Source organism: Streptomyces sp. NPDC088910, from assembly GCF_044749865.1.
In the GTDB taxonomy this organism is placed as follows: Bacteria; Actinomycetota; Actinomycetes; order Streptomycetales; family Streptomycetaceae; genus Actinacidiphila.
On sequence record NZ_JBIVIV010000009.1, the window covers coordinates 1 to 115,343 of the forward strand.

Annotated in this window: 86 protein-coding genes, 1 tRNA gene, 3 pseudogenes and 1 riboswitch (1 of these 91 running past the window's edge); of the genes and pseudogenes, 24 read left to right on the forward strand and 66 right to left on the reverse strand. The window is 71.5% G+C overall.

What is annotated here, in order from left to right:
* Positions 1 to 1,068: 1,068 nt before the first annotated feature.
* Both ACIP4Z_RS20990 and ACIP4Z_RS20995 read right to left on the reverse strand, forming a co-directional pair.
* Entirely contained in the window at positions 1,069 to 2,058 is a 990-nt protein-coding gene (locus tag ACIP4Z_RS20990; protein WP_401310155.1) for a DNA-3-methyladenine glycosylase family protein, read from the reverse strand.
* Between the two features lie 66 nt (positions 2,059 to 2,124).
* Complete coding sequence (locus tag ACIP4Z_RS20995; RefSeq protein ID WP_391162242.1) at positions 2,125 to 3,264, reverse strand: sugar phosphate nucleotidyltransferase; 1,140 nt, start codon at positions 3,262 to 3,264, stop codon at positions 2,125 to 2,127.
* Between the two features lie 222 nt (positions 3,265 to 3,486).
* Here ACIP4Z_RS20995 and ACIP4Z_RS21000 point away from each other — a divergent pair, with 222 nt between their 5' ends.
* From ACIP4Z_RS21000 to ACIP4Z_RS21015, 4 genes are all read left to right on the forward strand, one after another.
* A complete protein-coding gene (locus ACIP4Z_RS21000; protein WP_401310158.1) occupies positions 3,487 to 4,278 on the forward strand; it encodes a TIGR03089 family protein in 792 nt (263 codons plus the stop codon).
* A 186-nt stretch (positions 4,279 to 4,464) separates the two neighbouring features.
* On the forward strand, positions 4,465 to 5,913 hold the full coding sequence (locus tag ACIP4Z_RS21005) for an LCP family protein (RefSeq protein ID WP_401310161.1): 1,449 nt from the start codon (positions 4,465 to 4,467) through the stop codon (positions 5,911 to 5,913).
* Between the two features lie 153 nt (positions 5,914 to 6,066).
* Positions 6,067 to 7,893 carry an LCP family protein gene (locus tag ACIP4Z_RS21010; protein WP_401310164.1) on the forward strand — a complete coding sequence of 609 codons (1,827 nt, stop codon included), beginning with the start codon at positions 6,067 to 6,069 and terminating at the stop codon, positions 7,891 to 7,893.
* A gap of 312 nt (positions 7,894 to 8,205) precedes the next feature.
* On the forward strand, positions 8,206 to 10,014 hold the full coding sequence (locus ACIP4Z_RS21015) for an LCP family protein (protein ID WP_401310167.1): 1,809 nt from the start codon (positions 8,206 to 8,208) through the stop codon (positions 10,012 to 10,014).
* 171 nt (positions 10,015 to 10,185) lie between these two features.
* Here ACIP4Z_RS21015 and ACIP4Z_RS21020 read toward each other — a convergent pair.
* Positions 10,186 to 11,232 (reverse strand): annotated as a pseudogene (locus tag ACIP4Z_RS21020) (glycosyltransferase family 2 protein); the annotation flags it as partial.
* Positions 11,233 to 11,350: 118 nt separating this feature from the next.
* Between ACIP4Z_RS21020 and ACIP4Z_RS21025 the strand changes: the two are divergent.
* Positions 11,351 to 12,904: an LCP family protein gene (locus tag ACIP4Z_RS21025; protein WP_401310169.1), complete on the forward strand. Its 1,554-nt coding sequence runs from the start codon at positions 11,351 to 11,353 to the stop codon at positions 12,902 to 12,904.
* A 164-nt stretch (positions 12,905 to 13,068) separates the two neighbouring features.
* On the opposite strand, the gene ACIP4Z_RS21030 is transcribed toward ACIP4Z_RS21025, so the two are convergent.
* The gene (locus ACIP4Z_RS21030) at positions 13,069 to 13,536 is read right to left on the reverse strand and encodes an acyl-CoA thioesterase (protein ID WP_223187544.1); all 468 of its coding nucleotides are present in this window, start codon (positions 13,534 to 13,536) and stop codon (positions 13,069 to 13,071) included.
* Between the two features lie 321 nt (positions 13,537 to 13,857).
* Between ACIP4Z_RS21030 and ACIP4Z_RS21035 the strand changes: the two genes are divergently transcribed.
* On the forward strand, positions 13,858 to 15,072 hold the full coding sequence (locus ACIP4Z_RS21035) for an LCP family protein (protein WP_355350028.1): 1,215 nt from the start codon (positions 13,858 to 13,860) through the stop codon (positions 15,070 to 15,072).
* A 188-nt stretch (positions 15,073 to 15,260) separates the two neighbouring features.
* Here ACIP4Z_RS21035 and ACIP4Z_RS21040 read toward each other — a convergent pair whose 3' ends face one another.
* The 4 genes from ACIP4Z_RS21040 to ACIP4Z_RS21055 form a co-directional block, all read right to left on the reverse strand.
* Complete coding sequence (locus ACIP4Z_RS21040) at positions 15,261 to 15,683, reverse strand: hypothetical protein (RefSeq protein WP_355350031.1); 423 nt, start codon at positions 15,681 to 15,683, stop codon at positions 15,261 to 15,263.
* A 167-nt stretch (positions 15,684 to 15,850) separates the two neighbouring features.
* The gene (locus ACIP4Z_RS21045) at positions 15,851 to 16,555 is read right to left on the reverse strand and encodes an LAETG motif-containing sortase-dependent surface protein (RefSeq protein WP_355350034.1); all 705 of its coding nucleotides are present in this window, start codon (positions 16,553 to 16,555) and stop codon (positions 15,851 to 15,853) included.
* Positions 16,556 to 16,850: 295 nt separating this feature from the next.
* A complete protein-coding gene (locus ACIP4Z_RS21050) occupies positions 16,851 to 18,023 on the reverse strand; it encodes an acyl-CoA dehydrogenase family protein (protein WP_355350037.1) in 1,173 nt (390 codons plus the stop codon).
* Between the two features lie 139 nt (positions 18,024 to 18,162).
* A complete protein-coding gene (locus tag ACIP4Z_RS21055) occupies positions 18,163 to 19,395 on the reverse strand; it encodes an LCP family protein (RefSeq protein ID WP_401310174.1) in 1,233 nt (410 codons plus the stop codon).
* Between the two features lie 173 nt (positions 19,396 to 19,568).
* Between ACIP4Z_RS21055 and ACIP4Z_RS21060 the strand changes: the two genes are divergently transcribed.
* The gene (locus ACIP4Z_RS21060) at positions 19,569 to 20,909 is read left to right on the forward strand and encodes a UDP-glucose dehydrogenase family protein (RefSeq protein WP_401310177.1); all 1,341 of its coding nucleotides are present in this window, start codon (positions 19,569 to 19,571) and stop codon (positions 20,907 to 20,909) included.
* A 153-nt stretch (positions 20,910 to 21,062) separates the two neighbouring features.
* Here ACIP4Z_RS21060 and ACIP4Z_RS21065 read toward each other — a convergent pair whose 3' ends face one another.
* On the reverse strand, positions 21,063 to 21,617 hold the full coding sequence (locus ACIP4Z_RS21065) for a CGNR zinc finger domain-containing protein (RefSeq protein WP_401310180.1): 555 nt from the start codon (positions 21,615 to 21,617) through the stop codon (positions 21,063 to 21,065).
* Positions 21,618 to 21,771: 154 nt separating this feature from the next.
* On the opposite strand from ACIP4Z_RS21065, the gene ACIP4Z_RS21070 reads away from it, so the two are divergent.
* Positions 21,772 to 22,140, forward strand: a complete 369-nt coding sequence (locus tag ACIP4Z_RS21070) for a VOC family protein (RefSeq protein ID WP_355347022.1) — start codon at positions 21,772 to 21,774, stop codon at positions 22,138 to 22,140.
* Between the two features lie 341 nt (positions 22,141 to 22,481).
* On the forward strand, positions 22,482 to 23,408 hold the full coding sequence (locus tag ACIP4Z_RS21075; RefSeq protein ID WP_355347019.1) for a lysylphosphatidylglycerol synthase domain-containing protein: 927 nt from the start codon (positions 22,482 to 22,484) through the stop codon (positions 23,406 to 23,408).
* 24 nt (positions 23,409 to 23,432) lie between these two features.
* Here ACIP4Z_RS21075 and ACIP4Z_RS21080 read toward each other — a convergent pair whose 3' ends face one another.
* The 3 genes from ACIP4Z_RS21080 to ACIP4Z_RS21090 form a co-directional block, all read right to left on the reverse strand.
* Positions 23,433 to 24,626, reverse strand: a complete 1,194-nt coding sequence (locus tag ACIP4Z_RS21080; RefSeq protein WP_391051530.1) for a membrane dipeptidase — start codon at positions 24,624 to 24,626, stop codon at positions 23,433 to 23,435.
* A 104-nt stretch (positions 24,627 to 24,730) separates the two neighbouring features.
* The gene (purE, locus tag ACIP4Z_RS21085) at positions 24,731 to 25,270 is read right to left on the reverse strand and encodes a 5-(carboxyamino)imidazole ribonucleotide mutase (RefSeq protein WP_355347013.1); all 540 of its coding nucleotides are present in this window, start codon (positions 25,268 to 25,270) and stop codon (positions 24,731 to 24,733) included.
* Entirely contained in the window at positions 25,263 to 26,396 is a 1,134-nt protein-coding gene (locus ACIP4Z_RS21090; RefSeq protein WP_391051693.1) for a 5-(carboxyamino)imidazole ribonucleotide synthase, read from the reverse strand. Before ACIP4Z_RS21090 ends, purE begins: the two co-directional genes overlap by 8 nt.
* A gap of 290 nt (positions 26,397 to 26,686) precedes the next feature.
* Here ACIP4Z_RS21090 and ACIP4Z_RS21095 point away from each other — a divergent pair, with 290 nt between their 5' ends.
* Complete coding sequence (locus ACIP4Z_RS21095) at positions 26,687 to 27,253, forward strand: GtrA family protein (protein WP_355347007.1); 567 nt, start codon at positions 26,687 to 26,689, stop codon at positions 27,251 to 27,253.
* A 21-nt stretch (positions 27,254 to 27,274) separates the two neighbouring features.
* Here ACIP4Z_RS21095 and ACIP4Z_RS21100 read toward each other — a convergent pair whose 3' ends face one another.
* From ACIP4Z_RS21100 to ACIP4Z_RS21145, 10 genes are all read right to left on the reverse strand, one after another.
* A complete protein-coding gene (locus tag ACIP4Z_RS21100) occupies positions 27,275 to 28,543 on the reverse strand; it encodes an ATP-binding protein (RefSeq protein ID WP_391051534.1) in 1,269 nt (422 codons plus the stop codon).
* Positions 28,544 to 28,555: 12 nt separating this feature from the next.
* Entirely contained in the window at positions 28,556 to 29,230 is a 675-nt protein-coding gene (locus ACIP4Z_RS21105; RefSeq protein ID WP_188285980.1) for a response regulator transcription factor, read from the reverse strand.
* Between the two features lie 295 nt (positions 29,231 to 29,525).
* Positions 29,526 to 29,900 (reverse strand): VOC family protein, encoded by a 375-nt coding sequence (locus tag ACIP4Z_RS21110; RefSeq protein ID WP_401310681.1) that lies wholly within the window; start codon positions 29,898 to 29,900, stop codon positions 29,526 to 29,528.
* Between the two features lie 242 nt (positions 29,901 to 30,142).
* Positions 30,143 to 31,453: a hypothetical protein gene (locus tag ACIP4Z_RS21115; RefSeq protein ID WP_401310188.1), complete on the reverse strand. Its 1,311-nt coding sequence runs from the start codon at positions 31,451 to 31,453 to the stop codon at positions 30,143 to 30,145.
* Positions 31,450 to 32,628, reverse strand: a complete 1,179-nt coding sequence (locus ACIP4Z_RS21120) for a hypothetical protein (protein WP_401310684.1) — start codon at positions 32,626 to 32,628, stop codon at positions 31,450 to 31,452. The genes ACIP4Z_RS21115 and ACIP4Z_RS21120 overlap by 4 nt, the downstream gene beginning before the upstream one ends.
* A 100-nt stretch (positions 32,629 to 32,728) precedes the next feature.
* A complete protein-coding gene (locus ACIP4Z_RS21125; RefSeq protein WP_401310191.1) occupies positions 32,729 to 34,030 on the reverse strand; it encodes a WxL protein peptidoglycan domain-containing protein in 1,302 nt (433 codons plus the stop codon).
* A gap of 144 nt (positions 34,031 to 34,174) precedes the next feature.
* Positions 34,175 to 35,536: a beta-xylosidase gene (locus ACIP4Z_RS21130; protein WP_401310194.1), complete on the reverse strand. Its 1,362-nt coding sequence runs from the start codon at positions 35,534 to 35,536 to the stop codon at positions 34,175 to 34,177.
* A 126-nt stretch (positions 35,537 to 35,662) separates the two neighbouring features.
* Positions 35,663 to 36,388, reverse strand: a complete 726-nt coding sequence (locus ACIP4Z_RS21135) for a peptidase (RefSeq protein WP_401310196.1) — start codon at positions 36,386 to 36,388, stop codon at positions 35,663 to 35,665.
* Positions 36,389 to 36,767: 379 nt separating this feature from the next.
* Positions 36,768 to 37,271 carry an ATP-binding protein gene (locus ACIP4Z_RS21140; RefSeq protein ID WP_401310199.1) on the reverse strand — a complete coding sequence of 168 codons (504 nt, stop codon included), beginning with the start codon at positions 37,269 to 37,271 and terminating at the stop codon, positions 36,768 to 36,770.
* Positions 37,272 to 37,412: 141 nt separating this feature from the next.
* The gene (locus ACIP4Z_RS21145) at positions 37,413 to 37,781 is read right to left on the reverse strand and encodes an STAS domain-containing protein (RefSeq protein WP_355346986.1); all 369 of its coding nucleotides are present in this window, start codon (positions 37,779 to 37,781) and stop codon (positions 37,413 to 37,415) included.
* Between the two features lie 229 nt (positions 37,782 to 38,010).
* Here ACIP4Z_RS21145 and ACIP4Z_RS21150 point away from each other — a divergent pair, with 229 nt between their 5' ends.
* Positions 38,011 to 38,862: a SigB/SigF/SigG family RNA polymerase sigma factor gene (locus tag ACIP4Z_RS21150; RefSeq protein ID WP_391162265.1), complete on the forward strand. Its 852-nt coding sequence runs from the start codon at positions 38,011 to 38,013 to the stop codon at positions 38,860 to 38,862.
* A gap of 108 nt (positions 38,863 to 38,970) precedes the next feature.
* Here the strand turns inward: ACIP4Z_RS21150 and hutI are convergent, their stop codons facing one another.
* The 4 genes from hutI to hutU all read right to left on the reverse strand — a co-directional run bounded on the left by hutI (position 38,971) and on the right by hutU (position 44,654).
* Complete coding sequence (gene hutI, locus ACIP4Z_RS21155; RefSeq protein WP_401310204.1) at positions 38,971 to 40,200, reverse strand: imidazolonepropionase; 1,230 nt, start codon at positions 40,198 to 40,200, stop codon at positions 38,971 to 38,973.
* 116 nt (positions 40,201 to 40,316) lie between these two features.
* Complete coding sequence (locus ACIP4Z_RS21160) at positions 40,317 to 41,657, reverse strand: formimidoylglutamate deiminase (RefSeq protein WP_355346977.1); 1,341 nt, start codon at positions 41,655 to 41,657, stop codon at positions 40,317 to 40,319.
* A complete protein-coding gene (locus ACIP4Z_RS21165) occupies positions 41,648 to 42,844 on the reverse strand; it encodes an allantoate amidohydrolase (RefSeq protein ID WP_401310207.1) in 1,197 nt (398 codons plus the stop codon). Before ACIP4Z_RS21165 ends, ACIP4Z_RS21160 begins: the two co-directional genes overlap by 10 nt.
* 142 nt (positions 42,845 to 42,986) lie before the next feature.
* Positions 42,987 to 44,654: a urocanate hydratase gene (hutU, locus tag ACIP4Z_RS21170; protein ID WP_401310210.1), complete on the reverse strand. Its 1,668-nt coding sequence runs from the start codon at positions 44,652 to 44,654 to the stop codon at positions 42,987 to 42,989.
* 173 nt (positions 44,655 to 44,827) lie between these two features.
* Here hutU and ACIP4Z_RS21175 point away from each other — a divergent pair, with 173 nt between their 5' ends.
* On the forward strand, positions 44,828 to 46,153 hold the full coding sequence (locus ACIP4Z_RS21175; RefSeq protein ID WP_355346968.1) for a diaminopimelate decarboxylase: 1,326 nt from the start codon (positions 44,828 to 44,830) through the stop codon (positions 46,151 to 46,153).
* Between the two features lie 121 nt (positions 46,154 to 46,274).
* On the opposite strand, the gene ACIP4Z_RS21180 is transcribed toward ACIP4Z_RS21175, so the two are convergent.
* The 5 genes from ACIP4Z_RS21180 to ACIP4Z_RS21200 all read right to left on the reverse strand — a co-directional run bounded on the left by ACIP4Z_RS21180 (position 46,275) and on the right by ACIP4Z_RS21200 (position 52,949).
* On the reverse strand, positions 46,275 to 46,871 hold the full coding sequence (locus tag ACIP4Z_RS21180) for a hypothetical protein (RefSeq protein WP_401310213.1): 597 nt from the start codon (positions 46,869 to 46,871) through the stop codon (positions 46,275 to 46,277).
* A gap of 260 nt (positions 46,872 to 47,131) precedes the next feature.
* Positions 47,132 to 47,998 (reverse strand): MurR/RpiR family transcriptional regulator, encoded by an 867-nt coding sequence (locus tag ACIP4Z_RS21185; RefSeq protein WP_401310216.1) that lies wholly within the window; start codon positions 47,996 to 47,998, stop codon positions 47,132 to 47,134.
* A gap of 114 nt (positions 47,999 to 48,112) precedes the next feature.
* Positions 48,113 to 49,006 (reverse strand): hypothetical protein, encoded by an 894-nt coding sequence (locus ACIP4Z_RS21190; protein WP_401310219.1) that lies wholly within the window; start codon positions 49,004 to 49,006, stop codon positions 48,113 to 48,115.
* Positions 49,007 to 49,260: 254 nt separating this feature from the next.
* Positions 49,261 to 51,417 (reverse strand): MMPL family transporter, encoded by a 2,157-nt coding sequence (locus tag ACIP4Z_RS21195; RefSeq protein WP_401310222.1) that lies wholly within the window; start codon positions 51,415 to 51,417, stop codon positions 49,261 to 49,263.
* 179 nt (positions 51,418 to 51,596) lie between these two features.
* Positions 51,597 to 52,949 carry an AMP-binding protein gene (locus ACIP4Z_RS21200; protein ID WP_401310225.1) on the reverse strand — a complete coding sequence of 451 codons (1,353 nt, stop codon included), beginning with the start codon at positions 52,947 to 52,949 and terminating at the stop codon, positions 51,597 to 51,599.
* A 90-nt stretch (positions 52,950 to 53,039) separates the two neighbouring features.
* Between ACIP4Z_RS21200 and ACIP4Z_RS21205 the strand changes: the two genes are divergently transcribed.
* Positions 53,040 to 53,465 (forward strand): hypothetical protein, encoded by a 426-nt coding sequence (locus ACIP4Z_RS21205; RefSeq protein ID WP_355346956.1) that lies wholly within the window; start codon positions 53,040 to 53,042, stop codon positions 53,463 to 53,465.
* Positions 53,466 to 53,863: 398 nt separating this feature from the next.
* On the opposite strand, the gene ACIP4Z_RS21210 is transcribed toward ACIP4Z_RS21205, so the two are convergent.
* Positions 53,864 to 55,252, reverse strand: coding sequence for a cystathionine beta-synthase (locus ACIP4Z_RS21210; RefSeq protein ID WP_355346953.1), 1,389 nt, complete (start codon positions 55,250 to 55,252; stop codon positions 53,864 to 53,866).
* A 257-nt stretch (positions 55,253 to 55,509) separates the two neighbouring features.
* Here ACIP4Z_RS21210 and ACIP4Z_RS21215 point away from each other — a divergent pair, with 257 nt between their 5' ends.
* The 3 genes from ACIP4Z_RS21215 (at position 55,510) to ACIP4Z_RS21225 (ending at position 59,048) form a co-directional block, all read left to right on the forward strand.
* Positions 55,510 to 56,562 carry an SGNH/GDSL hydrolase family protein gene (locus ACIP4Z_RS21215; RefSeq protein ID WP_355346950.1) on the forward strand — a complete coding sequence of 351 codons (1,053 nt, stop codon included), beginning with the start codon at positions 55,510 to 55,512 and terminating at the stop codon, positions 56,560 to 56,562.
* Between the two features lie 139 nt (positions 56,563 to 56,701).
* Positions 56,702 to 57,931 (forward strand): acetyl-CoA C-acetyltransferase, encoded by a 1,230-nt coding sequence (locus ACIP4Z_RS21220; RefSeq protein WP_355346947.1) that lies wholly within the window; start codon positions 56,702 to 56,704, stop codon positions 57,929 to 57,931.
* Positions 57,932 to 58,235: 304 nt separating this feature from the next.
* Positions 58,236 to 59,048 (forward strand): hypothetical protein, encoded by an 813-nt coding sequence (locus ACIP4Z_RS21225; protein WP_391051582.1) that lies wholly within the window; start codon positions 58,236 to 58,238, stop codon positions 59,046 to 59,048.
* 81 nt (positions 59,049 to 59,129) lie between these two features.
* On the opposite strand, the gene ACIP4Z_RS21230 is transcribed toward ACIP4Z_RS21225, so the two are convergent.
* Complete coding sequence (locus ACIP4Z_RS21230) at positions 59,130 to 59,453, reverse strand: hypothetical protein (RefSeq protein WP_355346944.1); 324 nt, start codon at positions 59,451 to 59,453, stop codon at positions 59,130 to 59,132.
* 122 nt (positions 59,454 to 59,575) lie between these two features.
* Between ACIP4Z_RS21230 and ACIP4Z_RS21235 the strand changes: the two genes are divergently transcribed.
* Positions 59,576 to 59,809 (forward strand): DUF4287 domain-containing protein, encoded by a 234-nt coding sequence (locus ACIP4Z_RS21235; RefSeq protein WP_188285479.1) that lies wholly within the window; start codon positions 59,576 to 59,578, stop codon positions 59,807 to 59,809.
* A 98-nt stretch (positions 59,810 to 59,907) separates the two neighbouring features.
* Here the strand turns inward: ACIP4Z_RS21235 and ACIP4Z_RS21240 are convergent, their stop codons facing one another.
* Both ACIP4Z_RS21240 and ACIP4Z_RS21245 read right to left on the reverse strand, forming a co-directional pair.
* The gene (locus tag ACIP4Z_RS21240) at positions 59,908 to 60,810 is read right to left on the reverse strand and encodes a Bax inhibitor-1/YccA family protein (RefSeq protein WP_355346941.1); all 903 of its coding nucleotides are present in this window, start codon (positions 60,808 to 60,810) and stop codon (positions 59,908 to 59,910) included.
* Positions 60,811 to 60,916: 106 nt separating this feature from the next.
* Positions 60,917 to 62,887: a hypothetical protein gene (locus ACIP4Z_RS21245; protein WP_401310233.1), complete on the reverse strand. Its 1,971-nt coding sequence runs from the start codon at positions 62,885 to 62,887 to the stop codon at positions 60,917 to 60,919.
* 231 nt (positions 62,888 to 63,118) lie between these two features.
* On the opposite strand from ACIP4Z_RS21245, the gene ACIP4Z_RS21250 reads away from it, so the two are divergent.
* Entirely contained in the window at positions 63,119 to 63,988 is an 870-nt protein-coding gene (locus tag ACIP4Z_RS21250) for a bifunctional DNA primase/polymerase (RefSeq protein WP_355346935.1), read from the forward strand.
* Between the two features lie 401 nt (positions 63,989 to 64,389).
* On the opposite strand, the gene ACIP4Z_RS21255 is transcribed toward ACIP4Z_RS21250, so the two are convergent.
* From ACIP4Z_RS21255 to ACIP4Z_RS21270, 4 genes are all read right to left on the reverse strand, one after another.
* Positions 64,390 to 64,475, reverse strand: a tRNA-Leu gene (locus tag ACIP4Z_RS21255).
* 305 nt (positions 64,476 to 64,780) lie between these two features.
* Complete coding sequence (locus ACIP4Z_RS21260; RefSeq protein WP_355346932.1) at positions 64,781 to 66,100, reverse strand: cyclopropane-fatty-acyl-phospholipid synthase family protein; 1,320 nt, start codon at positions 66,098 to 66,100, stop codon at positions 64,781 to 64,783.
* A gap of 311 nt (positions 66,101 to 66,411) precedes the next feature.
* Positions 66,412 to 67,800, reverse strand: a complete 1,389-nt coding sequence (locus ACIP4Z_RS21265; RefSeq protein WP_355346929.1) for an NAD(P)/FAD-dependent oxidoreductase — start codon at positions 67,798 to 67,800, stop codon at positions 66,412 to 66,414.
* A gap of 333 nt (positions 67,801 to 68,133) precedes the next feature.
* The gene (locus ACIP4Z_RS21270) at positions 68,134 to 70,875 is read right to left on the reverse strand and encodes an NACHT domain-containing protein (RefSeq protein WP_391051591.1); all 2,742 of its coding nucleotides are present in this window, start codon (positions 70,873 to 70,875) and stop codon (positions 68,134 to 68,136) included.
* A 422-nt stretch (positions 70,876 to 71,297) separates the two neighbouring features.
* On the opposite strand from ACIP4Z_RS21270, the gene ACIP4Z_RS21275 reads away from it, so the two are divergent.
* Complete coding sequence (locus ACIP4Z_RS21275; protein WP_401310238.1) at positions 71,298 to 72,059, forward strand: class I SAM-dependent methyltransferase; 762 nt, start codon at positions 71,298 to 71,300, stop codon at positions 72,057 to 72,059.
* Here ACIP4Z_RS21275 and ACIP4Z_RS21280 read toward each other — a convergent pair.
* The 14 genes from ACIP4Z_RS21280 to ACIP4Z_RS21345 all read right to left on the reverse strand — a co-directional run bounded on the left by ACIP4Z_RS21280 (position 72,056) and on the right by ACIP4Z_RS21345 (position 85,918).
* On the reverse strand, positions 72,056 to 73,066 hold the full coding sequence (locus tag ACIP4Z_RS21280; RefSeq protein WP_401310241.1) for an exopolyphosphatase: 1,011 nt from the start codon (positions 73,064 to 73,066) through the stop codon (positions 72,056 to 72,058). The genes ACIP4Z_RS21275 and ACIP4Z_RS21280 overlap by 4 nt on opposite strands.
* Positions 73,063 to 73,659: a DUF501 domain-containing protein gene (locus tag ACIP4Z_RS21285; protein ID WP_401310244.1), complete on the reverse strand. Its 597-nt coding sequence runs from the start codon at positions 73,657 to 73,659 to the stop codon at positions 73,063 to 73,065. Before ACIP4Z_RS21285 ends, ACIP4Z_RS21280 begins: the two co-directional genes overlap by 4 nt.
* 41 nt (positions 73,660 to 73,700) lie before the next feature.
* Positions 73,701 to 74,195, reverse strand: a complete 495-nt coding sequence (locus tag ACIP4Z_RS21290; protein WP_355346914.1) for a septum formation initiator family protein — start codon at positions 74,193 to 74,195, stop codon at positions 73,701 to 73,703.
* Positions 74,196 to 74,333: 138 nt separating this feature from the next.
* Positions 74,334 to 75,614: a phosphopyruvate hydratase gene (gene eno / locus ACIP4Z_RS21295; protein WP_355346911.1), complete on the reverse strand. Its 1,281-nt coding sequence runs from the start codon at positions 75,612 to 75,614 to the stop codon at positions 74,334 to 74,336.
* A 168-nt stretch (positions 75,615 to 75,782) separates the two neighbouring features.
* On the reverse strand, positions 75,783 to 76,508 hold the full coding sequence (locus tag ACIP4Z_RS21300) for a transglycosylase family protein (RefSeq protein WP_401310248.1): 726 nt from the start codon (positions 76,506 to 76,508) through the stop codon (positions 75,783 to 75,785).
* 3 nt (positions 76,509 to 76,511) lie between these two features.
* A riboswitch (cyclic di-AMP (ydaO/yuaA leader) is annotated at positions 76,512 to 76,695 on the reverse strand.
* Positions 76,696 to 77,000: 305 nt separating this feature from the next.
* Complete coding sequence (locus ACIP4Z_RS21305; RefSeq protein WP_401310251.1) at positions 77,001 to 78,056, reverse strand: transglycosylase family protein; 1,056 nt, start codon at positions 78,054 to 78,056, stop codon at positions 77,001 to 77,003.
* A gap of 297 nt (positions 78,057 to 78,353) precedes the next feature.
* Positions 78,354 to 79,667, reverse strand: a complete 1,314-nt coding sequence (locus tag ACIP4Z_RS21310) for a cytochrome P450 (protein WP_391051607.1) — start codon at positions 79,665 to 79,667, stop codon at positions 78,354 to 78,356.
* A gap of 69 nt (positions 79,668 to 79,736) precedes the next feature.
* Positions 79,737 to 80,447 (reverse strand): endonuclease V, encoded by a 711-nt coding sequence (locus ACIP4Z_RS21315; protein WP_401310254.1) that lies wholly within the window; start codon positions 80,445 to 80,447, stop codon positions 79,737 to 79,739.
* Between the two features lie 5 nt (positions 80,448 to 80,452).
* Positions 80,453 to 81,508, reverse strand: coding sequence for a nucleoside triphosphate pyrophosphohydrolase (locus tag ACIP4Z_RS21320; protein ID WP_401310257.1), 1,056 nt, complete (start codon positions 81,506 to 81,508; stop codon positions 80,453 to 80,455).
* 72 nt (positions 81,509 to 81,580) lie between these two features.
* Complete coding sequence (locus tag ACIP4Z_RS21325; protein ID WP_355346893.1) at positions 81,581 to 82,249, reverse strand: SurA N-terminal domain-containing protein; 669 nt, start codon at positions 82,247 to 82,249, stop codon at positions 81,581 to 81,583.
* A gap of 181 nt (positions 82,250 to 82,430) precedes the next feature.
* A complete protein-coding gene (locus ACIP4Z_RS21330) occupies positions 82,431 to 83,192 on the reverse strand; it encodes a glycoside hydrolase domain-containing protein (protein ID WP_401310687.1) in 762 nt (253 codons plus the stop codon).
* Between the two features lie 466 nt (positions 83,193 to 83,658).
* Positions 83,659 to 84,441 carry an HNH endonuclease family protein gene (locus tag ACIP4Z_RS21335; protein ID WP_355346890.1) on the reverse strand — a complete coding sequence of 261 codons (783 nt, stop codon included), beginning with the start codon at positions 84,439 to 84,441 and terminating at the stop codon, positions 83,659 to 83,661.
* Between the two features lie 98 nt (positions 84,442 to 84,539).
* The gene (locus ACIP4Z_RS21340) at positions 84,540 to 85,097 is read right to left on the reverse strand and encodes a hypothetical protein (RefSeq protein ID WP_401310260.1); all 558 of its coding nucleotides are present in this window, start codon (positions 85,095 to 85,097) and stop codon (positions 84,540 to 84,542) included.
* A gap of 203 nt (positions 85,098 to 85,300) precedes the next feature.
* Positions 85,301 to 85,918 (reverse strand): hypothetical protein, encoded by a 618-nt coding sequence (locus ACIP4Z_RS21345; protein ID WP_401310263.1) that lies wholly within the window; start codon positions 85,916 to 85,918, stop codon positions 85,301 to 85,303.
* 445 nt (positions 85,919 to 86,363) lie between these two features.
* Here ACIP4Z_RS21345 and ACIP4Z_RS21350 point away from each other — a divergent pair, with 445 nt between their 5' ends.
* On the forward strand, positions 86,364 to 87,110 hold the full coding sequence (locus ACIP4Z_RS21350; protein ID WP_401310266.1) for an SMI1/KNR4 family protein: 747 nt from the start codon (positions 86,364 to 86,366) through the stop codon (positions 87,108 to 87,110).
* Between the two features lie 181 nt (positions 87,111 to 87,291).
* Here ACIP4Z_RS21350 and ACIP4Z_RS21355 read toward each other — a convergent pair whose 3' ends face one another.
* The 4 genes from ACIP4Z_RS21355 to ACIP4Z_RS21370 form a co-directional block, all read right to left on the reverse strand.
* The gene (locus ACIP4Z_RS21355; protein ID WP_401310269.1) at positions 87,292 to 87,540 is read right to left on the reverse strand and encodes a hypothetical protein; all 249 of its coding nucleotides are present in this window, start codon (positions 87,538 to 87,540) and stop codon (positions 87,292 to 87,294) included.
* Between the two features lie 454 nt (positions 87,541 to 87,994).
* A complete protein-coding gene (locus ACIP4Z_RS21360) occupies positions 87,995 to 88,774 on the reverse strand; it encodes a hypothetical protein (protein WP_401310272.1) in 780 nt (259 codons plus the stop codon).
* A gap of 131 nt (positions 88,775 to 88,905) precedes the next feature.
* A complete protein-coding gene (locus ACIP4Z_RS21365; protein WP_401310275.1) occupies positions 88,906 to 89,376 on the reverse strand; it encodes an NUDIX domain-containing protein in 471 nt (156 codons plus the stop codon).
* A gap of 2 nt (positions 89,377 to 89,378) precedes the next feature.
* Positions 89,379 to 90,086, reverse strand: coding sequence for an XRE family transcriptional regulator (locus ACIP4Z_RS21370; protein WP_401310278.1), 708 nt, complete (start codon positions 90,084 to 90,086; stop codon positions 89,379 to 89,381).
* Positions 90,087 to 90,116: 30 nt separating this feature from the next.
* Between ACIP4Z_RS21370 and ACIP4Z_RS21375 the strand changes: the two genes are divergently transcribed.
* On the forward strand, positions 90,117 to 90,314 hold the full coding sequence (locus tag ACIP4Z_RS21375) for a hypothetical protein (RefSeq protein WP_401310281.1): 198 nt from the start codon (positions 90,117 to 90,119) through the stop codon (positions 90,312 to 90,314).
* Between the two features lie 122 nt (positions 90,315 to 90,436).
* Here ACIP4Z_RS21375 and ACIP4Z_RS21380 read toward each other — a convergent pair whose 3' ends face one another.
* Together ACIP4Z_RS21380 and ACIP4Z_RS21385 are read right to left on the reverse strand one after the other, a co-directional pair.
* Positions 90,437 to 91,072 carry a hypothetical protein gene (locus ACIP4Z_RS21380; RefSeq protein WP_401310284.1) on the reverse strand — a complete coding sequence of 212 codons (636 nt, stop codon included), beginning with the start codon at positions 91,070 to 91,072 and terminating at the stop codon, positions 90,437 to 90,439.
* A gap of 6 nt (positions 91,073 to 91,078) precedes the next feature.
* On the reverse strand, positions 91,079 to 91,546 hold the full coding sequence (locus tag ACIP4Z_RS21385) for a hypothetical protein (protein WP_401310287.1): 468 nt from the start codon (positions 91,544 to 91,546) through the stop codon (positions 91,079 to 91,081).
* A gap of 260 nt (positions 91,547 to 91,806) precedes the next feature.
* Between ACIP4Z_RS21385 and ACIP4Z_RS21390 the strand changes: the two are divergent.
* A pseudogene (locus tag ACIP4Z_RS21390) lies at positions 91,807 to 92,271 on the forward strand (replication initiator); the annotation flags it as partial.
* A gap of 47 nt (positions 92,272 to 92,318) precedes the next feature.
* Positions 92,319 to 92,564: pseudogene (locus ACIP4Z_RS21395) on the forward strand (tyrosine-type recombinase/integrase); the annotation flags it as partial.
* A gap of 142 nt (positions 92,565 to 92,706) precedes the next feature.
* Here the strand turns inward: ACIP4Z_RS21395 and ACIP4Z_RS21400 are convergent.
* The 3 genes from ACIP4Z_RS21400 to ACIP4Z_RS21410 all read right to left on the reverse strand — a co-directional run bounded on the left by ACIP4Z_RS21400 (position 92,707) and on the right by ACIP4Z_RS21410 (position 105,279).
* Positions 92,707 to 93,465: a hypothetical protein gene (locus ACIP4Z_RS21400; protein ID WP_401310290.1), complete on the reverse strand. Its 759-nt coding sequence runs from the start codon at positions 93,463 to 93,465 to the stop codon at positions 92,707 to 92,709.
* Positions 93,466 to 93,543: 78 nt separating this feature from the next.
* A complete protein-coding gene (locus ACIP4Z_RS21405) occupies positions 93,544 to 104,427 on the reverse strand; it encodes a LamG-like jellyroll fold domain-containing protein (RefSeq protein ID WP_401310292.1) in 10,884 nt (3,627 codons plus the stop codon).
* Between the two features lie 279 nt (positions 104,428 to 104,706).
* Positions 104,707 to 105,279, reverse strand: a complete 573-nt coding sequence (locus tag ACIP4Z_RS21410) for a hypothetical protein (protein ID WP_401310295.1) — start codon at positions 105,277 to 105,279, stop codon at positions 104,707 to 104,709.
* 260 nt (positions 105,280 to 105,539) lie between these two features.
* On the opposite strand from ACIP4Z_RS21410, the gene ACIP4Z_RS21415 reads away from it, so the two are divergent.
* Positions 105,540 to 107,222: a DUF2079 domain-containing protein gene (locus tag ACIP4Z_RS21415; protein WP_401310299.1), complete on the forward strand. Its 1,683-nt coding sequence runs from the start codon at positions 105,540 to 105,542 to the stop codon at positions 107,220 to 107,222.
* A 31-nt stretch (positions 107,223 to 107,253) separates the two neighbouring features.
* On the opposite strand, the gene ACIP4Z_RS21420 is transcribed toward ACIP4Z_RS21415, so the two are convergent.
* The 4 genes from ACIP4Z_RS21420 to ACIP4Z_RS21435 form a co-directional block, all read right to left on the reverse strand.
* Entirely contained in the window at positions 107,254 to 108,162 is a 909-nt protein-coding gene (locus tag ACIP4Z_RS21420; RefSeq protein WP_355346866.1) for a hypothetical protein, read from the reverse strand.
* Positions 108,163 to 108,335: 173 nt separating this feature from the next.
* On the reverse strand, positions 108,336 to 109,430 hold the full coding sequence (locus tag ACIP4Z_RS21425) for a glycoside hydrolase family 19 protein (protein ID WP_401310303.1): 1,095 nt from the start codon (positions 109,428 to 109,430) through the stop codon (positions 108,336 to 108,338).
* A 141-nt stretch (positions 109,431 to 109,571) separates the two neighbouring features.
* Positions 109,572 to 113,111: a transcription-repair coupling factor gene (gene mfd, locus ACIP4Z_RS21430; RefSeq protein ID WP_401310306.1), complete on the reverse strand. Its 3,540-nt coding sequence runs from the start codon at positions 113,109 to 113,111 to the stop codon at positions 109,572 to 109,574.
* Between the two features lie 263 nt (positions 113,112 to 113,374).
* On the reverse strand, positions 113,375 to 115,343 hold the 3' portion of the coding sequence (locus ACIP4Z_RS21435) for an FtsX-like permease family protein (RefSeq protein ID WP_355346857.1). Its footprint extends 599 nt past the window's final position; only the last 1,969 of its 2,568 coding nucleotides appear in the window; the start codon falls outside the window, past its right edge; it ends in the stop codon at positions 113,375 to 113,377.

A 115,343-nucleotide genomic window follows, 5' to 3' on the forward strand; every position in this document is an offset into this window, starting at 1 on the left:
TACCCGGCCGTCAACGTATTTCTGCGGGGGCACCCCGGCCCGTCCCCTCCCGGTACGTCGGCGTCCGGCGGTCCGGTGGGGGTTGCCGGGGAGGGGGGTGGGTGGGCTGAGGTGCGGGGGCGGCCGACGGTCCGCCGCGGTGCCGGGGCGGGGGTGGGTGGGCTCGGGTACGTCGGCGTCAGGCTGTCGGTCCGCTGTGGTGCCGGGGCGGGGGTGGGTGGGCTCGGGTACGTCGGCGTCAGGCTGTCGGTGGGGGTGGCGGAGGGGGGTGGGTGGGCCTAGGTGCGGGGACGGCCGACGGTCCGCTGTGGTGCCGGGGCGGGGGGTGGGTGGGCTCCGGTACGTCGGCGGCCGACGGTCCGGTGAGGGTGCTGGCCGGGGGGGTGGGCTCCGGTACGTCGGCGTCCAGCCGCCGGTGGGGGTGCTGGGAGGGGGGTGGGTGGGAGGCCGGCCCCTGCACGCCCGACGTCCAGCCGGGGGGCGAAAGGGTGCGGGTGGGGGCCCGGGCGTCTCCGCCAGCGGCCGTCCGGGCGGGTGGGTGGGAACGGGTGGGCTGGACAGGGAGGCCGGGGGGTGGGCCATGCACCGCCCGGCTCTTCGTTCGGGTGAAGGGGGCGGGGCCCGGGTCTTGCGGGGTTTGACGGTTCGGCTCGGGCCCGCAACCTGACGGCCGCCGGAGGGGGTGGGGGGCTGGGGGGTTAAGCGGTCACCTGGTCCTCAGGGCGGGTGTGGGGCTCGCCGCAGGGGTTTTGTGGGGCTCTTGGAGGAAGGGCCCGAGCATTCCGACTCACCGGGAGGGGGCACCGGCGCAGGGCGGCACGCCGAAAAGACCCCCTACCCTCCCCGGCAACCCCCACCGGACCGTCGGACGCCGACGGACCGGGAGGGGACGGGCCGGGGTGCCCCCGCAGAAATGCGGTGACAAGAAGGGTGCCGGATACAGGAGACCAGGTAGCCGCATTTCGAGGAGGTGCCCCGGACCGGCACCGACCAGGCACAAGCGGCACCCGCAGACGAAGAAAACACCCGCACGGGTGGGCGGGCGGGCAAAGACAAAGGGCAAGAGGGCTAGCGGCCAGGAGGGTTGGGGGCCAGGCGCGGGGCGCGGCGCGGCGGGGCGGGAGAGTTGAGGAGGATGAGGCGGGCGGCACGGTGCCGCTGACCTGCGTAGGGCGCGAGAAGACCGAGCATGACCTCATCGGAAGAGCGGCGCTCACCCGTGAGGGCGTATCCGACCCGATGCGGCAGGTGCAGGTCCCCGACCGTCACGGCATCGGCGGCCCCATGACTGCGCTGAAGCGTCTCGGCAGCCGTCCAGGGCCCGATCCCGGGCACCGTCTGGAGCCGCGGGGCCGCCTCGCCGGGTGGAAGGGCGGTGAGCCCTTCGAGCGAGGAGGCGGCCCGGACGGCCCGCAGGACGGTGGAGGCGCGCTTGTTGTCGACCCCCGCCCGGTGCCAGTCCCAGGACGGGACCAGGGCCCACCCCCGCGCGTCGGGCATGACGCGCATGCGCTCGGCGCCCGCCGGCCCCGGCGCGGCCTCCCCGTGGCGGTGGAGCAGAAGCCGCCAGGCCCGGTACGCCTCGGTGGTGGTGACCTTCTGTTCCAGGATGGAGGGGATCAGCGATTCGAGGACGAGCCCGGTACGGGTCAGCCGCAGACCTGGGTGGCGCCGGTGCGCGGCGTGCACGAGCCGGTGCCGGGGCGTGAACGCGGCCGGATCGTCGTCGGCGCCGAGCAGCGCGGGCAGCGCGTCGAGCAGCCACTGGCCGCCGGGCCCCCACGCGTGGGCCTCGATCACGGCGGGACTTCCGGTCAGGCGGAGGGTGCCCGCGCCGTCGGGCGTGCGGCTGGCCCGCCAGACGGTGCCGTCCGGGTCGATCCGGAAGGCGGGGTCGCCGTAACCGCGGCAGAGCGGGTTGAGGGTGAGCCGGATGTCGAGCGGCCCGGCAGGCGACCAGGACCGGGTACGCGGAGCCGCGGGAGCCGCCGATGACACCGACGCCGCGCAAGCGGCGGTGGCGGTGGTGGAGGCGGGTCGAGGTCGCGGGAGAGGCACCCGGCGAGCGTATCCGCCCCCTCCGACGCACCCGCCGCCCCGCCCCCGTAAAGCCGAGCCCCCGCCCTACTGGTCCGACGAGAACCGCACCGCGCCCGCCGGAATCCGGGCTCCGCACCAGATCCGTACGCCGTCGCGCAGTTCGTTGTCGGGGCCGATGTGCGCGCCGTCGCCCACGACGGCGCCGTCGAGGACCGTGCGGGCGCCGATGACGGCGCCGATGCCGACGAGCGAGTCGCGGATGACGGCGCCGGGCTCGACAGTGGCGCCGGACAGCACGGTGCTGCCGTCGACGCGGGCGCCGGCCCCGATGACGGCGCCCGTGGAGACACAGGTGCCGCCGGAGAGCTTGGCGTCGGCGGCGACATGGGCGCCGGTCAGGACGAGGTGGTCGCCGCCCAGGCCCGCGACGGCGGGGGACGGCGCGTGGCCGAGTACGAGGTCGGCGGAGCCGCGGACGAACGCCTGCGGGGTGCCGAGGTCGAGCCAGTAGGTGGAGTCGACCATGCCCTGGAGGTGGGCGCCGGCGGCGAGCAGGTCGGGGAAGGTCTCGCGTTCGACGGAGACCGGCCGCCCGGCCGGAATGGTGTCGATGACCGAGCGGGTGAAGACGTAACACCCCGCGTTGATCTGGTCGGTGACGATCTCCTCCGGCGTCTGCGGCTTCTCCAGGAAGGCCGTGACGCGGCCGTCCGCGTCGGTGGGGACGAGGCCGAAGGCGCGCGGGTCGGCGACCTTGGTCAGGTGCAGCGAGATGTCGGCGCCGGTGGCGCGGTGGGTGCCGACGAGGGCGGGGATGTCGAGGCCGGTGAGGATGTCGCCGTTGAGGACCAGGACGGGGTCGCCGGGCGCGGAGCGCAGCCGGTGGGCGACGTTGCGGATGGCTCCGCCGGTGCCCAGCGGCTCGGTCTCGGTGACGTATTCGAGGTGCAGGCCGAGCGCCGAGCCGTCGCCGAAGTGCGGTTCGAAGACCTCGGCGAGGTAGGAGGTGGCGAGCACCACGTGCTCGACCCCGGCGGCCCTGGCGCGCGCGAGCTGGTGGGTGAGGAACGGGACTCCGGCCGCCGGGACCATCGGCTTCGGGGTGTGCACGGTCAGCGGCCTGAGCCGGGTGCCCTTGCCCCCGACCAGGAGGATCGCTTCGGTTGCCGCAGGGCTCTCCACGGGGCGCTCCGCGCTGACGGCGGAGGCGGGGTGTGCTCGCATGGCAAGCATAGTGACATAAGCCGTAAAGATGAGTATTCACGAACTGACGGACAGTCGGCCGCGCCGCCGCACTGACACCCGTACGGACGAGCCGAGTCGGACGGGCCGACTCGAACGAGCCGAGTCGGGCGGGGACGCCACGCGCGACGGCCGCACGGGGAACCAGCCCCCGTACCCGTACGGGCACAGGCCGTCGTGATCGCTGGGGGTAGCCTGACACGCGTGACGCCGACCGCCAACACGCCCGACACGCCCCGCACGCCCCAGGGCCCCGCGACTCCCGCCGGGCTGCTCGACGCCGCGCTGCGCGGTGATCCGGGCCGCCCGCTGGTCACCTTCTACGACGACGCGACGGGTGAACGCGTCGAGTTGTCGGTGGCGACCTTCGGGAACTGGGTGGCGAAGACCGCGAATCTGCTCCAGGACGAGTTGGGCGCGCAGCCCGGCGACCGGCTGGCGCTGCTGCTGCCCGCGCACTGGCAGACGGCCGTGTGGGTGCTGGCCGGTTTCTCGGCGGGCGTCGTCGTGGTGCCCGGCGGCGATCCGGCCGGTGCCGACCTGGTGGTCAGCGGCCCGGACACCCTGGACGCGGCGCGGGCCTGCGGCGGCGAGCGGGTCGCGCTCGCGCTCCGGCCGCTGGGCGGACGCTTCCCGCAGCCGCCCGCGGGCTTCGTCGACTACGCGGTGGAGGTGCCGAGCCAGGGCGACCGTTTCGCGCCCTACGCGCCGGTCGGCCCGGACGCGCCCGCGCTCGTACTGCCGGACGGCGGGGGTGTGCTGACCGCGTCCGAGGTCGTCGCCAAGGCGCGCGCGTCAGCCGCCGCGCTTGGGCTCGGCCGCGGCGGACGGCTGCTGTCGCCGCTGTCCTTCGACACGTGGGACGGGCTCGCGGCCGGGCTGCTCGCGCCGCTCGCCGCCGACGCCTCCGTGGTGCTCTGCCGCCACCTCGACCGGCTGCCCGAGGAGCAGTTGGCCAAGCGGAAGGACGCCGAGCGCGTCACCGTATCTCTGTAGCGGTCACGCGCCCCGGCCTCGCCGGACGCCTCTGTCGTCACTTCCGTCACAGCTCGTCAACAGCTGTCTGTGGATTTCGGGTACCCAGGCAACCAACCACCGTATTCGGCTGTCTGAACGAATGCCGGGCGGGTAATCGCAAGCCTGTCCCCGGTAACCGGCGACTTCCGAGAGACGGGCCCCGACGTGACCACGCCAGCAGAGCCTCCGCAGGGTGACTCCGTTCCCCCCGCCTCCGACGGCTCCGACGACGCGTCCGGCACACAGAAGGCGCGGTCGGACGAGCCCGCCGAGCCGACGACCGAAGCGGAAGCAGAACCAGAGGCAGAGGCAGAGGCGGAGACCGAAGCCGAGGCCGAGGCAGAACCAGAGGCCGAAGCGGACGCGGACGCGGAGCCGGCCGCCGATACGGAGACGGATACGCCGCCGGTCGAAGGCCCCGCCGCCGCCCCGGCGGAGGAGCCCGCCAACCCCAAGAACTGGCGCTGGCTGAAGGTCGTCGCCCTGTGCACCGCCGTACTCGTACTGGCCTGCGCGGGCACCGGCTGGTACCTCTACCAGCGGCTCAACGGCAACATCACGACCGACACCGCGACCGAGAACGACCTGAAGGTGCACGCCTCCGAGCGCCCCACGCAGGGCCCGACGGAGGCCCAGAACATCCTGCTGATCGGCTCGGACAACCGCGGGAACGGCAACAGCAAGTACGGCCAGGACAGCGGCACTCAGCGCTCGGACACCACGATCCTGCTGCACATATCCGCCGACCGGAAGAGCGCCACCGCCGTCAGCCTCCCGCGTGACCTGATGACGCACGTGCCGCGTTGCACCCTGCCGAGCGGCAAGGAGGACCACGAGCGGTTCGAGCAGTTCAACTGGGCGTTCGAGTCGGGCGGCGCGGCCTGCACCATCCGTACGGTCGAGAAGATGACCGGCATCCGCGTCGACCATCACCTGATCGTGGACTTCAACGGCTTCAAGAAGATGGTCGGGGCGGTGAACGGTGTCGATGTGTGCCTGGCCGAGCCGGTGCACGACACGTACGCGCACCTCGACCTGCCCGCGGGACGGCAGACGCTCAACGGCGAGCAGGCGCTGGGATACGTACGCGCCCGGCACGGCATCGGCGACGGCAGCGACACCATGCGGATGGACCGCCAACAGGCGTTCCTCGCCTCGCTGTTGAAGAAGGTGAGCAGCAACGGCGTGCTGCTCAACCCGACCAAGCTCTACCCGCTGCTGTCGGCCGCCACCTCGTCGCTGACCGCCGACCCCGGCCTGGACTCGCTGAGCGAGCTGTACACCCTCGCGCACAGCCTCCAGCAGATACCGACCGGGAACGTGCACTTCCTGACCGTGCCGCGCGAGCAGTACGTCAACGACATCAACCGCGACCAGCTCGTCCAGCCCGCCGCCGACACCCTCTTCAAGACGCTGCGCGACGACCGGCCGGTGAATGTGTCGGACAAGGCGCCGGACAGCGGAGACGGCGGCGGTGACAGCGCGGGCGGTACGCGTACGCCCGGCACCCCGTCCGCGGGCTCGACCTCTACGGCCACGCCCACGACCACCCCCACGGGCCCCACGTACCGCGGAACGACCGCGGACCGCGACATCTGTGGCAAGAGCGGGTGAAATCCCGCTAAAGAGTCCACCTGGTCGGCAGGCGGGATCGGCAGCTTTGTCCGGTTGTAGGGGCGCTCGATTTGTCACGGGCGCGCATCGGCGCTGAACTGTGGGGCTAGTGTGAGCGATCCGGCCGATCCCGGATGGAGGACCCGAGCGACCGTGGACACGCAAGGCCGTAGGAACATCGACCCGGCGGACCAGTGGGTCCTGGACCCGGCGACCGGTACGTACCAGTTGCGGCTGGAGCCGGACGCGGCGCCGAGGCCCACCGTGCCGGGGCAGAGCGGTCATCGCGACGCCTCCCCCGCACCGCGGGACGCCGGGCGCGGCCAAGGGCGCGACTCCGCTCCCACCGCAGGAGACGACGACGCGGCCGGGGCCGGGACCGGGACCGGCCCGACGGACAGCCCCGCCCCGTCCCCCGGCGGCCGGCGCGCGGCCCGCCTCGCGGCCAGGACCGGTGCCACGACCTCCACCACCGGCTCGGCGCGGCTGGCGGGCGGCTCGGCCGACGTGTCCACGCCGACCAGCCGTCGCAAGGCGAGGACCAAGAAGTCCCGTAAGAAGAAGGTCCTGTTGTGGACCGCGGGCACGGTGAGCTTCGTGCTGGTGGCGGTCGGCGTCGGCGGCTACCTCGTCTACCAGCACTTCAACAACAACATCACGACGGTGGACGTCGGCAACGCGGGCAGCAAGGACGTCACGCACACCGGTCCGATGAACGTGCTGGTGATCGGCACGGACAGCCGGGTCGGCCTCGGCAAGAAGTACGGCGACGCGGGCAGCGTCGGCCACGCGGACACCACGATCCTCTTCCATGTGTCGGCCGACCGCAGCAACGCGACCGCGATGAGCATCCCCCGCGACATCGTCACCTCCATCCCCGACTGCCCGACGAAGCAGAAGGACGGCAGCACCAAAACGGTTCCGGGCACGCCCGCGCAGCTCACCACGCCCAAGTTCAACGAGAGCCTGGGCGTGGACGGCCGCGACCCCGGCTGCACCATGCGCGCGGTGACGGCGATGACGGGGCTGCCGATCGACCACTTCATGATGGTCAACTTCGAGGCGGTGAAGGCCCTGTCGACGGCCGTCGGCGGTGTCGACGTCTGCCTCGCCCGGCCGCTGGTCGACCCGAAGTCCCATCTGAACCTGAGCGCGGGACCGCACAACATCCAGGGCGAGACGGCGCTGGAGTTCGTAAGGACCCGGCACGCGCTCAAGAACCAGAGCGACCTGGACCGGATCAAGCTCCAGCAGAACTTCCTGAGCGCGATGATCCGGAAGATCAAGTCGAGCGGCACGCTGACCAACCCGAAGAAGCTGTTCACGCTGGCGGACGCGGCCACCAAGGCGCTCACCGTGGACAGCGCGATCGGCAGCGTGAGCAAGCTCACCAGCCTGGCCAAGGACCTCAGCGAGGTGGACGAGAAGCACATCAGCTTCACCACCCTGCCGGTGCTCGACAACCCGAACGAGAAGGTGCACGCCACCGTCGTCATCGACCCGGTCAAGGCCCCGCAGCTCTTCGCGCTGATCAAGAACGACGTGTCGCTGACCGCGGTGAAGAAGCCGTCCGCCACGCCCGACCCCCGGCTGACCGGGCCGAAGGCGACCCCGCACGACACCCGCGTCAACGTGCTCAACGGCAGCGGGACCTTCGGCGCGGCGCAGAGCACCGTCAACTGGCTCCAGAACACCCAGGGCGTCAACCGCTCGGCGAACGGCGGCAACGCGCCCGCCACCGCCAGGACCGTCCTGGAGTACGCGCCGAACCAGGCCGACCAGGCGCGTTCGCTGGCCGCGATGATGGGGCTGCCCGCCTCCGCGCTGAAGCAGGGCACGACGGACGCGGCGCCGCTCGCGTACATGAAGCTGACCCTCGGCAAGGACTTCACGGCGCCCGGCACCCCGATCGGCCCGCCCACCGCGGCTCCCTCGGACCTCCCGAAGACCGAGGCCGCCGACACGGCGTGCGTGAAGTGAGGTCACGGATGTCGCGCACGCGACGAACGCGGTGAATACCGTAAACGCGGTGAATGCGGTCAATACGGTGAATGCGGTGACCGCCGTGACCTCCGTCACCCTCTGACGTGATCCGGGCGGGCGCCGGAGTCCCGGCGTCCGCTAATTGACGATCTCCGGGTGCAACTCCTCGCCGCTCACAGCCGTCTGACAGTGGGGCGACCCAGTATGACCCGGGTAGGGCGGCGCGTCGGCGTGCACCGTCCGTACACCCCGCGCGAAGGCGCGCGGCCGGTCACCGTGATGACGATGCGCGCCACAGGGAGGTTCGGGATGCGCGACGGGACAGTGGGAGGGAACGGCTTCGGTACGGCACCCAACCCGGACCACCGGGGATGGGACGAGAGCCTGTACCGGGACGACGCCCGCGCCTACGCGCCCGGCGCGCCATCAGGTACGGACTCCGGCGGCGACGACGGCGCGGGCTCCGGCGCGGGACCGGACGCCGACCCCGCCTCTTCCGACGGCGGGCAGGAGCCACCCGAGCGAATACCGGGCCAGCGCGGCGCGGCGGGCGGTGGCGGTCACCGGCGCGGCGGCTCACGGCGGCGCACGAAGAGCCGTAAGCGCAGGGTCCTGAAGTGGGTGTCCATCGGCGCCGCGGTCGCGGTGCTCGGCTCGGCGGGCGCGGCCTACGGCTACTACGAGTACCTGGCGGGCAAGATCCGCAAGGGCGAGCGCGTCAGCGGCAGCTCGACCGTGGCGAAGACGAAGGCCAACGCCGCCGGCAAGACGGCGATGAACATCCTCATCCTGGGCTCCGACAGCCGCAACGACCCCGAGGATCTGAAGCTCGGCGGTGCCAAGAACACCGTGGGCGACGCCGCCCGCGCCGACGTGATCATGATCGCGCACCTGTCCGCGGACCGCAGCAACATGTCCGTGGTCAGCATCCCGCGCGACACCCGCGTCAACATCCCGGCGTGCACCGACCCCAAGACGCACGAGAAGTTCGCGCCGGTCAACGACATCATCAACGCGTCGCTCGGCCGCGGCGGCGCGGGCTGCACCCTGGCCACCGTGCAGAATCTGACCGGCGTCTACATCGACCACTGGCTGACCATCGACTTCTCCGGTGTGGTGAAGATGGCCGACGTCGTCGGCGGCGTCGAGGTCTGCGTGAAGCAGAATGTGGACGACCACTCGACCCCGGCCCAGCCCGGCGGCTCGCACCTGCACCTCAAGGCGGGCAAGCAGAAGATCTACGGCGAGACCGCGCTGAAGTGGCTGCGGACCCGGCACGCCTGGGGCAGTGACGCCGCGCGGGCCAAGGCGCAGCACATGTACATGAGCGCGCTGATCCGGCAGTTGCGCAGCCAGAACCTCTTCACCGACCCGGGCAAGCTCAACAAGATCGCGACCACCGCGATGGAGGCGTTCGAGGTCTCCAAGGAGATCGGCACCCCGAAGAAGCTGTACGACCTGGGCATGCAGCTCAAGACCGTGCCGTCGGACCGCATCACGATGCTGACGATGCCGCACGACGCGGACCCGAAGGCCCCGCTGGCGCACTACATCCCGTCGGCGGACGCGCCCCAGGTCTGGTCGCTGCTGCGCAACGACGTGGCGATGGACGGCAACGGCAAGGCGAAGACCCCTGCGAGCGGGGCGCCCGCCACGACACCGGCCACGACCGCGCCGCAGGGCCCGCCAGCCGCGGCCTCCGACACCATCGCGGTCTCCGTGGTCAACGGCACCGCGGGCACCTCGGACGGCGTGGCCACGCCGAACCGCGCGGGCGGTATCGCCACCACGCTCAAGACCGCGGGCTTCACCAAGGCGGAGGCGAGCCAGCAGACCAAGCCGAGCCCGGGCACCACCCTCACGTATCCGACGAGCAGCGGTGACCAGGGCAAGGCCGACGCCACGGCGGTGGGCAAGGCGCTGAAGATCCCGGCGGGCAATGTGAAGGCGTCCGCGGACGTCGACACCATCACCTTGACCATCGGCGCGGACTGGAAGACCGGTACGGACTTCAGCAAGACGCTGCCGAAGAGCGGTTCCGTGCCGACGACGGCGGAGGCGGTGAACGGCGCGGACACGACCGGCTGCATGGAGGTGCTGCCGATCTACCGCTGGTAGCACGCGGGTGGGAGAGGGCGGGACCGGCAGGCGGTACGACCGGCCCGCGCGGGGAGCGGCTCACGCCTCCGCGCGGGCCGTCTCCGTCTGCTGGCCGTCCTGCTGGCCCTGCCCGTCCTGCTGTCCCTGCTGGACGTCGTGCTGGCCCTGCCGTCGCGGCTCCCCGTCGCGCACCGCGGGGCGGCGGCTGGCGATCACCCGGCGGGCCAGCGAGCGCGGGCTGGTGAGGAAGCCGTAACCCCAGCACATGTGCATGGTGGCCAGGGCGAGCGGGATACGCAGCCGGGCGCCGAAGGACAGGCCGCGGCCCGCCGGGAGCGAGCCGACGGTGATGGCGGCCACGTACGCGGCGGGCACCAGCAGCGCCCACGGGGTGACGGCCGCGCCGACGACGATGCCCGCCGCGTTGGCGAACAGGGCGACGGGGGCGGCCAGGTAGCGCAGGTTGACCGAGCCGCGGTGGTAGCGGGTGACGACGCGGCGCCAGCGGCCGTAGTCCTTGTACTGCTTGGCGAGCGCGCGCACAGTGGGGCGCGGCCGGTAGGAGACGCGCAGTTCGGGCGAGAACCAGATGAGGTGGCCGGCCTCGCGGATGCGGTAGTTCAGCTCCCAGTCCTGGGCGCGGATGAACTCCACGTTGTAGCCGTCCTGCCGCTCCAGCACCTCGCGGCGGAAGACGCCGAGGTAGACGGTGTCGGCGGGGGCGGCGGCGCCTCCGGTGTGGAAGGCCGCGTTGCCGACGCCGATCTTCGACGTCATGGCGGCGGCGACCGCGCGCTCCCAGTCGTTCTCGCCCTCGGCGTGCATGATGCCGCCGACGTTCGCCGCGCCCGTCTCGTCGAGGAGGCGGACGGCGGTGGCGATGTAGTCGGGCGAGAGCATGCCGTGCCCGTCGACGCGTACGACGACCGGGTGCCGGGACGCCTTGATCGCCGCGTTGAGCGCGGCGGGGGTGCGGCCGGTGGGGTTGGGCACCGTGTGGACCCGCGGGTCGGCGGCGGTCAGCTCGGCGGCGATCGCGTCCGTACCGTCCGTGGACGGGCCCAGCGCGATGACGACCTCCAGCTCGCCCGGATAGTCCTGCTCCAGGATGTGCCGCACCGAGTCGCGCAGATGGCGCTCCTCGTTGAGCACCGGCATGATCACGGAGACTGCCGGGGGCGCGGGGTTCTGCGGCGCGGCGGCACGGGTGGCGGGGTCAGGAGCGGCGGCGTTCATCGCGGCAAACGTTACCGCTAATGGGGGACACCAGCGCGTGGGGTCAAGACCTACTGTCCTATTTGTCCCTAGCCTGAACGGGTCCGCACGCCCCTGTCACCGCACGGAGGGATTCCCTATGCCGCCCACCCGTGTGCCGCCCACCCGAGTGCCCCCCGCGCGCCGACGTCCGCCGATCCGCTGGAGCACCCGGATCATCGGCGGCCTGGCCCTGCTGATCATCACCGCGAGCGGGGTGGGCCACGCCGTGCTGAACGGGGTCAGCGGCGCGATCGACCGGGTGGACGCCTTCGGCGGGATGGAGGGGCGTCCCGACGGGTCCAAGGGCACCAACTTCCTGCTGGTCGGCACGGACGGCCGCGACGGCCTGGACCCGGCGACGAGGAAGGCGTACCACCTGGGCGGCGCGCCCTGTCACTGCACCGACACGATCATGCTGGTGCACCTGTCGGAGGACCGTTCGCACGCGAGCATCGTGAGCATCCCGCGCGATACGTACGTACGCCTGCCGGACCAGCCGTCGGCGGACGCGTCGTCCTCCGGGTCCCCTCCGGCGAGCGCGTCACCGCCCGGCACGCCGTCCGCCACGCCCTCGGCCACACCGTCCGGCACGGCCTCCGGTACGGCGGGTGCCGCGCCCGCCGCCGAGGTCCAGGCGGACACCCACCCGGCGAAGATCAACCAGGCGTACGCGGACGGCGGCCCGAAGCTGACCGTCCGTACCGTCGAGCAGATCACCGGTGTGCACATCGACCACTACCTGGAGGTCGACTTCACGAGCTTCATGAAGACGGTCGACGTCATCGGCGGCGTCCCGGTCTGCACGACGCGCCCGCTGAAGGACTCCTACACCGGCCTCGACCTGCCGGTCGGCACCACGAAGCTGGACGGCGGACAGGCGCTCCAGTACGTGCGCGCCCGGCATCTGGACGCGGCGGCGGATCTGGGGCGGATGCAGCGGCAGCAGCGGTTCGTGGCCCAGGTCATCCACAAGATCACCAGCGGCGGGACGCTGGCCAACCCGCTGGAGCTGAGCCGGGTCGCCTCGACCGTGCTCGGGTCGGTGCGCGCCGACCAGAACCTCAAGGCGGGTGACCTGATCGCGCTCGCGGAGGGCATGAAGGGCCTCACGGCCAGCTCGTCGGAGTTCGGCTCCGTGCCGCTGAGCGACACGGACTACTCCGTCCCGGGCGTCGGCTCCACCGTGAAGTGGGACACCGCCAAGGCCGGGAAGATGTGGGCGGCGATCCGCGCGGACCGGCCGCTGGCGGTGCACCACAAGACGGCCAGGAAGCACAAGGGCGTCAAGGTGGACGTGGACCCCGCGACCATCAGGGTCTCGGTCCAGAACGGCACCGACACCAGCGGGCTGGCCGCCGCCGCGCAGAAGGCGCTGGCCGCCACCGGTTTCGCGACCGTCGGCACCCCCGGGACGTCCGAGCACCCCAGCGCGCGGACCGTGATCCGCTACGACCCCCGTTGGGACCGCTCCGCGCAGTCCCTCGCCACCGCGCTGCCCGGCTCCGAGCTGGTGGCCGTGCCCGGCCAGGGCAAGACGATGAAGGTGGTGCTCGGCTCCGACTACAAGGCGGTCACGCCGGTGACGGCGGACGACGGCGGGGCGTCGGGAACGATGGACTCCGCGCTGACGGGTGACGAGGTCGGGTGCTGACCGGATGAGGCGCTGATCGGACCGGCTGCTCAACTGACCGGCTGCTCAACTGATCCGCTGCTGACCCGATCGGCTGCTCAACGGCCTGAGGACCGGACGGCCGGGGGTCTCGGGGTGCGTCCCCGGGGCCCCCGGCCGTCTTTCCGAACCGCTCAGGACAGGCGCTAGTCGTCCAGGCCCTCGGCCGCGCGGCGGCGGCGCAGCTCCACGATCGCGCGGCGGCGGGCCAGGCGGTGGGTGCGGCGGATCTGGGCCTCCTGCCAGCGGCGGCGGTCGCGGTCGGTCTCGGGCAGGACGGGCGGTACGTGCCGGGGCTTGCCCTCGACGTCGACCGCGACGAAGACGAGGTAGGCGCTGGCGACCTGCTTGGCGACGCCCGACTCGTTCCAGCGCTCGGCCATGACGCGGACGCCGACCTCCATGGAGGTGCGGCCGGTCCAGTTGACCTGGGCCTTCACGGCGAGGAGGTCACCGACCCTGACCGGTTCGAGGAAGATCATCTCGTCCATCGCGCCGGTGACGGCGGGGCCGCCCGAGTGCCGTCCCGCGACGGCGCCCGCCGCGTCGTCCACCAGCTTCATGACGACGCCGCCATGGACGGTGCCCAGCAGATTGGTGTCGTGCGCGCTCATGATGTGCGAGAGCGTGATGCGGGACGCCGAGGTCGGCTTGCCCGGGAGCGCCGCGCCGTCGGGAGCGGGGACGTCGGACGCGGCCAGGGCCTCAGGTGCCCCCAGGGTCTCAGGCGCCGCCAGGGCCTCAGGCGTGGCCGGGGCTTCGGGGGCGGCTGGGCTCTCGGGGACTGCCGGGCTCTCGGGGGTGGGGCGATCGATCATGACAGCAACCTTATGTCCGTTGCGAAACGGTCGCGGCCGGTGGCCGAATGCATCGGGTCTGCTACAGAACCGCCGTGGATTCCCGGTCGTCGCCCGAGGCCGGGCACACTTTCCACCATGAACGGTTGGAGCGATGACACCGAGCAGCGCCGCGGCGCCGAGCCGCCGCTGCCCCCTGAACTGTCGCCGCGCCGGGCCGCCGCCGCGGCGGGCGGGGTACCGCCGCAGCCCGTCCGACGTCCCGGCCCCGCGGGGCCCGCGGGCCCCGGCCGAGGCGGCCAGGGCGGAGGCGGCTTCGGCCCGCCCCCGCCCGGCGGGACCGCCACCGGCCCCCGCAGGCCCCGCTGGAGCACCCGCAAGAAGATCGGCATCACGGCGCTCGGTCTGGTCGTGGCGCTGCTGGTGGTGTCCGTCTCCACGTACTTCTGGGCCGACTCCAAGGTGCGCCGCGAGGTCGACCTGAGCAAGGTCGAGGACCGGCCGCCGACGGGCAAGGGCACCAACTATCTGATCGTCGGTTCGGACAGCCGTGAGGGGCTGACCAAGCAGGACGAGAAGGACCTGCACACCGGCGCCGCGGACGGCCAGCGCACCGACTCCATGATGATCCTGCACACCGGCGGCAACGGGACCACCATGATGAGCCTGCCGCGCGACTCGTACGTCACGATCCCGGCCTTCACCGGCCAGAAGTCGGGCAAGCGGTACGCGGCCTCCACGCACAAGCTGAACCGCGCGTACTCCGACGGCGGCCCCGAGCTGCTGACCCGCACCATCGAGTACAACACCGGCCTGCACATCGACCACTACGCGGAGATCGGCTTCTCCGGGTTCGTGAACCTGGTGAACGCGCTCGGCGGCGTCAACATGTGCCTGGACAAGCCGCTGAAGGACAAGGCATCGGGCGCCGACTTCGCGGCGGGCTGCCAGAAGCTCAACGGCAAGCAGTCGCTGGCCTTCGTCCGGCAGCGGCACCAGGAGGCCGACCAGGACCTCGGCCGGATGCGCAACCAGCAGAAGTTCCTGTCGACGCTGGCCCACCAGGCGGCCTCGCCGACGACGATCCTCAACCCGTTCAAGCTCTACCCGGTGATCGGCTCCGGGCTCGACACGCTCATCGTCGACAAGAAGATGAGCCTGATGAACCTGGCCTCGATGTTCTGGGCCATGAAGGGCGTCACGGGCGGCGACGGCAACTCCGTCACGGTCCCGATCGGCAACGCCAACTACATGACGCCCAATGACGGCGACGCCGTGAAGTGGGACATGACGAAGGCGAAGACGCTCTTCGACGAGCTGAAGAACGACCAGAAGGTGACCGCCACCAAGTAGGTACCGGGCGGGCACCGACGGGACGGCACACACCGAAGGCCCCGGCCCCCGCGGCGAATCGTCGCTGCGGGGGCCGGGGCCTTTGGTGACGGTACGGAGTCTGCTGCCTCGAGGTCTGATCCTCGAAGGTCTGACACCTCGGGGTCTGACGCCTCGCGCTCAGATGCCTCGGGCTGGACGCCTCGGGCTCAGACGGCGGCCGGGGCTCCGGTCACGGCGGGCACCCACTGGTCGAGCTCGGTGCGCCAGTAACGGGCCACGTTCAGCCGGGTCGGCTTGGGCTCACCGGGGAGCTGGAACTTCAGCGAGCTCCACAGGGCGTTCCGCTTGACCTCGGACACCAGGCCCGCGGCCTCGGCGCGCGGTATCGCGGCGACGAGCTCCTTCGGGCGGGAGCTCATGCGGCCCGCCTTGTGGAAGACCACGGCCTGCTCGGTGACCGTGACGAAGTAGTACTTCACGAATGCCTGGGCGATCAGGCCGAGCGAGTTGATCAGCCACGGGCTCGGTCCGGTGACCGTGTGGATCGTGGCGATCGGACGGTCGCTCGGGTTGATCTCCGCGATGGCCTGAGCCACCTGCTCCTGCATCGTGGACTTGCGAATGGCCATAAAGGGTCCCCCTGCTTCAGGTGTGTGGACGATTGCCGCGACGCCGTCGGATGACGACGGCGTCGCAGCGTATCGCCTGCTGCCTGTCAGGTACGCGCAGGGTTTGCATTGATACACGCCGGTGACGAACGAGACCTCAGCGACGCGTAGTTGGCCGGATCGTGACCTTAGTGACGCGCACCGGCCGTACGACGACGCAGGCCGTAGACGGCGCCGCCGCCGACCACCACGAGCGCGCCGGCGACACCGGCGATCATGCCCGTGTTGCTGCCGCCGCCGGTCTCGGCCAGGTCGGTGGTGCCACCGGCCGCGGGCGAGGGAGCGTTGGTGTCGTCAACCGCCGCCGCGCCGCTGGTGCTCGGCGTCGCGGTGGGGGTGTCGGACGGGGCCGTCGACGGCGTTTCGGTCGCCGGCGTGGTCGGCGTGTCCGACGGAGTGTCGGTGGCCGGCGTGGTCGGCGTGTCGGTCGCGGGCGTGGTCGGGGTGTCGACCTTGCACGCGGTCTCCGGCGTCTTCACGTCCGTGGTGCCGACCTTCTGGCCGGAAGCCTTCACGACGGTGACCGTGTACGTCGTGGACGGCGACCAGTCGACCGGGAAGTTGACGGTGACGCCCTGACGCGTCCCGGTCAGGTTCTCCTGGTGACCGACCTCGGTCTGCCCCTGCGACACGGTGATGTTCACCAGCGTGTGGGAGTAGTCCTTGTTGGTGACGTCGATCGAGCCCTTGCCGTTGTCGCACGAGGCTTGGGCGGAGAACTCGGAGATGCTGCAAGCGAACGCGTTGCCTGCAACGCCCAGCGCGAGCGCGGCTGCGGCGGAGGCAACGCCGATGGTACGCACCGCGATTGCGGTACGGCGGGATATGGACACGTCTTCCCTTCACGGGATCGGATCACAAGCGCGGAAAGGGCACACAAGGGGCGGGATCGAACTCCCGCGCCATCTGTGGCCCTCAAACCTCTACAAGCCGCCGCGTCCGCTTGTCAATTGATCGCAAACCGCCCGCTAAACGGCGCCGGGTGACGATCCCCCCCGCCCGAACCACCGGACTACACCGGATAGTCGGACATAGCGATCTTCCCCCGATCGTTGTACTGAACCCCCCGAACCGCCCTCCCCCGTCACCCACTTCACCCCCGTCACCCGCCTATCACCACCCCCCGCCCTAGGGGAGGTTTCGCGCCATCACGATGCGCTGGACCTGGTTGGTGCCCTCGTAGATTTGGGTAATTTTGGCGTCGCGCATCATGCGCTCGACGGGGTAGTCGCGGGTGTAGCCGTAGCCGCCGAGGAGTTGGACGGCGTCGGTGGTGATGTCCATGGCGACGTCGGAGGCGTAGCACTTGGCGGCGGCGCCGAAGAAGGTGAGATCTTCCTCTTTACCGCCGGCCGAGACGCGTTCTGACCTGGCGGCGGCCGCGTAGGTGAGCTGGCGGGCGGCTTCGAGCTTCATGGCCATGTCGGCGAGCATGAACTGGATGCCCTGGAATTCGGCGATGGCCTTGCCGAACTGCTGGCGCTCCTTGACGTAGCCCTTGGCGTAGTCGAGGGCGCCCTGGGCGATGCCGATGGCCTGGGCGGCGATGGTGACGCGGGTGTGGTCGAGGGTCCTCATCGCGGTGGCGAAGCCGGTGCCCTCGGCGCCGATCATGCGGTCGGCGGGGATGCGGACGTTGTCGAAGTAGACCTCGCGGGTCGGGGAGCCCTTGATGCCGAGCTTCTTCTCGGGGGCGCCGAAGGAGACGCCCTCGTCGCCCTTCTCGACCACGAACGCGGAGATGCCCTTGGAGCGCTTGTCGGGGTCGGTGACGGCCATGACCGTGTAGAACTCGGAGACGCCCGCGTTGGTGATCCAGCGCTTGACGCCGTTGAGCACGAAGGTGTCGCCGTCGCGTACCGCGCGGGTCTTCATGCCCGCCGCGTCCGAGCCGGCCTCGGGCTCGGAAAGCGCGTACGAGAACATGCCCTCCTTGCGCGCCAGGGCGCCGAGGTACCTCGTCTTCAGCTCCTCGGAGCCGGAGAGCTGTACGGGCAGCGAGCCGAGCTTGTTGACCGCGGGGATGAGGGAGGAGGAGGCGCAGACCCGCGCCACCTCCTCGATCACGATGACCGTGGACAGCGCGTCCGCGCCCGGGCCGTCGTACGCCTCGGGGACGTGGATCGCGTGCAGGTCGTTGGCCTCCAGCGCGTCACGGGCCTCCTGCGGGAAGCGGCCCTGCTCGTCCACCTCGGCCGCGAACGGCGCGATCTTCGCCTCCGCGAGGGAGCGGACCGCGTCCCGGAGCATGTCGTGCTCCTCGGACGTACGGAAAAGGTCGAAGTCGGAGGATCCGGCCAAGGTGTCTCACTCCCCGAGTGCAGCGCTAACTACCGTTAAGTAACCCAATGATCCTAGGCCCGCGCCCGCGGCGCCACCTACGTGACGTTCATGACACCCGCGGAACACCTCACGACACCCCACAACGCCCGGCAACGCCTCACGACACCTTGTCGCCGAGCCGGTCGACGGTGTTGTTCGCGAGGTAGTCGCTCATCGTGTCGTTGCGGAGCGCCTGCCACAGCTCGGAGGAGCCGTTGGCGTCCAGCAGCACCACGGACTGCTTCTTGATGGTGTCGAAGCCGGAGATCGGCGCGTTCATGAACACCATGTCCGAGGAGCGCACATCGCGCATGTTCCACACCAGGTCGCGCAGATCGCCGTTGGACAGCTTGTCGTCCACGCTCACCACGGACGTCACCTGGTCCAGGGTCCGCTTCAGCTTGAGCGGATTGGAGAAGGTGCCGCCGGAGAGCATCTTGGACAGCACGGCCCGCAGGAAATTCTGCTGCCGGTGCGTACGGTCCAGGTCGCCGCGCGGCAGGCCGTAGCGCTCGCGCACGTAGTCGAGGGCGTCGTCGCCGTTCATGTGGTGGGGGCCGGCCGTCCAGACCCCGCCGGGGCCGTTGCGGCGGTCGACCGTCTTGTCGACGGTGATGTCCACGCCGCCGACCGCGTTCGTCAGATTCTTGAAACCGCTCCAGTCGATCACCGCGAGGTGGTCGACCTTCACCTTGGTGAGCCGCTGCACGGTGTCGATCAGCAGCGGCGGGCCGCCCCAGGAGAAGGCCGCGTTCAGCTTCGCCTGGCCGTGGCCGGGGATGCTCACCCAGGAGTCGCGCGGCAGCGAGACGACGTACGCGTGTTTGTGGTCGGCGGGCAGGTGCACCAGCATCATCGTGTCGCTGCGCTGGGCGCCCGGCTTCCACTCCGGCGCCTTGGCGTTCTTGCCGGTGGTCGGCAGGTCGGACCTGGCGTCCAGGCCGACCAGCAGGAAGGTCTGGCTGCCGCTCTTGGACGCCTGCGGCTGCGCGGCGGCCGGTACGTCGGTCGGGAAGGCGTTCGGGATGCGCTCGACGCGGCCGGTGTAGTGCTGGAAGGCCCAGTAGGCGGTGCCGACGACCAGCAGCACACCGGTGCAGAGCAGGATCACGGCCGCGTACAGCACGCGGCGGGTACGGCGGCGCCGCCGGGTCTTGCGCGCCGGGCTGTCGGGGCCGTCAGGACCGTCGGGCGCGAGACCGTCGTCCGCATCCGGCTCAAGTGCCGACTCCGGCTCCGGCTCGGACCCCGGCTCGCGCTTGACGGCCGATATCCGCCCCGGTATCCCCTCCGGTTCCGGCGACCGCCCCTCGTCCGGCCCCCGGTCCGGCCGCTGATCCGGCGTCGTCACGTCCGTTCCGGTCGGGACCGTCCCCTCGTCCGTCCCGCCGCCTCTGCCGCTCGCGTCACCCACGATTGCACCCCACCCCTCGACCCACCCCTTGGATATCTGCACGCATTGTGGACCCCCGGCCCCCCGACCACCCACTATTTGGTCCGCGCGGTCCCTACTATGCTCTGCGCATGCCTCTGAAGCTCACCGTCATCGGCACCGGTTATCTCGGCGCCACCCATGCCGCCGCGATGGCCGAGCTCGGTTTCGAAGTGCTCGGCCTCGACATCGTGCCGAGCAAGATCGAGATGCTGTCGCATGGGCGCGTCCCCATGTACGAGCCGGGCCTGGAGGAACTGCTCGCGAGACATGTGGCCGGGATCGAGGGCTCCAGCGGGCGGCTGCGCTTCACCACCTCCTGGGAGGAGGTCGCCGAGTTCGGCGACGTCCACTTCGTCTGCGTGAACACCCCGCAGAAGCACGGCGAGTACGCCTGCGACATGAGCTACGTGGAGAACGCCTTCTCCTCGCTGGCCCCGCATCTGCGGCGCCCCGCGCTGGTGGTCGGCAAGTCCACCGTGCCGGTGGGCAGCGCGGCCGGGCTGGCGGAGCGGCTGCGCGAGACGGCCCCGGCGGGCGCGGACGCGGAGCTGGCGTGGAACCCGGAGTTCCTGCGCGAGGGCTTCGCGGTGCAGGACACGCTGCACCCGGACCGGATCGTGATCGGCGTGACCAGCGAGCGCGCCGAGTCACTCCTGCGGGAGGTTTACGCCGGACCGCTCGCAGAAGACACGCCGTTCATCGTCACGGACTACCCGACGGCCGAACTCGTCAAGACCGCGGCCAACGCCTTCCTCGCCACCAAGATCTCCTTCATCAACGCCATGGCCGAGGTCAGCGAGGCGGCGGGCGGCGATGTCGCCAAGCTCGCCGAGGCGATCGGGCACGACGACCGGATCGGCCACAAATTCCTCAGGGCCGGGATCGGCTTCGGCGGCGGCTGTCTGCCCAAGGACATCCGCGCGTTCATGGCGCGCGCCGGTGAGCTGGGCGCCGACCAGGCGCTGACGTTCCTGCGCGAGGTCGACTCCATCAATATGCGGCGCCGCACCAGCATGGTGGAGATGGCCCGCGAGGCGGTCGGCGGGAGCCTGCTCGGCCGCCGGATCGCCGTGCTGGGCGCCACCTTCAAGCCGGACTCCGACGACGTCCGCGACTCCCCCGCCCTCAATGTGGCGGGCCAGATACACCTCCAGGGCGGCCAGGTCACGGTCTACGACCCGAAGGGCATGGAGAACGCCAAGCGGCTCTTCCCGACCCTGCGTTACGCCCCCACGCCGCTGGACGCCGTCCGCGGCGCCGACCTCGTACTGCACCTGACCGAGTGGCGGGAATTCCGCGAGCTGGACACCGCCGCCCTCGCCGACGTGGCCCGCGAGCGGCACATCCTCGACGGCCGCAACGCGCTCGACCCCGCGGTCTGGCGCAAGGCCGGCTGGACCTACCGCGCGATGGGCCGCCCCTCCGCGTAACCGACGACACCCGCGGGGCCCGTACGCGACACCACCGCGTACGGGCCTTCGTACGTGCGCACGTGTCTCGTACGTGCGCACGTCAATGACCCGGCCGCACGGGTCGCCGTACGGGCCGCCGTACCGGAAGGGAACGGCCGGGCGTCACGCGCCTCAGCGCGTACGGCTGCGGTACGCCCGCATCTTGGCGCGGCTGCCGCAGATCGCCATCGTGCACCAGCGGCTGCGGCCCGAGGGGCTGCGGTCGTAGTAGACCCAGCGGCAGGTGTCGGCCGCGCACGCCTTGAGGCGGGGCCAGGTGCCGTCCGCGACGGCCGAGACGACGGCGGCGGCGACGCGGGCGGTGAGGGCCGGGGGTCCGGTCAGGCCGGGGGCGGGGCGTACGGCGGCGGCGCCCTCGGTATCGACGGTCAGACGCAGCGGCGCGCGGGACAGCAGGCGTTCCAGCGCCTCCAGGGTGGCGGGCGGTACGTCGACGCCCGCGTGGGCCTGGCAGACGTCGCGCAGCGCCTCGCGCAGGACCAGGACGTCGGCGAGCCCTCCGGGGCCGAAGCCGGGCCCCTCGATGCCGCGCTCCCCCGCCCAGGCGGCCAGCTGCGCCGGGGTGCGCAGCGCGTCGTCGCCGCTCTCCAGGTCGACGGTGTTGACCAGGTCCTGGACCAGCCGCAGCGGTCCAGGCGCGGGACTGCGTTCTCCGGGCTGCTCCACCCTTGAAACGTTACCGCCACTCCGCCATGATGAAGTAACCGTTACCGGCTGAGACCGCTGTACTGGTAACCGTTGTACTGGTCACCGCTAACCGCTGTCCGGCGACCACGGCCCCGGCCGGTGGCACGGCAGCCCACCACGAGAGGAATCCGTCATGATCGGCACCTTGGGCGCGGTCGTCCTGGACTGTCCCGACCCGCGCGCGCTGGCCGCCTTCTACGCCGAACTGGTCGGCGGCACGGTCGACGCGTCGGAGGACGACTGGGTCGACCTCAACCGCGAGGACGGCCAGCGCCTGTCCTTCCAGCTCGCCCCGGCCCACCGGGCGCCCCGCTGGCCCGACCCCGAGCGCCCCCAGCAGTTCCACCTCGACATCGCCGTGGAGCGCGCCGCGATGGACAGCGCGGAGAAGCAGGTGCTCGCCCTGGGCGCGACGCTTCTGGAGGGCGACCTGGACGGCGCGCGCAACTGGCGCGTGTACGCGGACCCCGCCGGGCACCCGTTCTGCCTCTGCGCCTGCTGAACGGCCGCCGTCCCCCGGCGGCCCCGCCGCCGTCGCCCCGCGGTCACCGCTCCGCCCCCTGGTCATCGGCCGTCCGACGCCCGGCCGTATTCCGGCCGTTGCATCCTGCTCGCGGTACTACGATCCGGTAGGCGCGTGACTGGCGGGGACGACCGAGAGCGGTGGCCATGCTCCGAACTCCACTGCGGCTGCGGGCATCCCTGCGACGACCACCGGGGGAAGCCGCACCACTGGAGCAGCGAGAACGAATACATCAGGGGGACGAGGGGCGGGAAGAGGGGGACGGCGACGAGGGGGACGCCGGGGAAGCGGCCGGGCGACCGGCCCGCAGGCGTACGCGGGTGCCGTGGCGCACCCTCGCCGGGCTCATACCCGTGCTGCTCGTCGGCGGCTGGGTGTCGCAGCACTGGTCGCTGATCGAGACCGGCTGCCGTGACCTGCTGGCCGCCAACCGTGGCTGGCTGCTGGCCGCGCTCGCGGCGACCGGCCTCGGCTGGGTCGCCAACGCCGTGGCCCGGCAGGGCACCGTGCTCGAACCGCTGCCGCCCGCCCGCCTGTTGGCCACGCAGTTCGCCGCGTCGGCCGCGGGACAGCTCGCCCCCGCCGGGATCGGCGCGAGCGCGGTCAATCTGCGCTTCCTGCGCACCCAGGGGCTTCCGCTGCTCCGCTCGTCGGCCGCCCTCGCGCTGTACTCGCTGGCGGAGTCCGTCGGCCGGGTGACGCTGCTGCTGGTGCTGCTCGCGCTCTTCCCGCACGCGCTGCACCTGCGCGGCCTGCTGCCCGACGGCAACGCGCTGCTGCTCCTCGGGCTGCTGGCCGTTCTCGTGCTCGGCGCGGCGGCGCTCGCGCTGGCGCTGCTCCGGCCGCTGCGCCGTACGATCCGCGACTTCCTGGCGGCGGCGCTCACCGACGCCCGCACGCTGCACACCCGGCCGTCCCGCGCGCTCGCGCTGTGGGGCGGCTCGCTGGCCTTCCCCGCGCTCCAGGCCGCCGGTCTCGCCGCGGTCACGCTCGCGCTGGGGATACCGGTCTCCGCCGCGCACGTCGCGCTCGCGTATCTGCTCGCCACGTGTCTGGCGGCGGCCGTGCCGACGCCCGGCGGGATCGGGTCGGTCGACGCGGCGCTCGCCCTGGCCCTGGTGGCGGCGGGCGCCTCGACGACCGCCGCCGCCTCCGCCGTGCTCGGCTACCGCATCGTCACGGTCTGGCTGCCGCTGGTGCCCGCCGCGCTGACGCTGGGCGCGCTGGTGCGGCGCAAGGTGCTCTGAGCGGGCGCCTTCGCCTCCCCGGGGTCAGGCGCGCGGGCCGTCCAGGGCCGCGATCGTCGCCGTCGAGGGGCCGCGCCGGGCGCGGATCGCCGCGGCGGCCGACTCGGCCTCGCGCAGCACCCGTACCGCGTTCTGCCAGGTCAGCTTGGCGATGTCCGGGTCGGACCAGCCGCGGGTGAGCAGTTCGGCGATCAGGTGCGGGTAGCCGGAGACGTCGGCGAGGCCATCGGGGGTGAAGGCCGTGCCGTCGTAGTCGCCGCCGATGCCGATGTGGTCGACGCCCGCGACGGCCCGCATGTGGTCGAGGTGGTCGGCGACGGTGGCCGCCGTGGCGACCGGGCGCGGGTGGGCGGCCTCGTACGCGCGCTGCACGGCCATGCCGTCCGGGGTGGTGTCGAGGTGGTGCAGGCCGTGGGCGCGCATGTTCTCGTCGGCCGCCGCGGTCCACTCGATGGCGGCGGGCAGGATGAACTTGGGCACGAAGGTCGCCATCGCGACACCGCCGTTGGCGGGCAGCGCGGCCAGTACGTCGTCGGGGATGTTGCGCACGTGGTCGCAGACGGCGCGGGACGAGGAGTGCGAGAAGAGCACCGGGGCCTCGGCGACCCGCAGCGCGGCGCGCATGGTGTCGGGCGAGACGTGGGAGAGGTCCACCAGCATCCCGAGCCGGTTCATCTCGCGCACGACCTCCTCGCCGAAGGCGGTGAGACCGCCCGCGACGGGCTTGTCGGTCGCCGAGTCCGCCCACGGGGTGTTGTCGTTGTGCGTGAGCGTCATGTAGCGGACGCCGAGGTCGTACAGGCCGCGCAGCGTCCCCAGCGAGCAGTCGATGGAGTGGCCGCCCTCGGCGCCCATCAGGGAGGCGATCCTGCCCTCGGAACGGGCGGTCTCCATGTCGTCGGCGGTCAGCGCGAGCCGCAGGTCGGCCGGGTAGCGGTCGGCCAACCGCCGTACGACGTCGATCTGTTCGAGCGTCGCGGTGACGGCCTCGCCGCCGGTCAGCTCCACCGACACGTACACCGACCAGAACTGCGCGCCGACGCCGCCCGCCCGCAGCCGCGGGATGTCGGTGTGCAGCCGGTCGCTCTGGTCGGCGGCGATGTCGAGCCGGTCGAGGTCGTACGCCACCTGCTCGCGCAGCGCCCACGGCAGGTCGTTGTGCCCGTCCACCACGGGGTGGGCGGCGAGCAGTTCGCGGGCGTGCGTCAGGTGGTCCACGTCGTACCTCCGGGTGGGGAGCGGGTGTTGGCGTCGGCGGCCGGGAGCCGAGGGCGGCGGGCCTTGCGGGCCTTGCGGGGCTACGGGCTTACGCGCCTTGCGGGTCAGAAGCCGAAGCCGCCCGCGCCCTTCGCCTTCGCGCGCAGCCGCTTGCCCTTCTCCGTCGCCTGCTCGTTGAGCGACTGCTGGAACTCCCGCATCCGGGTGAGGAGTTCGGGGTCGTGGGCGGCGAGGATGCGGATGGCGAGCAGCCCGGCGTTGCGGGCGCCCGCGACCGAGACGGTGGCGACCGGGACGCCCGCGGGCATCTGGACGATGGACAGCAGCGAGTCCATGCCGTCGAGGTACTTCAGCGGCACGGGCACGCCGATGACCGGCAGCGGGGTGACGGAGGCGAGCATGCCGGGCAGGTGGGCGGCGCCGCCCGCGCCCGCGATGATGGTCTTCAGGCCGCGGCCGTCGGCCTGCTCGCCGTACGCGATCATCTCGTGCGGCATGCGGTGCGCGGAGACCACGTCGACCTCGTAGGGCACCTCGAACTCGTCGAGGATCTGCGCGGCGGCCTCCATGACCTCCCAGTCGGAGTCCGAGCCCATCACGACGCCGACCAGCGGGCTCCCGGCGGAAGCGGCGGGGTTACTCATCGATCGTTCCTCGCAGATAGTCGGCCGCGTGCCGGGCGCGCTCGCGCACGTCCGCCAGGTCGTCGCCGTAGGTGTTGACGTGGCCGACCTTACGGCCGGGCTTCACGTCCTTGCCGTACATGTGGATCTTCAGACCCGGGTCGCGGGCCATGCAGTGCAGGTAGGCCGCGTACATGTCGGGGAAGTCGCCGCCGAGCACGTTGGCCATGACCGTCCAGCGGGCGCGCGGGCGCGGGTCGCCGAGCGGCAGGTCGAGGACGGCGCGCAGGTGGTTGGCGAACTGCGAGGTGACGGCGCCGTCCATGGTCCAGTGGCCGCTGTTGTGCGGGCGCATCGCCAGCTCGTTCACCAGGATGGCGGAGCTGCCGTCGGCCGCGCGGGTCTCGAACAGCTCCACGGCGAGGTGGCCGACCACGCCCAGCTCGCGCGCGACGGTCAGCGCGAGCTGCTGGGCCCGCGCGGACAGGGCGTCGGACAGGCCGGGCGCGGGCGCGATCACGGTGTCGCACACCCCGTCGACCTGGACGGACTCCACGACCGGGTACGCGACGGCCTGGCCGTGCGGCGACCTGACGACATTGGCGGCCAGCTCCCGTACGAAGTCCACCTTCTCCTCGGCGAGCACCGGGACGCCCGCGCGGAAGGGCTCGGCGGCGTCGGCCTCGGAGCGGGCGATCCACACGCCCTTGCCGTCGTAGCCGCCGCGCACGGTCTTCAGGACCACGGGGTAGCCCCCGGCCTGCTCCTCGGCGAACCGGGTGACGTCGGCGGGGTCGGTGACGATGCGGTTGACCGGGCAGGGCACGCCGATCTCGGCGAGGCGGGCGCGCATGACGCCCTTGTCCTGGGCGTGCACCAGCGCGTCGGGCCCCGGGCGTACGACGACGCCGTCCGCCTCCAGGGCGCGCAGGTGCTCGGCCGGTACGTGCTCGTGGTCAAAGGTCAGCACGTCGCACCCCTGGGCGAAGGCCCGCAGGGTCGCGAGGTCCCGGTAGTCACCCACGGTCACGTCGGCGACCACCTGGGCCGCCGAGTCCTGAGGGGTGTCGCTGAGAATCCTGAACCTGACGCCGAGCGGGATGCCCGCCTCGTGGGTCATGCGGGCGAGCTGGCCGCCGCCGATCATGCCGACTACCGGGAATGTCACGTTTTTTCCTGCCGGAGGTGCGCGGGCTGGTACTCGTAGGGGGTGCCACCAGGGTATCCGCCACGCGGGGACACGAATGACCGGCTCCGATCGACGTAGCTCCGTACGGCACGGTTAACATGTGGTGGAGACAACACGGAGACACGGGGCGACACGCAGGGACACCGACCGTGCCCCCTCGGCACCCGGTTTCTCAGCGGATTCCACCCCGTTCCCACCCATGACGGCACCCGCCCCCCACCTTCCACAGACAGGGCCGAGCGATCACCATGAGCGGACTGCGAGAGCTGCGTTCCCGACTGCGGCTGTTGTACCGCGAGATCGCGAAGTTCGGGGTCGTCGGCGCCGCCGGTGTGCTGGTCAACATCGGGGTGTTCAACCTGGTGCGGCACAGCACCGAGCTCCAGACCGTACGGGCCAGCATCCTGGCGACCGTGGTGTCCATCGCCTTCAACTACGTGGGCTTCCGGTACTTCACCTACCGTGACCGCGACAAGGCGGGCCGCACGAAGGAGCTCAGCCTCTTTCTCTTCTTCAGCGCCATCGGCCTGGTGATCGAGAACGGCGTGCTCTACACGGCGGTGTACGGCTTCGGCTGGGACAGCTCGCTCCAGGCCAACATCTTCAAATTCGTCGGCATCGGCGTGGCCACGCTCTTCCGCTTCTGGTCCTACCGGACCTGGGTCTTCCGGGCGCTGCCCGCGCGCGAGGCCGTGGAGCAGGCCGAGGCGTTCCTGGCCGACGGCAAGGGGCCGAAGGCGTCCGGTGCGACCGCCAGCGCCGCTGTCAGGGCCCGGCAGGCCGCGGCGGCCAGGGAAGACGACCGCTTCAACTGAGCCGCTTCTTTTCCGGCCGCCTCAGCTCACGACGTCCGCGCGGGGCGGCGGTGACGGGATCTCGCGGGACAGGAAGAGCGCGAAGACCGGGGGCCGCTGCTGGAGCAGTTCCAGCCGTCCGCCGTCCGCCTCCGCCAGGTCGCGGGCGACCGCGAGGCCGAGCCCGGTGGAGTTGCGCCCGCTGACCGTCCGCTCGAAGACCCGCCCGCCGAGGTCCGGCGGCACGCCCTGCCCGTCGTCGGTGACCTCCACGACGGCCTGATTGCCGGTGACGCGGGTGTGCAGGGTGACGGTGCCCGCGCCGTGCATCAACGAGTTCTCGATCAGCGTGGCGAGCACCTGCGCGACCGCGCCGGGGGTGCCGACCGCGCGCAGCCCCCGGGTGCCGGAGCGCGCGATGGTCCGGTTCTCGTTCTGGTACGCGGGCCGCCACTCCTCGACCTGCTGCTTGATCACCTCGTCGAGGTCGAAGTCGACGGCGGAGCCGCTGCGCGGGTCGCGGGCGTTGGTCAGCAGCCGCTGCACGACGTCGGTGAGCCGCTCGACCTGGCCGAGCGCGATCGTCGCCTCCTCCTTGACCGCCTCCTGGTCGTCGGCGGTCGCCACGATCTCCTCCAGCCGCATGGACAGCGCGGTCAGCGGCGTACGGAGCTGGTGGGAGGCGTCGGCCGCGAGCCGTCGTTCGGCGGTGAGCATCCGGCCGATCCGGTCGGCGCTGGCGTCCAGGACGTCGGCGATCCGGTCCAGTTCCGGGACGCCGTAGCGGCGGTGCCGGGGGCGCGGGTCGCCGGAGCCGAGCCGCTCGGCGGTCTCGGCGAGATCGGTGAGCGGGCTGACCAGCCGGCGGGCCTGGAGGACGGCCAGTATCACGGCGGCCAGCACCGCGAGCAGCGCGACCGCCAGGATCACCAGCAGGGTGCGGCCGATCTCCTGGCTGACCTTGGAGCGCGGCTCCTCGACCAGCACCTTCTCGCCGTGGCCGCCGGACTGCCGGGACGCCAGCACCCGCCCCTTGGGCTTGTCGCCGAGCGTCACCTCGGGGTGGCCGGGCACCTGCACCACCGCGTAACGGTCGGCGGCGATCTGCCGGTCCAGGCCCTTGGCGGTGATGCTCTCCCCCGCCAGGATGCGGTTCTCCACGATGCCGACCAGGCGCACCGCCTCGGAGTCCACGCTCTCCTGGGCGCTGCTCTCGATCGTCCGGGTCTCCACGATGACCAGGGAGATCCCGAAGACGGCGATCACGACGAGCACCACGGCCAGCGTGGAGGAGATCAGACGGCGGCGCATGGAGCCAGCGTGTCAGTTCTTCTCGAACCGGAAGCCGACGCCGCGCACGGTGGAGATGTAGCGGGGGCTGGCCGCGTCGTCGCCGAGCTTCTTGCGCAGCCACGAGATGTGCATGTCCAGCGTCTTGGTCGAGGACCACCAGGTGGTGTCCCAGACCTCGCGCATGAGCTGCTCCCGCGTGACGACCCGGCCCGCGTCGCGTACGAGCACGCGCAGCAGGTCGAACTCCTTGGCGGTGAGCTGAAGCTCGTCGTCGCCCATCCACGCCCGGTGCGACTCGACGTCGATCCGGACGCCGTGGGTGGCGGGCTGGGTGGACTCGGTGGTGCCGCGGCGCAGCAGCGCCCGCACCCGGGCCAGCAGCTCCGCCAGGCGGAACGGCTTGGTGACGTAGTCGTCCGCGCCGGCGTCCAGGCCGACGACGGTGTCGACCTCGTCGGCCCGCGCGGTGAGGACCAGCACCGGGAAGGTGTGTCCCTCGGTACGGATCCTGCGGCACACATCGAGGCCGTCCATGCCGGGCAGGCCCAGGTCGAGCACCACCAGATCGACGGCGCCGAGCAGTGCCGTCTCCAGAGCGGTGGGTCCGTCCTCGCGCACCTCGACCTCGTAGCCCTCTCGGCGCAGTGCGCGCGCGAGCGGTTCCGAGATGGATGCGTCGTCCTCGGCGAGAAGTACGCGGGTCATGGGCTTGATGGTAGTCCGCACCGGGCGCCGGGGAGGCGGTGGTACGGAGAGCCGCCCCACGCCACCCGCCGCGCCCCCTGTCACGGCTCCGCTCGCGGCTCCTGGCGCGGGGCTGCCGGACAGCTACCGGAGAGCCGCCAGAGTGCCGCCGGAGAGCCGCCGGAGAGCCGCCGGAGAGCTTCCCGGCAGCGGCCGGAAGGCCGGTGGAGCGGCCACGGACGGGCTGTCGGCGTCCGGACGCGGGGGCAGCCCCGCCGCCGAAGCCTTCGGGGGCGGGGCTGCCGGGGCCGGACGGTTAGAGGTAGGGGCGGGTGATCAGTTCGATCGCGTGGCCCGCGGGGTCCTTGAAGTAGACGCCCCGGCCGCCGTGTTCGGTGTTGATCTCACCGGGGCGGCGCATCTGCGGATCGGCCCAGTGCTCGACGGCGCGGTCGCACAGCCGCCGGTAGGCCCGGTCGAAGAGTGCGTCGTCGACCAGGAACGCGTAGTGCTGCATCTGGATCTCCACCGGCGGCTCGGCGAACTGGAGCAGCACCCCTGCGTCGAGCTGGACGTTGGTGAACGGACCCCAGGACGGCGCCTCGGGAAGTTCCAGCAGCTCCCGGAAGAACCGCGCCGATTCCTCGCGGTCCTTCGCGGCGACGATGGTGTGGTTGAACGTGACGATCATACGGCTGGCCTCGCTGGTGCTCGACACGGAACAGGGACTCGCGGCGCACGAGCGCCGGGAGGTCCGCGTGCCGAGCGGGGGTGCCTTCCGCGCACCCGCTGTGCGGTCAGTCCTCCGCCGGATGGCCGATCCGTGAGTGGCGTAGCGCCGGTCCGGTGTTCACGTCGGCCGACGCTACGCGATCCCGCGGGCCGCGACAACAGCCCGTCGCCCGGCTGATGTCGCGGCCCGTCCTGCGCGGGTCAGCGGCGGAGGAAGCGGCGCCAGGGGGTGAAGGTGAGGACGGCGGCGCCGAGGAGGAGGGCGGTGGCGGCGACGTAACCGAGGGCGCGGAGGGGGCCGTTGGCGTCGGAGCCGGTGGCGGCGAGGTCGCCGCCCGTGGTGGAGCCGGTCGTGCTCGAACCGCCGGTCGTGGAGCCGGTGGTCGTGGAGCCGGTCGTGGCGCCGCCGGGGGCGGCGGTGGTGTCGAGGGTGAGGGAGACCGGGGCGGCCTTCGTGGGCGTGCAGGTGGCGACGGCGGTGCCGCCGTCGGTGAGTTTGATGACGAGAGTGCCGGGGCTCAGCCCGACCTTGCCGGTTTTGCCGGGCACGAAGCGGCCCTTGATGTCGTCGATGGTGATGGGCGCGTTCTGGGCGAAGGCGGTGCTGTTCGGGGAGCCGGTGAGGGTGAGGGAGCCGGTCTGGGCACCGCTGAGCAGCACGGTGATACTCGGTGTGATCATGCCCTTGCTGATCGGACTCGGGCTGTCCATCACGCTGTTGCCGAACTTCACGGTGAGGTCGTAGCCGGAGGACGCCTTCGCCGCGTCGATCTCGACCTTCGAGGTGGCCGACTTGTCACCGATCAGCGTCTTGCAGGCGTACGGCACGTCCACGGACGTCCCCTTGAACGAGGTGCCGCCCGTCCCGCCGCCTGTCCCACCGGACGTGCTGCCGGACGTGCCTCCGGTGGTCGTACCGCCCGAGGTTGTCGTGCCGCCCGTCGTCGTACCGCCGGAAGTCGCGTCCCCCTCCGTCACCTTGATCGTGGTGGCGACCGGCACGGCGGCCGTGGGGGTGCAGACGGTGTCGGTGGAGATCGGGTAGCTGACGTTGATGGTGTAGGCGCCCGGGGAGAGGGTGATGTCACCGGCCTTGGTGAGCTTGAGGGTGCCGGTCATGTCGGAGAGCTTCATTTCGCTGTTCTTGGGGATGGCCGGATTCCGGCGCGGGCCCTGGACGTCGAGGGTGCCGGTCTGGGCGCCGCCGAGTGTGACCTTGCCGGACGGCTGCACCTTGTCGGCGGGCAGGTCGATGATGTCGGGGTTCTTGGAGGCGGCCTGGACGGTCTTCCAGGTGACGGTGACCGTGTCGCCGACCTTGGCGGTGGCGGGCGCGGTGATGTCGGCCTTGGTGGTGCCGTCGATGGGGCCGAGTCCTGACGCGGCCGGGGGCACGCACCTGGTCGCGAAGTCGGATTCCGCGGCGTGCGCGGCCCCCGCGGTCATCAGCACCGATCCGCCGCCGAGCAGCAGGGCGGCCACGGCCGCGGACGCGCTTCGTCGTATGGTCACGGGCTTCCTTTCGAAGGGGGGCTCGGGGCGGGGCTCTCGTCGGACCCGGACCCGGGCCCGGAGCCGGACCCGGAGCCGGAGCCGGACCCGGAGTCGGAGTCGGAGGAGCGCGGCGGCACGGAGCCGCGCAGGGCGGGCAGGGCGCCGTGGGTGAACCAGGGCAGCGGGCCCGCGTCCGGCGCGTACGAGGGCGGCGGGGGCGCGGAGGCGGGTGGCGGCGGTCCGGGCGGCGCGTGGCGTCCGCGCGGGACGGCGGCCTTCAGCGGCAGATGGGCCAGTACGGTCGCCGGGTGCCACGCGGGCCGCCCGCCGGGCACGGCGGCCACCGCGCCGGGCCTGAGCCGGTCGACCGCCAGCATCCCGAGCCGGAAGACGGCGGCCGGGACGACCAGGAAGAGCAGGATCCAGAAGAGGGTGACGCCCCACGGCCGCCCGACCGACCACGCCTCGGTGACCAGCACCTTTCCGCCGTAGCGCAGCTGTACGGTGTAAGCGCCGTGCGCGCCGGAGCCCAGCTCCACCGGGAAGCCGATCCGCTGTTTCCCGCCGGGCGCGACCGTGCCGTGCCACTGCTGGCGGTCCCACTGGGGTGCGTAGACGCCGTGCGAGGCGCCGACGTCGAAGGCCGGGTCCTTGACAGCGCCCGAGCCCAGATTGCCGACGGTGAACACGAGCGTGCGGTGCGCGGGCGCGCCGAACCAGGTGAGCAGTCCGCCGCCGCCGCGCAGCCGCGCGGTCAGTACGGCGAGCCTGCCGGTGCCGGTCCGCGCGGGCAGCGGCGCGGTGGGGTGTCCTGTGACGGTGAACGGCGCGTCCACGGTGAGCTGTTCACCGGTCACCGTGGACACGTGGATGACGCAGGGGCACGGCTTCGGCGGCGCCACGACCGGCAGCCGGCGGCTGAACTTCCCCGCCGCGTCGGTGGTGACGGCCCGGCCGGAGGCGTTGGCGCAGGAGTTGGTGCCGCCGATCGCGTCCTGGCCGCAGAGCAGGATGGCCAGCAGGGTGCCGGGTTTCCAGCCCGCGCCGACCACGGTGACGTCGCCGCCGGGGCGGGCTGCGCCGGGGTGCGCCACGACGGTCGGCGCCGTGGCGGCGGCGGGCGCGCGGAGTACGGCGGAGTCGGCGGGCGCGCCGAGCGCTGCCGGTGCCGCGACGGCCGAACCGGCCGTCAGGACAAGGGCGGTGAGGAAGGCGAGGACCGGCCGCCGGAACCGTGCCCGCCGCCCGAGGCCCAACCGCCGTCCCAGGAGCCCGCTTCGCGTCGCCCGCACGTCAACTCCCGCCCGTCGGCGCGCCGATGACGGCGGTGCCGGGCCCGGAGTCCGCACCCGTATCCGCACCTGAGTCGGTGTCCGTGTCGGTGTCCCCGCCCGCGCCCGTGCCCGCACGCGGACCGGGGCCCGTGTACGTACCCGAAGCGTCCGGCACCGCGTCCGGCCCGGCGCCAGATGCCGCCTCAGCGGCTTCCGCCGCCGGGTGCCGCGACCGCCGGCGGCGTACGTACCAGACGGCCGACACCGCGAGTCCGGCCAGGACGAGCGCCACCGCGAGCCAGGGTGCGACGAGGTACGAGGCGGTGCCGCGCTCGTCGACGCCGCCGGTCGCGGTGCTGACGGTCAGCCGGACCGAGACGCGGTCGAAGGCCGGGGCGTCCGCCCACTTCTGGGTGAGGCTGACCTGCTGTCCCGGCAGGAGTTCGAGGGGCAGGTCGCGGGCCGGGCGGTTGAGCAGGGTGCGGCCGAACAGGCCGGTGGCCTTGACGGCCAGGCGCGGTGAGAGGGTGACATTGCCGCGGTTGACCAGCGTGTAGTGGATGGTGGCGGCCGTGCTGCCGGTGCCGGGCAGCAGCGGGTCGCCGTGGCTGACGGTGAGGTGTTCGACGGAGAGCGCGGCCAGGCTCGGCCCGCCGACCCGCAGGTAGACGCGCGCGCCGACCGCCCGGCGCACCCCGACCGCGACCTTGCCCGAGCCCTCGTCGGTCCGGGTGTCCAAGGCGACGATCGCGCCGGGGTGGTCGCCGGGCGAGGCGTTGGCCGGGACGGCGAGGGTGAACGGGATGTCGGCGCGGGTGCGCGGCGGCACGGTCAGCGTGGTCTTGGCGAGCCGGATCCAGGTGCCGACGTCGCGGTTGGTCTCGTCGGGGCCCCGGACGGCGAAGCCGCCGTCGCGCGGGGTGTTGTACGCGTCGGCGCCGTAGAGCCTGAAGGTCATCGGCGCGGTGGAGAGGTTGGAGACCGACACCTTGTCCTTGACGGTGGTGCCGGGGTCGGCCTGGAGGGTGAAGAACTGCCGTTCCTGGCCGGTGGCACTGGGGTCGGCGGCGCCCGCGGCAGGGGCGGGGAAAACCGACCAGCGCCCGTTGTCGGCGGCGCCGGCCGGTCCCGCCGCCGGACCGAGGAGAGCGGCGAGGCCGACCGCCACGACGGCCCCGGTCGCGGTGAGCGCGCGCAGGCCCGTGGCCGCCGCGGACCGTGCCCGCGCCCGTCCGCGAGGAAGTACGCCCGGAGGTGTGCCCGCAGGTGTCCCCGCAGGTGTGCCCGCGAGCACGTCCGGAAGCGGCGGACGGGGCCGCACGCGTATCCGCGTACGCGTCCGCGCGTCGGCCCCGACCCGGGCGGCGCGCGGGCGGGACCGGGACGGCGGCGGTGACCACGACCGTGCTCGCGACCACGACATCCTCGTCAACTCCCTCGGTCGGCAGCAGTATCTGACTGTGCGTCAGGTCAGGGTCAGGGTCAAGACTCCCGAGTAGGTTCCGGCGGGGCTGAACCGCGGAATGTCGAGTGAGAGACCGGCGTCGACGGTGAACTCGCCGCCGGTCGCGGTGGCGTCGGGCGCGGAGGCCAGGGTGGCTCCCGTACTGCCGACGGAACCGGCGCTGCCCGCCACGCAGTTGCTCGGGCTGCCCGTCGCGGTCGCGCAGGCGGGTGTCCAGCCGAGCCTGTCCGCGCCGATCCGCGACCCGTCCGGGCCGGTGAAGTCGCTGACCTTGCCGGTGAGCGACCAGCCGGTGGAGCCGCCGCGGAAGTCCATGACGGTGACGGTGCTGAGCGCGCCGCTGGACGTGCCGCCCGCGCCGAAGTCGACGGGCGTCATCGTGACCGTGTCACCGGCCTGCGTCATCGACAGCGTGCCCGGGACGACCGACGCCGTGACCTTCTGCGCGCCGGGCGGTACGGGGGTGTTGTCATTGACGGCGTACGCGGCGGGTCCGGCGGCGGTCGCGGGGTCGTACGCGCCGCCCTCGTACGCCACGATCCCGGTGGTCGCGGGGTCGTTGACGGTGAGCGACGCCGTGAAGCCGCCGTAGGAGTCGGCGGTGGCCGTCGTACGGTCGGCCGTCCCGTCGGCGCCGGAGCGGCCCGCGATGGTGACGGTGGCGCCCTCGGTGAAGTGGCTGCCGGTCACCCTCACCGCCGCACACCGGTCGCCGGACGCCGAACCCAGCGCGATGGCACGGTTGTTGGTCGGCACCGAGCCGCTCGCCGTGACCGTCTCGGAGACCGGCGCGGGCGGATTCGTCACGGTGCAGACGGTGTCCAGCTCCAGGATGTAGCTGGTGTGGATGGTGTAGTCGCCGGGCGACAGCGTGATCGTGCCCGCCGCGGTGGCGGTGAAGCTGCCGTGCATGACCAGCGCGGGGAAGGCGCCCTTGCCGGGGATCGGCGGGTTGCTCTTGGGGCCGTCCACCGTGACGGCGCCGGTCTGCGCACCGCCGAGCACCACGACGGCGTGCGGAGTGACCACGTCGGCGGGCAGGGCGATGTCGGTCGGGTTGCTCGCCGCGGCCCGGCTGAGCGTGTAGGTGACGTGGACGGTGTCGCCGACCTTCGGCGTCGCGTCGTCCACGGTGACCGTGGCGGTGGACGTGCCGTCGATGGGCGGCAGCCCGGCGACGGCCGGCGGGACGCAGTGCGTGGCGAAGTCGACCGGGGTGTTGGCGTGCGCCGAGGCGGCGAGCACCGTCCCGCCGCCGACGACGAGCGCCGCCGTACCGACGACCGCCACGAGCCGGCGCGCGACGGTGGCTGGTCTTCGTGGACCTCGGCGGCCCGGCGCCCTGCGCGAATGAGCGTTCATATCGTCCCCTTGATCCGTGTTCGTGACGCGGCGTCCCATTTCCCGCGCCGACGGTGGCCATTGAGGCCGGGCGGTCAAGAGAAGTCGATGGAGAGCGCCGACCGTATCTGACGATCCGTCAGATCGTCAGACGCGGCGCCGGGTGCGGCGGGTCAGCCAGAGCGCGCCACCGGCCCCGAACAGCAGCACCGTGCCGCCGAGGGTGCCGAGGGCGACCACGCCGTCGTCGGAGCCGGTCTGCGCGAGGTTGCCGCTCGAACCTCCGCTCGTACCGCCGGAACCCGACGAGCCGCCGGAGCCCGTCGTACCGCCGGACGCGCTCGACCCGCCGGAACCGCTCGATCCGCCCGCCGCTTTGACGGTGAGGGTGAGCGACACCCCCGGCTTGGGATCGGCCGTGCAGGTCGTCGTCGTGCCCAGCGCCAGGATGGTCAGCACGCCGGGCGTGAAGGTGACCTTGCCGCTCGCCTTCGGGGTGTACGTGCCCGACAGATCGGTGATCTTGATCGGCGTGTTGGCCGGGATCGGGGCCGGGTTGGACGGTCCCGTCACCGTGAGCGAACCGCTGTCCGCGCCGCCGAGCAGGATCGTCGCGTGCGGGTTCATCGCCCCCTTGCCCAGCTCGATCGGACTGGACGAGACTCCCTTCTGGAAGGTCATCTTCAGGCGGTACGACGAGCCGCTGGGCGTGGCCGCGATGTCGATCGGCGAGACCGCGCTCTTGTCGCCGATCGGCGTCTTGCAGTGGTAGTTGACGTTCACCGTGGCCGCCTGCGCGGCTGGGGCGCCGGTCATGACGACCGCCCCCGCCGCTATCCCGGCCACCACGAAACCCGCCCTGGTCCTGCTCATCGGCCCATCTCCCTCCGCCGCCACCCGCACCGGCAGATCTGACGGCACATCAGATTTGGCGTGAGGGTACGCCGGTGAGGTCGGAGAGGGAAGAGAGGCGTCGCACCGACGGAAACCGGGCGCGCGAAGGCGGACCCGCCGGCGCGCGGAGGAGCGCGTGGGCGTACGGGAGCAGGCGTGCGCGGAGGAAGGCGAGCTTGGGCGTACAGACGGCGAGCGCGCGCGTACGGAAGCACGCGTGCGCGGACGGGAACGCGTCAGGGCGGGCGCGTACCGGTGCGGGCGCGTACCGGTGCGGGCGTACGGGCGCGGCCGTGCGGAACGGTCCGCCGCGACCGGGAGGGGTCCGGTCGTGGCCGCCGGGCGGCGGCCGTCGCGGTTACGCCGGTGCGGCCAGTTCCGCCCAGACCGTCTTGCCGGGCCGGTCGGTCTCGCGGATCACGCCCCAGTCGAGGCAGAGCCGCTGCACGATGAACATGCCGTGGCCGCCGGGGCGGCCCGCGCGGTGCGGGGTACGGGGCGACGGCTCGCCCGGGCCGCTGTCGACGACTTCGAGGCGCAGCGACTTGGGGTTGCGGCGCAGCCGCAGCTCGTCGGGGCCGCCCGCGTGCAGGCAGGCGTTGGTGACCAGCTCGGAGACGACCAGCAGCACGTCCTCGGCGGCGGCTCTGCGGTCCGCGCTCGCGGCGGGCAGCCAGCCCCAGTCGCGCAGTGCCTGCCGGGTGAAGTCACGGGCGCGCGGCACAATGCCGCTCTCGCCCGACAGCGCCAGCTTCCGCACCGGTTCGTCGGGACCGGCCCGCTCGGGCGCCGACACGTCGGACTCACCCTCGCCCGAATCCGAGCCGCGGTCGTCCGCAGCGTAAGGCCGGGTGGTGCTCATCAGCGCCTCACCTCACGGATGTCCAACAGGTGTCCGTCGGTCTTCTTCCCGGTCGATCTCCGGGAACACGTCTGGGAGCCCACCAAACATCGTCCCGCAGGAAATCGCCACTCACGTCCCATGGCCCCCGTACGCACCCCGCTACTCCTGAAGCGCCTGGTCCAGCGTGGCGTGCACGGTGAAAACCGTGTCCGCCCCGGTGATCTCGAAAACGCGGGCGACCGTCGGCTGCATGGCGGCCAGATGGACGGCCCCCCCGGCGGCGTCCGCCCGCAGTCGCGCGCTCAGCAACACGTTCAGCCCCGTGGAGTCGCAGAACTCCAGGCCCGAGCAGTCGATCACCAGCCGGGTGGTGCCCGCGTCGAGAGCCGCGTCGAGCGGCTCGCTCAGCAGGTCAGCGGTGTGGTGGTCCAACTCGCCCGTGGGGGCGAAGACCGCGGATCGGCCGTGGTGTCCCACCTCGACACGCAGCCTTCCCAGGTCGGCCGTGCCGACCACATCGCGGTCCATGTGCGCTCCTCTGTGCGTCCGTGTTGACACGCCCCCCGACCCTACGCTTTTCGCAGATGGCGCGGTAGTCGGAGGTCGCGGGCCCGGCAGGAACGGTCCAGCGGACCGTACCTCACCCGTTCGAGGGAATTTGCGACCGGCCGGGGAATCGGGGTAGGGGTGGAGATACGGCACCGCTCCATCCATCGCCGCGAGTGGTCGCGAAAGGTCTCAAGAGAGGGAGGAGCACATGACACCCCGGCTGAGCCTGGATCATGCGCACGAGCAGCTCAAGGGCCTTGAGGGACTTCCCGAGATCCCGCCGTACGACCGTATAGGACCGGTCGACGCCCGCGCCCTGTCGAAGACGCTCTTCGCCCGCCTCCAGTCGCTGGAGGAGGGCACCACCGAGTACTCGTATGTCCGCAACACCCTGGTCGAACTCAATCTGGCGCTGGTGAAATTCGCCGCCTCGCGCTTCCGCACCCGCAGCGAGCCGATGGAGGACATCGTCCAGGTCGGCACGATCGGCCTGATCAAGGCGATCGACCGGTTCGAGCTGAGCCGCGGTGTGGAGTTCCCCACGTTCGCGATGCCGACGATCATCGGTGAGATCAAACGTTTCTTCCGTGACACGAGCTGGTCGGTACGGGTGCCGCGGCGGCTCCAGGAGCTGCGGCTCGACCTCGCCAAGGCGGGCGACGAGCTGGCCCAGCAACTGGACCGCTCCCCGACCGTGCGGGAGCTGGCCGAACGCCTCGGCCTGCCCGAGCACGAGATCGTCGAGGGCATGGCGGCGAGCAACGCGTACACCGCCAGTTCGCTGGACGCCCAGCCCGCGGAGGACGACCCGGAGGGCGCGCTGGCCGACCGGATCGGCTACGAGGACCACGACCTCGAGGGCATCGAGTACGTCGAGTCCCTCAAGCCGCTGATCGCCGGGCTCGCACCGCGCGACCGCACCATCTTGTCGCTGCGCTTCGTCGCCAATCTCACGCAGTCCGAGATCGGCGAGGAGCTGGGCATCTCGCAGATGCACGTGTCACGGCTGCTGTCGCGCACGCTGGCGCGGCTGCGCCGCGGACTGATGGTCGAGGACTAGGGCCTGTCCGGCGGATCACGAACGGCCCCTTCGCCCCCTGGCACGCCCGCCCGCCGCCACAGGCCCTAAGCAGCCTCCCCCGGGCGCTCAGGCGCGCTCCTCGGCGCTTCATAGGCGCTTCCCGGCCTGCCACACCGCCGCCGTCAGGGGGACTCCCGGGCGGTAGGCGAGGTGGACGTGGCTGGGGGCGTCCAGCAGGTGCAGATCGGCGCGGGCGCCCGGCGCGACCGTGCCGACGTCCGTACGGCGCAGCGCCCGGGCGCCGCCGAGGGTGGCGGCCAGGACGGCCTCGTCGGGCGTCATGCCCATGTCGCGGACCGCGAGGGCCACGCAGAAGGCCATGGAGCTGGTGAAGGACGAGCCCGGGTTGCAGTCCGTGGACAGCGCCACCGTCGCGCCCGCGTCCAGCAGCCGCCGGGCGTCCGGGTAGACGGCCCGGGTGGAGAATTCGGCGCCGGGCAGCAGCGTCGCGACCGTACGCGGCGCGCTGGCGAGCGCGTCCACGTCGGCGTCCGTCAGATGCGTGCAGTGGTCGGCCGAGGCCGCGTCCAGCTCGACGGCGAGGCGCACGCCGGGGCCGTACGAGAGCTGGTTGGCGTGCACGCGCGGGACCAGTCCGCGGGCCGCGCCCGCGGTGAGGACCGCGCGGGCCTGGTCGCCGTCGAAGGCGCCCTCCTCGCAGAAGACGTCGATCCAGCGGGCGTGCGGCGCGCAGGCGTCCAGCATCTCGCCGGTCACCAGGGCGACGTACGCCGCCGGGTCGTCGGCGAACTCCGGGGCGACGACATGGGCGCCCAGGTACGTCACCTCGTCGGTGTGACCGGCCGCGATCCGCAGCGCGCGGGCCTCGTCGTGCGTGGTCAGGCCGTAGCCGGACTTGGTCTCCTGCGTCGTGGTGCCCTGCCGCAGCGCCTCCGCGAGGTAGCGGGCGACGTTCGCCGACAGTTCGTCGTCGGAGGCCGCGCGGGTGGCCGCGACCGTGGTGCGGATGCCGCCCGCGGAGTAGGGGCGGCCCGACATCCGGGCGTGGAATTCGGCGGTCCTGTCGCCCGCGAAGACCAGGTGCGCGTGGGAGTCCACGAAGCCGGGGAGCAGCGCCCGGCCCCCGGCGTCGTGGTGACTGTCAGTGGCGGGTGATTTGCTGTGGGTACCGGTCCAGACGACGCGGTCGCCCTCGATGACGACGGCGGCGTCCTGGATCAGGCCGAGGGGGTTTTCCGGGGTGCGGAGGGAGGGATCGTTGGTGACCAGACTGCCGATGTTGGTGATGGCCGTGCTGTGCGCCGGGCCGCTCGGGGCGCTGGTCGCCGGGCTGCTGGTCGCCGGGCTGCTGGTCATCGCGCGGGGGTTCTCCTTCGGACGCGGGCACGGAGGCGGGGTGCCGGGGCTCGGGGACGGGCTCGGTGGGCGCCCCGCGAGGGGGTTCGGATTCGGGCTCGGGTTCCGGCTCGGACTCAGCGGGTGGCCGCGATGGCCGCTGCCAGGGCGGCGGGCACGTCCTCGACGAGCTGATGCCGCCCGTCACGGACGATCTGCCGGCCGCCGACCACGGTGGACGTCACATCCGCGCCCGTGGCCGCGAATACGGCGGTCTCCGCGCCCAGCCGGGGCAGGGGTCCGGCGGTGCGGACGGAGTCCAGCGCGATCGTGGTGAAGTCCGCGGCGCAGCCCGGTTCCAAGCGGCCCGCGTCGGGTCGGCCGAGGCTCGCGTGACCGTCCTCGGTGGCGGCGCGCAGCAGTTGGGCCGCGGTCCAGTGGCCGCGGGCGCGGGTGCGCAGCCGTTCGTTCAGTTCCATGGCGCGCGCCTCCTCGAACAGGTCGATGACGGCGTGGCTGTCGCTGCCCAGGCTCAGCGGGCTGCCCGCCGCCTTGAGCCGGGGCGCCGGGCCGATGCCGTCGGCCAGGTCGCGTTCCGTCGTGGGGCACATGCAGACGGTGCTGCCCGCGCGCCCGATCAGGCCGATGTCCTCACCGGTGAGGTGCGTGGCGTGCACGGCGGTGGCGGTCGGCTTCCAGAAGCCGGAGTCCGCGAGCAGCCGGGCCGGGGTGCGGCCGTGCACCGCGACGCACGCCTCGTTCTCCGCGGGCTGCTCGGACAGGTGGATGTGCGTCGGCACGCCGTCGGTCCAGCGGGCGAAGGCCGTGTAGCCGTCGCTCGCGGAGAAGGCCCGCACCGAGTGCAGCGCGGCGCCGATCGTCGCGTGGCCGCCGCCCTTGAGCTGCGACCAGCGCTCGTACCAGCGGTCGGCGGTGCCGTCGCCGAAGCGGGTCTGCGGTCCGGCCAGCGGCGCGTAGCCGTTCCGGTTCAGGCCGCCGTGCAGGTAGACGGTGTCGAGCAGCGTGATCCGGATCCCGGCCGCGCCCGCGGCGGCGATCAGGGCCTCGCCCATGGCGTTGGGATTGTCGTACGGGGTGCCGCCCGGCTGGTGGTGCAGGTAGTGGAATTCGCCGACCGCGGTGATCCCGGCCAGCGCCATCTCGGCGTAGACGGCGCGCGCGAGGTCGAAGTACGTGTCGGGGGTGAGCTTCTGCGCGACGCCGTACATGAACTCGCGCCAGGTCCAGAAGGTCCCGGAGCCGACTTGCACGGTGCCGCGCAGGGCCCGGTGGAAGGCGTGGCTGTGGGCGTTGGCCAGGCCGGGCAGGGTCAGGCCGCGCAGGACGGTCGCCCCGGCGGGCGGCGCGTCCACGCCTGTGCTGACCTCGGTGATGCGTTCGTCCGCGACCGTGAGCGCGACGCCCGGCTCGACATGGGTGCCGAGCCAGGCGTGCTCCAGCCAGTACGTCACCTGCACGCGAGACCTTCCAGTACGTCGGCGAGTGCGGTCACACCGGCGACGCAGTCGTCCTCGGCCGCCGATTCGGCCGGGGAGTGCGAGACGCCGGTGGGGTTGCGTACGAACAGCATGGCGGTTGGGACGGTCGCGGACAGGATGCCCGCGTCGTGTCCCGCGCCGGTCGGAAGGACCGGTACGGGCGCGGCGCCGCCGAGCAGCGCGGTGAGGCGGTCGCGCAGGTCGTGGGCGAATTCCACCACCGGGGTGAAGGATTCGCGGACGACCCGCACGTCCACGCCGTCGCGGGCGCCGCGCTCGGTCGCGGCCTGCTCGATGGCGGTGACGACCTCGGCGAGGGTCGCCTCGTCCGCGGCGCGCGAGTCGAGCCAGCCCCGAACGAGTGAGGCGATGGCGTTGACGCCGTTGGGTTCCACGCTGACCTTGCCGAAGGTCGCGAGGGCGCCCGCGAGGCGGGCCTTCTTGCGGGCGGCCAGCACCGTGTTGGCGTAGGTCAGCATCGGGTCGCGGCGGTCCTCCAGGCGGGTGGTGCCCGCGTGGTTGGCCTCGCCGGTGAAGTCGAACCGCCAGCGGCCGTGCGGCCAGATCGCCGAGGCGACGCCGACCGCGTCGCCCGACAGGTCCAGGGCGCGGCCCTGTTCGATGTGGAGTTCCACGAAGGCGCCGATCCGGCCGAGGCGTTCGGGGTCGGGGCCGATCGCCTCCGGGTCCTGGCCCGCCGCTTCCATGGCCCGGGCGAGGCTCACGCCGTCCGCGTCGCGCAGTTCCCTGGCGCGCTCCGGGGTCAACTGGCCCGCGCTCAGCCGGGAACCGGCGCAGGCGACGCCGAAGCGGGCGCCTTCCTCGTCGGTGAAGTTGACCAGGGCCAGGGGGCGGGTGGGGGTCGCGCCGCGGGCGCGGAGTTCGTCGAGGGCGGCGAAGGAGGAGATGACGCCGAGGGGGCCGTCGAAGGGTCCGCCGTCGGGGACGGAGTCCAGGTGGGAGCCGGTGACGACGGCGTCGCCCGCCGTCGGGTCGCCCTGCCAGGCCCACTGGTTGCCGTTGCGGTCGACCTCGTAGGTCAGGGCGCGGGACTCCGCTTGGGCGCGGAACCAGGCGCGGCAGTCGGTGTCCGCCGGGGTCCAGGCGTAGCGGCGGTAGCCGCCGGTTCCGGTGTCCCGGCCGACCGGGAGGAGGTCGCGCCACATCGCGTGGAAGGACGCGCCCGCGGCGGGCTGTTTCGCCCCTGGCCCGTTCTCCCCTGGCCCGCCCCTTCCCGGAACCGGGGGCTCGGCCCCTGGACCCCGCTCCTCGAACGCCGGAGGGGGTGAATTGTGCGGGGGCGCGAAGTCATTCACCGGAGGTGCCCTCCCGCATCGGGACGCGCACGCCGCGCTCGGCGGCCACCTCGTCGGCGCGGTCGTAGCCCGCGTCGACGTGGCGGATGACGCCCATGCCGGGGTCGTTGGTGAGGACGCGGCGGATCTTCTCGGCGGCGAGGGGGGTGCCGTCGGCGACGGTGACCTGGCCGGCGTGGATGCTGCGGCCGATGCCGACGCCGCCGCCGTGGTGGATGGAGACCCAGGAGGCGCCGGAGGCGACGTTGACCATGGCGTTGAGCAGCGGCCAGTCGGCGATGGCGTCGGAGCCGTCGAGCATGGCCTCGGTCTCGCGGTAGGGGGAGGCGACGGAACCGGCGTCGAGGTGGTCGCGGCCGATGACGACGGGGGCGGCGAGGGTGCCGTCGGCGACCATCTCGTTGAAGCGCTCGCCCGCGCGGTCGCGTTCGCCGTAGCCGAGCCAGCAGATGCGGGCGGGCAGGCCCTGGAACTGGACGCGTTCGCCCGCGAGGCGAATCCAGCGGGCCAGCGACTCGTTCTCGGGGAAGAGTTCGAGGATGGCCTTGTCGGTCTTGTGGATGTCGGACGCCTCGCCGGACAGCGCGGCCCAGCGGAAGGGGCCCTTGCCCTCGCAGAACAGCGGCCTGATGTAGGCGGGGACGAAGCCGGGGAAGGCGAAGGCCCGCTCGTACCCGGCGAGTTGGGCCTCGCCGCGGATGGAGTTGCCGTAGTCGAAGACCTCGGCGCCCGCGTCCTGGAAGCCGACCATGGCCTCGACGTGCGTGGCCATGGACTCGCGGGCCCGCTGGGTGAATTCGGCGGGCTTCTCGGCCGCGTAGTCGGCCATGTCGGAGAAGTCGATGCCGAGCGGGAGGTACGCGAGCGGGTCGTGGGCGGAGGTCTGGTCGGTGACGATGTCGACGGGGGCGCCCATGGCGAGCAGTTGGGGCACCAGTTCGGCGGCGTTGCCGAGGACGCCGATGGACAGCGGGCGGCGGGCGTCGCGGGCCTCGGTGGCCAGCCGCAGCGCGTGCTCCAGCGAGTCGGCCTTCACGTCGAGGTAGCGGTGCTCGATACGGCGCTCGATGGCGCGCGGGTCGACGTCGATACAGAGCACGACGCCGCCGTTCATGGTGACGGCCAGCGGCTGGGCGCCGCCCATGCCGCCGAGTCCGGCGGTGAGGGTGATGGTCCCGGCGAGCGAGCCGCCGAAGCGCTTGGCGGCGACGGCGGCGAAGGTCTCGTAGGTGCCCTGGAGGATGCCCTGGGTGCCGATGTAGATCCACGAGCCGGCGGTCATCTGGCCGTACATGGTCAGGCCCAGCGCTTCGAGGCGGCGGAATTCCTCCCAGTTCGCCCAGTCGCCGACGAGGTTGGAGTTGGCGATGAGGACGCGCGGCGCCCACTCGTGGGTCTGCATGACGCCGACCGGGCGGCCGGACTGGACGAGCATCGTCTCGTCCTGCTTGAGGCCGCGCAGGGTGCGGACCATGGCGTCGAAGGAGTTCCAGTCGCGGGCGGCCTTGCCGGTGCCGCCGTAGACGACGAGCTTGTCGGGGTGCTCGGCGACCTCCGGGTCGAGGTTGTTCTGCAACATGCGCAGCGCGGCTTCCTGCTGCCAGCCCAGCGCGCTCAGTTCCGTACCGCGCGGTGCGCGTACCGGCCTCGGTCCCGTCATCGGTGCGGCCTCCTCGTCGTCGGCGCACCCGGTGTGGGTGCATCCATTCACATCCTGACTAGCTGAATAGCTCTAGTCAACAAGGTGCGGTCGCGCGGCCCCGGTGAGATCGGCGCGACCACTCCTTGAGCCGGGTTGGCGGGCGCGGGCGGGGAGGTGGTGGGATGGATGTCATGACGGATGAACTGGGAATACGACGGGGGCACGCGCTGCGTGCCGCGGTGGAGCAGGGACTGGTCGGCGAGGCGGAGCCGGTCGTCGGCCTGCTGGACGTCACCGGCATCGAACGCTCGGCGACGGCGCTGCACGCCGCCTTCGCGACGCCGGGCGTGGCCGTCACCCACACCTTCGCCGTCAAGGCCGCCTCCCTCGTCCCGGTGCTCGCGCTGCTCGGCGAGTGCGGGCTCGGCGCGGAGGTCGCCAGCCCCGGCGAGCTGGCGCTGGCGCGCGCCGCGGGCATCCCGGCCGACCGGACCGTGCTGGACTCCCCCGCCAAGACCGTGGCGGAGCTGCGCGAGGCGCTGGAGCTGGGCATCGCCGTCAACGCGGACAATCCGCAGGAGCTGGCCAGAATCGACGCGCTGCGCCTGGCCGGGGCGGAGTCGGCCTCCCCCGTCGGGCTGCGGGTCAACCCGCAGGTGGGCGGCGGCACGATCGGCGCGATGAGCACCGCGACGGCCACCTCGAAGTTCGGCGTGGCGCTGCGCGACCCGGGCGCGGAGGAGTGGGTGCTGCGCGCGTACGCCGAGCGCCCCTGGCTCAACCGGCTGCACACCCACACCGGTTCGCAGGGTGTGCCGCTCGAACTGATGGCGGCGGGCGTGCGGGCCGCGTACGAGCTGGCCGAGCGGATCAACGCGGCGGCCGGGCGGCAGCAGGTCAGCGTGCTCGACATCGGCGGCGGCCTGCCGGTGAACTTCCGCTCCGACGACGTCGCGCCGTCCTTCGCGGACTACGCGCGCGTGCTGCGCGCCGAGGTGCCCGGCCTCTTCGACGGGCGCTACGGCATCGTCACCGAGTTCGGGCGCTCGCTGCTGGCCAAGAACGGCACGGTGCTGGCGCGGGTGGAGTACGCCAAGTCCGCGGGCGGGCGGCCGATCGCGGTGACGCACGCGGGCGCGCAGGTGGCCACCCGTACCGTCTTCGTCCCCGAGGCGTGGCCGATACGGGTGCTGGCGCTGGACGGGAAGGGCCGCGAGAAGGACGGCGAGCCGGTCGTGCAGGACGTGGCGGGGCCGTGCTGCTTCGCGGGCGACCTGGTCGCGCAGGGCCGGGCGCTGCCGCTGCTGGACGCGGGTGATTTTGTCGCGCTGCTCGACACCGGCGCGTACTACTTCTCGAACCACTTCGCGTACAACTCGCTGCCCCGGCCCGCCGTCCACGGCTACACCGCGGACAGCACGGGCTCGGTCACCTTCGCTCAGGTCAGGACCGCCCAGACCCTGGACGACCTGGTCGCGGAGAGCGGCGGCGCCCTGCCGCCCCTGCGCCGGGGCTGACGGCGACGACCGGGCTGCCCCTCGCTTAGCGCGGGGGCAGCAGCCCGGTGCCGGGGCCGACCGCCGTCACCCGGGTCAGGACCGCCCGGCGGCGGCCACCCGGCGGTCGCCTTCCCTCGGCTCAGGACCGTCCGGCGCGCGGACGGGCCGGGCGCGCGGAGCGGCGGCGCGGCGCCGGGGCCGCGACGGGGTTGGCGGCGGTCACCGGGCCGCGGCGGCGGCCGCCGCCGGGGGCCGCGTCGCCCGCGGCGATCCCGGTGAGCTGGTAGGCGGCGCCGTCGCCGTCCGGGCGGACCCACAGCAGGGCGTCCTGGGAACGCTCGATCCGAGCGATCCTGCGGGACTTGGCCCACAGCCCGGCGCCGATGCCGCCGAGCAGCATGCCGCCCGCGCAGGGCAGCGCGAGCGACGAGGCCGCGGCCACCACGAAGGCGGCGAGCAGCCACCACCTGCGGCGGCGCAGCCAGGCGCGGGCGGTGACCCTGCGGTCCTGGAGGAAGACGCTCTTCGCCGCCTTGGTCGCGGCGCTCGCCCGCTCGGCGTACCGGCCGCCGCGTACCGCGTAGGCGGTCACCGCGGCGACGATGAACGCCACCGCGCCCGCCATGACGCCGATCCGGCGTCCCGTCGGGCTGAAGGTCACCGCCGTGCCCGGCACGGCCGCGATCACCCCCGCCCACCACAGCCAGCACGCCGCCGCGCGCACCGTCACTGCCACCCGTGCCAATGTGTAGGCCCCGCGCACCACGTCGCGCCTCCTCCTTCGCTGCCGTCCTTCGCCACGGCATCACCCAGCAAGTGGTGGGGAGGGTACTCAGTGTTTCTCAGATTTTCGTTAAGAAGTGCGGCTTCCGGCCCGGAATCATGCGGATTCGCCGCGGGCGGGGCGGCGCCGGACCCATGAGACCGGCACCGGCCCATGAGACCGGCACCGGGCCCTGAGAACGGCACCAGGCCATCAGAACGGCGCCCGAGGCGCTACTCGGTGAAGACGCCCCGCGCCGCCGCCCGGGCGTCGAATTCCTCCAGGCGCGCCTGGGCGTCGGGGAGGGCGTCGCACATGGACTCCAGGAGGACGCGGCCGAGGAGCATGGGGGCGCAGGCGGTGTCGAAGGCGAGGCCGGTGCCGACGGCGGCGGGGAGGAGGAGGTCGGTGTGGGCGGCGACGGGGGCGAAGGCGCTGTCGGCGACGGTGACGACGGTCAGGCCGGCCGCGCGGGCGTGGGCGAGGGCGTCGACGACCTCGCGGGGGTGGCGGGGCAGCGCGAAGCACAGGAGGGCGGTGGCTCCGGCGCGCACGGCCGCGTCGAGCCGGTCGGCGAGCATCGTGCCGCCCTCGTCGAGGAGCCGCACGTCGGGGTGGACCTTGGCGGCGAAGTACGCGAAGCCGCGGGCCTGGGCGCCGGCCGCGCGCAGGCCGAGGACCGGGAGCGGCCGGGACGCGGCGAGTACGGCGCCCGCGCGGGTGGCGGGCCCGGTGTCGCCGAGCAGTTCCGCGAGGTGCCGCAGATTCTCGATCTCGGCGTGCACGGCCTGCTGGTACTCGTTGTACGCGGCCGTCTCCGGCTCCGCGGGCGCGGGCGCGACCTCGCGCAGGTGGCGGCGGAGCGCCGGGTAGCCGTCGAAGCCGAGGGCGACGGCGAAACGGGTGACCGACGGCTGGCTGACGCCCGCCAGTTCCGCCACCTCCACGCTGGACAGGTACGGTGCCTGCGCGGCCTTACGCACCAGGCAGTGCGCGATCCGCCGCTGGGTGGGCGTGAGGCGGTGCGCCTCGAAGAGTTTCAGCAGCCGGGCCGAGGCGCCGCCCGCCGCGTCCCGCGTCACCACGTCGCTCCCCGTCACCGCACCGGCCCTTCGCCGTCCCCGACCTTCGCCGCCCAGCCCATCGTGACCCCGTCCACCGGCTCTTATTCACTGGGACAAGACTCTGCATGACGATATGCAGTCCGGGCAAGGCTACGGTGCCTGGGCGCCCGGCAGGTCGCGGTTCTCCTCGACCCGCAGGGGGCGCTCCTCGGTTCGGTGCGGGCGCTCCTCGGTTCGGTGCGGGCGCTCTTCGGCCCGGAGGGGGTGCTCCTCGACCCGGCGGGAGTGCTCCTCGGCGACGGAGCTGCGGATCACGCGCGAGGCCGACAGCGCGTGGCGGCGGTGGACGACGGCCAGGACGATCGCGGTGGCGATGGCGATCAGGTGCTCGCGGCCCGCCAGATTCGGCTTGATGACGGACTCCATGACCATGGAGCCGCCGGTGAAGAAGAAGACGATGGGCGCGCGCTGCGTGATCGACAGATACGTGAAGAGCCCGACGACGGCGGCCGACGGCCCGGTGTCGAGGATCGCCCCGGCGTCGGGCGGCAGCCCGAGCCCCCACCAGCCGGTGCCCATCGCGATCATGGCGCGCGCCATCAGGGTGCCGACCAGCGTCGTGGTGTACGCGATCACCAGCGTCCTGGCCCGCCCGAGTACCAGCTCGGCGAGCGCGAAGGCGAGGAAGAGCTGCGTCATGCCCGCCCACACGGGCAGGTCGAGCGCGGGGACGTACAGCGAGACCGGTGTCCGCAACAGGGCCAGCGGCAGCGGCAGATCGGCGTAGACACCGCCGACCACGCGCACCACGGTCGCGCCCGCCCTGCTCTGCGCTATCCCGTGGAAGAAGATCACCCCGAGCCCGGCGAGGAACGCCAGGGACAGTCCGGGCAGCCCGCGGCGCAGCAGCTCACGCACCGGCGCGACGACGATCCCCTGCCACTCGCCGCGCACGGTCCGCCAGATCAGCCGCAGGGCTCCCCGCAGTGCCGTCCCCACCCGCTCCGCGGCGCCCCGACTCCCCTCGCGGACCTTGCCCGGCACCCGACACCGCCCCCTCTCCCGCTCCAAACTCCGCCCACAAGCGTATAGACGCGTCTATCCGCCGGACATCCGCCCCATGCGGACCATGACGTAGGACGCCGTCAGGGTTTGCGAGGTTTACCCACCCGCGTCCTCGACCGGCACGGCGAAGGGGCCGGGCAGGCGGTGAACACCTGCCCGGCCCCTTCAGGAGCCGGAGCGAGTCGGACATAAAGGACGAACAGTGCGGACCGAGCGGACCGCACCGCGCGGGGTCAGCGGTGGCCGGACTCGTCCAGTTCGCGCTCGGGAGCGGGACCGCCGGGTGCGGCCGCGCGGGTGCGGTCGGCGTGGCCGGGCCACCAGGCCGCGTGCCCCATCAGGGCGGTGAGACTGGGGGTGAAGAACATGGCCATGACGAAGGCGGCGACGATGATGCCGAAGGCGACGGCGAAGCCCATCTGGGTCAGGAAGGCGTTGCCGGAGAGCATCAGGGTCGCGAAGGTCGCGGCCAGGATGAATCCCGCGGCGCCGATCGTCGGACCCGCGTGCCGCAGCGCCATGCTGGCGGCCTCGCGTGGCTCGCGGCCTTCCTGCGCCTCCTCCCGCAACCGGGCGATCATGAGGATGTTGTAGTCGGTGCCGATGGCGACGACGAACAGATACATGATGATCGGCAACAGGAAGATCAGCCCGTCGCCGCGGCCGAAGATGAGCACGGTCGCGCCGAGGGTGGCGCCGAAGCCGAGGGCGACGGACGCGATGAGGTACCAGGGCGCCACGACGCTGCGCAGCAGCAGTCCCAGGATGATCATGATGAGGACCGCGGCGACCGGGAAGACCGTCTTGTAGTCGTGGTTCACCGCCGCGTTGATGTCCTTGAAGATCGAGGACGAGCCGCCGACGAGGGCCTCGGTGCCGGGCGGGGCGTTGTCGTGCGCGACCGTGCGCACATCACCCACCGCGGCGATCGCCTTGTCGCTGGCCGACTCGTACTTCAGGGTCACCGTGAAGTTCGCGGTGGTGCCGTCCTTGTTGAGGTCGTTCTTCTGGTCGAAGGAGACGTCCGCGACGCCGTCGACCTTCTTCAGCTTGTCGGCGTACGCGGTGTAGTCGACCGAGCCCAGCGGCTTGTTCGAGGTGCTGGTGAGGAAGACCGAGGTCGGCTCCGCCGCACCGGCCGAGTACGCCTTCTGGAGGGTGTCCTGGACGACCATCGACTCCTTGGTCTTCGGGATCGACCCGGACGCCAGGTCGTAGGACGCCTTGTAGCCGAGGGTGCCGAGCGCGAGCAGCAGCATGACGAGACCGGAGACGATCGCCACCATGCCGGACCTGCGGCCGACGACCCGGCCGATGGCCGCGAAGCGCGCGTCGGAGGGCTCCTGCTGCCACTTCTTGCCGGGCCAGAACAGGGCGCGCGGCGGGATCAGCGAGCAGATCGCGGGGAAGAGCGTGAGGCCCGCGATCAGGGTGACGGCGACCAGGATGGCCAGCGCCGGGCCGAGCTGGGTGAGGAAGCCCAGGGTGGACAGCGCCAGCGCCAGGAAGGAGATGATCACCGCGCCCGCCGCCGAGGCGATGGCCTCGCCGACGCGGGTGACGCTGTTGATCATCGCTTCCTTGGGTTCGTCACCCGCCCGCAGCCGTTCTCGGTAGCGGAACATCAGGAAGAGGAAGTAGTCGGTGCCGACGCCGAGGACGACCACGATCAGCAGCGCCGAGATGGAGCTGTTGGCCTGGAGTCCGAAGATCTTGGTGGCGTCCGCGATCAGCGCGTTGGCGACGGTGAAGACGACGCCGGTCAGGATGACCAGCGGCATGATCGCGATGAGCGGCGATCTGAAGATGATCGCCAGCGTGATGATGATGATCAGCAGGGAGCCGACGAGCGCCACGGCGTCCGACGTCTTGCCCGCGTCCTGCTGGTCGAGGGCCTGGGCCGCCTGCCCGCCGACCTGCACCTTCAGATCGGTGCCCTTGGCGAGCGCCGTGGAGTCGTCACGCAGCGCCTTGGCCGCGTCGGCCTGTTTGGGCTGACCGGCCGTCTCCTTGTTCATCTGGACCAGCGCGGTCTGGTACTTGCCGTCCTTGGACGCGCTGCCCTGGACGACCTTCTGGACCTGGTCGATCTTCTTCTTGCCCAGCTCGTCGGTGATCTTGGTGATCTCCGACGTGTCGGCGTCGGTCAGCGCCGCGCCGTCCGTGCGCTGGTAGAGGACGATCGCGGCCGGGGTGAAGGCGGCGGGGAACGCCTTCTCCTGGACGTCCATCGCCTTGATCGACTCGTAACTGCTGGGCAGGAAGCTGCTCTCGTCGCTGTTGGACGGGAGACTCGGTGCGGTGGCGATGATCGCGACGGCGGCGATCAGCCACGCGACGATCGTCCATACGGGATGGCGGACGACGGTGCGTCCGATGCGGTGGAACATGCGGTGCTGCCTCCATGGCAGGGCGTATCACCGCCACCCTTTGGAGCGGGGCCCGGGTATCGGCGACCCGGGCGGCGTGTACCGGCCGCCCGGTGGTGTGCAAGGGGGTGGACTTATAGGCCAGGAGCCTACTTGCCGCCCGGCAAGCGGCAACTCCGGCCCCCGTATCCGTACCTTTTTCATACGGGCGGCAGCAACTTCTTTTGCGGCTTCCCCATCGCGTTGCGCGGCAGTTCAGGCAGGAAACGGACCATTCTGGGCCGCTTGTGGACCGACAGCCGGGTGGCCACGTAGTCCGTCAGTTCGGCCGCCGTCACCCCGTCCGCGACGACGTACGCGACGATCTGCTGGCCGAGGTCCGCGTGCGGCGCGCCGACGACGGCAGCCTCCCGTACCGCCGGGTGGTCGAGCAGCGCGTTCTCCACCTCGCCCGCGCCGATCCGGTAACCGCCGGACTTGATCAGGTCGGTGGAGGCCCGGCCGACGATCCGGTGCGTGCCGTCCTCGTCCACGCTCGCGATGTCGCCGGTACGGAACCAGCCGTCGGCGGTGTACGAGGCCGCCGTCGCCTCGGGCCGCCCGAGGTAGCCGTCGAAGAGGGTGGGCCCGGTGAGCTGCAACTCGCCGACGCCGTCGGCGGATTCGGCGATCCGGGTACGGATGCCGGGCAGCGGGGTGCCGACCGCGCCGGGGCGCCGCTCCCCCGCGGCCCGCGCGCTCAGGGTGATCAGCGTCTCGGTCATGCCGTACCGCTCCACCGGGGCCTGGCCGGTGAGCGCCAGCAGGTCGCGGAAGACGGGCGCGGGCAGCGGCGCGCTGCCGGAGACCAGCAGCCGCGCCCCGGACAGCGCGCGGGCGGCGGCCTCGTCCCGCACCATCCGGTGCCAGACCGTCGGCACGCCGAAGTAGAGGCTGCCGCCCGCCGCCGCGTACGCCTGCGGGGTCGGCCGTCCGGTGTGCACCAGGCGGCTGCCGGTGCGCAGCGCGCCGAGCACGCCGAGGACCAGGCCGTGCACATGGAAGAGCGGCAGGCCGTGCACCAGGGTGTCGTCGGCGGTCCACTGCCAGGCGGCGGCCAGCGCGTCCAGGTCGGCGGCGACGGCGGCCCGTGAGATCAGTACGCCCTTGGGCGGGCCCGTGGTGCCGGAGGTGTAGAGGATCAGGGCCGGCCCCGGCGCGGGCGTCCCGGTGAAGTCGGCGCGCTCGGCGAAGTCCACCGGCAGCGTCCGGGCGCCGGAGTCGCGCAGGACGTGCTCGCGCTCGGCCGGGCCCGCGTCCGGCGCGAGCGGCACCACCGGCACCCCGGCGAGCAGCCCGCCGACCACGGCCGCCACCGTCTCCAGCGACGCCGTCGCCTCCACGACGAAGGCCCCGGTCCCGGCCGCCCGCCGCGCGACCGCGCCCGCGGCGCCCAGCAGTTCCTCGTACGAGCAGGACCGGCCGTCCACGGTCAGCGCGTCCGCCCGGTCCCGGCCCTCGTACAGCGCCGTGAGCAGGGGGACGGCGGGCGGCTGCGGCACGGGGGAAGGCATACGGGAATCTCCTCGCGGACGGCTGGCCCCCGGCGCATTCGGGGGCTAACCCCAGTGTCGCCCACCCCCCGCTGTCCGTACGGTGTCCGCATGGACGCCCGCGACCCGGAACTCAACAAGGAACTCTCCGCCACCTTGCAGGCACGCAAGGACCTCGGAGCGGAGTACGAGTCGGAGCTGGTCGACTCGTTCATGGAGAAGGTGACAGAGCGCGTCGACAGCCGCGTGGAGCAGCGCGTACGGCGTGAGCTGGCGCAGCAGCAGACGTCGTACGCCCGCGCCGACCGCCGCCCGATCGGGCCCCCGCAGCCCAGCGCGCGCTTCGCCCGCTACGGCTTCGCCGGGTTCACGATGATCGCCGCCATCCCGCTGTCCGCGATCGGCGCGGTCAACGCCGGTACGGCGGGCCTGTTCATCACCTGGGCGGGCATCGTGGGCGTGAACGTCGCCCAGGGCCTGAGCAGCTTCCTGGTCCCGCGCTCGAAGCGCGACGACGACAAGGACGATTGGGCCTAGGGCCGGACAGGCCCTGGCCGGCCGGGCCCCGCGCCGAAGTACCCGCACCCGTACGGTGCGCCTTCGCGATCGGGCCGGCGAAAGAGTTAGCGCGGGAACCGCCGCACCCCCGGAACAAGGCCGGAGGGCGGGACGACGGCGGTTCCCGCGGTGGACGCGGGCTGGGTCAGGGCCGAGCACTCGCGTCCAAGGGTCACCATGGAGTCCGGGAGCCGCTCCGGAAGTCCTTGGCGCCACATTCAGTTGTGCCGACCGGCCGGTGTCCCGTGCCTTTCGACATCCCCTAATGTGCCGGACGCTTGTTAAGCCCGTGCTGCGCGGACGTGTCGCGGGTGTACCAGTTTCCGCGAATCCCCGCCCGCGCCGCGGACACCCGCCGCACACGGCCCCCCGGCGGCTCAGACGCCGCTGTGCCCGGCCAGGAAGGTGAGCAGGTCCTGCCTGCTCACGACGCCGGTCGGCTTGCCCTCCACCAGCACGATCGCAGCGTCGGCGCTCTCCAGCACCGTCATCAGATCGGCGACCGGCTCGCCCGACCCGACCTGCGGCAGCGGCGCGGACAGGTGCTTGTCCAGCGGGTCCTCCAGCGTGGCGCGCTTGGTGAACAGCGCGTGCAGCAGGTCGCGTTCCACGACGGAGCCGATCACCTCGGCGGCCATCACGTCCGGGTGCCCGGCGCCGGGCTTGACGACGGGCATCTGCGAGACGCCGTACTCGCGCAGCACCTCGATGGCCTGGCCGACCGTCTCGTCCGGGTGCATGTGGACGAGCTGCGGCAGCCCGCCGTCCTTGTGCGCGAGGACGTCGGCGATCCGCTGGTTGCCGCCGCTCTCGTCGAGGAAGCCGTGCGAGCTCATCCACTCGTCGCTGAAGATCTTGGAGAGGTAGCCGCGCCCGCTGTCCGGCAGCAGGACGACGACCACGTCGTCGGGGCCGAGCCGCTTGGCGACCTCCAGCGCGGCGACGACCGCCATCCCGCAGGAGCCGCCGACCAGCAGGCCCTCCTCCTTGGCCAGGCGGCGCGTCATCTGGAAGGAGTCCTTGTCGGAGACGGCGACGATCTCGTCGGCCACCTCACGGTCGTACGCGGTCGGCCAGAAGTCCTCGCCGACGCCCTCGACCAGGTAGGGCCGCCCGGAGCCGCCGCTGTAGACCGAACCCTCGGGGTCGGCGCCGACCACCTGGACGCGGCCTTCGCTGGCGTCCTTCAGATAGCGCCCGGTGCCGGAGATGGTGCCGCCGGTGCCGACGCCCGCGACGAAGTGGGTGATCCGCCCCTCGGTCTGCTCCCACAGCTCGGGGCCGGTGGAGTGGTAGTGCGACAGCGGGTTGTTCGGGTTGCTGTACTGGTCCGGCTTCCACGCGTTGGGCGTCTCGCGGACCAGCCGGTCGGACACGTTGTAGTACGAGTCCGGGTGGCTGGGGTCGACGGCCGTCGGGCAGACGACGACCTCGGCGCCGTACGCCCGCATGACGTTGATCTTGTCGGTGGAGACCTTGTCGGGGCAGACGAAGACGCAGTGGTAGCCCTTCTGCTGCGCGACGATGGCCAGGCCGACGCCGGTGTTGCCCGAGGTGGGCTCCACGATGGTGCCGCCGGGCTTGAGATCGCCGCTGCGTTCCGCGGCCTCGATCATGCGCAGCGCGATGCGGTCCTTCACCGAACCGCCGGGGTTGAAGTATTCGACCTTGGCCAGGACGGTCGCCTGGATCCCCTCGGTCACGCTGTTGAGCCTCACCAGCGGGGTATTGCCCACGAGGCTGATCATCGAGTCGTGAAACTGCACCGTATGTCTCCGGGTTCTCCGTGATGGTGGGGCCAAGCCTAGGGCGTGTCCGCAAGGTCTCGTCTGGCTGGCGGCGCCTGGCGGGCAGGTCCAAGGACGGGGGAAGCGAACCGCAGGCGAAACGTGGACGACGCGGACAGCGTTGACGTTGCTGATGGTCCCTGACGGGGCACCAGGTTCATGTACCAAGTAACCAGGACCGATACGCGTGCGTACACGCAGTAGGCCGGTGGAGTCAGTGGGAGGTGACCGGCTCGATGTCGAGGGCGAGGGTGGCACGGCGGATCGCGACGGCGGCGGCGTTCGGAGGCGGCGGCATCAGCCTGCTGGGCGGGGCCGCGATCGGGGTGCTGCTGACCGAGGCGCGGCTGGCCAAGCGGATGGTCGGCGGATCCGGCGCGGTCGCGCCGCGGGCGGACGGGAGGTACGGCTCCGCGTTCGCGCACCGGACCGGCGAGACGCCGCTGCGATTGGGCTTCCTGGGTGATTCCACGGCGGCGGGTCAGGGCGTGCGCCGGGCCAGGGAGACGCCGGGCGCGCTGCTGGCCTCCGGGCTCGCCGCGGTCGCCGAGCGGCCGGTGCAGTTGGTGAACGTGGCGCTGCCCGGCGCGCAGTCGGACGACCTGGCCCGTCAGGTGACGCTGCTGCTGGAGTCGGGCGCTCCGGTGCCCGAGGTCGTGGTGATCATGATCGGCGCCAACGACGTGACGCACCGGATGCCGCTGGCCACCTCGGTCCGGCTGCTGTCGGACGCGGTACGGCGGCTGCGCGAGGCGGAGTGCGAGGTGGTCGTGGGCACCTGTCCCGACCTGGGCTCGGTCGAGCCGGTCTACCAGCCGCTGCGCTATCTGGCCCGCCGGATGAGCCGCCAGCTCGCCGCCGCGCAGACCATCGCGGTGGTGGGCCTGGGCGGCCGTACGGTGTCGCTGGGCGCGCTGCTCGGCCCGGAGTTCGAGGCCAGGCCGCGCGAGCTGTTCGGCCCCGACAACTTCCACCCGTCGGCGGAGGGCTACGCGACGGCCGCCATGGCCGTACTGCCGACGTTGTGCGCGGCGCTGGGGCTGTGGCCGGACACCGACGACGAGCGGCCGGACGCGCGCCGCGGCGAGGGCTTCCTGCCGGTGGCCCAGGCGGCGGCCGAGGCGGCCTCCGAGGGCGGTACGGAGGTCACGGCGGCACGGGGCGCGGTGTCCGGTCCCCGCGGGCGCTGGGCGCTGATCAAGCGGCGCAGGCGGCGCGGACTGCCGGCGGAGGACGAGCGGCACCCGGAGGCGGCGGCCGAAGGGGTGGGAACGGGCGGAGCCGGGTAGGACCAGCCACGGAGCGGGGTAAGCAAGCGCTCAGAAAGAGGCCCGCATCACAGGCGGTCTCTGATGACTCGCTGCGCTACGTGGCGGTAGCTTCCCCAGGAGTCCCGAGAATCCCGCAGCCTCGACGAGGAGTGTCGCGATGCCAGAAGCCGTCATCGTCTCTGCCGCCCGTTCGCCCATCGGGCGCGCCTTCAAGGGGTCGCTGAAGGAGCTGCGGCCCGACGACCTGGCCGCCACGATCATCAGGACCGCGCTGGACAAGGTCCCGCAGCTCGACCCGCGCCAGATCGACGACCTGATGCTGGGCTGCGGTCTGCCCGGCGGCGAGCAGGGCTTCAACATGGGCCGGATCGTGGCCGTGCGGATGGGCATGGACCACCTGCCGGGCTGTACGGTCACCCGCTACTGCTCCTCGTCGCTCCAGACCACGCGGATGGCGCTGCACGCCATCAAGGCCGGCGAGGGCGACGTCTTCGTCTCGGCCGGGGTCGAGATGGTCTCGCGGTTCGCGAAGGGCAACTCCGACAGCCTGCCCGACACGATGAACCCGGTCTTCGACGAGGCCAGGGCCCGTACGCAGCAGCGCGCCGAGCAGGGCAGCGCCGAGCTGGGCGACTGGCACGACCCGCGTGAGGACGGCGCGGTGCCGGACGCGTACATCGCGATGGGGCAGACGGCGGAGAATCTGGCCCAGCTCAAGGGGATCACCCGGGAGGACCAGGACGAGTTCGGCGTGCGGTCGCAGAATCTGGCCGAGGAAGCGCTGAAGAACGGCTTCTGGGAGCGCGAGATCACGCCCGTCACGCTGCCCGACGGCACCGTGGTGTCCAAGGACGACGGTCCGCGGGCCGGGGTGACGCTGGAGGGCGTACGGGGCCTCAAGCCGGTCTTCCGCCCCGACGGCACGGTCACCGCGGGCAACTGCTGCCCGCTCAACGACGGCGCCGCCGCGCTGGTCGTGATGTCCGACACCAAGGCGCGCGAGCTGGGCATCACGCCGCTGGCCCGCGTGGTCTCCACCGGCGTGTCCGGGCTCTCCCCCGAGATCATGGGCTACGGCCCGGTCGAGGCGTCCCGGCAGGCGCTGTCGCGGGCGGGCCTGTCGGTCGGCGACATCGACCTGGTCGAGATCAACGAGGCGTTCGCGGCGCAGGTCATCCCGTCCTACCGCGACCTGGGCATCGACCTGGACCGGCTGAACGTCAACGGCGGCGCCATCGCCGTCGGCCACCCCTTCGGCATGACCGGCGCCCGCATCACCGGCACCCTCATCAACAGCCTCCAGTTCCACGACAAGCAGTTCGGCCTGGAGACGATGTGCGTCGGCGGCGGCCAGGGCATGGCGATGGTCATCGAGAGGCTGTCGTAACGCGCCGCCGAAGCCCGTCATCCGGCCATTTTGTGACCTTCCGTGATCACTCGGCTTCGTAACGCACAGTTGTGACGTAAGTCGCAATCAAATCGCCCCCAGGATGTGATTTTTCCTGGGGGCGATGCGTTTTCGCAGGTCAGAACGGTCATACCCGGATGGCCTAGGACGACAGACCCGGCCAATTCGTGACTTTCCGCACTGCAAAGGCCAGGGGTTTACCGGCAGAGTGTTGGGAGGGGAAAGTTTCACCCACCGCTTCGGTGGGCATTGCTCGGGTCGCGCGTCAGTCGGGAGAACGTCAGTGAGCGCCAACTTCACCGTCCTGCTGGTCGCCGCGGGTATCGCCGTGGCCGCGGGTTCCGCCGCCCTGCTCTCCGCTCGTGGCATGCGCCGCGAGCTGTCCGCCCTGCGTCAGGACCTCGCCGGTCTGAGTGTGCCCGGACCGCGCGCCTCCGCCGGGGACATCAGGTCCGCCGTCGCCGACGCGCTCGCCGACGAGCGGGAGCGGGAGCTGGCCGAGGCCCGTGCCTTCTGGGCCGAGCAGGAGGCCCGCGAGACCGCCACCGACGGCACCTTCTTCCGCGGCGGCGTCTACGGCGCCGGCGCCGAGGGTCCCGCGGCCGGTGACTACGAGGTCCCGCCGGTGCTTCCCTACCTGCCCCGGCAGGCCGACCTCGCGGGCCTCGAGGCGGCCGGAATCGAGACGGGCGGCCTCGAAGCGGCCCACGAGCCCGAGGCGTCGGAGGCGACCCTCCCGCTGCCCGGCACCTTCCCGCACCCCTCGGGTCCCGACTACGCGCCGTCCCCGGTCGTCGCGTCCCAGGACCAGACCGCCGAGCGCCTCGCCGACCTCGCCGACGGCCGCGTCCCGCTGACCGACGTGCGCCCCGGACCGCTCGGCACCCTCGACGTGTACGTCTTCGCCGACGGCACCACCTTGTGCATGACCCCCGGCCACCGCGAGACCGCGGTACAGCTCTCCGACGCCCTCGACCGCGGCGAGGTGCCCGTGCTGCGCGGCGGTTCCGCGATAGCGGGCGCGTACGCGCTCACCTTCGCGTACGGCGACGAGAGCGTGTACGTACTGGCCGACCGGGTCGTGGCCTCGCTCTGAGGCGGACTCGCTCCAGGGCCGGACCCGCTCCACGACGGCCTCGCCCCCAGGGCTGGACGCCGGTTTCCGGCCCTGACCGGCTCAGCCGATCGCCTTCGCCGCCGCCGACACCCGCTGGAGGGCCGCGGCGCACACCTCCGCCGTACCCGCCGGGTCGGCTTCCAGGGCCGCCGCCAAGTCATTGCCCGCGACGGCCAGTTGATCACCGACGGTGAAGACGCCGTCGTCGGGCAGCTCGTACGGCTCCCGGCCGGGGAACTCCAGCGCCTGCGCCTGCCGCGCCAACCACCGTGCCAGCGCGAGCCCTTCGGCCGCCGCGCCCGCTTGGAGGCGGCGCTGCGGAAGCGCCCGCAGCCGTCCCGCGAGGCGTTCGACGGAGGGGCGCAGAGGAGTGCGATCGGCCATGGTCGTGACCCTACCGGCGCGCGCGGACCGGCATCGCACCCATATCCGCACGTCCGGGGTGGTTGCCAACGGGGGAAGGCTCGGGCACGGTGGGGTAACCGGACCACCTACCGGAGGCGCCGATGTCCCAAACGCACTTCTCCGCCGAGACCCACCGCAATCTGCTGGACCGCATCCCGCACTGCACAGGCCGCGAGGTCAGCGACTGGCTGAGAGACCTCGCCGACGGCCCTTCTTTCTTCCGCTTCGACGACAAGGTGAGCTGGCTGCGCAGCGAGCACGCCCTCTCCTACGGCCACGCGAAGGCCCTCGTCCACGAGTACGACCTGCGGCGGGCCGCACGCAATCTGATGTAGCGCCCGCCAGGCCCCGCCCCCTTCCTCCACAGACGCCGACGGGCCGCCGGGAAGCGACGCTTCCGGGCGGCCCGTCGCGATGACGCGGACCGTGTGCGCTAGTCGCGCAGGATCGAGAGCAGCCGCAGGATCTCCAGGTAGATCCAGACCAGCGAGACGGTCAGGCCGAAGGCCGCGAACCACGACTCGTTCTGCGGGGCGCCGAAGCGGATGCCGTCCTCGACCTGCTTGAAGTCCAGGGAGAGGAAGAAGGCGCCGAGGCCGATGCCCAGCAGGCAGAAGACGATGCCCAGCGGGCCGGTGGTCAGGCCCAGGCCGTTGCCGCTGCCGAAGGCGTAGAACAGCAGGTTGACCACCATCGCCAGCAGGAAGCCGACCGCGATGGCCATGCCGATCCGCGCGTAGCGGGCGGTGACCCGGATCAGCCGGGTCTTGTACGCGAACAGCATGCCCGCGAAGACCGCCATGGTGCCGAGCACGGCCTGGACGGGCGCGCCCTGCCACCGCTCGTTGTACATGTTGCTGATGACGCCGAGGAAGACGCCCTCGAAGATCGCGTACCCCAGGATCAGGGCCGGCATCGGGGTGCGCTTGAACGACTGGACCATCGCCAGCACGAACGCGATCAGCGCCGCGCCGATGGCCAGGCCGTAGCTGTCGGGCAGCGCGAACCAGCCGAGGATCGCGCCGAGCACGACCACGCCGAGCGTCATCGCGGTCCGCATGACGACGTCGTCGATCGTCATCCGGCCGGTCTGCGCCGGACCCGCGGCGGGACCGGCGTACATCTCCTCCATCTGCTCGGGGGTGAGGGGCTGCCCGTCGGCCGCGTACGGGTTCCCGCCCTGTTGGGGCTGGGCGGCATACGGGTTCCCCGCTGGCTGCCCGTAAGGGTTTCCGCCCTGCTGCCGGGCACCCTGGGCGCCCTGCGCACCGAATCCGGCGTACGAGTCCCCGCGGGTGAATCCCCGCCGGGAGAAGACCGGGTTGCTGCTCCTCATTTCACTCCTCCAAGACCGCGTGCTGCGGCTCCGCTTGCGTCAAGAGTAATGGCTTGGCAAAAAGCCGAGCTACGCCTGGAGGAGGATCTTCCCCCAGGACGGACCCTCAGTCACGTCGGCGCCGGAAGAGTCCGCGGCGGGGCGGACCCGCGGCGGCGGTTTCCGCGGCCGTTTCCCGCACGGCTTCCGCTTGTTCGCCTTGCTCGCCCTGTTCGGCTCGTTCGGCTCGTTCGCCTTGCTCGGCGTGTGCGTCCGAGCGGCGGACGGCGGCCAGCAGGTCACGGGCGAGGCTCGTATAGGTGTCGTCCAGCCAGGGGCAGAGCAGCACCAGGCGGCACAGCGAGCCGAGGACGGTCACCTCACGGGTCTGGTACGCCTTCGCCGCGTCCAGCATCCGTTCGGTCAGGCGCAGGCCGACGTCGGCGCGGACGGCCGGGTCGCCCCAGGCGGTGGCCACCATGGCGAAGGCCGCCGTCTCGTTGACCCAGTCCTCGGGGCCGTGCAGCAGGTCGAGCAGGACCGCGCGGCGCCGGGAGTCCTCCCACGGCTCGTCGGCGCGGTGGTGGGCCACGCCCAGGCAGGCGAAGGTCTGCACGGCGCGAATCCACAGCTCGGGGCGGTGGTCGCGCAGGAAGCGGCCCTGGTCGTCGTCCGGCGGCTGCGGCGGGTGGGCGAGGACGCCGAGCAGGTCGTCGAGGCCGAGCCCGGCCAGCCGCACCGCGTGGTCGTACGCGGCGGGCAGGTGCGGCCAGCTCACCGAGGCGGTGTCCTGGACCAGCCCCGCGGCCTCGGGCGACGGCGGCGCGACGGCGGGCAGCGCGGCCAGGCCCTCGTACCGCCAGATCCGGACGGCGACCTCGGCGGTCGGCTGCCGGGGGTCGGGGTCGCCCGCCGCGTCGTTGACGAGCGTGCCGCCGGGCAGCGCGAGGGCGAAGGCGAGGGCGGCGCTCGGCGGTTCGACCGCGGAGGCGGACAGCTTCGCGCCGCCGCCGGACCGGATCGCCTGCGCGTCGGGGCTCTCCAGGATCTGGTGCAGGACGTTGACGGTCGCCTCGGTGGCGCTGTCGACCACGCCGAGCCACGGCTGCCACTCGCTGTGCCGGGCCAGGACGGTGCCCGCGTAGGGGTGGTCGGGGTGCTCGCGCAGGTGGTCGGTGAGGGCGACGAGATGGGCCGGGTCGCCGTCGGCGGCGTAGCGGACGCCGTGCACGGCCGGGGCGGCCTGCGGGTGCCGCGGGTCCGCGGTGACGGCCCGCTCGGCCCACGCCAGGCCCTGCTCGGCGCGGCCGGTGACCGCGTACAGCTCGGCGATGTCGACCATCAAGGAGAGGTCGGAGTCGTCCCTGGCCATCTCCTCCTCCCAGACCCGCAGTGCCTCGTCGGGGCGGCCCGCGGCGCGCAGCGCGTAGCCGAGCATGACGCTGGGCACGTGTCCCGGCTGGACCCGGCCCGCCTGCCGGGCCCAGGCGATGGCGCGGTCGTGGTCCTCGAACCGGCGGGCGAGTCCCGAGCCGATGGCGGCGAGCTGCGCCTCGTCCGGGTGGCGTTCGACCACCGCGCGGGTCAGGTCGTAGAAGGGCCGCAACGCGTCGCGGGCGTGCTCGGGCACGGGGTCGGGCAGCGCGCCGCCGACCGCGCGGGCCAGCGCCTGCGTCATGACCTGCGGCGGCAGCAGTTCGGGCAGCCGGTCCTGGGTGAGCCAGGCGACGTGCGACCACGGCCGGTCGTACTCGGCGCGTACGGCGGCGGCGATCAGGCCGACCGCCTCGGCCCACTCGCCGCAGGCGGCCTGGAGGTGCGCCCGGCAGACGACGGCGCCGATGTAGGGGTGGTCGAGCGGGAAGAGGTCGAGCGCGGCGCGCGGGCCGCCCGCGCGGGTGGCGAGTTCGGTGAGCGCCTCGTGGGTCTCGGGGAGCAGCGGGTCGATGGCGACGGCGTTGCCCAGATGGCTCGCCGCGTGCGGCAGGTCGCCGCCGTCCATGATCAGCCGGGCCAGTGCCGTCTCGCCCTCGGCCGCCAGCCGTTCGTCACCGCCGCCCGCGCACAACTCGGCGTCCCCCGCGTGCAGTTCGTCCATCTCTCCCGCCCCTCCGTCGCGGCGCCGGCCCGCCTGGGGCCGGACTCGGACAGCTACGACCTGTCCGCGCCCGACCGTAGTACCCGCGCGTGTCGAACACGGTCACCGGGGTGTCACGGACGTGACCCGGAACGCACCGCCACACCGGCACGCGCAGTGGACGGTGGGCGCCGCGCGCGGTATTACTTGAGGGTGCAGACGAACACACGTTCGAACGTCAGGGAGCAGGCCATGCCACGCCCCGACCACACCCGCGCGCTGCACGCCGCCCTGCTCACCGCGGCGCGCGGCCTGCCGGTGATCCCGCTGTCCCGGACCAAACTGCCCGCCATCCGCTCACCGCACCGCGACGAGCCCCGTACGAGTGACTGCCGGGGCGCGTGCGGGCGTCCGGGACACGGTGTGTACGACGCGAGCACCGACCCGGCCCGGATTCGCTCCCTGTTCGCCGCCGCGCCCTGGGCGACGGGGTACGGGATCGCCTGCGGCCGGGCGCCGCACCATCTGATCGGCCTCGACCTCGACGTCAAGCACGGCGCCGACGGCGTCGCGGCGCTCACCGCCCTGGCCGCCGCCCACGGCTTCGCCGTGCCCGACACGGTCACGGTGCTCACCCCCAGCGGCGGACGCCACCTGTGGCTGACCGCGCCGACGCAGGTCCCCAACTCGGCGGGCCGCCTGGCGCCGGGCATCGACGTGCGCGGCGAGGGCGGTTACGTGGTCGGCCCCGGCTCGCGTACGGTCGCGGGCCGCTATCTGCTGGCGCCCGGCACCGCGGGCCATCCGCTGGCGCCCGCGCCGTCCGCGCTGCTGCTGCTCGCCGCGCCGCCACCGCCGGTCGCGCCGCCCCGCGATGCCTCCGCGCCGCGCCACCCCGCGGAGAAACGTGCCGCCGCGCTCGTCCGCTTCGTCCTGGATTCACACGAAGGAGAGCGCAACGGCCGGTTGTTCTGGGCTGCGTGCCGGGCGTACGACGCCGGTCTCGGCGAAGCGCTGGCACCGGCGCTGGTGACGGCGGCGGTGCACACCGGGCTGAGCGAGCGCGAGGCGGCGGCAACGGTGGCCTCGGCGGCCCGCCCGCGTACCTCCCCGCACCCGTAACCCCGGAACGAGGCACCCCGACGCCCCGGCACCCCGGCGGCTCCATGTGCCCTCCGGCACCCCGGCACGGGGTGCGGACCTCGCACCGGTCGGGTCGTACGGCTGCCGACCGGCTGCCCGCGACCGGGGTACGCACCGGCCTTCCCGGGCATGACGTGTACACCAGCTCACACCATGGGGGCCCGCATGCTGCACATCCTGATCGTCGCCGCGGTCATCGCCGCCATAGTCATCGCCATAGCCCTGGCCGTCACCGGCCGCCGCGGCCGCATCCGCTGAGGCCCGCCTCACGCGGAAGGGGGCAGCGCCCGTCGGCTCCGGGGGGCGTGGGGGCACCGTGCTGGCACGGTGCCCACCGGGCGGTCCTCTGGGTGGAGCGGGGTCACCGCCGGTGAGGGCGGTGGTGCCCGGAGCCGGACTTGAACCGGCACGCCCCCGAGGGGCAGCGAGGTTTAAGCTCGCCGTGTCTGCGTTCCACCATCCGGGCCGGCGAGGCGCAGTGAAAAGCGTATCGGGGTTGGAGATCCCGAACAGGGCGCCCAACCGGCCATGTTGTCTTATTTTAGGGGTTACTGACGGGGTGTTAGTACGAGTTCCAGGGTTCTTGGGCTGAACAGGCACCGTTCACAGCAGTATCAGTCGCCACGCACAAGTGACGCGAAATCGCTCTCCGCGACCGGATCTCGCCCTCCGCGCTCAGCCGGGCCCGCCCAACTCACCTCAGCACCGCCCAAACCCAGCACAGCCCAAACCCAGCACAGCACAAACCCAGCCGGCTCAACGCAACCGGGCTCAGCTCAGCCACGCCGTGCGGGTCGCGGGCATGCCGGGGTCGCCGTCGGGGGCGGTGCGCACCGCGAGGACCTGGTTGACCCCGATCCGGTTGCGCTCGAAGGCCAGCGCGGAGGCCGCCATGTAGAGCCGCCAGACCCGGGCCCGCCCGGCCGACGTGGCCCGCGCGGCGGCGCCCCAGGCGTCCTCCAGATTGCGCACCCAGGCGCGCAGCGTGCGCCCGTAGTGCTCGCGCAGCGCCTCGACGTCCCGCACCTCGAACCCGGCCTCCTCCAGCCGGGCCACCGTCGACCCGACCGGCGCCAGCTCCCCGTCGGGGAAGACGTACCGGTCGATGAACTCGTCGATGCGGTATGACTCCTCGTCGCGCAGCGGGCGGCGCGCGATCTGGTGGTTGAGCAGCCGCCCGCCCGGCCGCAGCAGTCCGTACAGCGCCTGCGCGTACTCGCGGTAGCGCTCGCTGCCGACGTGCTCGGCCATGCCGATGGACGAGATCGCGTCGTAGGGGCCGTCCTTGACGTCCCGGTAGTCCTGGACGCGGATGTCGATACGGTCGGTGAGCCCGGCCTCGGCGATCCGCTTGCGGGCGAAGGCGGCCTGCTCAGTGGAGAGCGTGACGCCGGTCGCGTGGACGCCGTAGTGCTCGACGGCGTGCAGCACCATCGACCCCCAGCCGCAGCCGACGTCCAGCAGCCGCATCCCCGGCCGGAGGCCCAGCTTGCGGCAGACCAGGTCGAGTTTGGCGGACTGCGCCTCCTCCAGCGTGGTCTTCTCGCCCTCCCACACCGCGCAGGAGTAGACCATCGAGGGGCCGAGGACCAGCGAGTAGAAGTCGTTGCCCACGTCGTAGTGGTGGGCGATGGCCGCCTTGTCGCGGGGCCTGCTGTGGGCGATCCCGGTACGGCGGCGGACCTCCTCGGGCGGCGGCGGGGGCGGCAGCCCGGGCCCGGCCAGCGCGAGGGCCGCGCGGGCGACGCGGTAGTTCGCCGGGTCGCGCAGGACGCCCGCGGTACGGCGCACGGCGGCGGCCGTACTCTGCGCGGGCCCTTCCTCGCGCTCCCAGAACAGCCCGGACAGCAGGCCGAGCGCCTCGTAGAAGTCGCCGTCGACGTCGAGGTCGCCGGAGACATAGGCGCGGGCCAGGCCCAGCTCGCCGGGCTTCCACAGCAGTCGGCGCAGCGCGCGGCGGCGCCGGATGACGAGGACGGGGGCGCCGGGCGGCCCGGCCTCGCTGCCGTCCCAGGCGCGCACGCGCAACGGGAACGGAGTCGAGAGGGCGTGGTCGGCGAGTTCGACGATTCTGTGAGCCGCGTCAGCCATGCTTCCGAGCGTACGACTGAAAGACAGTCTCCGCTGACGAATCTACGTTGCGGATACATGCATTTTTTCCGGGCCGCTCACCGGGGGCGGCGCGGGCGCCGCGCGGCGGAAGCGGAGGACGCCGCGCGGGTGCGCGGGACGGGCGGCGAGGCGCCGCCCCGACCGGACACGGCGGGGCGTCCGGCGGCTCGGGAGCAGGCCGCGCGGGCAGGTCCCGGAAACGGCGCCGGGTACGCCGAAGGGCGCCCGCACCACGGATGGCGGGCGCCCTTCGGACGGTGGAGCGGGTGCGGCGCGCGCGCCGCGGCGCGTCAGGACGCCTTGGCGGGTTCCGCCGTCTTCTCGGCGGGAGCCGGCACCGCCGCGGCCGGAACCGGAGCGGGGCGGGCGGCCTCGTAGAACTCCTCGCGCGGGTTCTCGATCGCGCCGAGCGAGACGACCTCACGCTTGAGGAACATGCCGAGCGTCCAGTCGGCGAAGACCCGGATCTTGCGGTTCCAGGTCGGCACGGCCATGCCGTGGTAGCCACGGTGCATGTACCAGGCCAGCCGGCCCTTGACCTTGATCTTGGCCTTGCCGAAGACGATCATCGCGACGCCCTTGTGCAGGCCGAGACCGGCGACGGCGCCCTTGTTCGCGTGCTTGTACTCCTGCTGCGGGAAGCCGCGCATCCCGGAGACCACGTTGTCGCCGAGCACCTTCGCCTGGCGCAGGGCGTGCTGGGCGTTCGGCGGGCACCAGGCGCCCTCGCCCGCGGCGAGGTCGGGGATCTGGGCGTTGTCGCCCGCGGCCCAGATGTAGTCGCTGCCCTGCACCTGGAGGGTGGGGGCGGTGTCCACGTGACCGCGCGGGCCCAGCGGCAGACCGAAGCGGGCGAGCGCCGGGTTGGGCTTCACACCGGCCGTCCACACGATGGTGGAGGCGTCGACCTCCAGGCCGTTGGCGAGCACCACGTGCTTGTCGACGCAGGACTTCATCGACGTGCTGAGGTAGACCTCGATGCCGCGCTCGCGCAGGTGCTCCAGGCCCCACGTGCCGAGCTGCGGGCCGACCTCGGGGAGGATCTTGTCCGCCGCGTCCACCAGGATGAAGCGCATGTCCTCGCGCTTCACGTTCGGGTAGTACTTGGCCGCGTCGCGGGCCATGTCCTCGACCTCGCCGATGGTCTCCGCACCCGCGAAGCCGCCGCCGACGAACACGAAGGTCAGCGCCTTGCGGCGGATGTCCTCGTCGGTCGTGGAGTCGGCCTTGTCGAGCTGCTCCAGGACGTGGTTGCGCAGGCCGATGGCCTCCTCCACGCCCTTCATCCCGATACCGTTCTCGGCCAGGCCGGGAATCGGGAAGGTACGGGAGACCGCGCCGAGCGCGATGATCAGGTAGTCGAACGGCAGCTCGTAGGACTCGCCCACGAGCGGCTCGACCGAGGCGACCTTGCGGTCCTGGTCGATGTCGACGACCCGGCCGGTGAGCACCTCGGCCCCGGGCAGGACGCGTCGCAGCGGGACGACGACATGCCGCGGGGAGATGCTGCCGGCGGCAGTCTCAGGAAGGAAGGGCTGGTACGTCATGTACGAGCGCGGGTCGACGACTGTGACGGTCGCCTCGCCGTACCGCATCTTCTTCATGATGCGACGCGCCGCGTACAGGCCGACGTAACCGCCGCCTACTACGAGGATCCGTGGACGCTCCGTGGTGCTCATGGCGACAAGTATTCAGCACGTCCCAGGGGGGTGCTCGTGAGCCCCTTCACAAGGTACTGGACACCCTGTGCTATCCTGCCCGGCTTCATGACCAGGGCCTATCTGACCTGCGCGGACTCCTCCGCACCGCCCGCTCCGGCCACCGCCTCTGAGCAGCGCTGATCGATCACCGCTCATCCGTCGTTCCGACGCCCGTCACACCGCCGAAACACTCTCCCGCCAAGGATTCAGGGGGTTTGACACGCGGTCACCTTGGAAAATTTGGGCCGCGGGGCGGGAACTTCATGTGAAGAGTTTCACAAAGCTTTTCCGGAGGAGGGTCCTCCGGCCGGGTCATCCGGCCCCCGTGCGGGTGAAGACGTGGGTCGTCCGGGTCCCCGGCGCGGCCTCCATCGTATGGGTCCAGTGCAGGAAGCCGGCCTCCTGAAGCTGCTGGTCGAGCCCGTCGTCGCCGTGGGAGTAGAGCCGGAATTCGGTCAGCGCGGGGAAGCACTCGCGGAGCCGTTTGAGGTAGTCCGCGACCTCGCCGACACCGAACACCATGTCGGACCTGACCGCGAGGACGGACAGCCCCGGAAAGCGCTCCGCCAGCAGCCGCGGATCGAGCGTGGCCGGGGCGGCCCGCACCGACAGCAGCCATACCGCGCGCCGCGCTTCGGCGGGCCACAGCCCCGCCATGCGCCACGCGCTCAGGCCGCAGTCGGGACAGGCGCAGTCGTCGAACCACAGCTCCTGGACGCCCGGCGCCGTCGGCGCCGGGAACCGGTCGTGCCGGACGGAACCGTCGAGCGACAGCACCAGCAGGGCGGGGGGCAACTCGAGGCCGGACAGGCCCGGCTCGGGGTCGACCAGACGCAGTGAGCGCAGATTCCGCAGCCGCCGGACGACCGCGTAGCTGTCGGCGGCGCCGTCGACCGTGAGGTCCGTGACGCCGGTCAGCCGGTGGAGATGGGGCAGCTCGTGCGGCCCCACCGTCAGCGGCCCGAGCCAGGACAGTTCGGAGAGCACGACATGGGCGAACTCCGCCGTGTCGAAGTCGGGCCACATGCCGACCAGCCGCCGCTCGGTCTCCAGGTCGGGGACCGCGGCGAAACGGGCCAGCAGCCGCATGGCGGAGGGCCCGCCGACCAGGCGGCAGGTCTCCAGAATCGCCCGCACCACGCCGGGCGCCAACTCGGGCCGGGGGCCGGGCATCTGATCGAGCACCACCTCGCCGAGATTCGCCAGCGCCGCGGCCTGCGCCGGATTCTGCGGGGGAATCAGCTCCGCCGCCCGCCGTCTCGCCTCGTCGACGACGCGCGGGTCGATCGCGGTGCCGTCGCCGACGCAGTCCACGGCGAGAACGGTCAGCCGCAGCCGGTGGGCCTTGTCCCGACGGGCCCGTTTCAACAGGGACTTGATCAGGTGATCGCGCTCGGAGTCCCGCGCCCGCCCGGACACCATCACCACGACGTCCTGCCACTGGTCCTCGTGCGCGTGCTTGATCAGCAGGGCCAGATCGCCGTCGTTGAGCAACTGGTCCGCCGCCAGGTACTCCTGGAAGGTGCGGTGCACGAAGTCCACCGAGTCGTGTGCCGGGGCGCGCAACAGCCCCGACCGCTCCAGCAGTTGGCGGGCCACGGCGGCGGATTCCTCGGGGTACTGCGCCGAGTCCGCGAGGTACGCGGCCACCCGCCCGGTGAGCTGGGCGAAGGAGATCTCGGTCAGATCGTTGCGGATCATCCAGTACGCGAGCCTGCGCAGCAGCATCTCCTGGACTCCGCTGCGCAGCCGCGGGCCCTCCACCGCGATGTTCCGCTGCTGGTCGCGGCGGACCAGCAGCATCTCCAGCGCCGCGTCGTACACCTTGACCCGGTCGTCGGGAAGCTGCATGTCCCGGTCCCAGTGCAGCGCGCAGAGCAGGGCGCACAGCAGCGGGTTCCCGCCGAGTCTGCGCAGCTCGCGCCGCTCGGACAGGCTGCGCACGAGAGCGTGCTCGTACGTCGTCAGGCGCGCCCGTTCCTCCGCGTCCTCGGCGGTGGACCGCATGGTGGTGTGCCAGTGCTCGATGAACTGGTTCTGGTCCGACGGACTCATCGGGGCCAGCTCGAAGGAGGCGAAGCCCATCGGGGCGAGCCAGCGTTCGGTCACGGCCGCCTGCCGCGAGGTGACGACATACCGGCAGTCCGGGTATCCGCTGGTCAACTCGCGCAGCCAGTCGCGGACTTCGTCGCGGCGGCTCGCGGGCAGTTCGTCCACACCGTCGATCAGCACCAGGCTGTGCGCGGAGTCCAGCGCGTCCCGGACGAAGCCGTCCGGCGCGACGTCGGCGAGCGTCCTGGCCGCGTAGGTCAGGAAGTCCTCGGGGGCGGGCAGCGGCCGTTCGGCGAAGTGCCGCAGCGGGAGGAAGAACGGCGTCGCGCCGTTCCACCGGCCCATCGGCTCCGGCAGATCGCCCCGAATGGCCCCCACGGCAAGCCACTTGAGCAGCGTGGTCTTGCCGGAACCGGCGTCTCCCCTGATCAGCACCCGCTTGGCGGCGTGGATCGCCTCCTGCACGCGCTGGGCGCTGCCCTCGCCCTGGACGGTGAGGCTGATGTACGACGTGCTCATCCGGTAGCGGAAGTCCGAACGGCGCAGTGTCACACCGAACAGCTCCATCGTGTCCAGCAACGTCTCCACGCACGGGTGGTACTTGGCGAGGAACGCCTGCTCGGCCGCGGTGCGTACGGCCGCGGCCGACGGCGCCGGTTCCCCGACCGCCGCGGCCTTCGCCGTCAACGTCGCTTCCCGCTCGGCCGACTTGGCCCGCACCCACCGCTCGCGGCACTCGCGCCGGACGTCCTCCGCGCGCTCCCGGCCGCCGCCCTCGTGGAGGACGCAGGCCACCGCGATCGAGACGGCGTCGTCGACCGAGGGCAGGCTCTCGCCCTGCAACGCCCGGCCCAGCGTGGACTTCGGTACGGGGCGGCCGCGCGGGACGGCGCCGGTCAGCCGGGCCAGGACGGCCAGCGACGGGTCGCCCGCGTGGGCCCGTAATCGTGCCAGCCACACCGCGAAGTCGGCCGCCGCCGACAGGTCCTCCGACTGATCCATGCCCCGCCGTTCCGGTCTGCCCAACCCTGTCCAGCCCTGCCCGACCCCGTCCAACCCTGTCCAGCATCTTCCCGCGTGCTGGAGGCGGTGTCCGGGCTCCGGCTCAACTCGTCACGTACACAGAGAAGAAGGAGAAGGACATCGTGACGGTCATCGAGACGGCGGCGGCAGCCGCGCGGACGGAATTCAGCTGAGAAAGTGTGCCGGCGCTCGCCCCGGGAGGCCCTTCGCCGGGCTTCCGCGGGGCCGCCGGGGACGTGCGGGCGGCCCCCCGGCGGACTCCCCCGGCCGGGTCGGACCAGGCCCGCAGGCGGCGCGTGAAGGGGTCGCCACAAAGGCTCTGACCTGGGCTTTCATGCCCGATGGGCCTAGCGTTCTCCCTGTCGGAAACGCCGGAGAAGACCGGAGAAGAGGGGGCTGGCGTGGAGCGGGACATCAGGTCGGTGGAGGACGTACTGAGGCTGCTGGACGGGCTGTTCGCCGGGGACGCGGACCGGTGGACGGCAGGGGCCGCCGGGTGGTGGGACGGGTTCTACGGGGACCGGGAACGCGGAGTGCCGTTCTTCGTGGACAAGCCGGACGAGAACCTGGTGTCCTGCCTGGACCGCGAGGTGGTGCGGCCGGGACGGGCGTTGGACCTGGGGTGCGGGCCGGGGCGCAACGCGGTGCTGCTGGCGCGGCGCGGCTTCGAGGTGGACGCCGTCGACCTGTCACCGGCCGCCGTCCGATGGGCGCGGGAGCGGGCGCGCGCGGCCGGGGTGGAGGGAATCCGCTTCCACGAAGGGGACGCCTTCGCGCTGAGCGAGGGCGGCGACGGCGACGGCGCGGGCGCGGGCGAGTTGAGCGGGCCGTACGACCTGGTCTGCGACTCCGGCTGCTTCCACCATCTGCCGCCGCACCGCAGGATCAGCTATCTGGCGCTGCTCGACCGCGTGCTCGCCCCCGGCGGCCATCTCGCGCTCACCTGCTTCGCCGCGGGGGCGATGGGCTCGGAACTGCCCGACGCGGACTTCTACCGGGACGCGCGGCTGCACGGCGGCCTCGGCTACACCCCCGAGTCGCTGCGCTGGATCTTCTCCGGCCTGACCGAGGTCGAACTGCGCCGCATGCGCGACGAGCCGAAGGACTCCCCGTACTTCGGGGAGCCCTTCCTCTGGACGGCCCTGTTCCGCAGGGACGGCTAGGGCCTGTCCCGGCCCGCCGACTCCGCCACGGCATACGCGATCCCGTCGAGGATGTCGTGTTCGCTGACCACGACCTCCTTCGCGCCCGTGCGCTCCATGATCCGCAGCAGCACCAGCGCGCCCGCGCCGATCACGTCCACGCGGCCCTCGTGCATCACGGGGATCGCGGCGCGCTCGGCGTGGGTGGCGGCCAGCAGCCGCGCGGTGATCCCCGCGACCTGCTCGACGGTGATACGGGAGTGGTGGATCGCGGCGGAGTCGTACGCGGCCAGGCCGAGCGCGATGCCCGCGACGGTGGTGACCGACCCGGCGAGACCCACGAGCGTACGGGCCCGGTCGAGGGGGACGGCGCGGGCCGCCTCGTCCAGGGCGGCGTCGATGTCGGCGCGGATCGCGGCCACCCGGTCGCCGGTCGGCGGGTCGACGACCGCGCCGTCCGCCACCAGGTGCCGTTCGGTCAGGCGGACGCAGCCGATGTCGACCGAGCGGGCGGCGGTGACCGTGTCGTCGCCGAGGACGAACTCGGTGGAGCCGCCGCCGATGTCGACCACCAGATACGGCGTGTCCAGGGCCTCGGCGCCGGTCAGGCCGCGGGTGGCGCCGGTGAAGGAGTAGGCGGCCTCCTGGTCGCCGCTGATCACCTCGGGCTCGACGCCGAGGAGGGAGACGACTCCGCGTACGAAGTCGTCCCGGTTCTCCGCGTCGCGGGACGCGGAGGTCGCCACGAAGCGGACGCGGTCCGCGCTGACGCCGTGCTCCGCGATCACCTCCGCGTACTCGCGGCAGGCCGCGAAGGTCCGCTCCAGCGCCTCGGGGGCCAGCCGCCCCGTGCGGTCCACGCCCTGGCCGAGCCGGACGATCCGCATCCTGCGGTCGAGGTCGGTCAGCGCGCCGGTCGCGGGGTCGACGTCGGCGACGAGCAGCCGGATCGAATTCGTCCCGCAGTCGACGGCCGCCACGCGGACGGTCGTGCCCCGCGGCCCGTCGGTCGCCGTACCGGTCGTCACGCGGACTCCTCCGTCTCGGGGGCGGTCCCGGTTCCGGTCCCGGTCGCGGTTCCGGTCCCGGTCGCGGTTACGATCTCCATCGCGGGGGCGACGCACGGGCCCTTCGCCCACCACTCGGGCAGCATGGCGATGGCCTCGTCGCCGAGCGGGTTCACGCCGGGGCCCGCGGCCAGGGAGTGGCCGACGAGCACGTGCAGGCACTTGACGCGGTCCGGCATGCCGCCCGCGCTGGGAAAGCCCTCCAGGACCTCGATGGCGTCGCGCCGCGCGATGTAGTCCTCGTGGGCCGCGCGGTAGGCCGCGGCCAGCTCCTCGTCCTCGGCGAGCCGGGCGGTCATCGTCTTCATCACGCCGTCGGCCTCCAGCGTGCCGATCGCGGACGCGGCGCGCGGACAGGTCAGGTAGTACAGCGTCGGGAAGGGCGTGCCGTCCTCCAGCCGGGGCTGGGTCTCGACCACGTCCGGGTTGCCGCAGGGGCAACGGTGCGCGATCGCGCGCAGGCCGCGCGGCGGGCGGCCGAGCTGCGCCGTGAACGCGGCGACGTCCGCGTCGGTGGGCGGGGTGGGGGCGGTGGGCTCGGGGTGCTTCGTCATGGGCCGTTCTAGGTCGGGGGCGGTACGCGGGGAGCGAGGGGTCAGTGCCGGGGCGCGGCGGCGGCGTCGGCGTGGTCGAGGCTGTCCCACAGATTGTCGTACCAGGGGCGGTGTGCGGCGGCCTCGTTCGTCGTCCGGTGGTCGGCGGCGGCGTCCCCGGTCGGGGCCGGCGCCGCCACGTTGTAGCCGGTCTCGCCGGGCAGGACGAAGTGCAGGTGCTCGCGGGCCTGCGTCCGTACGTACTGCGGGTCCTGCCAGCGCGCCTTCTCCTCGCGGAGCTCCTCGACCCGCTGGCGGGCCTTCTGGGCCTCGCGGCGCTGGTCGGCGATGTCGGAGCGCTGGGCGATGTACTGCCGCGTCGGGTAGGCGAGCGCCACGACCAGGGCGCACAGCACCAGGGCGAGCAGCGCCGCGCGGCCGGTGAGCTTGTTGCGCCGCGGCGGGCGCCGCTTGGCCGCCGCCCGGTACACCCGGGCCTGCGCCTCCTGGCCGATGGCCTTCAGCCGGGCCGAGGTGGAGAACCGATCCGCCCCCACGCCGTGTCTCCCCTCGCCGTCCTCGCACGCCGTCGCGTCCACACGCTGCCGTACGGGCGCGCACGCCAGTACGTCCCCGCCCACGGTACGGGACCGGGTGCGGGGACGTACGGAGGCCGGGGCCCGGAAACGGACGGCTCAGTGCTTGAAGCGGGGGAACGCCGAGCGACCCGCGTACACGGCGGCGTCGTCCAGGATCTCCTCGATCCGCAGGAGCTGGTTGTACTTGGCGACGCGCTCGGAGCGGGCCGGGGCGCCGGTCTTGATCTGGCCGCAGTTGGTGGCGACGGCCAGGTCGGCGATGGTGACGTCCTCGGTCTCGCCGGAGCGGTGCGACATCATGCACTTGTAGCCGTTGCGCTGGGCCAGCTCGACGGCGTCCAGCGTCTCGGTCAGCGAGCCGATCTGGTTGACCTTCACCAGCAGCGCGTTCGCCGTGTCGTTGTCGATGCCCTTCTGCAGGCGCTCGGGGTTGGTGACGAACAGGTCGTCGCCGACGATCTGCACCTTGCTGCCGAGCTTCTCGGTGAGGACCTTCCAGCCCGCCCAGTCGTCCTCGAACAGCGGGTCCTCGATGGAGACCAGCGGGTAGGAGGCGACCAGGTCCTCGTAGTACTCGGTCATCTCGGCGGCCGAGCGCTCCTTGCCCTCGAACTGGTACTTGCCGTCCTTGTAGAACTCGGAGGCGGCGACGTCCAGCGCGAGCGCGATGTCCTGGCCGGGCGCGTACCCGGCCTGCTTGATGGCCTCGATGATCAGGTCGAGCGCCTCGCGGTTCGAGCCGAGATTCGGCGCGAAACCGCCCTCGTCGCCGAGGCCGGTGGACAGGCCCTTGGTCTTCAGCACGCCCTTGAGCGTGTGGTAGACCTCGGCGCCCCAGCGCAGCGCCTCGGAGAAGGACTCCGCGCCGACGGGGGCGATCATGAACTCCTGGATGTCGACGTTGGAGTCCGCGTGCGAGCCGCCGTTGAGGATGTTCATCATCGGCACGGGCAGCACATGCGCGTTCGGGCCGCCCAGGTAGCGGAAGAGCGGCAGGTCGGACGCCTCGGAGGCGGCGTGCGCCACGGCGAGCGAGACGCCGAGGATCGCGTTGGCGCCGAGCGAGGACTTGTCGGGCGTGGCGTCCAGGTCGAACATCGCCTGGTCGATCAGCCGCTGCTCGGTGGCGTCGTAGCCGACCAGCTCCGGGCCGATCTGCTCGATGACGGCGAGGACGGCCTTTTCGACGCCCTTGCCCTGGTAGCGGTTCTTGTCGCCGTCGCGGAGTTCGAGGGCCTCGAATGCGCCGGTGGAGGCGCCGGACGGGACCGCCGCGCGGCCGGTGCTGCCGTCGTCGAGGCCGACCTCGACCTCGACGGTGGGGTTGCCTCGCGAGTCGAGGATTTCCCGGGCTACGACGACGTCGATGGACGGCACGAGTGTCTCCTTCAGTCCTTCTGAGATGTCTCTGTCTTTTTCGACCTGAGCCTAACCGTCTTCGGTGTCGCGCCCAGTACCGAGCCCGGACCCTGAGACGGAAAAAGGCCCCGGCCGGGCACGCTCGGGGGAGAGTACGTGCCCGGCCGGGGATCACATCCCGTGGCCTCAGCCCAGGTGCAGGTGCTGGCCCGGGTAGATCAGGTTGGCGTCCTGCACGATGTCCTTGTTCAGGTCGAACAGGTGCTGCCAGCCGCCGGAGACGTGGTGCGCGGTGGCGATCTTGGAGAGCGAGTCGCCGGAGACGACGGTGTACTCGCCGTTGCCCTTGCCGTGGCTCTTGTGGTGGGTGACCGGCGCGGAGGTCTCGGCCGGGGCCGGGGTGCTCTGCTGCTGCGACGGCTGCGAGGAGCTGTCGGAGGAGCCGGTGTTCGAGGAGTCCGAGCTGCTGGAGCCGGAGGAGCTGGAAGACGACGACGAGGAGGAGGACGACGACGAGGACGGCGACGAGGTGTCGACGTTCGCCGCGGAGCCGCCCGAGGTCAGGTTGCCGGCGCCGGCGCAGGCCCAGGCACCCGGGCCCTGCATGGCGAGCAGCTTCTCGGCGGTGGCGATCTGCTGGTCCTTGGTGGCCAGGTCGGCGCGCGCGGCGTACTGGGTGCCGCCCGCGGCCTCCCAGCTCGACTGCGAGAACTGGAGGCCACCGTAGTAGCCGTTGCCGGTGTTGATGGACCAGTTGCCGCCGGACTCGCACTGGGCGACGGCGTCCCACGTGGAGACGGAGGCGGCGGAGGCGGAGGTCGCTCCGAGGAGCGGTACGGCGATCGCGGTGCCGGTGACACCGGCGAGCGCGGCGATGCGGACGAGCTTGGACGTACGGCGGTGCTTAGCCATGGTTCGTGTCCTCACCGACGCCTGCGAGGTGAGCTGTCGGGTTCGGGCGTGAGTTGCCCGGCCGGATCCGCGACCGCGGATTCCGTGCTTAACCCCGAGCCGGTGCGTTCCGCAGGCTGCGTGCCGTACGAACGTGACCGGCGAAAGACCTTGGGTCCCCCGCTCCTGCCTACGGCGCTTTCGCGTCGACTGTTCCCGTCGGTCGGCGGCAGGACTCGGCGTTCCTGACCGGCGGGGCCCGCTGTGGCGAGCGATGACGACGCTAAGCACAGGCGCCGGAAAGGACAAACATCCGCGTTCCGCCCCCGCACCGCTCCCGCCCCCAGGGCAGGTTCAGAGAATCGCAGGTCACAGGGGCCGGTTTCAGCGCTCTGCGAGCGGGCGGTCACAGGGGCGGGCGAGAGGCTTGTCACACGGGCCGCGGAGGACGTCGTACGGTTCGTCCGGTTTGCCCCCGCGGCCGTGACGGACGGTCAGGAAGACGCGGAGCCCTCAGCCGAGGTCAAGTGTCAGGATCTGACCCGGTTTGATGAGGTTCGGGTCCTGGCCGATCACCTGCCGGTTGGCGTCGTAGAGACCGCTCCAGCCGCCCTGGACGTGGTGGCTGGAGGCGATACCGGCGAGCGAGTCGCCGTACGCGACGGTGTAGTCGTGGCCGCCGTCGGCGCTGTGTCCGGTGTCGCTGGCGCCGGTGGCTCCGGTGCTGCCGTCGTCCGAGCCCTTGCCGGTGTCCGTACCGCTGTCCGCGCCCGCGTCCGTGACGGCGGTCAGCTCCGTACGGGTCGCCTGGTCGGCCGCGGCCAGCTCGGCGTCGGTGGGCACGTACGGCTTCGCGTGGCGGCCCGTGCCGGGCGTCGCGGGCGCGTCGGCGGTGGGCGAGCCCGGAGTGTTCCGCGAGCCGTCACCGGGCGACGTGGGGGTGACGGGGGCGGTGGGCGCCGTGGGCGTCACCGGGGTGACCGTCGAGCCGTCGGCGGGCCCGGTGGGCGTGTCCGTCCCCGGCGCGGTCGGGATGATCGTCGGCAGCGACGGGTCGGTGTTCGAGCCCCCGGTGCCGCCGGAGCCGCCGGAGCCGCCGGTCGTGGCGTCGCCGGAGGGCGGGGTCGAGGCGGACGGCGCCGGGGTGGTGGGGGTGGCCGCGGGCGTGCCGCCCGCCACGGGCGGCGTCACGGCGTCCAGCAGCCCCGTACCGTCCTCGCAGCCGGGCCAGGCGTTCGGCCCGAGGTCGGCGAGCATCTGCTCGGCGACGGCGATCTGTTCCGTCCTGGACGCGAGGTCGGGGCGTGGCGCGTACGCCTGGCCGCCGTAGGCGTTCCAGGTGTCCTGGGTGATCGCCAGGCCGCCGTAGAAGCCGTTGCTCGGGTCGGCGCTCCACAGGCCGCCGGTCTCGCATATCGCGACTTTGTCCCACGTGCTGGAGTCCGCGGCGTGCGCGGCCCCCGCGCCGAGGAGCGGGAGTGCGATCCCCGCGCCGGTCGCCGCGACGGTCACCATGGCCGCCGGGGCCTGTCGCGGTCGGCGGTGCCGGCCGTTCCCGGACGAGAGCATGCGGTCGCCTTTCTCGTAAGCCTTACGCGCCGGAGCGCGGTGCGTGACGTGACGGCGGCGGGGAGCGGGCCGGAGCCCGCCGACGTTGCTGGTGCTGTTGCTGCTGTTTCCGCTTCCGCTTCCGTGACGTCCGCCGCGTCTGGCGCGAGCCGTCCGCGAGAGGTGGCCGTCCGTACGCACCGTGCCCGTACGAGCGACCGCGCTTCTCGCGTTGACCGCAGAACGTAGCGGTGTTGGCCAACGGATCACAAGTCGGTGTAGCGATCATCACGTCGCGATCACGACCGTGACGCGCCGTCACTTCTGTTGTGCGGCCTCGGCGGTGAACGACACCGGCAGCGTACGCAGTCCGCGCATGATCAGTCCGCCGCGCCAGCGCAATTCGGCCGGATCCGCCGCGAGCCGCAGGTCGGGGAGGCGGGTGAGAAGGGACGCGAGCGCCGTCCTGGCTTCCAGCCGGGCCAGCGGCGCGCCCAGGCAGTAGTGGATGCCGTGGCCGTAACCGAGGTGGGGATTGTCACGCCGGGCCAGATCGACGGTATCGGGCGCGTTGAAGCGCGCGGGGTCGCGATCGGCCGCCGCGAGTACCACCAGTACGGGGTCGCCCGCCGCGATCGACTGACCGCCGAGGCTCAGGTCGCCGGTCGCGTAGCGCCAGGTGGCCAACTCCACCGGGCCGTCGTAGCGCAGCAGTTCCTCCACCGCGGTCTCCAGCAGCCCGGTCTCGCCCGCGGCCAGCGACTCCTGGAGGCGGGCGCGCTGCTCCGGGTGGCGGAGCAAGGTGTGCACCCCGTTGCCGATGAGGTTCACAGTCGTCTCAAAACCGGCGAAGAGCAGGATGAAGGCCATGGCGGCGGCCTCGTTCTCCGTCAGGTGCTCGCCGTGGTCGCTCGCCCGGATCAGACCGGAGATCAGGTCCTCGCCCGGGTCTTCTCTCTTACGGTGGATCAGCTCGACCAGATACGCGCGCATCCGCTTCACCGACCGCGCCACTCCGCCGCGCGGGCCGCCGCCGTGCCGGATCATCATCCCCGCCCAGTCCCGGAAGTCGTCCTGGTCCTGCGGCGGCACGCCCAGCAGGTCGCAGATCGCGTAGATCGGCAGCGGGAAGGCGAAGTCGTGGATGAGGTCCGCCTCGCCGCTCGCCGCGAAGCCGTCGATGAAACGGTCCGTCAACTCCTGCACCCGCGGCCCGAACTCCGCCACCCTGCGCGGGGTGAACGCCTTCGACACCAGGCGGCGCAGCCGCGTGTGGTCCGGCGGATCGATGTTCAGCAGATGCGTCATCAGATCCGCGCTGCGCTCCCCCGGAATCCCGGTCTTCCCCTTCGCCCCCGCCGACTCCGCGTGATGCACCGGATTCTTGCTCAGCCGCCCCTCCGCCAGCGCCTCCCGCGCGTCCGCGTACCGCGTCACCAGCCACGCCTCCACCCCGCTGGGCAACGTCGTCCGCCGCACCGGCGCGTGCTCCCGCAGCCAGGCGTAGGCGGGGTAGGGGTCGGTGGCGAATTCCCACGTGAAGAGGGTGGGGCCGCCGTCGGCCGGGTCGGTGGGGGCGGGGGTGGGGCCGGTGGGCGAGTCGGCGGTGGGGTCGGTGGTGGGGTCGGTCATGCGCCGACGCTATCCGGCCCGGCCGCGTTCCCGGCTCACCGGGACCTGGCCGTTGCGGGGGCGGGGGCGTCAGGGGCTCTCTGAGGTTGTGGACGCCAGGGCGACGCGGCTCAGGCGGTCGGACTGGCGGGTGGTTTCGGGGAGGCGGTAGGCGGGGGCGAGGGTCAGGGTGTGGGCGCAGGCGGTGGCGAGGTCGATGCCGTGGCCGGTGGAGACGTAGACGGGCTTGACGCCGGTTTGGGTGCGCAGGGCGCGGCCGACGGTTTCGCCGCCGTCGAGGAGGTCGGCGTACGCGCCGCGCTCCGGGGCGAGGGCGTCGGGGTCGTAGCGGCCGACGAACGGGGTCTTGGCGACTCCGGCGGTCGGCAGGCCGGTCAGCACGCCCAGGTGGCAGGCGAGGCCGAAGCGGCGCGGGTGGGACAGGCCGTGGCCGTCGCAGAGCAGCAGGTCGGGGGTGGCCCGCAGGGTGCGCAACGCCTCGACGAGGACGGGCAGTTCGCGGAAGGCGAAGAGTCCGGGCACATACGGGAAGGTCGTGGTCGCGGTGGCCGTGGCGCGCTCGACCACGTCGAGCGTCGCGGTGTCGATGACCACCACGGCCGCCGCGACGAGGTCCCCGGTGCCGCGTCCGTCGCCCGCGTAGGCGACGTCGAGCCCGGCGACCAGGCGGGGCGCGGCCGGTCCGGGGCCACGGTGGTCGGCCAGCGGGCGCAGCCGGTCCTGGAGCGCCAGCGCCTCCGCCTCGTCGGCCGGCCACGCGTGCGGCACGTCGACGCGCATCGGGGCTAGCCCGCCTCGGTCGTACGGGGTGGCTCGGCGGTCCGAGTCCGCTCCGCCGTACGGATCGCGTCGCGGTAGCGGCGGGCCGCGTGGCGCAGGGCGGCTTCCGGGTCGAGGCCCGCGGCCTGGGCGGCGGCGGCCTCGGCGAGGAGGTGGTCACCGAGGGCGGTCTCGTCGGTGGCGGGCGTGCCGGGGGCGGGGCCGGGGCCGGGGGTGTCGTCGGCCGGGAGCGGGAGGCCGGCCTCCCGGGCGCGGCCCGCGAGCTTGGCGGCCAGGGCGAGGGCGGGCGATGCGAGGGGCACGCCGTCGGTGACCGAGTCGCGGGACTTCTCGACGCCCTTGAGGCGGATCCAGTTCGCCCGCACCTGCTCGGGGGTCTCGGCGACCTCGTCGCCGAAGATGTGCGGGTGCCGGTGGACGAGCTTGTCCACCAGTCCCCCGGCCACGTCGTCGATGCCGAACGGCTCCTCGGGGTCGCCCTCCGCGATGGCCGCGTGGAAGACGACCTGGAGCAGGACGTCGCCCAGCTCCTCGCGCACCGCCGCGCGGTCCCCCTCCTCGATCGCCTCGACCAGCTCGTACATCTCCTCGATGCCGTACTTCGCCAGGTCCTCGTGCGTCCGCAGGCTGCTCCACGGGCACTCGGCCCTGATCCGGTCCATCACCTGGACGAGGTCGAGCAGCCGGGCGCCGGGCAGGTCGTACGAGCCGGGCAGCAGCTCCAGGTCGGGCATGGCGACCCGTCCCGAGCCGCCGAGCCTGGCCAGTTCGTCGGTGACGGCCGGGTCGCCCGCGCCGCCGCCGGGCGGCAGATAGACGACCGTACGGCCGCCCGCCGTCGCGTCCACCAGCTCGCGGCCGCCGGGCGTCGCCAGCTCGACCCGTACCCCCGCCTCGCGCAGATACGGGAGCTGCGGATGCTCGGGGTCGGCGCAGACCACGAGGTCGGCCTCGCGCAGCGTCTGCCAGGCGGGCCAGGAGAGCTGTCCCGGCGCGACCCGGTGGCTGGTCGTGAGCAGCACCAACCGCCCGGGCGCGTTCGCGTCGTCTACGTCGTTCACCCCTCGAACGTACCCCGGACCACCGACATGCCCTGCGGGCGGCTGCTGCACGGACCGCGCGGCCGGGTCCGCTTACGCGCTCGGGTCCGCCGGGGTCGCCGTCTTGGTCACGACCCACGGCTCGTTGGTGGCGCCGACGATGGCCTTCTTGGCGTCCCAGGTGCCGTAGCGCGGGTTGACGTCCACGCCGAGCGACTTCGCGGTCTTGGAGATGACGGCGATGGCCGCCGCGTTCCCGGTGTCGCTGCCGGGCTGGAAGCCGAGGCTCTGGATCAGCTTGCCGACGGCGATGTTGGTCCGCAGGAAGGTGTCGATGCCGGACGGCACGATGTCGTACTGCTGGAGCAGCGCCGCCTCGAACTGGCTCTCGTCACCGCCGAACTGCTGCAACGCCTGCGCGTGCGACTGCTGCACCTCGGCGGTGCTGACCGAGAGCCCGGCGTCGGACACGGCCTTGTCGATCACCTTGTTCTGCACCAGCATGCTCAGCGTCTGCTGCGGCAGCTTGCCGCTCTGCCCGATGAGCTGCGCCGCCTGCGGCGACTTGCTCTGCGCGTCGCGCACCTGGTCGACCTCGTGCTGGAGCGTGGCGATCGAGATCTTCTGGTCCCCGACCACCGCCGCGGCCCCCGGGTGCGCGGGTCCCGAACCGCACGCGGTGAGGGCGGGCGATGCCGCCAGCAGCGCGGCTGCGGCGATCGAGACGGCGGTGCGGCGGCGGACCATGGTGCCTCCCGGCATGGGAACGACCTAGCGGTACTGAAGCGATGATCGAGTACGAGGATATGGACCGGGGCCCGCCGATTTCCAGCACTCGGCGCAAACGGCTCTCCTCGCGGGGGAGAGTACGCCTCGCGGCCGGGCCGCCGCGCACCCGGTGGGCCCTGCCGCCTTTGTCCCCGCCACCCTCACCGCCCCGCCGTCAGACGACGGCGACCGGGCCGTCCCAGGCGTCGCGGTCCACGGTCAGCGTGACGCCGCCGTAGGTCTCCTTGGAGTTGACCAGGAACTGGTGTCCGCGCCGGTGCCCGGTCCACAGGTTCGCGGCGAACGGGAAGCCGGAGGTGGTGCTGTTGACGCCGTCGTACTTGGCGTACCAGAAGGCGTCCGGCATGTCGTCCATGGTCGCCTTGGCCGCCGCCACGGCAGCGGCGCTGGACGAGCTGAAGCCGTAGAAGCCCGCCAGGTAACCGCCGGTGTGCAGCGCCCGGTTCCACGCCTGGACGTAGGTGAGGACGGCGTTGTTGCACGAGGTGTCGGAGACGGCGTACGGCTCCATGTCGAGGTAGAGCGCGCTGGCCGGGCGCATACCGAGGGCCGCGGCCTTCGTCACCGCGTCGGCGCCGTCGCGTGCGCCGAGCGTGGCCGCGTTGGCCGCCGTGAGCCGTTCGGGGCTGTTGCCGGTCTGGCAGGGCGGCTGCGCGCCGACGTAGATCGGGATGAGCTTCCAGCCCGCCGCGCTGACGGTCGTCACCCACGAGGACGTCAACTGGGGCTGTGCGCAGCCGCGGTTGGCGCCGCCGATGTAGACCGCGGCGGCGCCGTAGGGCGAACCGCTCTTCCAGGACGCCATCTTGCTCGCGCTGGGCGCGGTGCAGGTGTCGAAGGCGAGGCCGGTGAAGGTGCGGACGAAGCCGCTGAACGGCGCGGCCGGACGGCGGGTCTGGCGGGGTACGGACGGCAGGGAGCCGGGGACCGAGGCGACCGGGTTGCCGGGCTTGGCCGTCTGGGCGGCGGCCGGGGCGTGCGACGCGGAGGGGCTGCCGCTCGGGGTGCCGGCCGGGGAGCCCTTCGGGGCCGCGTTCTTGGCGCCGTTCGGTGCGTTGAGGGTGCTCGTCGCGCCCTGCGGGGCGTTCGCGTCGGCGGACCGGTTGGCGGCCTGGCCGGCCGCCGCCGACCCGCCCGTTCCGCCGCCGGACGTGGCGCCCACGGCGAGTGCGCCGCCGCCCCCGACGACGATCACTGCGGCGACTGTCGCGATGACGCGGTACCGCATCGGCTTGGGCAGGCGACGGCTGTTCGACACGGGGTCCTCTGGGGGCTCGGGCGGCGCGATCCACCAGAGGCGATCGGAGTGATCGCGGTGCGCGCGGCCAGTAAAGTATGGCGGGGCCGCGCGCCGTTGACAATCACACCGCGGCCCCTCGGCGTCACCCTCCGCACTGCGCGAGCATCGTGTCCTTGTCCGCGCTGGTCACCGGCAGTTGGTACTTGATCGAGACCTGTGCGACCCGGACCGCGTACGAGCACCGGATCTGCTTGTTCGGCGGCAGCCAGGACGCCGGTCCCGAGTCGCTCTTCGAGCCGTTGGACGGGCCGTCGACCGGGATGAGGTTGAGCGGGTCGTTGGCGATCGACTCCCGCTTGTCCTTGCTCCAGTGCGCCGCGCCCATCTGCCAGTCGTACGACAGCGGCATCACGTGGTCGATCTGGACCGTGGTGGCCTTGGTCTTGGTCCACTTGATGACCCGGCCGGTGTACGGGTCGTTGAGCGTCATCGTCGCGATCACGCACTTGGACGTGCCCTTGTAGTGGACGTCGTCGCCGTCCCGCTTGAGCAGGTCGTTACGCGTGTCGCAGCCGTTGTGCGCGAAGGGGACGGAGGGCGCGGAGTCCATCCACGCGGCGCCGAACTGCGCCCGCGAGTAACCCGTCTTGGGGCCGCGGCCCTTGGTCTTCACCTTGGCGATCAGGTCGCGCGCCTTCTTCTTGTCGGCGTCCGAGGTGATCGCGGCCAGACCGGCCTTCGTCCCGTCCGGGTTGTCCAGCGGGCTCACCGCCCGCCCGTTGCCGGCCGCGGGGCCCGCCGCTCCCGACGGGTTCGCGCTGCCCGTCGGGTCGGCGCCGAGCGTCGTGTCCTTGCACCCCGCCACGCCGATCACCGCGAGCAGGGTCGCGGCGCAGGCGAGGCGCCGGGATATCCGTCTGTCCATGTCCGCACCTCGGAGGTCGTCGTCCGGGGACGCAACGGCACCGCCCCCCTGCCCCTACACAATCACGCCTGCCCCGGCGTGCCCCACTTACGTCGTCCTCATCTCCCCGTCTCCCCAGGCCGCCCGCCGAATTGACCGGCCGCCAGGGCCAGCCAGCGCCGCCCCGCCTCCCTCGACCTCTCGCGGATCGCGCCGTCCGCCGCCCCTGACGTCAGGTCGGCGATGTCCCGCCGCTGCGTCTCGTCCTCCCCGGTCAGCAGATCGGCGCCGCAGCGCCGCCCGAGCCGGAACGCCATGTCGCGCAGGACCGACGAGCACCCGAGGACCGGCTCCGCGCCCATGGCCGTGTGCAGCGCCACCGCCCCCTGATACGCGAACGCCCGCGCCCCCGACGCCCCGTCGCCCTCGACCAGTTCCCGCATCCCCTCGATGCGCCCGCGCCCCTCCGTCAGCGTCCCGGGCGTCCACAGCGCCTCCAACTCCTTTGCGTACGCCTCCAGATCCGCCGTGCGCCCGTCCCCGGCCACCACCCAGAACAAGATCGCCGCCGCCCGCTCCGCACAGGCCGCCCCGAACACCGCCGCCTGCTCCCGCGTCGCGCTCCGCGCGAACTCCCCCGTCACCGCCTCCGCCCCCCGACCTTCACTCGATGACATCCCGGAATCTCCGCACATACCTCCGCGCCGGCTCCTGTACCGTCCCGGTCCCACGCTTCCCCTCCCGTACGGCTCTCATACGGGAGCCAGGTCGTCGGTCTGCCTCCGGCGCTCCTCGCCAGCCAAGCAGACCGCTCTTCCTCCGGGTCGTCACATGAACGAAGAAAGTCGTTCCGGCAGGACGGGTCCTCCGTCTCCGCGCGTCATCGCGCCGCGAACACACTTAGGACAGCGGTCAGTTGGCCGCTGTACTCATCACAGGCGGCCTCAAGGCGTCGGCCGACAGGGGACGTGAGGAGATCCGCACCGGCCGGGGCGGCGAGAACGGCGTCGTGACACTCGGCCTCGACGGCGAGGTTCCGTGCGCCGAAGTGCCCTGGATCGTAGACCCGTTGGTCGATCTCGGTGAGCGATCCCGCCCTGTAGTCGTCGAGGTAGACGGCCATCGCGCGGGCGACGTCGATGATCCGCTCGGTGTCGGCTTCGCTCATCTCGCCGAGGGCGTCCGCGAGCATCAACCAGCCGTTGAGAGCTTCCAGTTGGAAGCTCTCCGCGAACTCCGGCTCGATCTCGGACTCGAACAGCGGGGCGGCGGTCAACGCGGCGACCGCCCGGGCGAACTCCGCACCGCTCCCACCGTCCGCCACGTCCGCCCCGGCCCGGAGCAGTTCCCCGAGCGCCGCCGGGTCCACTCCCCACTCCTCGGGCATCGCCATACCGACCAACGGCCCCCGCAGCCGCCGCAGCGCGAAATACGCCGCCTGGCAGCGCTGCCCGCGCCCCATGGCCGCGACCTGCGCCGACAGCCCTTCGTTACTCAACCCGTCCGACCGACTCTCCGTTCCGCCCACCTACCCGGTCCTCCCGGCACCGACAACGAATTCCGTCCTCGAGCGCTCGTCACACGATCACCATCTGACATCGAACCCTGGGTACCGAGCCGCCCAGTCCTTGGCAACCCGCTTGACGGTCGCCGCATCCACCGCGCTCACGGGTTCACCTCCACTGTCACGTTCACACCTCGCGGTTGATGCAACCTGTGAAATCCCCCAGGACCGCAAGCAGGCAACGGAGTCGCGCTAGTGCTCTGACCGCTTAGAATTCGTCACACGATCTTGGCGAGTGCGGTCAGGTCGTAGTGTCCGTCGGCTTCATGCTTGCCTCGGTGCTCTACCAGGACTTCGGACCCGCCCGGTAGGGCTGCTCTCGCTGGCGGCCCGATCGTCTCTGGGTGATGCGCCGCGTGATTCCGGTACGGTTCGCGGCATGACCGGCGTGTTCGACGTGGCCCAGGCTCTCTACGGCGGAGTCACCGACCAGGGGCGGGCGCGGGCCTTTGTCCGCGGCTTCGCCGCTTCTTGGGACGCACCGTTGACCGAGGATGACGGCACGCCGGCAGCGGAACTGGCGCAAACCGAGGCGACGCTCGGCTGCTCCCTGCCGGCCGCGCTGCGCGAGGTCTACACGCTCCTGGGTAGGCGGTCCGGCCTGATCGCCAACCAGGATCCGCTGCTGCCGCCCGCCGAGATGTTCGTGCATGACGAGTGCGGCGGTGTCCTCGTCTTCCGCAGCGAAAACCAGGGCTGCGCCTTCTGGGGCGTGCGCCTGCGCGACCTTGAGCAAGACGATCCGCCGGTGTTCGTCCAGGCGCGGCACGGCTGGGTGCCGTTCTTGGACCGGGTGTCTCTGGCCTGCGTCGAGCTCGTACTGAGCGAGGCACTGTTCGGCAGCGGAGGTCGGCTGTACAACGCGTGCGAGCTGCCGGCGGACCTGCTTGGGACGGTGCCTGACCGCTTCCAGCGGGTCGCACTGCCCGATTATCCGATGTGGACAGGGCCGGAGGACTTTCCCGTGCGTTGGTTCTCCGCCCCGGGAAAGCTGCTGCGCCAGGATGGCTTGGGCACCCACAGCTGGCTGCACGTCCGGGGCCGGACCATGGCCGACCTGGAGGCGATCTGCGAGACCGTCCCCGGCCGGTGGGCCCTGGGATACGCCGAGCCGCTGCCCTTCTGAAGCGTCATGATGCGGGTCTGTTAAGACGTCTCCAGCAGATGGGGCTGCGGGCCAGAGATTCGAAGGCGTCGTGAAGTTCGGTGCGGCGTTCCCACCGAACAGCAAGTCCTTTGAAGTGGTGGAGCAGGGCAAAGGTCTTCTCCACGACGCGGTCCGACCCGGTGGGATAATTGAGATTAAATTAGCCGCCAGGAAACCAGGATGGAACAAGGGATATCAGCTCTTGGTCCGTGGTACCACCTTCGGTCCAGCTCAGCAATTCAAGCTTCATTTTTACTGACCAGCCATACTCTTTGCCGAGAGCGGATGCCGCGTTAATCTTCCTTCCGCCATTTTCCCCGAACACCCGAAGAAAGGCGGCGATGTCGATAATCGATGCCCCTTCCCGCTGCATGCGGCCTGCCTCTGCGACCCAGTCATCGATGGACACCCTTGCACCCCTTAGGTCTCGTAAAGATTGGCTCGACCGTGGAGTGTGCCCCTGGCTCGCCAAACACGTTCAAGAGACCGTAGCGCACCGAAGCCGCTTCTCGTAGCCAATTTCCCCGTTCATGCGTGAAGGATTGCCTCTTCCGCTGGCATGCCTTGACCCGTGAGCGCATGAAAGTGGCCCGATTATCCTCGATAAGGTTGCCGTTGATAGAAAGGACTCGATCACCAGAGTAGCGAAGCGCCCCGCGAATAGGTATGAGGGCCAAGCGTCTCTGGTCAGCGTGCGTTTTGCGTTCCGCTGACGTCCGTGGTTTGCGGGAAAACCGTGGTTGCTGCCTTCAACTACTGCCATCATACGGTTCAGCCCAGGTACGGCCTCTCGCGCACGCAGAGTTGAGAGGTTATCGTGCCGTCCGACTTGCCGACAGAGCCCATACATCAGAGCTTGCGGATCACCACGACTCATCGCCCGTCAGGACGATGACCACCTCATCAGGCTCATCGGTTCCGTCTCCGTAGACGTCGACCCGATTTTCTACATTCGGAACGGGAATCAGCAGTCTCACCGATTCATTAGGATCCGAAATTTCGAGGGACGCCTTGGGGAGAGTCAGATTCCCTGAGTACACAAGAACCTTTCCACTCGGCTGGTAAGGCCCCTGCATACATTGGACTGACACCGGACCGCTGGCGGCTTGCTGCACCGCGATGAACAAGGAGTCCGGACCGCCGTGCACCGCATCAGCAGCCGCGTCCCAGCCTGCGTGGTTGTCAACACTCCCAGGCGCGGCAACGACAACCAAACCGTGCGCGAATCTTGTCGTGCACGAGGCGAAAAGCATCATTGAATCCACCCACTGTCTCGGCTTCCACACCGGGAAGTCGTAATACTCCTTGATCAGCGTTCGCACGATTCCACCCTGCTGTTTGGAACATGCCTGGCAGTGCGGATAGAGAGTCCACGGACGATTCGGGGAGAGCTTGTTCGGCGGGTTGTGGTCGCCAGTCCAGTGCCCATCCTTGTAGCCAGACTTTTCGGCACCGCAAGCAGCGCAACCGTTCCGATCCCCGAATTCATTGATCATCCGCTGCTCGTGAGCGAGAACAGTGTCTCCACGCTCAGCAGTAACCCTCTCCGCTTTCTGCCCCTTCAAGTTGGGCCCGAGAGTCAAATTGCAGAGATCGCCTTCATTTACATTATGAACGAGGACCGGCGTCTCGCCCGCCAGCACATAGTACGTGTGCTACGCGAGCCCCTCGACCTGCTTTTTCGCAGGTCAAGCATGGTTTGCTGGTCCGGTGATGTGCGTGGGTGTCCGTGGTTGTGCAGGGTTGTTGCCGTCAGCTACTGCCATCAGCCGGTTCAGCCCAGGTAGGGGCTTTCACGGTGTTCCAGGAAGTGCTGGAGCCGGAGCCTCTGGGTGTGGTGCATCGGCAGTTGCTCGATCTCTTCGGGCGGCATGAACCGGAGTTCGGTGGATTCGTCGGAGATTGCCAGTTGGCCGCCGGTGATGCGGGCGGTGAAGCAGACGTTGAACTGGCGGCGGACCTCGCCGTCGGTGTAGGCGATGACGTGTTTCGGGTCGGTGTAGGTGCCGACCAGGCCGGTGATCTCAACGTCGAGGCCGGTTTCTTCCTTGACTTCGCGGACGGCTGTGCCGAGCAGGGAGTCCGTGAGGTCCATGCCGCCTCCGGGCAGTGCCCATAGGTCGTTGTCGCGTCGGCGCTGGAGGAGGATGCGGCCGTGGTCGTCGGTGACGACGGCGGAGGCGGCGACGACCATGCTGTTCGGCTTGGGGGCGGTGGGGTCGTCGTAGTACTCGGTGCGGGCCACGGTCAGCCTTCCTCTCGTACGGGCGTCGCCGTCGCCCACACGGCGTCGAAGCTGTCGGCGTAGGTATCGAACATGCCGCCTGTCTCGTGTCGGCGAAGGTGCCATATGGGGGCGGCGTAGGCGTTGACGCCCCAGATGTGGGCGTTGACGAGTTGCTGGTCGTCGGCGCGGTAGAGGGAGTTGTAGAGCGTGGTTTCGTGGGTGCGGACTTCGATGCCGGGGGTGCCGGCGAGCGGCCTGTAGTGCATGAGGGCGAGGCGGCAGCGGGATTCGATGCCGTGGCCGAAGCGCTCCTCCTGGCCGCGGGCTTGGATGTTGTCGCTGTCGGGGTCCCCGATCGCGATGCGGACGGTGCAGCCTTCGGCGGCGCGTTCGCTGAGGAGTTCGTTCAGCCGCGGGTACGCCTCGTGGAGTAAGACGGCCGCGTAGACGAGGATGTCGATCCGTTCCCGGGCCTGGGCCATCAGGTCGGTGAACGCCGAGACAGGGATGTCGGCCCGCTGGTCGTAGAGCGCGACCAGTTCGGGGCTGATGGCGCGGGCGGGGCGGGCTTGGCGGAGCGCCGGCCAGAGTGCGTGCACGTCTTCTCCCAGGGCCTTGGCCGCCTGGAGGGCGGTGGCACGACGTGGGATACGCCCGAGGTTCACCCAGCGCTCGACCGACTTGGGGTCGACCTCGACCTGCTGAGCCGGTTCCACGACCTGAGGCACTCGACCGCCACCCTCCTCCTGGAACAGGGCGTGGAACTCGTCGTCATCAAGGAGCTGTTGGGTCACGCACACATCGGCGTCACCGCCACCGTGTACGCCCACGTCCGCCTCCGCCTCCAGCGCGACGCCATCGACCTCCTCGGCCGCACCCTCGGCAAGTCCTCCGAGGCCGCCACCAACCCCGACGACGGCGACGGCCCGCCGCTTTGTGCAGCACCCGTCCGCTGACGTTGCCGTCAACTACTGCCGTCAAGACGCCATGTAGCCCTCCCCGGAACAGCTCCGGGAAGGGCGACATGGTTTTTCAGATACTTACCTTATGACGCGGAATCTTGAGTTAAGATCGCCTCTCAAATTTCCCAGTTGTTTAGTTCGGCAAACGCCTCGATAGAAGGAGTCAGTTGCACGGAAAATGCGCTTGCTGATACCTGCGCCTGGGTTGCCACCGAGCGTCCAATCACACCTTGAGCGGAATCTTCTGACCCCTGAGAAAGAAGCGCAAGGACCTCACGCTCGGCGTCAATCTCCATTTGCACTAGCAGCCCTGGAGGAGGAGGCTCTTCTCCGTATCTTACAATTACGGGATTTTCTCCTGACAGCTTGAAATCGAGCATGGAGAGCAGTGACCTGAGGGTATTGATAGACATCTCCGCCTTCGGGGCTGAAGGCCTCAAGGAGACGGCAAGAGCATTTCCCACGAGCCCCACCGCCTGAGCCACATAGAACTCTGGGCGATAAGAATCACCCTCGCCGTCCTGAGGTTCCATCTCCAGCCCATCCAACGCCTCGGCGCATTCGTCCTGGACAGACTCGCCAGCAACTGCCGCCCAAGCAAGCTCAAGCGAGGCATCGACCCACGTCAAGTACTCCGAAGGGCCTAGGGCTCGACAGAAAGTCACCCCCCGTTCCGCGGCTGCAGCACAGATCAGCATCAGCTCAGAGTCCGAAGCGTTCGAAATTGCCTGAATTTCTGACGGAATCTCCATGCCCCTCTAGCCTCCAGTGGCCCAGAAGATTGTGAATGGGGAGTTTTGTGCAGCATGACCGCGGATTCCTGCGCCACCCAACATCACCCCGCGAACGTTCAGCACGGGCGAACAGATGGCAACGCAGAAGTTTCGCGATGCCGGACCGAACACTGCATGCTCATTTGGCCCCAAGCTGTTAAGGATCCCTTCCTCTGCATGTCCAGCCGCCTGCACGAATTCCTCTCCCGGTCGAAGCGTCCACCCGGAAGGCATTGCGCCGCCCCCATTGATTCCGATCCGAGTGGTGAACGTCTTCGTCTGAGAGTTGAAGACACCAATTACCGCCGTGGTGCCCTTCACGTCCGCCATGAAGTAATCATTGCGGGACGCCTGCAACTCTTCCGCACGGTTGAGAGCAAGCATCGCATCGTCTTCAGTTGCAACCCCAGGACCACAGTTGTGAACCAGGACCGGCGTAATCCCTGCCAGCACATAGTACGTGTGACACTCCACCCTGCTCTACGTGCGTTTTGGCAGGTGGGCGGGGCTTTGGCGGTCCGTCAGGGTCCCTTGTCGTGCGCCGATGTGCGTGGTTGTTGCTGGCGCTGCTGCCGTCAGTGGTCTAGACCTGTATGGCTACTTGAGATGTTCAGTGAGGTCGTCCACGGTCCAGTCGGCCTGGCGGAGGAGGGGGCCCCGACGGCAACACCCACCCCCCGCCCTCGTACGCCAACGCCGCCGTACTCACCGATGCCATCCGCACCGCCGCACCGAGCGCCCGCATCTCCGTCGACTCCGCGGTCGGGGAACGCGACCTCGCCTGGGGCCAGCAGCTCGACGTACGCGAGATCGCCGCCTTCGGCACCGACAGCGAACTCACCGACCAGGCGGTCGCCGCCTACGTGGCCAACTACGCCACCAAGTCCGCCGACGCCTCCGGCACCCTCGACCACGCCCTGTTCTGCCGCCCCTGCCAGGGACGCGGCGCCACCCTCCTGTCCCACGGAACCCCGCTCCCCTGCACCGCCTGCGACGGCACCGGACAGGCCCGGCCCCTGCCCCGCCTCGCCGTCCCCCGCCACGTCCGGCAGATGATCCGCACCTGCTGGGAGCGGGGCAGGCTGCAGGAATTCACCGGCCTCAAGCTCTGGAAGTGGGCGCACATGCTCGGCTTCCGGGGCCATTTCTCCACCAAATCCCGCAGCTACTCCACCACCCTGGGCGCGCTGCGCGACGCCCGCCGCACCTGGCGCACCGAACAAGCCCGCGCCACCTCACCCGCACCTTCATCGCGCTCCTCCAAAAGGCCGGCCTCCGCCGCATCCGCTTCCACGACCTCCGCCACTCCACCGCCACCCTGCTCCTGGAACAGGGTGTCGAACTCGTCGTGATCAAGGAACTCCTCGGACACGCCCACATCGGCGTCACTGCCACGGTCTACGCCCACGTACGCATCCGCCTCCAGCGCGACGCCATCGACCTGCTCGGCCACGCGCTCGGCTGCCCCTGACAGCCAGACGGCGGCGGACACCACTGTGTCCGCCGCCGTTGCCGTCAACTACTGCCGTCAGGCGGTAATTTAGCCCCGCCGCACACAGCTCGGCGGGGCTAAAATTTGCTACTGTTTACGACACTTAGCAGCGCAACATCTACTAGCGGTCATCGCACAGCCGGGCAAGTACATCCGCAGCGAGCCCTGCTGAAACTTGGTCGAGACCTACCGTCGCCGTTCCATACAGACGTTCGGACATGTAACCGGCAATCGCAGACACTGCATCCGCAGAGGCCGCGGGGGCGAGCCACCTAAGCCACTCGCAGACCATGCGCATTCGAAATTCCCTGAGAATTTCTACACGGTCCAAAGGATCTGATTCCGAGGCCAGCTTGATCACCTTGAACGCGGCGGCAAGGCGATTATGCGGCATATCGTGTACCGAAAGAATCAGTCCGAGTTCATCGGATTTACCCAGATTGAAATTCTCGGCTACTACAAACTGGGGCAGCGGGTAACCATCCACGCTTGTCAGTGCTTGCCCGTCACGTCCGGAATCGATAACTACGTCGACACGGGAAGCAACCCCTGGATCATCGACAGCGACTCGGATGTGATGCACGCCAGGATCCCCGACGTTCTGCACGAAACGTGACACGCCGAGAATGTCGCCGACTCCGATGGCTCCGTCGTCGAGCACCAGGTCCCCGTCGAACAGGACGCTGCCCGCGGCCGGGCCAGCCCTGTTCCACAGCCTGACCCGGACCAGCCCCACCTGCGCACGTGCGGCGATCTGGACGTGACTCCTAGACGCCACCAGTGGCGCACCGGCCAGCGCCAGAACCTCCTCCGGCGGGGCCGTCGATCCAATACGGATCACGCGATGGTTCAAGTAAAGCTCGGCACTACCAATGAGCATTTCTCCGCCAACTACCCAATCTGAGCTTGATGGTGCGCCCGGTCAGCGCCATCGCTGACCGGGCGCACCCTGACCCTACTACCGCGTATGGCCTGGCAGTAGCTCCGCTAGCTTCTCAGCTGCACTCGGAATCCCTGGCAGTCCTGCAAACGTGGGATCGTGATAGCCGTGATTGCGCAGCATCTGCTGGGCTTTCGATACGGCAACCGCCTGAGTATCACTGCACGTTTCACAGTGAGGAAACAGGCTGCGCGGAAGGCTAGTCGGTCCAATTCCAGTAGACGGCTGGTGGTCACCCGTCATCGTCGGACTGCTCCCACCGCAAGAGTGGCATGGCCTTCCCTGCATGGCCGCACTCTGCTCCGAGGTAACCACCGGCCCGGTCGCAGGCACCGACTCATCAGCATGAGGACCGACGCGCAGCGTATTCGCCTCCCTCTGACTCAGCGAAACGTCGCAGTTGTGGACCAGGACCGGCGTGTTGCCGGCCTCCACGTAGTACGTGTGGAGGTCGCCGATGGTCAGGTCGTATGTGGTGGTGTGGGCGTGGAAGAGGCGGACGGTGGTGATCTGGGCGGTGCCGGTGGGGGTTTGGAGGAGGTCGCCCTGGTGGAGGTCCTTGGCCTCGACGAAGGCGGACTGGGTCTCGTCGTAGAAGGGGTGGTGGAAGGTGGTGGTGAGGTGGCCGTTCGCGGGCGTCGGGGCGGCCGGGGAGACCGCCGCCACCGGGGCCGTGGCCGGGTGGGAGTCGGCCGCGTGGTGGGTCGCGCCCAGGGCGCCCAGGACCGCCGCGGAGGCCGCGAGGCCGAGGGCCGCGCGCCGGACCACCTTCTTCGCGGCGGACGTCACGGCGTTGGCCGCGACCGGCTTCACCCCGACGTCCACGAAATCGTGGTCCGTCGTCGTCACGATCACCGCGGTGACCTTGTGGCTCTGCGTGCCGGAGGCACCCGGCACCGAGTTGACGACGGAGTCGCCCACCTTGATCCGGTCGATGTCCTTGGTGCCGCCGCCCGCCATGAGGACACGGGAGCCGGCCGTGAAGCTGTGGCAGGTCCCGCTGTCGGTGGCCGACTTGGCGGCGCCCGACTCGCCCTGGCGCGCCGCGGTCTGGGTGGCGTCGCCCGCCGCCGCCTCCTCGGCCTCGGTGGCGCCCTTGCCGAACAACCCGCCGACGGCCTCCATCGCCTTGGGGGCGAACTTGCTGAGCACCTTGCCGCCCAGCGACCCGAGCGCCCCGCCGATCGCGCCCGCGACGGCGCCCGTCACGGCGGAGGTCGCGAAGGCGCCCGCGCTGCACGCCGCGCCGCCCGCCTCGGCGCACTTGAAGCCCTGCTCGACCAGTGACCCGGCCGCGCCCGCGACCGCCGCGCAGCCGATGGAGCCGACGCCCGCCGTGACCGCCTCGCAGCCCATGAAGACGGCGGTGGAGACCACGAAGGACGTGATGGCCGCCGCATGGTGCTTGGCGTAGGTGGCCGCGGTTTTCACGGCCTTGACGGTGGCGTGATACGCGGTTCTGGATGCCTTCGCCACGGCCTTGGCGGTCTTCTTCACCGCGTGGACCACGCGTTTCGCGACCTTCTTGACCGCGTGGTAGGCCGAGTGGACGGCGTGCACGGCGGCGTGGACGACGCGTTTCACCTTGCGCGCCGCGTAGTGGTAGACGCGGCGGGTGTAGCGGACGGTGGCGCGGTAGACGTCCCGCACGTGGTGGACGACCCTCTTCACCACGCGCTTGGCGGCGTGCACGACCTTGTGCACGATCGGCGGCGTGTAGTGGTAATAGGCGTACGAGGCGTAGAAGTTGAAGGAGCTCCAACTGCTGGAGGCGTACGAGGTGGCCGCGTGGTAGGTGCTGCTCACCGCGTGGCTGACGGCGTGACTCGCCGCGTGCCAGACGCTGCCCAGGCCCCAGTTGCCCGAGGGGTCCGTGCCGTCGAGCGGGTTGTCGCCGACGTACGCGAAGGGGTTGGCCGCCGCCTCGTTCGGCACCGGGTTGACGGACGCGGAGTCCTTGTTCATGAAGGTGCCGGTCGCCGGGTTGTACCAGCGCGACGCGGTGCCGACCTTGCCGGTGTCGGCCTCCGTCCAGCCGGACTGGAAGCCGAGGTGGCCGATGAGCCCGTTGTTGGCGGTGACCTTGCCCATCGGGTCGTACGTCGTGGAACCGGCCAGGGTGGTCGCCCCCGGCGCGAAGTTCCCGATGACGTCGTCGTGGCTGTCGGTCAGGGCCAGTTGGCCGGTGCCCGGCGCGGTGCCGCCGTTGATGCCGATCAGTGAGCCGCCGGGATCGTACGTATAGCTGTAGTTGCCGTCCGCGGCGATGGTGTTGTCGGCGCCCGAGTACTGGAAGGCGCGCGAGGACTGGTCGGCCGAGTTGGCGTCGGTGATGTTCCGGCCCGACGCGTCGAGCGTGTACGAGTGCGTGCCCGCGGTGATCTGGTTGTTGTACGCGTCGGTGGAGTAGGCGACTTGGCCGTTGGCGGTGGAGGTGTCCGAGGTCATGGTGCCGCGCGCGGAGTACGCGTAGCTGTGGACGCCGTCCGAGGTGAGCTGGTCGCGGGCGTCGTAGGTGTAGACGTCGGCGCCGACGCGGGTGCGGTTGCCGGAGTCGTCGTAGGAGTAGTTCGTGGTGGCCGTGCCGTTGTTCCACGAGCTGAGGCGGTCGGCCTGGTCGTAGGTGTAGACGTTGTTGGAGGCGCCCGCGACCCCGACGGTGTTCTTCGACGTCAGGTTGCCGTTCCTGTCGTAGCCGTAGGTGATGGCCGACAGTGTGCTGGCGCCCTGCGTCAGGGTGTCGCCGGTGAGGTCGTGCGCGGTGTTGTACGTGAAGGTGCGGGTCTGGCCGCTCGCGCCGTACTTGACCGACGCGGTCTGGTTCAGCGTGTTGTAGCCGTAGGTGAGCGCGGTGCCGGAGGCCGCGTCGTTGAGCGTGGACAGCCGGCCCGCGGTGTCGTAGCCGTAGGAGGTGGTGCCGGCCGCGTCCGAGCGGGTCAGCGGTGAACCGTCGTCGTTGTAGGTGAAGTTGGACGAGCCGCCGGAGCCGCCCGCCGACGTCAGGTCGCCGCGGTCGTCGTAGCTGAACGTCTCGTGGGTGGCGGCCTGGTGGTCCTTGGCGCCGGTGGTGCCCGCCTCCGCGGTGTCGGCGGCGGTCACCTGGTTGTCGTGGTCGTAGGTGAAGCTGCGGGTCGCGGTGGCGGCGTCGGCGCCCTGTCCCGAGGCGGTCTTCAGATTGCCGAGCTGGTCGTACGTCATCGTGTGGGTGACGCCGCCGGGCAGCGTGCTGGAGACCAACTGCCCGTCGAGGTCGTAGACGTTGGTGGTCGTGGAGTCGGCCGCCGAGCCGTACTGGGCGGTGGCCGGCTGCTTCACCGTCTCCTGCTGGCCCCACGGGGTGTATCCGTACAGCCAGGAGTTGTTGCGGCCGTCGGTGAACCGGGTCCTGTTGCCCGCCGCGTCGTACCCGAAGGACGTGGTGATCGAGGTGGTCGCGGTGACCGGCTGGATCTCCTGGGTGACGGTGCCCGCCGCGTCGTACGTGAAGTGGCTGGTGTTGCCGTTCGCGTCCGTGGAGGCGGTGAGGTTGCCGACGCCGTCGTAGACCTGGTGGGTCTGCCTGAGCTGCGTGTTGGCGGCGTCGTACTGGGTGCTCAGCGTCGGGTTGCCCGCGACGTCGAAGTCGGTCTCGGTCCAGGTGTTGTCCGGCTGGATCGTCTTCTGCCGGTTCCCCATGAAGTCGTACGTGTACTTGGTGGTGTTGCCCGCGCCGTCGGTGACCGAGGTGACCTCGCTGGCCCGGTCGTACCCGTAGGTGGTGGTGACCCCGGCGGGCGTCGTGGTCGACGCCAGATTCGCGCCGTACGGATTCCCGGTGGTCACCGCGTACGAGTTGGTGGTGGTCAGCACCCGGTTGGACGGGAAGCGCTCCAGCGTGGTCGCGGTGACCTGCCGGCCGAGGTAGTCCCAGGTGGCCTGGGTGACGGCCCCGGTGCCGTCCGTCACCGACAGTTGGTCGCCGTTGGTGTCGTACGTGGTGTGCAGCTTGGTGCCGTCCGGCTCGGTGACCTGCGCGAGGTCGCCGAGCTGGTCGTACAGGAAGCCGGTGGTCCTCCCGCCCGGCGTGGTCGAGGAGATCTGGTTGCCGTCGGAGTCGTACGACCAGGTCGACGTGGCCGCCAGCGGGGCGGACGCGCCCGCCGGGGTGTACGGCGGCAGGGTCTCGGAGACCTTGTTGCCGTTGGCGTCGTAGACCGTGGTGGTCTGGTTGCCGGTCGGATCGACCTCTTCGACGGCCTCGCCGAAGGTGTCGAATCCGCTGGTGGTGACCGGCCGTTGGGTGACCGGCTGGCCGCCGCCGGTCTCGACCTGGACGGCGGGTGCGGTGGTGACCGCCAGATTCCCCGCCTCGTCGTAGGAGTAGTCGGTGGTGAAGTTGTCCGCGTCGGTCATCGACTTCGGCAGCCCGCGCTTGTCGTACGTGTAGCGGGTGGTCTGCTCGGTGGAGGAACCGACGGTGCCGCCGGTACGGCCGTTGCCGTACAGCGTGTTGACCTCGGTGCCGGTCAGCGCGCGCGGGTAGACCTGCACGTTGGAGACCGCGCCGGGCAGGAAGTCGGTCGGCGCGCCGTTGTACTTGCCCGCGCCGATGGTCAGCGGGCCGTTCGCGGACCACGGCGCGGTGTTGGTGCCGCTGCCGGACAGCGCGCCGTTGACGTAGATCTGGCTGGCGCCGTTGGCGACGTTGTACACGCCGACCACGTGCGTCCAGGTGTTGGTCTTGGGCACGGCGGTGGAGTACGCGGACGGGAAGGTCGGCGCGGCCGTGTCGGCGCTGGTCTGCTCCATGCTCCACAGCGGCGCGCTGGTGTGCGCGTAGTTGTACTGGAGGTAGAAGGCGCTGGCCGTGGTGCCGCCCTGGGCGACGATCGTCGCGTTGTGGGTCGGCAGCGACGCCATGTTGACCCAGGCGGAGACCGTGTAGGACCCGGCGGTGTTGAGCACCGGGCCGTTGGTGGCGATCTGCTGGCCGGAGGTGCCCGCGAAGGTCGCCGCGCCGCCGCCCCAGGTGACGCCCGAGGCGGCGCCGGTGTAGCCGCTGCCCGAGGTGTCGGTGACGGTGGAGCCGGTGGTCTGGTCGAGCTTCCACCAGGCGGAGGGGTGTCCCGAGGCGTCGCCGTGCAGCGTCTCGGTCAGGGTGTTGCCCGCCGCGTCGTAGGTGGAGGAGGTGGTGCGGTCGAAGCCCGAGGAGTCGTGCTCGTTCTGGGTGGCGACCTGGTCGTCCGGGGTGAAGGACACGCTGGTCACCCGGTCGACGCCGGTCGGGTCCACGGTGGTGCTCGTGGTCCTGGAGGCCGCGTCCACCGTGAAGTTGACGACCGTCTGCCCGTTGTCGGTGGTCTGCGACAACTGGTTCCCGGCCGCGTCGTACGTGGTGGTCTGGAGCACCGTCGAGGCCGTGCCGTCGGCGCTCTTCTTGGTCGCGGTGACCGCCAGGCCGTTGTCGGTGTAGGTGTACGACGTCGTGGCGCCCATCGAGTCGGTCACCGACGCCAGCCGGCCCGCCGGGTCGTACGCCCGCGAGGACTCCGTCAGCGTGGTGGCGGCCTGCGGGCTGACCGGGTCGCCGGTGTACTGGAGCGTCTGGGTCAGCAGGTGCCCGTTGTCGTCGTACGTGTAGTTGGTGACCGTGCCCGACTTGGACACTTCCTGCGTCTTGTTGCCCGACGTGTCGTACGTGTACGTCGTCGTCCCGCCGTTGGTGCCGCCCGCGTTGGCGTTGGCGTCGGTCTGGGTGAGGACGTGGTCGTACGCGTCGTAGGTCTGGGTCTCGGTCCGGGGCGCGTCGCCGCCGCTGAGGTCCTTGACCGTCTGCGAGGTGATGTCGCCGTCGGCGTCGAAGACCGTGGTGGTGGCCGCCGCGTGGGTGGCGCCGGTGACCCGGTCGGTGAGCTGCGGGTCGTCCTCCTCGGTGATCTGCCCGGCCTTGTCGTACGTGTAGGACGTGGTCAGACCTGCGGGGTAGGTGTCGGAGACGGCCTTCTTGGTGAGCACCTGCCCGAGGCCGTCGTAGGTGTAGCTGGTGACCAGGCCCACCGCGTCGGTGGAGGAGGCCACGTCGCCGTTGTGGAAGTAGGACACGGAGTTGACCGCGCCGCCGGGCGAGACCGACCGCACCGGCAGGCCCTTGGGCACGTTCCCGCTGTCGGCGGCGGGGTAGGTGGCGGTGCCGTCGCTGAACACGGTGGTCGAGGCGCGCCCGTTGGGGAAGCCCGCGACCGGCGGTCCGGTCACCGCGGTCTCGTCGCCGAACGCGTCGTAGGTGTACGAGGTCAGGTACGTGGGGTCGGTCGCCGAGGAGGAGCGGCCGTCCCGCTCGGTGAGCAGCACGTCGTTGCGCGGGTCGGCGGTGGTGAGCTGTTCCGTCGTGTCGTCGGGGAAGTACGTGTAGTACTCGGTGGAGCAGACCTTGGCCGCCTGATTCTGGCAGGTGGTCGAGGAGACGACGTTGCCGCGGACGTCGTGGCCGGTGACGGTCATCGCGCCGTTGGGGTCGGTGACCGTGTGCTCGTAGCCGCCGGTGTCGTAGCCGAAGCTGGTCCTGTTGCCGAGGCCGTCGGTCTCGGTGAGCTGGCGTTCGTTGTTGACGACGTCGTAGGTGTACGTCGTCACCTTGTTCGCCGGGGAGGTGACCTTGACGGTCTCCACCGGCAGCAGGCCGGTGGAGTTCTTGCCCGCCTGGAAGTGGCTCTCGGCGTCCTGCGCGGTCAGCGCGGTGCGGTAGGTGGCGACGTCGGCGAGCGTGCCGTTGAAGTAGGCGACGGTGCCGTTGGTCAGGCCGGTCCAGCCGGAGCCGGTGGTGCCCGCGCCGATGTAGGCGGTGGTCCTGGCGCTGTTGGACAGCGCGGCCGTGGCCGTCTTGGTCGCGGCCTGCGCGCCGTCGAGGTACAGGGTCTGGCTGGTGGCTCCGGCGCTGAGCAGCACATGGTGCCACTTGCCGTCGGTGACGGTGCCCGTGGTGCCCATCTGCACCGAGCCGGACGTGGTGTAGAAGCCGCCGTAGAGCTTGCCGTCGCTGCCGATCCACAGTTGCGGTGTCGTGGAGGAGACGGTCGAACCGATCGCGGCGCTCTGCGTGTTGAGCAGGATCGCGCCGCCGTGGGTGGTGCTGAACCACAGTTCGGCCGAGGCCGCGGTGTCCCCGGTCACGGTGTCGGGCACCTTCACCCAGGAGCTGGTCCCGTTGAACGTGGCGGCCTTCTGGTCGCTGAACGGCCCGGTCGCGCCGAGCGTCACCGCGTTGTACGTACCGGTCCCGCCGCGCGTCTCGTCCAGCGCCGTGGTGGCGCCCGCGGGTTCGCCCAGCCGGAAGTACGTGGCGGGCGCGCCGCCGAGCACCGCGCCGCGGTAGGTCTGGCTGGAGCCGGTGACGGTCGGCGCGCCGAGCTTCCAGACGCCGCCGTTCTCGTCGGTGAGCTGGGTCAGCGCCGTGGTCGCCGGGTCGTACGTCATGGCGTGGTACGTCTTGGCGGACGGCCGGGTGACCGTGCTCAGCAGGCTCGCGGCGTGGGTGCCGTAGGTGCGCAGCGCGCTCGCGTCGGCGGCGACCAGCGGGCGGTCGTACCAGGCGGCGTCGGCGATCGCGCCGTTGAAGTACGTGGCGTAGCCGGTCTTGTCGGTGGTGCTGGAGTGCGGCTGGTCGGGCCAGGCCCCGCCGAGGAAGCCCGCGCCCAGGGTGTTGTACGGCTGGTTCTTGCCGAAGGCGATGCCGGGCTGGATGGAGATCGAGCCGGACACCGAGCCGACCTTGGCGCCGTCCAGGAAGAGGGTCTGGCTGTTGCCCGCGGCGGACAGCACCATGTGGTGCCACTTGCCGTCGGCGACCGAGGCGGTGGTGCTGATCGGCGCGATGCCGCCGCTGTACCAGAATTCGGCCTTCAGTTTGCCGTCGGTGCCGACGTAGGCGGCCGGGGTGTAGCCGCCGGGCGAGTCGCCCGCGGTGACCGGCTGCGAGGCGTAGGAGTAGAGCACGCCGGGCCCGGCGGAGGTCTTGAACCACAGCGACAGGGCGCCGGAGTCGGTGTTGTTGCCCATGTCGAACGGGAGGGTGGCGTACGAGCTGGTGCCGTTGAACCCGATGGCGGTGGCGGCCGACCCGGTGAGCGGGCCCGCCTGGCCGTAGGTGACGCCGCTGTACGCGAGGTTCTTGGTGCCCTGGTTGGCGAGGACCGCGTCCTTGCCGACGGTGCCCGACGCCTCGGACATCGGCCACACCGCCCGCGGGTCGAGGTCGAGCGCGGCGTTCTGGTACTGCGATCCCGCGGTGTAGTTGTACGCGGTGCACTGCGTGCTGGAGATCGGCGAACAGACCTTCGTGAGCTGGTCGTTGGTGTAGCCGTACGTCCAGGTCTGCGCGGAGTTCGGGTCGGTCGCGGTGACCGGGTCGGTGACGACGGTGGCGACGTGCGCGGCGCTCGCGCCGGTGGGTGTCTGCCAGGTCAGGTGCAGGGCGCGGGCGGAGGTCACCGAGGTCATGGTGGTGACGTGGCCGCTGGTCCAGGTGAAGGTGACGGCGCGGCCGTTGGCGTCGGTGACCGAGGTGATGCCGTACGCGCCGGAGCCCAGCGACTGGGTGAAGGCGTAGACGGTGGCGTTCTTGTCGGTCAGCGTGTAGCCGCCGGTGACGGCCTTGAAGGTGGCGAAGCGGCCCGCGGGCGGCGAGTAGCTGCCGTCGCCGTTCTTGCCGAAGCCGACCTGGGAGCCGTCCGGGTAGGTGACGACGTTGGAGACGACGGCGCCCGCCGGGTTGTACTGCTCGGTGGCGCGGGCGTCGAAGATGCTCGACCAGCCCGCGCCGAACGCCCCGGTCCAGCGCGGGTCACGGGAGTTGTAGTCGCGGTCGACGTCGAGGCTCGGGCCGACGGTGGAGACGGTCGCGTCGGTGTCGGAGGTGGTGTAGTTGCCGATCGACGGGTCGTAGCCGTGGTCGCTGCTGTTCTGGGACAGCCCCGAGGTGATCAGCGGCTGCGGGACCTGGATCGCCATCTGGTACCAGGTGGCGCCGGAGTACAGCCCCGCGTCCTGCGACTGCACCGTCCAGGAGTAGCTCTGGCCCCACTTGAGCTTGCCCGCCGGGACCGTCCAGGAGCCGGTGGTGAGCAGTCCGGAGTCGACGACCTTGGTGTTGGTGTTGTCGTAGATCTGGAAGTCGTACTTGGTGGTGGTGTTCGCCTGCGAGTTGGCGCCGCCGGACCAGGCGGTCAGTTGGGGGGTGGTGGTGTACTCCACCTCGTTGTCGTTGGGGTACTGCTGGTAGACCTGCGGCGGGGTGGTGCCGGTGTACGTGACGTCGATGTACGGGCCCTTGCCCGCGTCGGCGAAGGAGCCGAACTGCTTCCAGTGCAGGGCGTCGGTGGTGGCCGCGTAGACCGCGAGGCCGTAGTCGGGGGTGGTGCCGTTCATCCAGCCCTGGATGGAGGCGGTGGTGAGCGGCACCTCCACCGCGTTGCCCTTGGTGGGGTCGGCGGCGGTGTTGGCGCAGGCGATGGGGACGCTGGGCGTGAGGTTGCCGATGGACGCGCCGTGCGAGGGGCCGGGGTAGGTGGTGACGCCGGTCGGGGTCCACGGCGCGGTGATCAGCGCGACGTCGAAGCGCTCGGCGGTGCAGGTGGAGGCCCAGGTCTCGAACAGGTGCAGCGACGCGGCGGTCACGGTGACCTTGGAGCCGTCCCAGCCGCCGTACCAGTGGTTGACGAAGGTGTTGGCGGAGTGCGTGCCGGAGTCGTACGAGCCGATCTTGACGGTCTGCTCGAAGGAGTGGTCGCCCGCGGGGTTGCCGGACTCGGCGTAGGTGGTGGTCCAGCCGTCGACGATGCTGGGGTCGACGGTGACGGGGAAGACCCGCGCGGGGTCGTGCAGCCACGCCGGGTCGAGGGTGACCTTCAGGGCGGTGCCGCCGTGGTCGGCGACCAGCCGGTAGTCGACCGCGTAGGTCGTCGTCGGCTCGCCGGAGCGGCGGTCGACCTTGGAGTCGTAGGCGTAGGCGCGCGGTATCCGGGCGGTCACCTTGCCCGCGGCGTCGCGCAGTTCGACCGAGCCGTCCTTGACCTGGACGGGGGTCAGGCCCTGGAGCCTGAGCGGGAAGAGCCAGGAGTTGGCGGCGCTCGCCGCGTGCAGGACGACGGCTTCCTTGACGCCGGTCGCGGACGGGGCGACGACCAGGTCGGTGCGCGGCAGGGCGTCCGGGTACGTGACCCGGTCGCCCGACACGGCGGCGGTGACGTCGGCCGCTCCGGACAGGCCGTACGCGACGGAGTGCGCGGCGTCGGTGCGCAAGGTGGCGAGGTCCGGCGCGGAGGAGCGCGGCGCGAAGTCGACGCCGAGGGAGTTGGCCGCCTCGTGGAGGCGGCCGTCGGCCCGGCGGTGCACGCTGGTGTCGATCGGCTGCCACGCGCCGTGCGCGTCCCGGTAGTTGACCGGCGTCTGCGACACGCGGCGGGTGTGCGTGCCGTCCGCGTTGTCGAACACCGTGACGGTGTCGGTCGACTTCGCCGCGTTCCGCTTGCTGGTGCGGGCGGAGTAGCCGCCGACGACACTGCTGCGGCCGGACGTGGACGCCTTGCGGAACGGGTGGTAGGCGTCGAGTTCGCCGGGCGCCTTGCCGGGCCTGTGCCCCGCGCCGACGTGCGCGCGGGTGGAGTCCGCGGTCGCCCGGTGGCTGTGCCCGGCGGCGGTGCCGCTCTCCTGCTGCGGCACGCGCCCCCAGTGGGGGTGCTTCAGCCACGCGGTGAGCGAGGCGAGGCTGGGCATCGACAGCGCGGGCAGGGTCGCCCCGTCCGCCGCCGCCTGCTCCGTGGTCAGCACCAGTGCCAGCGCGATCAGCGAGAGCATCGCGGTGGCACGCAGCCACCGGCGACGGAGGGTTGTTCTCCGGGACGAACGACGGGCGAAGGATGCGCGCACGGCACAGGCTCCTGACAGGATCGACACAGAAAACTTGCCGATCGTGACCGTTTTCCTCACCCGCGGATAGATCGTGGGGACGATCCGGGGACACTCTTTGCCTGTACATCATCAAGCGCGGCGACTTGTGACCCATGTCCCGGTTCGCTCCGGGAACGATCTTTACGATGGAGGGGTTTGGTCCGCCTTTCGCCCTGCTTTTGGGCAAGAGAGGTCAAACCCGCGCGGGCCTCCCGGCGGACTCCCTCAACGACGTCTCAACGACGTCTCAGCGACGCCTCAGTAACGCAGCGCGTCGGTCACGGCGGCCTCGACCGCCTTGCGCGTGCTCGCGGCGGAGCCCCCGGGCACGGCGGTGACATTCGCACCGGGCGCGTCAGCCGTACCGCCCGTACCGCCCGCCTTCTCCCCCACGGCCTTCTCCCCCACGACGACGAAGCGCGTGCCGGGGAACTTCGGTCCCGCCGCCGGGACCGCGCCGTCGGGGGCCGCGCCGACCGTCAGGACGACCGTGCACTTGCGGTCGGCCAGGGTCGCCAGATAGGGCCCGGCCGCCGCCGCGCTCTGCTCCCCCGCCATCGCCAGATAGCTGACCTTCGCGTGCGTCCCGGCCGAGGCGTCCCGCATCCCCGCCCACACCGGCGCCGCCGCCGGGTCCGCCAGACCGCGCTCCCCGGTGAGCAGACACGCCTGCTGGTCGGTGTACGTACGCGCCCGGGCCGGCGGCAGGGCCCGCTCCTTGCCGGGGCCGGAGGACGTCAGGACCAAGGCGGTCACGGTGGCGGCCACCGCCACGGCCGCGGCGCCCGCGAGGAGTATCCAGAGCCGATGCGCGTTCGTCCACGTTTTCACGGCGGGCAGCATATGCGGCGCGGGCCGCCGGGACAGCGGCGGCCGAGGGGTATCTTTCTCGCGGTGAAGCACCGCATAACGGTGCATACGGGACGGACACCGCGGGGCCGCGCCGGTCCGCCGGGAGCGGCGGGCCCGTGGTGCCGGGACGCGAGTGGCGGAGGTGAGTGGGGATGGCGGGTTCAGGAGTGCCCCCGGCACAGCCGCGTCCCGTATCTTTTCCGGCAGACCCCGACCCAGCTTCCGCGGGAGGACCGACGATGGACAGGGCCGAGGCCGTCATACCGGCGCAGGACACCAGAGCCGCCGCGCCCGGCGGCACCACGGTCGACGACGCGCCGACGACCGGCTTCAGGCTCGGCGGCATCGGGCCGCGCGTCGACCCGTATCTGCTGGCCACCGTCTTCTTCGCGGCGTTCCTCGCGCTGTCGGTCACCCGCTACCGGCGGATGCTCACGATGTCCTGGGACCTGGGCATCTTCGAGCAGGCGGTCGGCTCCTACGCGCACTTCCACGCGCCGGTCGCCGACCTCAAGGGCCCCGGCTTCAACATCCTCGGTGACCACTTCAGTCCGATCACCGCCCTGATCGCCCCCTTCTACCGGGTGTTCCCGAGCCCGGTGACGCTGCTGGTCGCGCAGGCGCTGCTGTTCGCGCTGTCGATCGTGCCCGTGACCCGGGGCGCCGCCCATCTGCTGGGCCGCGGGCGCGGACTGGCCGTCGGCGTGGCGTACGGGCTGTCGTGGGGCGTGCAGCGGGCGGTCGAGTTCGACTTCCACGAGATCGCCTTCGCGATGCCGCTGCTGGCGTTCTCGCTGGAGGCGGTGCTGCGCCGGAGGTGGGCGCCGGCGATGTGGTGGGCGCTGCCGCTGATCTTCGTCAAGGAGGACATGGGCGTCACGGCCGCCGCGATCGGCGCGATCGTATGGCTGCGCACCCGCAAGGAGACCGGGCCGGACGCCGGGTCCGAGGCCATGTCCGGGGCGCCGTCAGGGGCGGGGTCGGTCGCCGGGTCCGGGGCCGTCGGCGGGTCCGGGTCCGCGCGGGGCGAGGACGTCGTCCCGGCGCCGCGCGCCGACGGCGGCGAGACCCCGGAGGCCCCGGAGGCCGACGAGAGCGGGACGCGGGCCGAGGAGCCGCCGCGGCTCAGCGACGGCATGCGGTACGGGCCGTACGCGCTGGGGCTGGTCAGCCTCGGGGTGCTGGCCTCCGCGCTCGCCTTCGCGGTGATCATCCCGGCGTTCAACAGCGCGGGCGGATACGACTACTGGAACAAGCTGAACGGCAACGGGGCGCCGATGCCGGGGCACATCCCGTTCGGCACCGCCGTGCACACCCTGCTGTGGATTCTGCTGCCGACCACCGGCCTGCTGGCGCTGCGTTCGCCGCTGCTGCTGGCCGCGCTGCCGACCATCGGCTGGCGGTTCATCTCGCACGACGACCACTACTGGGGCACCGACTGGCACTACAGCGCGGTGCTGATGCCGGTGGTCTTCCTCGCCCTCGTGGACGCGGCGGCGCTCTCCCGCAGGAGCCCGCGGCCCTGGCTGCGCTCGTACGCCTCGGGGCTGCCCGCGGCGGCGGCGGGCGCCGCGCTGGCGCTCACCTTGACGATGCCGCTGGCCTCGCTCAGCCACTCCGACACCTACAAGGTCGACGCGCACACCAAGGCCGTGGAGAAGCTGCTCGAGACGGTGCCCAGCGGCTCCTCGGTGGAGGCGAACGTCGGGCCGATCAGCCGTCTCGTCCACCGGACCACGGTGTACTGGGTCGGCGACACGCAGGGCATCAGCCCGGACTACATCGTGATCGACAACTCCTCCGGCTGGGTGCCCGATCCGCTCACCTACGCCAAGCAGCTCCACCCGAACGCCGAATATCAGCAGATCGTCAACGCCGAGGGCTATGTGATCATGCACCGGACGAGCCCGCCGAACGGCTAGGGCCGGGCGCGTCGGGCGCAGCGGGACCGGCTCAGGCCGTCGGGTAGTCGACGTAGGCGAAGCGGCGGCTGTCCGGGGCCCAGCTGTTGACGTTGAGGCTGCCCTGGCCGCCGGGGAAGGCCAGGACGTCACGCGGGGCGCCGCCGTCCGGGTCCATGACGCGCAGGACGACGTCGCGGTCGGCCGGGTGCCCCTCGGTGCCGGGCGGGAAGCTGATGTAGAGGACGTGTCGTCCATCGGGTGACAGGTGCGGGAACCAGTTGACGCGGGCGTCCGAGGTGAGCCGCGTCAACTCGGTGCCGTCCGGCCGCATCCGGAAGAGCTGGGCGTGGCCGGGGACGGTCGCGCCGTGCTCGGAGTTGAAGTAGATCCAGGCGCCGTCGGGGCTGAACTCCGGGCCGTCCGCGGGCGCGGGAGAGTCCGTCAGCCGGGTGTCGGGGCCGCCGGCCGCGGGGACGGTGAAGATGTTGCGGTAGCCCCACTCGTCGCCGCCGTACGGCTCGACGCCCACGTACGCCAGCGTGCGGCCGTCGGGCGAGACGCCGTGCAGGAAGTGCCGGAAGGGTCCGGGGCCGCGGTCGTTGGTGACCCGGCGCGCGGGTCCGCCCTCGAACGGCACGGCGTGGATGTGCCCGTCGCCCGCCGACAGATAGACCGTGCCGCCGTCCGGCGAGAGCACATGGTCGTTGTTGGCGTCCGTGATGCCGCCGGTGTCGATGACCTCGGGCGCCCCGCCGCCGGGGGCGATCCGCAGCAGAAGCCCGTCCTGGTTGAAGACCAGCCAGCGGCCGTCCGGCGACCAGTTCGGCGCCTCCAGCGCGCTGTCCGCCGTCTCGTACACCAGGCGCGGCTCGCCGCCGTCGATGTCCCCGACCAGCAGCCGCGCGCGCTGTCCCGCCGCCAGCGGCCGTACGTTCGTCCCCGCTCCGGTGATCGTCACAGCCGCTCACACTAACGCGCCCCGCTCGTGGTGAGCGGGGCGCGTCGGATGAAGCGTGCGTACAGGCTGGCGCGTACGGCCTTACCTGTGTACGGCCTTGCGTGCGTACGGCCTTGCGTGCGTACGGCCTTGCGTGCGTACGGCCTTGCGTGCGTCCGTGGGACGACGCCGGGTCAGCAGCTCAGGTTGTTGCCCGCCGGGACTCCGAGGATCGAGACGAAGCTCTGGTAGGAGTTGACCCGGCTCTGCACCTGCGCGGGGTTGCCGCCGTTGCACTCGATGCTGCCGTTGATGCTGCGGATGGTCTCACCGAATCCGGCGCCGTTGACCATGGCGTTGTGCGGGGTCATGGTGCCGGGGCCGGTCTGGGTGTTCCAGTACCACAGGCCGGTCTTCCAGGCGACGGCCGAGTCGGTCTGCACCAGGTTGGGGTTGTGCAGCAGGTCGATGCCGAGCGCGTCGCCCGCGGCCTTGTAGTTGAAGTTCCAGCTCAACTGGATCGGCCCGCGGCCGTAGTACGCGGACTGTCCGGCCGGGCAGCCGTAGGACTGGCTCGCGTCGCAGTAGTGCGAGTAGTTCGCGGTGTTCTGCTCGACGATGTAGACGAGGCCGCCGGTCTCGTGGCTGACGTTGGCGAGGAAGGCCGCGGCCTCCTGCTTCTTCACCGTGTCGCTGCCGGTGTTCGCGAAACCGGGGTACGCGCTGAGCGCCGCGGTCAGGCCGCTGTAGGTGTAGAAGGAGTTCCGGTTCGGGAACATCTGGTTGAACTGGGCCTCGGTGACGACGAATCCGCTCGGGTTGCCGGGCGGGGTGGTCGTACCGCCGCCGTTGCAGCCGAACGGGTCCCAGTACCAGGTGCTGATGGTGGGGTCGTAGCCCGGGTTGTCGTGGGAGGCCTTGTAGTAGTTGCCGTTGCTGTACTTGACGATGTCACCGGCGACGTAGTTGTGGCCCTGGACCCACGCCGGGTAGTTGCAGGTCCCGCCGGTGCCGCCCGTGGTGCCGCCGGTGCCGCCCGAACCGCCGGTACAGGCGCCCTGGTCCGACCAGACGTCGGCGGCGCCGGGCGTCTCGCCCTGGGTCCACCACTTCGCCAGCCAGTTGTGGCTGTTGTACGACGCGCCCATGCCGCCGGTGTACACCGACGACGAGTTCCACGCGGTGGAGCAGCCCGCGGCGGAGGCGGTGGACGCCAGCGGTACGAGGATGGCGATCCCTATCGCGACCGCGAGTGCGGTGAGGAACGCTATGAGCCGTTGTCTCGACACGTGACCACTCCTTGTGGGGGTTCGAGTGGGGTCGGGACAGACTCAAGCGGAATGGTCTGGACCTGTCAAGGTCCAGACCATTGAACGTCCGCCGGGCGGTGGGAAACCGGCTGGAACAGCCCTAGTTGTCCAGCACCGTCGTCAGTTGTCCAGCACCGTCGTCAGGAACTCCGCCGTCCACTCCAGCAGTTCGCGGCCCACCACCGGCTTGCCGCCGATCCGCGCCGTCGTCGGACGCGGGACGAGGATCTGCTTCGTCGCGTGCTTGAGCACCGTGCGCGGGTAGAGCCGGTTCAGCCGCAGCTCCTGCGACTCGCGCAACTCCACCGGGCCGAAGCGGACGTTGGCGCCCTGGAGGGTGATGTCGCTGACGCCGACCTTGCGGGCCAGCATCCGCAGCCCCGCCACCAGCAGCAGATTCTCCACCGGCTCCGGCAGCTTGCCGTAGCGGTCGGTCAGCTCCTCGCGGACCGCCGCGATGTCCTCGGCCGTGTTGGCCGCCGCGATGGCCCGGTACGCCTGGAGCCGCAGCCGCTCGCCCGGCGCGTAGTCGTGCGGGACGTGCGCGTCCACCGGCAGTTCGATCTTGACGTCGAGCAGCGTCTCCTCCGGCTCGCCGCCGCTCTCCAGCGCCGAGCGGTAGTCGGCGACGGCCTCGCCCACCATCCGTACGTACAGGTCGAATCCGACGCCCGCGATGTGCCCGGACTGCTCGCCGCCCAGCAGATTGCCCGCGCCGCGGATCTCCAGGTCCTTCATGGCGACGTACATGCCCGCGCCCATCTCGGTGTGCTGGGCGATGGTGGCGAGCCGCTCGTGCGCGGTCTCGGTCAGCGGCTTCTCCGGCGGGTACAGGAAATACGCGTAGCCGCGTTCGCGCGAGCGGCCGACGCGCCCGCGCAACTGGTGGAGCTGGCTGAGCCCGAAGGTGTCGCCGCGCTCCACGATCAGGGTGTTGGCGTTGGCGATGTCGATGCCCGACTCCACGATCGTGGTGGACACCAGCACGTCGAACCGCTTCTCCCAGAAGTCGACCACGACCTGTTCGAGCTGCGACTCCCCCATCTGCCCGTGCGCGGTGGCGATCCGCGCCTCCGGCACGATGGCGCGCAGCCGCGCCGCCGCCCGGTCGATCGACTCCACCCGGTTGTGGATGTAGAAGACCTGGCCCTCGCGCAGCAGTTCACGCCGGATCGCGGCGCCGATCTGCCGCTCCTCGTACGGGCCGACGAAGGTCAGCACCGGGTGCCGCTCCTCCGGCGGGGTGGTGATGGTGGACATCTCGCGGATGCCGGTGACCGCCATCTCCAGGGTGCGCGGGATCGGGGTGGCGGACATGGTCAGCACGTCCACGTTGGCCCGCAGCTTCTTGAGCTGCTCCTTGTGCTCGACGCCGAAGCGCTGCTCCTCGTCGACGATGACCAGGCCCAGGTCCTTGAACTTCGTCTCGGAGGAGAAGAGCCGGTGGGTGCCGATCACCAGGTCCACGGTGCCGTCCCGCAGCCCCTCGATGGTGGCCTTGGCCTCGCTGTCGGTCTGGAACCGCGACAGCGCCCGCACCTTGACCGGGAACTGCGCGTACCGCTCGGCGAAGGTGCCCATGTGCTGCTGCACCAGCAGCGTGGTCGGCACCAGCACGGCGACCTGCTTGCCGTCCTGCACGGCCTTGAAGGCCGCCCTCACCGCGATCTCGGTCTTGCCGTAGCCGACGTCGCCGCAGATCAGCCGGTCCATGGGGACGGACTTCTCCATGTCCTCCTTGACCTCGGCGATGGTGGTGAGCTGGTCGGCCGTCTCCGCGTACGGGAAGGCGTCCTCCAGCTCGCGCTGCCAGGGGGTGTCGGGCCCGAAGGTGTAGCCGGGGGCGGCCATCCGCGCCGAGTACAGCTTGATCAGGTCGGCGGCGATCTCCTTGACCGCCTTCTTCGCCCGCGCCTTGGTCTTCGTCCAGTCCGCGCCGCCGAGCCGGTGCAGCGAGGGGGCCTCGCCGCCGACGTACTTGGTGACCTGTTCGAGCTGGTCGGTGGGGACGAAGAGCCGGTCGCCCGGCTGGCCGCGCTTGGCGGGCGCGTACTCGACCAGCAGGTACTCGCGGGTGGCGCCCTGCACGGTGCGCTGCACCATCTCCACATAGCGGCCGACGCCGTGCTGCTCGTGCACGATGTAGTCGCCCGCCTGGAGGGTGAGCGGGTCGATGGTCTTGCGCCGCCGGGACGGCATCCGGCCCATGTCCTTGGTGGACGAGCGCTGCCCCGACAGGTCGGTCTCGGTGAGCACGGCGAGCTTGAGCGCCGGGTCGATGAAGCCGTGCTCGATGGAGCCGGTCGCCACGTGGACCACGGACGCCGCGAGGTCGGCCAGCTCGATGTCGAGGCGGGCGGCGATGCCCTCGCCGCCCAGCACCTCCACCACGCGGGCGGCCGGGCCCTGGCCCTCGGTGACGTAGACGGTGCGCCAGCCGTCGGCCAGCCAGCCCTTGGTGTCGGCGAGCGCGCGGGCGGTGTCGCCGCGGTACAGCTCGGGCGCGTGCATGCCCAGCTTGAGGGTGTCGGCGGCCAGGTCGTCGGCCTCGTCGGCCGCGAAGGGGCTCACCGACCACCAGGGGACGCCCAGCTCGCGGGCCCGGTCGCGGACGTCGGCGATCGACCACAGCGAGGCCGCGCCGAGGTCGATCGGCGCCTCGCCGCCGCCGGCCGACGCCGCCCAGGACGCCTCCAGGAATTCGCGGGAGGTCGCCACCAGGTCGGCGGCGCGGGTACGGACCCGCTCCGGGTCGCACACCACGGCCATGCTGCCCGCCGGGAGCACGTCGAGCAGCAGCTCCATGTCGTCGACCAGCACCGGGGCCAGGGACTCCATGCCCTCCACCGCGATGCCCTCGGCGATCTTGTCCAGCAGCTCGTGCAGCTCGGGGTGGGCGACCGACAGCGCCGCGGCCCGCTCCTTCACCTGGTCGGTGAGGAGCAGCTCACGGCAGGGCGGCGCCCACAGGCCGTGCTCGGCGACTTCGAGGGAGCGCTGGTCGGCGACCTTGAAGTAGCGGATCTCCTCGACGTCGTCGCCCCAGAACTCCACCCGCAGCGGGTGCTCCTCGGTCGGCGGGAAGACGTCGAGGATGCCGCCGCGCACCGCGAATTCGCCGCGCTTCTCGACCAGCTCGACGCGGGAGTACGCGGCTGCCGCCAGGCCCTCGGTGACGGTGCCCAGGTCGGCGCTCTGCCCGGTCCGCAAGGCGACGGGCTCCAGGTCGCCCAGGCCCTTGACCTGCGGTTGCAGCACGGACCTGATGGGGGCGACCACGACCTGTACGGGTCCGGTCGCCGCGTCGTCGGCCCGCGGGTGCGCCAGGCGGCGCAGGACGGCCAGGCGGCGGCCTACGGTGTCGCTGCGCGGGGACAGCCGCTCGTGCGGCAGCGTCTCCCACGCCGGGTACTCGGCGACGGCGTCCGGCGGCAGCAGGGTGCGCAGCGCGGCGGCCAGGTCCTCCGCCTCGCGGCCGGTCGCCGTGACCGCCAGTACGGTGCGGTGCGCGCGGGCCGCGAGCGCCGCGATGGCCAGGGGACGCGCGGCGGGCGGCCCCACCAGGTCCACCATCGGCCGGGCGCCGGAGGCGGCGGCCTCCACCGCTTCCGCGAGGGCGGCGTCCTCGACGACGACGTCGACCAGACCGTTCAGACTCATGAGGGGTTTTCCGTCCCGGGGCAGAGGCAACGCGAAGCACCCGACACGTGTCACGGGCCGGGGGTACCTCCAGCGTACGACGTACCGCCGACAGCCACAGGCCATCGCGTGAGGCGCGGGGCCGCGGAGCCCGTGGGCGGGGACGCCCGGCGGGGGGGCGGACCGGGGTGCGGGACGCGCGGGCGGCCCCGGAGCGCGGGGGGTTGCGCTTCCGGGGCCGCGTCTGTGGTGACCTGCGCCACCGGCCGGTGCGACCGGCGGCGTCAGTCCGTGGCGATCGCGTTCAGTACGTTCATCCGCCCCGCCCGGAAGGCCGGGAGCAGCGCGGCCAGCAGGCCGACGACCGCGGAGCCGATGAAGACCAGGATGATCGTCGTCCACGGGATCTGGAGGACGCCGAGGCCCTGGGAGGCCAGCACCTTCTGTCCCGTGGTGCCCCAGCCGAGGCCGAGACCGAGGCCGACCAGCGCGCCGAAGAGCGCGATGACCACCGATTCGAGGCGGATCATCCGGCGCAGCTGGCGCCGGGAGGTGCCGATCGCCCGCATCAGGCCGATCTCCCGGGTGCGCTCGACCACCGACAGGGCGAGGGTGTTCACCACGCCCAGGATGGCGACGATGATCGCGAGGCCGAGCAGCCCGTAGATCATGTACAGGAGCTGGTTGACCTGCTTGTGGATGAGGTCCTTGAAGTCGGACTGGTCGCGGACCTTGAGCTGCGGGTAGTCCTTGACGGCCGCGGTGAGCGAGGCGCCCGCCTCCTTGGCCTGGCCGTCGACGGCCTTGGCGAACATGATCTGGTCGAGCGGCTGCTTGTCCGCCGGGAGGTACTGCTTGGCGGTGGCCAGGTTGGTGTACCAGGCGCCGTGGTCGACCGTGGTGTCGTCGCTGGTGATGACGTTGACGCGGAGCTTGGTCGGCGTGCCGCCGATCATCGTCACCGGCAGCTCGTCACCGATCTTGATGTGGTGGTCCTTGGCGTACGCCTCGTTGACGGACATGCCGTTCTTCGCGTACGCGTCCTTCAGATCGCCCTTCACGGTCTTGAGCCGCAGGTCGTCGGCGTAGGTCGGGCTGACCGCGCTGAACTGCTTGGTGACCGTCTTGCCGTCGGGCAGCGTGACCTTGGCGTTGACGCCCGCGTACTCGGTGAAGTGCTCCATGTGGGAGGCCGACTTGATCGCCGCCACCAGGGCGGGGGTCAGCGGCTGGCCGCCGTCGGGCTGGAGGATGAAGTCCGCGCCGACCGACTTGTCGAGCTGGTCGTCGGCGGAGGCCACCATGGACGAGCCGACCACCGACATGCCGGCGACCAGCGCGAGGCCGATCATCAGCGCGGAGGCGGTGGCACCGGTACGGCGCGGGTTGCGCAGCGCGTTGCGCTCCGCGAGGCGGCCCATCGGTCCGAAGAACCGCAGGATGACCGCGCTGACCGCTCGTACGATCACACCGGCCAGCAGCGGGCCGATGATCACGAAGCCGACCAGGCTGAACAGCACGCCCAGGCCCAGCAGTCCGCCGCCGGAGGACGCCTTGTCCGACTGTCCCGCGCCGACCAGCGCCACGGCGCCGATCGCGCAGACCAGGACGCCGATCGCGGCGCGGATCCGGCCGGACTTCGCGTCGGTGGGGGTGCCCGCGTCGCGCAGCGCGGCCATCGGGGAGATCCGTCCGGCCCTGCGGGCCGGGATGTAGGCGGAGATCACGGTGACGATGACGCCGATGGCCAGGCCGACGATCGGGGTGGTGGCCTTGATGGTCAGCTCGGAGGTGTCGAGCTTCATGCCCGCCTGGCCCATGAGCTTCATCAGGGCGATGGCCAGGCCGATGCCGCCGCCGATGCCGAGCACCGAGCCGACGACGCCGAGCAGCACCGCCTCGACCAGCACCGACCGGTTGACCTGCTTGCGGCTGGAGCCGAGGGCCCGCATCAGGCCGATCTCGCGGGTGCGCTGGGCGACCAGCATGGAGAAGGTGTTGACGATGAGGAAGATGCCGACCAGGACCGAGATGCCCGCGAAGCCGAGCATCGCGTACTTCATGAAGTTCAGGAAGCTGCCGACGTCGTCCTTGTCCTTCTTCTTGGTCTCGGCGGCGGTGTCGACGGTGTACTTGCCCGCGCCGATGGCCGTCGTGACGTCCGCCTTGAGGCGGTCGTCGGTGACGCCCTTGGCGGCGGTCAGGCCGTAGCCGGTGTACGCGTGGCTGTCACCGAGCAGCTTGGCCTGGGCG

Coding starts and splice junctions, on each gene's coding strand:
- ACIP4Z_RS21040 (WP_355350031.1), bottom strand. CDS start 15,683: ATGGCCATTCGCAAGTCCACGATGCAGGAGCAGGTGGCTCAGGCCATC.
- ACIP4Z_RS21245 (WP_401310233.1), bottom strand. CDS start 62,887: ATGGACGAACTGCACGCGGGGGACGCCGAGTTGTGCGCGGGCGGCGGT.
- ACIP4Z_RS21145 (WP_355346986.1), bottom strand. CDS start 37,781: ATGGACCGCGATGTGGTCGGCACGGCCGACCTGGGAAGGCTGCGTGTC.
- ACIP4Z_RS21105 (WP_188285980.1), bottom strand. CDS start 29,230: ATGACCCGCGTACTTCTCGCCGAGGACGACGCATCCATCTCGGAACCG.
- hutI (WP_401310204.1), bottom strand. CDS start 40,200: ATGACCAGCAGCCCGGCGACCAGCAGCCCGGCGACCAGCGCCCCGAGC.
- purE (WP_355347013.1), bottom strand. CDS start 25,270: ATGAGTAACCCCGCCGCTTCCGCCGGGAGCCCGCTGGTCGGCGTCGTG.
- ACIP4Z_RS21130 (WP_401310194.1), bottom strand. CDS start 35,536: ATGAACGCTCATTCGCGCAGGGCGCCGGGCCGCCGAGGTCCACGAAGA.
- ACIP4Z_RS21400 (WP_401310290.1), bottom strand. CDS start 93,465: ATGCTCATTGGTAGTGCCGAGCTTTACTTGAACCATCGCGTGATCCGT.
- ACIP4Z_RS21415 (WP_401310299.1), top strand. CDS start 105,540: ATGGACAGGGCCGAGGCCGTCATACCGGCGCAGGACACCAGAGCCGCC.
- ACIP4Z_RS20995 (WP_391162242.1), bottom strand. CDS start 3,264: ATGCGAGCACACCCCGCCTCCGCCGTCAGCGCGGAGCGCCCCGTGGAG.
- ACIP4Z_RS21090 (WP_391051693.1), bottom strand. CDS start 26,396: ATGATCGGCGGCGGCCAGCTCGCCCGCATGACCCACGAGGCGGGCATC.
- ACIP4Z_RS21265 (WP_355346929.1), bottom strand. CDS start 67,800: ATGAGCACCACGGAGCGTCCACGGATCCTCGTAGTAGGCGGCGGTTAC.
- ACIP4Z_RS21240 (WP_355346941.1), bottom strand. CDS start 60,810: ATGAGGAGCAGCAACCCGGTCTTCTCCCGGCGGGGATTCACCCGCGGG.
- ACIP4Z_RS21135 (WP_401310196.1), bottom strand. CDS start 36,388: ATGAGCAGGACCAGGGCGGGTTTCGTGGTGGCCGGGATAGCGGCGGGG.
- ACIP4Z_RS21195 (WP_401310222.1), bottom strand. CDS start 51,417: ATGTTCCACCGCATCGGACGCACCGTCGTCCGCCATCCCGTATGGACG.
- ACIP4Z_RS21300 (WP_401310248.1), bottom strand. CDS start 76,508: ATGGCTAAGCACCGCCGTACGTCCAAGCTCGTCCGCATCGCCGCGCTC.
- ACIP4Z_RS21165 (WP_401310207.1), bottom strand. CDS start 42,844: ATGTGGCGCGACCTCCTCCCGGTCGGCCGGGACACCGGAACCGGCGGC.
- ACIP4Z_RS21350 (WP_401310266.1), top strand. CDS start 86,364: ATGACCGGCGTGTTCGACGTGGCCCAGGCTCTCTACGGCGGAGTCACC.
- ACIP4Z_RS21315 (WP_401310254.1), bottom strand. CDS start 80,447: ATGCGCGTCGACGTGCCGCACGCGTGGCCGGCCGACGAGGCGGAGGCG.
- ACIP4Z_RS21340 (WP_401310260.1), bottom strand. CDS start 85,097: ATGTCATCGAGTGAAGGTCGGGGGGCGGAGGCGGTGACGGGGGAGTTC.
- ACIP4Z_RS21110 (WP_401310681.1), bottom strand. CDS start 29,900: ATGATCGTCACGTTCAACCACACCATCGTCGCCGCGAAGGACCGCGAG.
- ACIP4Z_RS21270 (WP_391051591.1), bottom strand. CDS start 70,875: ATGGATCAGTCGGAGGACCTGTCGGCGGCGGCCGACTTCGCGGTGTGG.
- ACIP4Z_RS21215 (WP_355346950.1), top strand. CDS start 55,510: ATGTCGAGGGCGAGGGTGGCACGGCGGATCGCGACGGCGGCGGCGTTC.
- ACIP4Z_RS21095 (WP_355347007.1), top strand. CDS start 26,687: ATGAGCGGACTGCGAGAGCTGCGTTCCCGACTGCGGCTGTTGTACCGC.
- ACIP4Z_RS21285 (WP_401310244.1), bottom strand. CDS start 73,659: ATGACGAAGCACCCCGAGCCCACCGCCCCCACCCCGCCCACCGACGCG.
- ACIP4Z_RS21015 (WP_401310167.1), top strand. CDS start 8,206: ATGCGCGACGGGACAGTGGGAGGGAACGGCTTCGGTACGGCACCCAAC.
- ACIP4Z_RS21220 (WP_355346947.1), top strand. CDS start 56,702: ATGCCAGAAGCCGTCATCGTCTCTGCCGCCCGTTCGCCCATCGGGCGC.
- hutU (WP_401310210.1), bottom strand. CDS start 44,654: ATGACGGGACCGAGGCCGGTACGCGCACCGCGCGGTACGGAACTGAGC.
- ACIP4Z_RS21335 (WP_355346890.1), bottom strand. CDS start 84,441: ATGGACAGACGGATATCCCGGCGCCTCGCCTGCGCCGCGACCCTGCTC.
- ACIP4Z_RS21100 (WP_391051534.1), bottom strand. CDS start 28,543: ATGCGCCGCCGTCTGATCTCCTCCACGCTGGCCGTGGTGCTCGTCGTG.
- ACIP4Z_RS21250 (WP_355346935.1), top strand. CDS start 63,119: ATGCCACGCCCCGACCACACCCGCGCGCTGCACGCCGCCCTGCTCACC.
- ACIP4Z_RS21030 (WP_223187544.1), bottom strand. CDS start 13,536: ATGAGCGCGCACGACACCAATCTGCTGGGCACCGTCCATGGCGGCGTC.
- ACIP4Z_RS21310 (WP_391051607.1), bottom strand. CDS start 79,667: ATGACCGACCCCACCACCGACCCCACCGCCGACTCGCCCACCGGCCCC.
- ACIP4Z_RS21200 (WP_401310225.1), bottom strand. CDS start 52,949: ATGCCTTCCCCCGTGCCGCAGCCGCCCGCCGTCCCCCTGCTCACGGCG.
- ACIP4Z_RS21260 (WP_355346932.1), bottom strand. CDS start 66,100: ATGGCTGACGCGGCTCACAGAATCGTCGAACTCGCCGACCACGCCCTC.
- ACIP4Z_RS21235 (WP_188285479.1), top strand. CDS start 59,576: ATGTCCCAAACGCACTTCTCCGCCGAGACCCACCGCAATCTGCTGGAC.
- ACIP4Z_RS21230 (WP_355346944.1), bottom strand. CDS start 59,453: ATGGCCGATCGCACTCCTCTGCGCCCCTCCGTCGAACGCCTCGCGGGA.
- ACIP4Z_RS21140 (WP_401310199.1), bottom strand. CDS start 37,271: ATGAGCACCACCCGGCCTTACGCTGCGGACGACCGCGGCTCGGATTCG.
- ACIP4Z_RS21035 (WP_355350028.1), top strand. CDS start 13,858: ATGAACGGTTGGAGCGATGACACCGAGCAGCGCCGCGGCGCCGAGCCG.
- ACIP4Z_RS21150 (WP_391162265.1), top strand. CDS start 38,011: ATGACACCCCGGCTGAGCCTGGATCATGCGCACGAGCAGCTCAAGGGC.
- mfd (WP_401310306.1), bottom strand. CDS start 113,111: ATGAGTCTGAACGGTCTGGTCGACGTCGTCGTCGAGGACGCCGCCCTC.
- ACIP4Z_RS21025 (WP_401310169.1), top strand. CDS start 11,351: ATGCCGCCCACCCGTGTGCCGCCCACCCGAGTGCCCCCCGCGCGCCGA.
- ACIP4Z_RS21205 (WP_355346956.1), top strand. CDS start 53,040: ATGGACGCCCGCGACCCGGAACTCAACAAGGAACTCTCCGCCACCTTG.
- ACIP4Z_RS21070 (WP_355347022.1), top strand. CDS start 21,772: ATGATCGGCACCTTGGGCGCGGTCGTCCTGGACTGTCCCGACCCGCGC.
- ACIP4Z_RS21175 (WP_355346968.1), top strand. CDS start 44,828: ATGACGGATGAACTGGGAATACGACGGGGGCACGCGCTGCGTGCCGCG.
- ACIP4Z_RS21325 (WP_355346893.1), bottom strand. CDS start 82,249: ATGCCGGGAGGCACCATGGTCCGCCGCCGCACCGCCGTCTCGATCGCC.
- ACIP4Z_RS21060 (WP_401310177.1), top strand. CDS start 19,569: ATGCCTCTGAAGCTCACCGTCATCGGCACCGGTTATCTCGGCGCCACC.
- ACIP4Z_RS21380 (WP_401310284.1), bottom strand. CDS start 91,072: ATGGAGATTCCGTCAGAAATTCAGGCAATTTCGAACGCTTCGGACTCT.
- ACIP4Z_RS21305 (WP_401310251.1), bottom strand. CDS start 78,056: ATGCTCTCGTCCGGGAACGGCCGGCACCGCCGACCGCGACAGGCCCCG.